This is a genomic window from Terrabacter sp. 2TAF16 (assembly GCF_052115065.1).
Taxonomy (GTDB): domain Bacteria; phylum Actinomycetota; class Actinomycetes; order Actinomycetales; family Dermatophilaceae; genus Terrabacter.
Genome location: NZ_JBFRFZ010000009.1, coordinates 1 through 113,860, shown reverse-complemented (window position 1 = coordinate 113,860; position 113,860 = coordinate 1). Strand labels below are relative to the sequence as shown.

Genomic DNA, 113,860 nt, shown 5'->3' with positions numbered 1-113,860 from the left:
ACGACGCGACGGACCGCCGGTCGGGAGCGAGACGGTCGCGGCGGCGTACCCCCGAGTGCGGTCGGGGAAGCGGACCGGCAGACGGCCACGCGACGTGCCGTGGACGACCACCCGTGCGGCCGTCAGGACCGCCGTCCCGCCCGTGCCGAGGCGGCCTCGGCGCCAGTGCAGACCACAGTCACGTGCGAAGGGTGGGAGGCGGAGCTCCGTCGTGAGCCGGCGCGGGACCTCCTGGAGGCACAGCACGTCGGGGGCGACGGCACGCACGACGCGTGCCGCTGCTGCCCGGTCGTCGAGCAGGTCGTGGACGTTGTAGCTCATGACCCGCAGCACGTGCTCCGGTCGGCCACCGGGCCGCACGGCCACGGGCTCAGCGGCCGGCCCGCGCGAGCTCGGCGGCCCCGATGAGACCGGCATCGCTGCCGAGCACGGCGCGCACGATCCGCGCCTCCGGACGGTAGCCGCGCCCCGGGAGCTGCCGGCGGAAGGCCTCACGGGCCGGGCCGATGAGCATCTCGTCGGCCGCGCTCACGCCACCGCCGATGACGAAGAGGCCGGGGTCGAAGGCCGAGGCGAGGTTGGCCAGCCCGATACCGAGCCACTCGCCGATGTCGGCGAGCAGCTCGCGCGCGGTCGGGTCGCCCTCCCGGGCGGCCTCGGTGATGAAGGGACCGGTCAGCGCGTTGGCGTCGCCGCCGAGACGGGCCAGCAGGTCGGCGACGACGGGAGACCCGGCCTCGATCATGGCGCGGGCCTCGCGCACGAGCGCGTTGCCGCTGGCGTACTGCTCCCAGCAGCCACGGTTGCCGCACTCGCAGCGCGCGCCGCCCGGCATGATCTGCATGTGGCCGAACTCGCCGGCGATGCCGTGCCGTCCGCGCTGGACGTTGCCGTCGATGATGAGGGCGCCGCCGATGCCCGTGCCGAGCGTGATGACGACGACGTGCGACTCTCCCCGGGCGGCACCGAAGGTCGCCTCGGCCCAGGCCGCGGCATTGGCGTCGTTGTCGACGGTGATCGGCAGGGCGATGCGCTGCGACAGCGCGTCACGCAGCGGCTCGTTCCGCCAGGACAGGTGCGGCGCGAAGACGACGGTCGCGCGGTCCTCGGCGACGAAGCCCGCGGCGCCGATGCCGACGGCCACGACGTCGTCGGCGTCGACGTGGCCGAGCAGCTCCTCGACCGACTCGACGATGGTGTTCTCGACGATGGCCGGGGATGTCGAGCGGTGGGGGGTGTCACGACGGGTGCGATGGGTGATGACGCCCGACTCGTCGACGACACCACCCGCGACCTTCGTGCCGCCGATGTCGATGCCGATCGCGAGACGCCTGCTCATGCGCTGCCTCCGGGGCCGTTCTCGTCGGCGTCGATGTCGTCGGCGTCGGCGCTGGGGTGGGCGTCGTCGCGGTCCGTGTCACTGTCGGGCGCAGGCTCGGCGCGCCGCTCCCGCTGCGCCGTCGCGAGGTCGCGCAGGGCCGTGGCCGCGAAGCCGACGAAGTCGGCGACCTTCTCGATGGTGTCGGGGTCGACCTGCTGGACGAAGGCGATGAGCTGGCAGACGGGACACACGCGGCACGCCGCGGGCGTCGTGCCCCCGCACGTGCACTCCCCCGGCGACCCGTCGGGTCGACGCGCTGCGTCCGGGCCCGCGGAGTCACCCGCCGGCGAGGTCGGGCCTGCGGCGTGGTCGTGGCCGTGCGCTGCGCCGCCCGCACGCTCACCCCTGGAGTCACCGGACGGCATACGCGAGCTTCCCGACCACGTCCGGCGGGAGAGCAGGTCGACGAGCAGCGCAGCCTCTGCCGCGACGCTGCCGGGAGGCGCGTCGTCGGGGCGCGTCGACCCGTCGGCGTCGAGCCGGTGGGGCTGGTCGGGGGCGGCGGGTGCCGCGTCGGGACCGTCGTTCGGTGTCACGGTCGGTCAGGCCTCGACGCGCTTCTTCAGCTCCTTGAGCGCGGTGTCGACGATGACCTTCTCCGCCTTGCGCTTGAGCAGCCCGATCATGGGGATCTTGACGTCGACGGAGAGGCGGTAGGTGACCTTCGTGCCGTCGCCGTCACCGGCGAGGGTGTAGGAGCCGTTCATCGCCTTGAGCACCTGCGCGGAGACGAGGGACCACGAGACGACGCCCGTGCCGTCCTCGACGACGTCCCACTCGTAGTCCAGGACGTAGGTGTCCTTGATGGCGCCGGCGTCGAGGGTGAACTGAACCTGGTCGGCCCAGCCGTCACCCTCCTCGGCGAGCACGGTGACGTCCTTCACCTCGCCCGCCCACTCGGGGTAGGCCTCGAAGTCCGCGATGACGTCGAGCACCTCGCCGGGCGGGGCGTCGATGACGATGGAGGACTCGGTGCGATCGGCCATGCGCCGAAGGCTATCGCGTCGTCAGCGGGCCGACCGCGGTTGTCCCCGCCGGTGTCATCCCGCGTCGGCCGCGTGCCAAGATGGGGACGACGGCAGCCCTGCGCCGCGGGGCGGCGCGCCCGACCGCCGAGCCCGCCCTGTGATGATGCTGACGTGGTCTGCGCGGTTACCGATCGGTAAGGTGCAGCACAGTTCCCCGGCCCCGCCATCAGGAGTGACAGTGAAGGACAACGTCGTCGCACCACTCGCCCCCGTCACGACGGAGGGAAGCCTCGCCGACCTCCCCGTGCGCAACGCCGCGGAGAACGCGAGCGAGACCGCGTTCTCCCGCAAGACGCCCTCCGGGGGCTGGACGCACGTGACGTGGGCCCAGTTCGCCGACGACGTCGCCGCCGTCGCCAAGGGCCTCATCGCCGAGGGGCTCCAGCCCGGCGACCGGGTCGCCCTCATGTCGCGCACGCGCTACGAGTGGACCCTCGTCGACTTCGCCGCGTGGAGTGCGGGCGCCGTGGTCGTGCCGATCTACGAGACCTCCTCGGCCGAGCAGGTCCAGTGGATCCTCTCGGACTCCGTCGCCCAGGTCGTCGTCGTCGAGACCGACGCACACCGCTCGCTCGTCGAGCAGGTCCGGGGTGACCTGCCGTCGCTCCGCGACGTCGTCACCATGGACACCGGTGGTCTCGACGCCCTGCGCGAGAAGGGCCGCGAGGTCTCAGACGCCGATCTGGCAGCGCGCCGGGCCGGACTCGACCGACGGGCGGTCGCGACGATCATCTACACCTCGGGCACGACGGGCCGACCCAAGGGCTGCGAGCTGACCCACGGCAACTTCCTCGACCTCGCCGAGAACGCCATCGAGAAGCTCGGCCAGGTCGTCCTCACCGAGAACGCCTCGACCCTGCTCTTCCTGCCCCTCGCGCACGTCTTCGCCCGCTTCATCGAGGTGCTCTGCGTCGAGGGTCGCGCCCGGATGGGCCACTCCGCCGACATCAAGACGCTCCTCGACGACTTCGCCGGCTTCCAGCCGACCTTCGTGCTCGCCGTCCCCCGTGTCTTCGAGAAGATCTTCAACTCGGCCGAGGCCAAGGCGTCCTCCGAGGGCAAGGGCAAGATCTTCCTGCGCGCGGCCACCGTCGCGATCGCCTACAGCGAGGCCCTCGACGCCGGCCGACCCGGCCTCGGGCTGCGGATCCAGCACGCGGTCTTCGACCGTCTCGTCTACGGCAAGCTGCGCGCAGCCATGGGCGGGCACGTGCGCTACGCCGTCTCCGGCGGGGCGCCCCTCGGCACGCGCCTCGGCCACTTCTACCGGGGCATCGGGGTCGTCATCCTCGAGGGCTACGGCCTCACCGAGACGACCGCGCCCGTCGCGGTCAACACGCCGGACAAGATCAAGATCGGCACCGTCGGACCGCCGTTGCCGGGCACGGGCATCCGGATCGCCGAGGACGGCGAGATCCTGCTCAAGGGTGTCGGCGTCTTCAACGCGTACCACGACAACCCGACCGCGACGGCCGACGCCATCGCCGACGGGTGGTTCCACACCGGCGACATCGGCGAGATGGACGAGGACGGCTACCTGCGGATCACCGGCCGCAAGAAGGAGATCCTCGTGACGGCGGGTGGCAAGAACGTCGCCCCGGCCGTGCTCGAGGACCGCCTCCGCGCGCACCCCCTCGTCTCGCAGTGCATCGTCGTCGGCGACCAGAAGCCCTTCGTCGCCGTCCTCGTGACGCTCGACGAGGAGATGTGGCCGCTCTGGGCCAAGACGCACGGCATCGACGGAGTGTCACTCGACCAGGCCCGCACCGACCCGAAGGTCCTCGAGGCGCTGCAGGAGGCCGTCGACCGGGCCAACGAGGCGGTCTCCAAGGCCGAGTCGATCCGCAAGTTCGCGGTGCTGCCCGGCGACTTCACCGAGGCCAACGGCTACCTGACGCCGTCGCTCAAGCTCAAGCGCAACGTCGTCATGAAGGACTACGCCGACGAGGTCGAGAAGCTCTACGCCTGAGGGCTCAGCGGAGCAGGTCGCGGATGCGCGCCTGCCAGTCCGTGACGAGGGCTGCCCGGGTCGTTCCGGTCGTGCTGCGCAGTGCGGCGTCGACGGCTGCCTCGCGGTCGTCGAGCCGGGAGGTCGGGACGTCGAGTCCGCCGGCCGCGGCCCGGTAGAGACGGACGACGGCCTGGGTGCCGTGTGCGTCGGCGAGGGTCCGCAGGGCCAGCAGCGAGAGGCCGTATGCCGCCGCGAGCGCGTGGGTGCCCGGGTCGAAGTCCGCGTCGGCCGGCAGTGCCTGCGGCAGGCCGGACGCTCGCACACGTTCGAGCGCCGGAGCGACGATCGTCGCCTCCGGCAGGTCGATCGGCTCATAGGCGACGAGCTCGGCGAAGCCCTCGGACAGCCAGACGGGTACGGCCCGTGTCGTCGAGGCCCGCACGGTGACATGGGTCAGCTCGTGCGTCATGACGACGTCGCGACCGTCGGGACGCAGTGAGGCCCACGCTCCCGGGACGAGCACGATGCGGTCTGCACCGGCTCTCTCCCCCGGCGTCAGCGGACCGTCCGTGGCCGCGGCGACGCCGTCGAGGTCGCCGGCCGTGCGTCCGAGCAACCGGGCGGCGTCGACGTCGGTGGCCGGGGCGATCCAGACCGCGGGGCGCACCTCTCCCCACACGCTCGCGACCCGCGAGGCTGCCGTGCGCGCCCGACGGACGACCTCCTCGATCCGGTCGTCGTCGCCGACGCCCAGCACCAGCGCGGTGTGCGACCTCCGGACGACGAGGCCCGCGAGATCCCAGGGCTGCGGGCGCCCGGAGGGAGCCGACGCCGTGATGACCAGGCCTGCGGGCCGACTGGGGTCAGCCTTGAAGGTGAGGTCGAGGTCGAAGGACCGCGGACGAGCATCGAAGCCCCGAAGCCGGTAGGTGAGGCTCGCCCTGACGTCCCACTCGACCGTGGTCCCCCGGGCGGCCGGAACCGGCGCGGTGGTCTCGCGGACGCCGACGAGCCGGAGGCTCTCCACCGCCATGCGCGTCATGCGGTCGAGGACGGCGGCCTGTGTCGGGCGCAGCGCCGCGGATGACGCCCCCTGCAAGGGTGCGAGCCACCCGCTCTCGTCAGACCGCTCCGCAGCGGCGAAGCGGGCGCGCAGCAGCTCCGTCACCGCACGCTGACGGGCCGACGCCCACATCTCCGGAGTGACCTCGACGTCTGCGGGCACCCCGCCGCTGGGCGAGGTCGCGCCCGGTGCTGCCGTCGCCGGGGGTCCCGAGTGCGGACCGGCCGTCGTGCACGACGTCAGGGTCAGGACCAGCAGCGCGGCCAACGCCGCCGAGGCGGCCTCCCGCGCAGGTCCACGACGACGGGTGCCCGACACCGCGACATCGTGTCATGCGGACCTGTTGCGGTGGCCCGTCCCGTGGCCCGTGGGGTCAGATGGCGTGGCGCGCTCGGTGGTGCGTCACGACCTCGGCGGGCTCGAGGTCGGCGCGAGCCGTGTTGGCCGTGGACACGGAGACGAGCCCTGCCGCGACGAAGGCAGACACGGCCCGTCGCTCCGCGCGGTCGAGGGGTGCGGTCATGACCCCGTCGACCTCCCGGCGGTCGTCGACCGGCCGCGGGCGGCCGGGTCGCGTGTCGGCGCCGGGTGCGGTGGCGCCCGGACGCAGCGGGATCGCCGCCAGCGCGGTCACCATGCAGTCTGCGCAGTGGACGTCCCGCACCGGGCAGGTCTCGCAGTCGACGAGCATCATCGTGGTCCAACCCCTTCGTCTCTCGTTGCGATCTGTCGTGAAAGACGCTAGGTGGCCCCACTGACACTGCCCCGGGACACTCGGTCGTCGACTCGCCCCCCGGCCTCCTCCGGGGGACGGCGGACCGGCGTCGAGCCGCACGGGAGGGCAACGCACCGGGGGCCCATGATCCGCGGACGGCGTCCGGCCCCCCTTGTGCCAGAAGGGCTTGCGACCGACGCGCCTCCGAGGCATTGTCGGCGCCCCGGCATACCGTCGAGGTCATGCAGGCGATCCAGGCGACGTTCGACGACCTCGGCACCCCCCTTGCCGGCGTCACGTTCGTCGTCGTCGACCTCGAGACCACGGGTGGCTCACCCGCCCAGTGCGGCATCACCGAGATCGGCGCCGTCAAGGTGCGCGGCGGCGAGGTGCTCGGCGAGTTCCAGACCCTCGTCAACCCGGCCGAGCCCATCCCGGCGTTCATCTCCGTCCTCACGGGCATCACCGACTCCATGGTCCGCGACGCGCCGCGCATCGAGAGCGCCCTGCCCGCCTTCCTCGAGTTCGCCGCCGGCAGCGTCCTCGTCGCCCACAACGCCGGGTTCGACATCGGGTTCCTCAAGGCCGCTGCCGCCCGGGTCGGCGCGCCGTGGCCCGGCTTCCCGGTCCTCGACACGCTCCAGCTGGCCCGGCAGCTCGTCGTGCGCGACGAGTCGCCCAACCACCGGCTCTCGTCGCTCGCCCAGGTCTTCGGCTCCACGACGGCACCCGACCACCGGGCCCTGCACGACGCCCGCGCCACGGTGGACGTCCTCCACGGACTCATCGAACGTGTCGGCAACCTCGGCGTGCAGACGCTCGAGGAGCTGTCGAGCTACAGCTCTCGGGTCACCCCGTCGCAGCGACGCAAGCGCTTCCTCGCCGATCCCCTGCCCAGCGCCCCCGGCGTCTACCTCTTCAAGGACGGCAGCGACCGCGTCCTCTACGTCGGCACGAGCCGCGACATCCGCACCCGGGTGCGCACCTACTTCACGGCCTCGGAGCAACGCAGCCGGATGGCCGAGATGGTGCGCCTCGCCCACGTCGTCCACCCCGTGGTCTGCCAGACCTCGCTCGAGGCCCAGGTGCGCGAGCTGCGGCTCATCGACGAGCACAAGCCGCGGTTCAACCGCCGGTCCAAGGACGGCCGCAAGGTCATCTGGGTCAAGCTCACCCAGGAGCGCTTTCCTCGCCTGTCGATCGTCAAGCAGGTCCGCGACGACGACGCCCACTACATCGGGCCGTTCCGGTCCCGGGCCACGGCCCAGGCGGCCATCGACGCCGTCCACGAGGTCGTCCCCCTGCGTCAGTGCACCGGCCGGCTCACCGGCCGAGGCACCGCCTGTGCCCTCGCCGACATGGGCCGGTGCGGCGCCCCGTGCACCGGCGCGCAGTCCGAGGGTGACTACGCCGTCGTCGTCGCCGAGTGCCGCGCCATCTTCACCGGCAACGCCCGGCCCAGCGCCGAGCTGCTCCGGGTCCGCCTCGAGGAGCTGGCCTCGCAGGAGCGGTTCGAGGATGCGGCGCGGGTGCGCGACCGCTTCCTCCAGCTCGTCCGCGGAGCCGCTCGCGCCCAGCGGCTGGCCCCGCTGGTCCGCTCTCCCGAGATCATCGCCGCGCGCCGCAGCGACGTCGGTGGGTGGGAGCTCGTCTCCGTCCGCCACGGGCGCCTCGCCGGCGTCGTGGTGAGCCCGCGGGGCGCCGACCCGATGCCCTACGTCCAGTCGATGCAGGCCACGGCCGAGGTCGTGCCCGCACCGACGCCCGACCGTCCGTCCGCGCTCACCGAGGAGACGGAGATCCTGCTCCGGTGGCTCGAGGCGCCGGGCGTGCGCATCGTCGAGCTCGAGGGGACCTGGACGTGCCCCGTCGGCGGTGCCGGTTCGGTGCGCAGCGAGCTCGAGCCCGCCGTCGCATCGGCGCACGAGGTCGTCGGGTTCGACCACGACGTGCCCGGACCGCGTGCCGGCTCCCCGCACGGCGACCGGCCCGGCCGCGCCGGTCGCCCGGGCCGAGGCGGCGGCCTGCGTCGCGCGGGGTAGGCCCGGCTAGGGTGGTCCCGTGATCACCGCCATCGTCATGATCAGCTGCGAGGTCGACCGCATCCCGGAGGTGGCCGAGGCCATCGCCGACATCCCGGCCGTGTCCGAGGTCTACTCGGTGACGGGCGACGCCGACCTCATCGCCATGGTGCGGGTCAAGGCGCACGAGGAGTTCGCGGACGTCATCGCCGACCGGCTCAACAAGGTGCAGGGCATCGTCGGAACGTCGACGCACATCGCCTTCCGCACCTACTCGTCGCACGACCTCGAGGCCGCCTTCAGCCTCGGGCTCGAGGGCGAGTAGCAGGTCGACACAGACCCTCGGCTCGTCGCAGATCCCGGCCGAGCCGACCGAGTGGACGCCTGAGCGAGCCGCCCGCCTGACCGTCCGACCGGCTCAGCGTCGGGTCGCGGCCACCCAGCGTTCGACGAGGCCGGTCGCGGCTCCGCTGTCGATGGCCTGCGCCGCGAGGTCCATCCCGGCACGCACGTCACGGTCGAAGTCGCCCTCCGACGCCCCCGTGTCCGGACGCGTCAGCGCGAGCGCGATCCCGGCGTTGAGGAGCACGGCGTCCCGGACGGCTCCCGTCGCGCCGGCGAACACGTCATGGACCACGCCGGCGTTGTGCGCCGCGTCGCCGCCGCGCAGCTCCTCGATCGGGTGCAGCTCGACGCCGAGGCGGGTGGGGTCGAGCGAGCGTTCGGTGACGGACCCCTCGCGGACCCACCACACGTGCGTCGTCGTCGAGACCGTGACCTCGTCGAGACCGTCGTCGCCGCGGAACACCGCGGCGTCCTTGCCACGGTGCGCGAAGACGCCGGCCAGCAACGGGGCCATGCGGGCGTCCGCGCAGCCCACGGCGGCATACGTCGGCTGTGCCGGGTTGGTCAGTGGACCGAGGAAGTTGAACGCCGTCCCGATGCCGAGGTCGCGGCGCGGCACCGCCGTGTGACGGAACGAGGGGTGGAAGGTCTGTGCGAAGCAGAAGGTGATGCCGGCCTCCGACGCCACCTCGACGACACGCTCGGGAGGCAGGGACAGGTCGACACCGAGGGCCTCGAGCACGTCCGCCGAGCCGGACGACGACGAGGCGGCCCGGTTGCCGTGCTTGACGAGACGCACGCCGGCAGCCGCGGCCACCATCGCGGACATCGTCGAGATGTTGACCGTGTGGGCCCGGTCGCCACCGGTGCCGACGATGTCGAGGCTCGGCCCCGGCACCTTGATCCGCCGCGCGTGGGCGAGCATCTGCTCGGCCAGGCCCCGCATCTCCTCGATGCTCTCGCCCTTGGCGCGCAGGCCGATGAGGAAGCCCGCGACCTGAGAGGGCGTGGCCTCCCCGCTCATGATCTGCCCCATGGCCCACTCGGCCGTCGGCCGGTCGAGGTCACGACCGGCGATGAGGTCGGTCAGCAGTGCAGGCCAGGTCGTCGCGTCGGGCGCCATGCGTCAGGCCGTGGGCACGCCCGAACGCGCGAGCGTGGCGATGGCCGACGTCAGCGCGATCGGGTCGAGCGGGTGCGGGACGGCAAGGTCGGCCTGGGACCAGGCGGCGAGCCAGCTGTCCTGCGGACGGCCCGTGAGCACGACGATCGGGGGGCAGTCGAAGATCTCGTTCTTGAGCTGCTTGGCCAGGCCCAGGCCGCCGACCTTGGCGGCCTCGCCGTCGAGGACGAGGATGTCGAAGCGCTCGGACTCGACCGAGCTGATCACGGCGTCGGCCGTCGCGCACTCGTGCCAGCGGACCACCTCGACGTCCCTGGCGGGGCGACGGCCGACCGCCGCGCGCACCGCGTCACGGGTCGTGATGTCGTCGCTGTAGAGCAGGACGCTGACCCGCGCCACCGGCCGCTGCGCGCCGGTCGTCGGCGCGATGTCGGTGGACGTGCCCTGCGCTGCGCTGTCGTTCGAGGCGGTCATGCGACCGATGCTACCGGGCGGGTCGCGACCGACCGCACCGACCTCCCCACCCGCAAGACGACGCCTCAGACCGACGTGGGAGGGTGGTCCCGGACGGCCCACGACCCGGCTGTTCAGGGTTCATGTCGGAATGGTCACGAATCCTCTACACCCGCGCGAGAAAGGGCCCCGAAGCGGGGGGTCCCTCGCACAGCCGGACAGGAATGTGGGAATAATGTCCAACGTGGCGACAGCATCGGCAGTTCCTTCAAGCGCAGTAGCGAATCCGGCCCATCACGGGCCGGCGACCCGCCCCAACATGGTTGCCGTCGGCACCATCGTGTGGCTCTCCAGCGAACTCATGTTCTTCGCGGGTCTCTTCGCGGTCTACTTCCAGCTCAGGTCGGTCCGCGGTGACCTCTGGGCGGTGCAGACCGAGAAGCTCAACCTGCCCTTCGCGAGCGTCAACTGCCTCGTGCTCGTCATCTCGTCCGTGTGGTGCCAGCTCGGCGTCTGGAAGGCCGAGCGCGGCCAGAAGGCCCGCACCGGCAAGCTCCTCGACATCAAGGGCTGGGGCATGCGCGAGTGGTACGTCCTGACGTACCTCTTCGGCGCTTTCTTCATCGCCGGCCAGGTCATGGAGTACTCCGAGCTCGTCCACGAGAACGTCACGCTGAGCTCCGACGCCTACGGCTCGGTCTTCTACATGGCGACCGGCTTCCACGGTCTGCACGTGACCGGCGGACTCATCGCCTTCCTGCTCATCATCGCCCGCACCTTCACGACGCGGCGCTACACGCACGCCAATGCCACGGGCGCCGTCGTGACCTCGTACTACTGGCACTTCGTCGACGTCGTGTGGATCGCGCTCTTCGCGACCATCTACATCCTGCGCTGACCCCGGCATGATCGCGCAGCTGCACCCGACCCCCACCTCCATGGACGACAGGAACCCACAGTGAACGCCTTGGCCGCCCGACGCCGACACCCCGCCGCGATCGCGGTGCTGCTGCTGCTCGGCCTCCTCGTGACCGGCGGCGCCTACTCCTTCCTGGCCCCCAAGGACGCCAACGCGTCGGCTCCCACGGCGGCCGCCGACGACGTCGCCCACGGCAAGGACCTCTTCATCGCCAACTGCGCCACCTGCCACGGCGTCGGTGCCCAGGGCACGAAGTCCGGCCCGTCGCTCGTCGGCGTGGGCGCCGCCTCGGTCGACTTCCAGGTCGGCACCGGACGTATGCCGCTCGCCGGCCCGAACGTCCAGGCGCCCCAGAACAAGGTGAAGTTCGACGACGCCCAGATCTCCGCCCTCGCGGCCTACGTCGCCTCGCTCGGCCCCGGCCCGGCGATCCCGGAGGAGAAGTACACGACGGTCATCGAGCCCGGCACGCCGGAGAACAACAAGGCCATCGCCGAAGGTGGCCAGATCTTCCGCGTCAACTGCGCGATGTGCCACAACTTCGCCGGTGCGGGCGGCGCCCTGACCCGCGGCAAGTACGCCCCGGCGCTCGAGGGCACCACACCGAAGCACATCTACGAGGCAATGGTGACCGGGCCGCAGTCGATGCCGGTCTTCAACGACATGAACCTCACGCCCGAGGCGAAGCAGAAGGTCATCTCCTACCTCAAGGCGCAGGAGAACGAGACGAACGTCGGCGGCCTCACGCTGGGCAACCTCGGCCCGGTGTCCGAGGGGCTCTTCGCGTGGGTGTTCGCGCTCGGCATCCTCATCGGCTGCGCCGTCTGGCTCGGCAAGAAGGCAGCATGAGCCCGCGCTGCATCGCCTCGATCACGAACGACGACAGGACCACGACCCGATGAACGAGAACGACACCACGGACCACGGGACCAGCACGTCCCTCGTCCCGGCGTCCGACGCCGGAACCGAGCGACTCCCGGCGTCGCTGATCAGAGGGGTGGACCAGTTCGAGAACCCCGGTCTGCCGGCACACGTGCACCGCGCCGCCGACGACGACCCCGCGGCGGCCAAGCGCGCCGAGCGCCAGGTCGCGACGATGTTCGGTCTGTCGATGCTCGCCACGCTCGTCTTCCTGGTCAGCTACTTCGCCATCCCCGACGAGGCGACCTTCTTCTTCCCCGGTATCGGCATCGCCAAGACCCAGAACGTCGTGCTCGGCCTGTCGCTCGGCTTCGCCATCTTCCTCATCGGCATCGGCGCGGTGCACTGGGCCAAGACGCTGATGTCCGACGAGGAGATCGTCGAGGAGCGCCACGAGCAGGCCTCGACGACCGAGCAGCGCGCCAAGGCCGTCGCCGTCGTCAACGAGGGCGTCGCGTCGACGCAGCTCAACCGCCGTCCGCTCCTGAAGTACTCCCTCGGTGGGGCGCTCGGCCTCTTCGCCCTCCCCCTCGGCCTGCAGGTCGCCGGCTCGCTCGGCCCGACCAACGTCGAGGAGCTCAAGCACACCATCTGGGACCCGAAGGACAACGGCGGCAAGCCGATCCGGCTCATGCGCGACCCGGAGATGACGCCGATCCGCTTCGACGAGGTCACGTCCGGCTCGGTCTTCCACGTGATGCCCGAGACGCTCCAGAAGTACATCGACGAGGGCAAGCACGTCCTCGAGGCCAAGGCCAAGGCGGCGGTCATCCTGATTCGCCTCGACCCCGATCTGATCAAGGTGCAGAAGGCCAAGGACTGGGGCGTCGACGGCGTCGTCGCCTACTCCAAGATCTGCACCCACGTGGGCTGCGCGGTCGGCCTGTACGAGCAGCAGACGCACCACCTGCTCTGCCCGTGCCACCAGTCGACCTTCGACCTCACCGAGGACTGCGCCGTCATCTTCGGCCCGGCCAAGCGGCCTCTGCCGCAACTCAAGATCACCGTCGACGACGCGGGCTACCTCGTCGCCCCCGCAGGCTTTGCAGAGCCCGTGGGACCGAGCTTCTGGGAGCGTGCGCGATGAGCACCATCAACGAGACTCGTCCCGCGGACGCACTCCGCGCCGGCGACCGCCAGGCCGACGAGCGCGCGTCCGCCACCAAGCCGCTCGGCGGCATCGCCGGCTGGATGGACGACCGCCTCGGCGGTGCGAAGGGTGTCTCCTTCCTCGCCAAGAAGGTCTTCCCCGACCACTGGTCGTTCATGCTCGGCGAGATCGCGATGTACTCGATGATCGTCTGCCTGCTGACCGGTGCGTTCCTCACCTTCTGGTTCGTGCCCAGCGCCAGCCAGGTCGTCTACGACGGCTCCTACGTCCCGCTGCAGGGCGTGACGATGTCGGACGCCTACCGTTCGACGCTCGGGATCTCCTTCGACATCCGCGGCGGTCTGCTCATCCGTCAGATCCACCACTGGGCCGCCCTGATCTTCGTCGTGTCGGTCTTCGTCCACATGGCGCGCGTCTTCTTCACCGGCGCCTTCCGCAAGCCGCGTGAGATCAACTGGGTCTTCGGCACCATCCTGTCGCTGCTCGCGTGCATCGAGGGCTTCGCGGGCTACTCGCTCCCCGACGACCTGCTCTCGGGCACCGGCATCCGCGCCATGAACGGCTTCATCCAGTCGGCGCCGGTCATCGGCTCCTACCTGTCGTACTTCATCTTCGGCGGCGCGTTCCCCGGAGAGGCGATCATCCCGCGCCTCTACTCGGCGCACGTGCTGCTCATCCCGGCCATCCTCGTGGGCCTCTTCACGGCGCACATCCTGCTCGTCTTCCTGCACAAGCACACGCAGTTCCCCGGACCGGGCCGCACCAACAAGAACGTCGTCGGCTACCCGCTCCTGCCGGTGTACATCGCCAAGGCCGGTGGCTTCTTCTTCATCGTCTTCGGCGTCATCGCCCTCATCTCGGCGGTCGTGACGATCAACCCGATCTGGGCCTACGGTCCGTACGACCCCTCCCCCATCACCGCGGGCTCCCAGCCCGACTGGTACATGGGCTTCGCCGACGGTGCGCTGCGACTGCTGCCCGGCTTCCTCGAGTTCGAGACGTTCGGCTTCACGTGGAGCATGAACATCTTCCCGGGCTCGCTCATCCTGCTGCCGCTCATGTGGACGATCATCGGCGTCTACCCCTTCGTCGAGTCGTGGGTGACCGGTGACAAGCGCGAGCACCACCTGCTCGACCGCCCGCGCAACGCGCCGACGCGCACCGCCATCGGCATCGCCGGCATCTCGATGTACGTCGTGCTCTTCCTCGCTGCCGGCAACGACCTCATGGCGATCAAGCTGCACCTGTCGATCAACGACATCACGCAGACGCTGCGCGTGCTCTTCTTCGTCGCGCCGCCGGTCGCCTTCTGGATCACCAAGCGCATCTGCCTCAGCCTGCAGCGCGCCGACCGCCAGAAGGTCCTCCACGGTCGTGAGACGGGCACCATCTGGCGGCACGCCGACGGTCGCTTCGAGGAGATCCACGCTCCGCTCACCCCCGACGAGCGCTGGGCCCTGGTCCAGCACGAGTCCCACGAGCCGCTCGAGCTCACAGCGGGCAAGGACGCCAACGGAGTCGACAGCCCCATCGCCGGCAAGGAGCGCCTCCGGGCGAAGTTCTCGAACTTCTACTTCCGCGACCGGGTCGCCCCGGCCACCCCGTCCGAGCTCGAGGCGGCCCACCACGAGCACGAGGACCACGCGGCCGCGCCCGAGGGCGGGCACGAGGCCATCGAGCCCGCAGGGGCCGGCCAGGAGCGCGAGACGATCAAGGCCGACAAGCAGCACGGCTGACGCCTGGTCGCCTCCGGCGTCACCGACACGAGAGGGACCTCCCGGTGCGGGAGGTCCCTCTCGGCGTCCGGCGCCGCACCGTGACCCGAGATGTCGGTTATGAGAACTTTCTGAGATGTCGTCGAGAGCATCTGGGCACGGCCGTACCCCCGTCCCCCGACGACAGGCAGGTTCCATGCTCGACACGATCTTCGGCCTCCCCGTCCATCCCCTCATCGTCCACGCGACGACCGTCGTCGTTCCGGCCGCCGCCGTCACGGTGCTGCTCTCCGCCGTGTGGCCGCGCTTCCGTCGGTGGGCCGCCTGGATGCCGCTCGCGCTGTCCGTCCTCGCGGTGGTGCTCACTCCCCTGTCGACCGAGTCGGGTGAGTCCCTCGAACGACACGTGGAGCACAGCGACCTCATCGAGACACACTCACAGCTCGCCGAGGGTTTGCTTCCCTGGGTCATCGGACTCGGCGCCGCGGCGGTCCTGCTCTTCGTCGTGGCCCGCGGGGAGCGTCGGGCCGTGCCCACCGTCGCGCTGAGCGCCTCGGCCGCCGACCCGACCGACGAGACGCCCGCCCGCACCTCGCTCGTGCCGCGCTGGCTCCTCGTCGCCGGCGCGGTCGTCGGCCTCGTGGCGGCCCTCGGGACGACAGTGCAGGTCGTGCGCATCGGCCACAGCGGCGCGCAGGCCGCCTGGTCCGACTCCGTGTCCCAGACCCCGCCGCCGGCCAGCGGCGACGACGGCAACTGAGGACGCGGCCGTGGTCCGCGCAGCAGCGGGCCACGGCCACCCCTCGGGGCCGTTCGGCCCCGCGTGACAGACTCGGCCCATGCACCTGTCCGAGGCCGAGTTCGAGGAGGCGGTCGGGGACGCCCTCGACTCGATCCCCGAGGAGCTCGCCCGCGCGATGGACAACGTCGTCGTCCTCGTCGAGCAGGAGCCCCCGCCCGATGATCCCGACCTGCTCGGCGTCTACGACGGGACCCCGCTGACCGAGCGGGACGGCTGGTGGGACGCTGGCTCTCTCCCTGACCGCATCACGATCTTCCAGGGCCCCCTGGAGCGGATGTGCGACACCGCGGCCACGCTGCGCGAGGAGATCGCCATCACCGTCGTGCACGAGGTGGCCCACCACTTCGGCATCGACGACGACCATCTCCACGAGCTGGGCTGGGGCTGAGCTCCCGCACCGGGCCACGTGACGGGGGCCACCGTCGGGCCCCCGTCGGGCCATAGCGCGGCCACGGCGCGGCCACCTGCGGCGTGGCCGTGGGCGCGCGACGTCTCGCACGCGGGACAGTTTGTCCGGTCCACCCCGAGCGCCCCTTGTCGTCGCAGCCTGCCGGGGATACCGTCGAGGAACCGTTCAACCGATCGGATGGAGGTGCGTCAGATGTTCTCTCCCACACGATCGCACTGCGAGCCGCTCGGACCGTGAAGGTCAGGGTCGGATCGAAGGGGAAGGCCACGGCCTTCCCCTTCGCGCTGTCCGGACCCGGGGGCCCCGTCGGCAGGGTCGGGCGATGACGTCCTCACCGCAGCACGTCGTACGGCCGGCGTGGGGGCTCTCGTGGGCCCGACGAGCTCCGGCCGACCACGTCGCAGGGCCCCGGTCGACGACCGGGGCCCTGCGACGTCAGGCTCGAGATCAGATGGAGTACTCGCCCGAGAAGGACTCGAAGACCCACAGGCACACGGCGACGACCGCGAAGACGGCGCCGATGATGAAGAGCCACCAGCCGATCGCGAGGCCGGCGAACATGATGGCGCCGGAGCCGGCGAGCCACAGCGGCGTCCAGGAGCTCGCGACGAAGTAGCCGTAGTTGCCCTCGGCGTCCTCGATCTCACCGGCGGCATTGTCCTCGGGGCGCAGCGGCAGCTTCTTGCCGGTCATCCAGAGGTAGAAGCCGGTGAGCGCGAACAGCAGTGCGGTGAGGATCAGCGCCGTGACGCCGATCGGCTCCTCCCACTTGGACCAGAAGCCGTACATGAGCACGACGGGGACGAAGAAGACGAACAGGTAGAGGAAGAGCTTGGTCTCGACGCGCATCGGGATCAGTCCTCACGCTTCTGGGTGCTGGCGGTGGCCTTCTCGGATCCGGCCACGTCGGCCGGGCCCATGACCTGGACGAGGGTGCCCTGGTCGGCGACAGGCGCGACACCCGTTGCGGACTCGGGGTGGTGCAGGTCGAACGCCGGTCGCTCGGACCGGATGCGAGGCAGCGACGTGAAGTTGTGGCGGGGCGGCGGGCACGAGGTGGCCCACTCGAGCGACGCGCCGTAGCCCCACGGGTCATCGGACTCGACGAGCGGCGCCGTGCGCCACGTCTTCCAGACGTTGTAGACGAACGGGATCATCGAGGCACCGAGCAGGAACGCGCCCAAGCTCGAGACGATGTTCGCGAGCTGGAAGCCCTCTTCCGGCAGGTAGTCGGCGTAGCGACGGGCCATGCCCTCGACACCGAGCCAGTGCTGGATGAGGAACGTCATGTGGAAGCCGATGAAGAGCATCCAGAAGTGGATCTTGCCGAGCGTCTCGTCGAGCATCCGACCGGTGAGCTTGGGCCACCAGAAGTAGTAGCCGGCGAACATCGCGAACACCACCGTGCCGAAGACGGTGTAGTGGAAGTGCGCGACGACGAAGTAGCTGTCGGACAGGTGGAAGTCGAGCGCCGGGCTGGACAGGATGATGCCGGTCAGACCGCCGAAGAGGAACGTGACGAGGAAGCCCATCGCCCACAGCATCGGCGTGGCCATGACGACCTTGCCTCCCCACATGGTGCCGATCCAGTTGAAGAACTTCACGCCGGTCGGCACGGCGATGAGCATCGTCATGACCGCGAAGAACGGGAGGAGCACCTGTCCGGTGACGTACATGTGGTGCGCCCAGACGCTCGCCGACAGGGCCGCGATGGCGATCGTGGCGAAGACGAGGGTCTTGTAGCCGAAGATCGGCTTGCGCGAGAAGACCGGCAGGACCTCGCTGATGATGCCGAAGAACGGCAGCGCGATGATGTAGACCTCTGGGTGCCCGAAGAACCAGAACAGGTGCTGCCAGAGCATGGCCCCACCGTTCTCGGCGTCGAAGATGTGCATCCCGAAGCGCCGGTCACCGCCGAGGGCGAAGAGGGCAGCCGCGAGAATCGGGAACACGAGGATCGCGAGCAGCGAGGTGATGAGCACGGTCCACGTGAAGATCGGCATCCGGAACATCGTCATGCCGGGCGCGCGGAGACAGATGATCGTCGTGATGAAGTTGACGGCACCGAGGATCGTGCCGAAACCTGCGAGCGCGAGACCGAAGACCCACAGGTCACCGCCGACGCCGGGCGAGTAGCTGACGTCGGACAGCGGCGCGTAGGCGAACCAGCCGAACGCGGCAGCACCCTGGGGCGTCAGGAAGCCGATGGACGCGATGAGGCCACCGAAGAGGTAGAGCCAGTACGCGAACATGTTGAGGCGCGGGAACGCGACGTCGGGCGCACCGATCTGCAGCGGCATGACGGCGTTGGCGAAGCCGGCGAAGAGCGGCGTGGCGAAGAGCAGCAGCATGATCGTGCCGTGCATCGTGAAGAGCTGGTTGTACTGCTCGGGGTTGTCCACGATCTGGAGGCCGGGGGCCATGAGCTCGGCGCGGATGAGCAGCGCCATGAGGCCGCCGAGCAGGAAGAAGATGAACGACGTGATGAAGTAGAGGTTGCCGATGACCTTGTGGTCGGTCGTCGTCACCCACTTGACGAAGGTCTGGCCCTTGGCCATGCGCGGGCGGGCCGCGGTCGTCATGCTCGGGGCCTGCGCCTCACGGTTGTACGTTGCGGAGGTCATCAGTTGCTCCCAGTGCGAGCCGGTGCGGGGATCTTGTCGATGTCGGCCTGGACCATCTTCTCGCGGCTCACGTCGACGGGGATGAGGCCCTCCTGGCCGATGGCCTTGAGGTGGGCCATCTCCTGGTCGTACTCGGCCTGCGGGACGACCTTGACCATGAAGAGCATCTGCGAGTGGTAGGCGCCGCAGAGCTCGGCGCACTTGCCCTGGAACGTGCCGACCTGCGTGGGTGTCAGCTGGAACTTGTTCGTCTTGCCCGGGAGCATGTCCATCTTCATCATGAACGCCGGCACCCAGAAGCTGTGGATGACGTCGCGGGCGTTGAGGACGAACTCGACGCGCTTGTTGACCGGCAGGTAGAGCACGGGCATCTGCGCGCGCTTGCCCTCGGTGCCGTCGAGCTCGGTGTGGACTCCCGTCTCGTGGACGTTCGAGTCGACGTAGTTGAAGTCCCAGCTCCACTGCTTCGCAACGACGCTGACCGTCAGGTCCTTCTTCGTGCTCGTGTCGACGAGCCTGGCCTCGTCACGCGCGGTGTAGTAGAAGAAGACGGCCACCATGAAGACGGGGATGACCGTGTAGAGCATCTCCATCGGCACGTTGTAGCGCAGCTGGACGGGAAGCGTCTCGTCGCCCTTGCGCTTGCGGAAGCGGATGGCGGCGTAGAGCATCAGGCCCCACGTGAGGGCCCCCACCAGGAGGACGGCGATCCAGCTGCCGATCCACAGGTCGGTGACCCGCTGACCGCTGTCGGAGACCACCGGGGGCAGGTATCCGTTGGACACCTTTCCCTGGCAACCGCTGAGGGCCAGTGCGGCGAGGCCGGCGATCCCGGCGAGGCGCAGCCCGGTGCGTCGCCGCCCGGTCTCCCCCACCACCCTCGTCACCACCGGCGTTGCCGCTGGGGTGTCTTCGTGCTCAGGCACCAGGTGCACCTTTCGTTCCGTACGTGGGCGCGCAGGGCGCGCGTCGAACGTGTTCACGTCAAACCGTCTGGGCACCAAGGCCCACGGCGCAACCCTACCGTCCCTCTTGTCACGCTGTCCGCAGGGGGCGGCTAACGTTGCGGAGTGGTCAGTCACGATCCGGGCACGAACGTTGGACCTCGTCCGTCCGCCCCTTCCGGAGGCTCCCAGCGGGTGTCCGGCGGGCTCCCGGACGACCATCAGCACGACCGCGAGCCGGCACCGGTGCCGACGCCCGGGCCGACCCGGTCACCGGGCGTGCGGCGGCTGCTCGACGCCTCGTCCGGCCCGCTCCACCCCGTCGCACGCGACACCCTGCAGGCCGCGGTCGAGGTCGGCTGGGCCGACCCGGCCCGGCTGCACGCCGAGGGGCGCCGGGCCCGGGCCCTGCTCGACCGCTCCCGCGAGATCGTCGCCGCCGGTCTGGGGGTGCGACCCACCGAGGTGAGCTTCCTGCCCAGCGGGCCGACCGCGCTGGCCCGGGCCGTCGACGGGGTGGCGTATGCCGCCCGCCGGCGTGGGGCGCGCACCGTGGCCTCCGCGGTGGAGCACTCCGCCGTCCTCGTCCCCGGACGGGCCCGAGCGGCCGCGGCCGACGACGCGTCCCTGTTCGCGGAGGTCGCCGTCGACCCCCTGGGGCGGCTCGACCTCGACGCGTGGCGGAGCGCCCTCGCGGTCCCCGGCACCGTCGTGGCGGCGTTGCAGAGCGCCAACGGCGAGGTGGGCACACGCCAGCCTCTCGGGGCGGCCCGTGATGCCGCCGCGGCCCATCGCACACCCCTCGTCGTCGACGCCACGGCGTCCCTCGGACGCGACGACGTGCCTGCGGACTGGGACGTCCTCGTCGGTGACGCACGGTCGTGGGGCGGACCACCGCTCGGTGTGCTCGTCGTCCGCGAGGGCGTGCGCTGGCACTGGTCCGAGGCCCGCGCCGACGTCGAGCACAGCCGTGCGGACGTCACGCCGTGGGTGCCGCTGGCCCTCGCCGCGGCCGAGGCGTGGCAGCAGACGACGGCCACTCGTGCCGCGGACACGCAGGTGACGCGCGCGCTCGTCGACGACATCCGGCGCGCCGCCTCCGTGGTGCCCGACACCGAGGTCGTCGGCGATCCGGAAGACCGGCTCCCCCACGTCGTCACCTTCTCCAGCCTCTACGTCGACGGGGAGGCCGTCGTCGGCGCCTTCGACGCTGCCGGCTTCGCGGTGGCGAGCGGGTCGGCCTGCACGTCGAGCACGCTGGAGCCGAGCCACGTGCTCGCGGCGATGGGGGTCCTGACCCACGGCAACGTGCGCGTCACCCTGCCCCTGCCCGCGGTCTCCCCGTCTCTCGCCGACGACGTCAGCGTCTTCACGGCCGCCCTCGCCCCGACCGTCCGCGCCGTGCGCGACCAGCTCGGGGTCGGTGACCTGTGACCGACGACCCGTCCGTCGTCGACGCGCGCGGCGAACGCTGCCCCCTGCCCGTCATCCGCCTCGCCCGCCTCGTCCGCGACCGGCCGGACCTCGCGACCGTCACGGTCCTGGCGACCGACCCGGCCGCCGCCCACGACGTCCCGGCCTGGTGCCGGATGCGGGGCCACCGCTTCGTCGAGGCGCGTGCGGAGGGCGACCACACGGCATACCTCGTCGAGGTGGTCAGGCCCAGCGGGCCGGGAGCGGCGCGTTGAGCACGGTCGGCAGGATCGCGAGGTACTCGTCGCGCGGGACCTCGCGCACGCCGAGCGTGGCCAGGTGCGGCGTCTGCCACTGGACGTCGACGAGGCGGCGGGGGTCCCCGTCGGCGATGAGCAGGTCGCGCAGACCGACGAGGGCGACCTTCGAGGCGTCACGCTCGTGGTGGAACATCGACTCGCCCGCGAACAGGCCGCCGATGGCGACGCCGTAGAGGCCGCCGACGAGCTCGCCGTCCTGCCACGTCTCGACCGAGTGGGCCCACCCGGCGTCGTGGAGCTCGACGTAGGCGTCGACGATCTCGGGGGTGATCCAGCGACCGTCCCGGTCCGGCGCCGCGCAGGCCTCGACGACCGCGCGGAAGTCGGAGTCGACGCGCACCTCGAACCGGGCCACGGCCTTGCGCAGCGACCGGCTGACGCGCAGCTCGCGCGGCCGCAGGATGCCGCGGGGGTCCGGTGACCACCACCCGATCGGCTCGGCGCCGTGGTCGCCGATCCCCATGGGGAACACACCGACGGAGTAGGCCTCGAAGAGGGTCGCGACGTCGAGGTCGGCGCCGATGCCGATGAGGTCCTCGCCCGGGGGGACGCGGTCGAGCGCGAAGTCCCAGGGGGTGGACGGCGGCGGCGTGGGCACTGACGGGCTCCGGCTCTCGTGGGGGTGGGCTGCTCAGCGGCTCGCGATGACCGTCAGCGCCGGGCCGGCGGCGGCGTCATGGCCGTGGACAGGTGATGTGGGGCCCGATCTCGTCGGCGGACTCGGCACCGTAGGCCTCGGCGAGCCGCTCGAGGAAGCGCTCCTTGCCCAGGGCGTACTCCTGGGTGCCGACCGTCTCGATGACGTAGGTGGCGAGCATCGAGCCGAGCTCGGCGCAGCGCCGGACCGGCAGACCGGCCGCGAGACCGGTGAGGTAGCCGGCCCGGAAGGCGTCGCCGACGCCGGTCGGGTCGGCCTTGCGCACCTCGCGGGCGATCCCCACCTCGACGGGCTCCTCGCCGCGCACGCGGACGGTGACGCCGTCCTTGCCGCGGGTCTTGACCTGCACCCGGACGCGGTCGGCGAGCTCGTCCTCGCTCCAGCCGGTCTTCTGGCAGGCGAGGTGGCTCTCGTACTCGTTGGTGAAGAGGTACTCGGCCCCGTCGATGAGGCGTGCGATGGTCGGCCCGTCGCAGAACGCGAGCTGCTGCGAGGGGTCGGCCGCGAACGGGATGCCGCGCGAGCGGCACTCGTCCGAATGGCGCAGCATCGCCTCCGGGTCGTTGGCGCCCACGACGACGAGGTCGAGGCCGCCGACCCGCTGGGCGACCGGCGCGAGCTCGATGTCGCGCGCCTCGGTCATGGCCCCCGCGTAGAACGTCGCGATCTGGGCCATGTCGCGGTCGGTCGTGCAGATGAAGCGCGCCGTGTGCTGGGACTCGGAGTAGTGCACCGCGCCGCAGTCGACGCCGTGGCGCTCGAGCCAGCTGCGGTAGTCGGTGAAGTCCTCGCCGACCGCGCCGACGAGCAGCGGACGCTGACCGAGGTTGGCCATGCCGAACGCGATGTTCGCGGCGACCCCGCCCCGGCGGACCTGCAGGTCCGAGGTGAGGAACGACAGGGAGATCTTGTCGAGCTGCTCGACGACGAGCGAGTCGGCGAAGAGTCCGTCGAAGGTCATGAGGTGGTCGGTGGCGATGGAACCGGTGATGGCGATCTGCACAGCACGAACCTACCCGGGATCGCTGCCCCACCGACGCCGGCCCGACGCCGGCCCGACGCCGGCCCGACGCCGGCCCGACGCCGCCCCGATGACGGCCCGATGACGGCGAAGGGCCCGACCGTGACGGTCGGGCCCTTCGGACGTGCGGTGCGGCGTGCGCCGTGGCGCGGGCGGCTCAGCTGAAGGAGTCGCCGCAGGCGCAGCTGCTGCCCGCGTTGGGGTTGTCGATGGTGAAGCCCTGCTTCTCGATGGTGTCGGCGAAGTCGATCGTGGCGCCCTCGAGGTAGGGGGAGCTCATGCGGTCGACGACGACCTCGACACCGTCGAAGTCGCGGACGAGGTCACCGTCGAGGCTGCGCTCGTCGAAGTAGAGCTGGTAGATCAGGCCCGAGCATCCGCCGGGCTGGACACCGACGCGCAGGCGGAGGTCGTCACGACCCTCCTGCTCGAGCAGGCTCTTGACCTTCGTGGCCGCGACGTCCGTCAGGACGACACCGTGGGCGGGAGCCTCGGTCTGAACCTCGGCGGGAGATGCGTTCGTCTCGACACTCATGTGTTGGTCCTTCACGTCGTGGAGCATGGGTCGGAAGAGAGAACCCATGCCGCGCCGGATGTGTTCCCGACGTCTCCAAGGATACGTCGCCCCCCACCCGAATCGTGCATCCTCCCCCCGTCCGGCGGCTCAGGATGTGGACGGCGACCAGGTGCGCGCGACGCGTGCCGTGCGGTCGGCCAGGCGCGCGGCGGGCTCGGCGAGGGCGGCGGCGACCTGGTCGGGACGCTCCGCCACGGCATACACCCCGGAGAGGCCGGCCGTCATGGCCTCCCGCCGGCCGACGAGCGACTGACCGGGGACGGCGATGACCGGCACACCGACGCGCGCGGCCGCCTCGGCGACGCCGACGACGACCTTCCCGCGCAGCGACTGCCAGTCGAAGCTGCCCTCGCCCGTGACGACGAGGTCGGCGGAGGCCACGAGGTCGGGGAACCCGACGGCGTCGAGCACCGCCTCGACCCCGGACACGCGGCGCGCACCGAGCAGGTGCAGGGCGTAGCCGAGCCCACCTGCTGCTCCGGCTCCGGGTTCGCGCTCCGGCTTGAGGAGGGTGCCGGTCAGCAGGTCCTTGGCCGGCGGCCGAACCCGGGCCACGACACTCGCGAAGTGGCCCAGCGCGTTCTCCAGCCGCTGGGCGTCCTCCTCGGACGCGCCCTTCTGGGGGCCGAAGACCGCGCTCGCCCCCTTGAGGCCGAGCAGCGGCGAGTCGACGTCGCTGGCGATGACGAGGTCGACGCCCCGCAGCCGGTCGCGCGCGGCGTCCAGGCCGGCGACGTCGTCGGGCGTCGCGGCGGCGAGCGCCAGCCCGCCGTGCCCGAGGCGGGTGGCGGGCCCGACCCCGAGGGCGCCGAGCAGGCCGGCCCCCGCGTCGTTGGTGCCCGACCCGCCGAGCCCGATGACGATGCGCCGGGCGCCGGCGTCGAGGGCTGCGAGCACGAGCGTGCCGACCCCCGAGGTCGACGTCACCGTGGGGTCGCGTTCGTCCGGGGCGAGCAGGTGCAGACCGGCCGCCTGCGCCGACTCCACGTATGCCGTCCGGCCGCCCGCGCCCGTCGTCAGCAGGATGGTGCCGGGCACCTCACGGCCGAGCGGGTCGGTGGTCACGACGGCGTGGACCTCGCCCGTGAGCGTCTCGGCGAGGACGTCGACGAAGCCGGGTCCGCCGTCGGAGAGCGGCACGAGCGTGACACGGTCGCCCGGCGCCGTCCGCCCCCAGCCCTCGGCCATCGCGGCCGCGGCCTGGGACGCGGTGAGCGTGCCGGTGTAGCAGTCGGGAGCGAAGATGACGTGCACGTCGGGCATCCTCCCATCCGGCTGCCTCGCGCCGCGTCCCACTGCCGTTCGAGGTGATCGCGGCACGACCGTGGGCGGCGCGATCACCTCGAGCAGCAGTGGATGTCGGCGCGAGGGGCGGTAGTCAGCGGTGGGGCAGGAAGAGGCCGGCGTCGCCGAACTCGTGCCAGGCATAGCGGTGCGCCACCGCCTCGTCGTACGCCTGCTGGGCCAGGTCGGCCCCCGCGACCGACTCGACGAGGAGCAGGTGCGAGGCGTCCGGGTTGTGCCAGCCGGTGACGAGCCCGTCGACGACGCGGGCCGGACGGTCCGGCGAGATGACGACCTCGGTCCAGCCCGCCGCCGCGCGCACCCGGCCGTCCGGACCGGTCGCCGACTCGATGGCCCGCGTCGCCGTCGTGCCGACGGCGACGACCCGGCGCCCGCGGTCGCGCACGAGGTTGACGAGGGCTGCCGTCTCCCCCGACACGGCGAACCGTTCGGGCTGCGGCGCCTCACCGGCCTCCTGTGACGACAGGCCGGTGTGCAGCGTCACGGGAGCGACGACGACGCCCGACGACACGAGCCCGGTCACGAGGTCGGCGGTGAACGGTCTGGCGGCGCTCGCCATCTCGGCGCTGCCCGGCAGCCGGGCGAAGACCGTCTGGTAGTCCTCGAGCGGGAACCTCGAACGGAGATGGCCGTAGGCGATGGGCCGGCCGTGCGTCGCGAGGTGCTCCGCGAGGGTGCAGTCGTCGAGCTGCGTCGCCCGCCACAGCCGGTTGCCGTGTCCCGTCGGGGACGAGTCGGGCCTCGGGTAGGGCGCCTCGAGGCGCAGCCGGGGGCCGCCCGCCGCGAGGTCGACGACGTCGCCCTCGAGCGCGTCGAGCACCGGGCGCCGCGCGTCGGGGGCGGTGCGCAGCTCCACGACCCAGGTGCAGTCGTCGAGCTCGGAGGCCACGTGGACGACGACGGCGCCGCGTCCGGCCACCCGACCGTCGATCTCGCCCGCCACGGTCGCCGAGTTGTTGACGAGGAGCAGGTCGCCGGGCGACAGGTGGTCGCCGATGGCGGCGAACGTCGTGTGCTCGACGCGCACGGTTCCCGAGGAGGGCTCCGAGGCGACGAGCAGGCGGACGCCGTCCCGGTCGAGGCCTCTCCTCTCGGGCGGAGCGTCGGCCGTGAGGTCGTCGGTGGCGCGGAAGACGGTGTGCGGGACGTGCGCGAGGGCCGCGGTCACGAGGCCACCCCCGACGTCGCCGCGAGCAGCTCGGCAGCCCGGTACCGACCGCTGGCGGGTCGCGACGCGAGCAGCGCCATGATCCCGGGCACGGCGACCTCCTCCGGCAGCGGCCGGTCGCCGATGTCCTCCCCCGGGAACGCCGCCTGGTGCATCGCGGTACGCATGTCGCCGGGGTCGAGGGCGTATGCGCGGATCGAGGGCACCTCCGCCCCGAGGGTCAGCGTCAGGTGGTCGAGCGCGGCCTTGCTGGCGCCGTAGGCGCCCCACGTCTCGTAGTGCTCGACGCCGGCGTCGGACGAGACCGCGAGGACCGTCCCTCCGGTGGCCTCGAGCGACGGCAGCAGCGAGCAGGTCAGGGCGTGCGCCGCGACGACGTTGACGGCGAGCACGGCCGCGAGGTCGTCCGTCGTCAGGTCGCGCAGCGGACGCAGCGGGAGCGGACCGAGGGTGCTCGCGTTGTGGACGAGCAGGTCGAGGCCGTCCGGACCGGCCGGCCCGGTGACGACGTGGGCGACGTCGTCGCGGTGGACGGCGTCGCTGACGTCGCCGGCGAGGCCGACGACGTCGTGACCGTGGCCGCCCAGGGCGGAGACGGTCTCGGCGAGACGGTCGGCGTCGCGGGCGGTGACGACGAGGTCCCAGCCCCGGACGGCGAGGGCCTCGGCCAAGGCCCGGCCGAGGCCTTGGGTGGCACCGGTGACGAGTGCGGTGGGCATCATGACTCCAAAGGTGGTCGTGGGTCGATGGCCACAGCCTCAGACATCAAGTTCACTTGAGGTCAAGTGCCCGGGCGCTGGGAGCGCTCGGGGCGGCATACGATCTGCACATGACGACCGACACGGCATCGGCCCCGGCTCCCGCTCCGCTCCCCCTCCTCGTGCTCGGGCAGGGCACCGACCTGCACACCGAGCGCGGCGTCGAGTGCCCGGGCGACCTTCCGACGGCGTCCGACCCCGACCTCGTCGAGCGGGCGCGCGCGGCCAAGACCGCTCTCGGGGACCGCGTCTTCGTCCTCGGGCACCACTACCAGCGCGACGAGGTCATCGAGTTCGCCGACGTCACCGGTGACTCGTTCAAGCTCGCCCGCGACGCCGCCGCCCGGCCCGACGCGCCCTACATCGTCTTCTGCGGCGTGCACTTCATGGCCGAGTCCGCCGACATCCTCACGAGCGACGAGCAGACCGTGATCCTGCCCGACCTCGCCGCCGGCTGCTCGATGGCCGACATGGCCGCGATCGCCCAGGTCGAGGACTGCTGGGAGCAGCTGACCGCGGCCGGCGTCGCCGAGCAGACGATCCCGGTCACCTACATGAACTCCGCCGCCGCGATCAAGGCCTTCACCGGGCGCCACGGCGGCACGATCTGCACGAGCTCCAACGCCCGCACCGCCCTCGACTGGGCCTTCGAGCAGGTCGGTGGCGTCGGGCTGGACGGGACCGGCACCGGCAAGGTGCTCTTCCTGCCCGACCAGCACCTCGGCCGCAACACGGCCGTGCGCGAGCTCGGCCTGTCGCTCGACGACTGCGTCGTCTGGGACCCGCACCGCCCGAACGGCGGCCTGACCCGGGAGCAGCTCGAGAACGCCCGGATGATCCTCTGGCGTGGGCACTGCTCCGTGCACGGCCGTTTCTCCGTCGACGCCGTCGAGGCCGCCCGCCGCGAGATCCCCGGCGTCAAGGTCATCGTCCACCCCGAGTGCCAGTACGAGGTCGTCGAGCGGGCCGACGAGGTCGGCTCGACGGAGAAGATCATCCAGACGATCGCCGCCGCCCCGGCCGGCACGTCGTGGGTCGTCGGCACCGAGCTCAACCTCGTGCGCCGCCTCGCCCAGCAGTTCCCCGAACAGCGGATCGCCTTCCTGGAGAAGAACGTCTGCTACTGCTCGACGATGAACCGCATCGACCTCCCGCACCTCGTGTGGGCGCTCGAGTCCCTCGTCGAGGGCCGGGTCGTCAACCCGATCCGCGTCGACCCGACCGTGGCCGCCGAGGCGCGAGCCGCGCTCGACCGGATGCTCGCCCTGCCCGGCACCACCCACAAGGACTGACGCCCGGTGGCGGCCACCGCAGGCGACCTCCACCGGGTCGCCGTCGTGTCCGACGTGCACGGGAACGTCACGGCGTACGAAGCCGTGCTCGCAGACATCGCGCACCGCGGTATCGAGCACGTCGTCAACCTCGGCGACCTCATCGGCAAGGGACCGCGGGGGTCGGAGTGCATCCGGATGACGCGGGAGCGCGCCATCCCGACTGTCCGGGGCAACTGGGACACCTTCATCGCGCGCGACACCGTGCAGCCGTGGGAGCACGGCCAGTGGGTGCGCGACACGCTGTCAGAGGACGAGCGGCATTGGCTCGCAACGCTGCCCAACGTCCACGAGATCGTGCTGAGCGGCCAGCCGATCCGCTTCTTCCACGCCTCGCCGGTGAGCGAGTTCCACCGCGTCTTCGCCCCGACGACCGAGGAGGAGCACCGGGCCTTCGTCGCGCAGACCGCGTTCACGGGCGACGGGCCGGTGCCGACCATCGTCGGCTACGGCGACATCCACGGCGCCTACCTCGCCGTCGACCACGGCATCACCGTCTTCAACGCCGGGTCGGTCGGCAACGCCCTCGACGGTCCCGGCGCCCCCTACGTCGTCCTCGAGGGCACGCTGCCCCGCGGGGACCTCGACGAGCCCGCGGGCCACGTCGGCATCACCTTCGTCCGGGTGCCCTACGACGTCGAGGCCGAGGTCGCGGTGGCCGAGGAGCTCGGGATGCCCGGCGCGGACGCGTACGCCCTCGAGCTGCGCGAGCAGCTCTACCGCGGCTCGGCGGTCTCTGCCACCTGAGCCGCCGGCCGGGCCTGGCCCGCCGTTCCGCTGTTCCGCTGTTCCCCTGTGGATGGTCCTGCCGATGGCGTATGCCGTCCGCCTCAGCGGGTGGACCGCAGCGCTCCCAGCCGGGCGAGGAAGACCGCCTCGGCCACGCAGACCTTCTCGAACTCGCCGAGGTGCAGCGACTCGTTCGCGCCGTGGGCGCGCGTGTCGGGGTCCTCGACGCCCGTGACGATGATCGACGCGTCGGGGAAGCGGGCCGAGAAGTCGGAGATGAACGGGATCGAGCCACCGACCCCCATGTCGACGGGCTCGGTGCCCCAGGCGTCGGCGAACGACGCACGCGCCTCGTCGTAGACGGGTCCGTTCGCGTCGGCGGCGAAGCCCGAGCCGTGCTCCTCGAGCTCGACCGTGAGCCTGGCCCCCCAGGGAGCGTTGGCCTCGAGGTGCTCACGCACGCGGTCAAAGGCCACGAGGGGGTCCTGGGTCGGGGCCAGGCGAACGGAGATCTTGGCAGCGGCCTTCGCGGACAGGGTGTTCGACGCCTTGTCGATGGACGTCGCGTCGATACCGATCGTCGTGATCGAGGGCTTGTTCCAGAGCCGGCTGAGGATCGAGCCAGACCCGATGAGCGACACGTCGTCGAGCAGGCCCGACTCCGCGCGGAAGCGCTGCTCGTCGTAGTCGATGTCGGCGGCCTCGCCCGCGTCGAGACCGGCCACGGCCACGTTGCCGTCGGCATCGTGGAGCGAGGCGAGGAGGCGCACGAGGGCGGTGGTGGCGTCGGGTGCCGCGCCGCCGAACATGCCCGAGTGCACGGAGTGGTCGAGCGTCTGGACGCGGACGACGACGCGGATGCCCCCGCGCAGGGTCGTGGTCAGGGCGGGCGTGCCGATGTCCCAGTTGCCGGAGTCGGCGATGACGATGGCGTCGGCGGCGAGGCGGTCGCCGTGCTTCTCGAGGATCGTGCCGAGCGACGGCGAGCCGGACTCCTCCTCCCCCTCGACGAAGACCGTGACGCCGACCGGCAGGTTGCCGGCGTGCGCGCGCAGTGCCGCGACGTGGGCCATGACTCCGGCCTTGTCGTCGGCCGCACCACGGCCGTAGAGGCGCCCGTCGCGCTCCACGGGCTCGAAGGGCGAGCTGTCCCAGTCGGCGTCGTCACCGGGGGGCTGCACGTCGTGGTGCGCGTAGAGCGTCACCGTCGGGGCGCCTGCGGGACCGTCGAGGTGCCCGATGACCGCCGGGCGGCCGCCCTCGACGACGACCTCGACGTCGAGGCCCTCGCGGCGGAGCAGCTCGGCGACTGCCTCGGCGCTCCGGGCCACCTGGCTCTGGTCGAAGGACGAGGCCGAGACGCTCGGGATGCGCACGAGCTCCTCGAGGTCGGCCCGCACCTGCGGCATGAGCTCGGCCACGCGGTCGCGGATCAGCTGGATCTGGTCGGGGGTGAGGGCGTCGTCAGTCACCTGCCCGACCCTACCGAGGCCGGCGCGGGGCCAACGAGGGAGCCGACGTACCGCTTCGTCGTCGCGACGGAACGCCTGCTGCGGGTGCAGCCGCGGGGGGCTGTCGTCCCTGATGGGTAGGTTCGACCGGATGGGAGACAACACGTTCGTCGCCGGGCAGCAGCCCTGGCTCGAGCGCCTGGGCAACCTGCGCAACGTCGTGCGCCAGGAGATGGTCACCCGGCAGCTCGCGGAGCACCTGCCTCGCGGACCCCTGCGCGTCCTCGACGTCGGCGCCGGCCAGGGGACGCAGGCACTGCGCCTGGCCCGACTCGGTCACTCGGTGACGGCCGCCGAGCCGGACGGACGGATGCGTGCCGCCTTCGAGCAGGCTGCCGCCGGGCTCACCCCGGAGCAGCGGGAGCGCGTCACGCTCGTGGCCACCGACCTCGCCGGGCTCGCGAGCGTGACGCGGCCGACGGCCTACGACGTCGTCATGTGCCATGGCGTGCTGATGTACCTCCCCGAGAGCCGCGCCGCGGTCGCCGGCCTGGCCCGCCGGGTCGCCCCGGGCGGCATCGTGTCGATCGCGGCTCGCAACGGCGACGCCATGGCCTGGCGCCCGGCCGGCCGGCATGACTGGTCCGCTGCCCTGGCGGTGCTCGACGAGACGCGCCGCGCAGCCGAGCAGGGCCGGGATGCCCGCTACCGCAACGAGATCGGCGTCGACGCGCGCGCAGACACGCTCGCCTCGTTGACGGTCGACTGCGAGGCCGCGGGCCTCGAGCTCGTCGCGTGGTACGGCATCCGCATCGCGAGCGACGACGTCGGGGTGGACGAGCCGGCACCCGCTGGCGACGAGCTGGCGATGCTGCTCGACGTCGAGGAGCGGCTCGGCTCGACCGATCCCTACCGCGCCCTCGGCACCCTCGTGCACGTCATCGCCCGCCGCACGGCCTGACTCCGCCCGTCGACGCCCGTGGCGACGGGCTCCGGGGCTGACGTCCGGACCCGGGCGTGCTTGGCTCGGACCATGGACGCCGTCGACCGGGTGCAGCAGGCCTTCGCCGCCGTGCCCCGGGCCGGCTTCCTCCCCCGCGGCGCCCGGTCCCGCGCGGGTCACGACGGCCCCATCCTCATCGGGCACGGGCAGACGAACTCGCAGCCGCGGACGGTCGCCGACATGTTGCGCCTCCTCGACGTGCAGCCCGGACAGCGCGTCCTCGACGTCGGCTCGGGCTCCGGATGGACGACCGCCCTGCTCGCCCACCTCACCGGACCCACCGGCGAGGTCGTCGGCGTCGAGCTCGAGCCCGCCCTCGCGCGATGGGGTGCCGCGAACCTCGCCGCCAGCCGGATGCCGTGGGCCGAGATCCACGAGGCCGCCGCGGGGGTGCTCGGCGCCCCGGACCGGGGGCCCTGGGACCGCATCCTCGTGTCCGCCGAGGCGCAGACCCTGCCCCAGCCACTCGTCGACCAGCTCGGCGACCCGGGGCGGCTCGTCCTCCCCGTCGCCGGCTCGATGACGCTCGTCGTGCGCGACCACGGCACGCTCGTGACGAGCCGGCACGGGCACTACCGCTTCGTCCCGCTCCGCACGACCCCCGGGGCCTGACCGCGAGGGGTCGTATGCCGGGTGGCCGCGGGCGCGATGCGGGCCCAGGACGCCCTTCGGCTTAGAGTGTCCCCGTGTTCGGACGCAAGAAGACCCTCAACGAAGACCTCGCACCCACGGCCTCGACGGACGCGTCGGCACGCGCCGGGGCGAAGAACCGGCCCACGCCGAAGCGGCGCGAGCAGGAGGCCCTCAACAAGCGTCCCCTCATCGTCACCGACCGCAAGGCCGCGACGAAGCAGGACAAGACGGCCCGCCGCGAGGCGATGGCCAAGCAGCGCGCCGGCATGATGACGGGTGACGAGAAGTACCTCCCGGCCCGCGACAAGGGCCCCCGTCGCCGGTTCATCCGCGACACCGTCGACGCCCGCTGGAACATCGGCGAGTTCATGCTGCCGATCATGCTGATCGTGCTGCTGCTCAGCTTCGTCCGGACGAACTGGGCCCTGCTGCTCGTCTTCGTCCTCGTCTACGGCCTCATCCTCGTGGCCATCGGCGACGCCCTCCTCATGTGGCGCCGCACGCGCCGCAAGATGGACGACAAGTTCGGCGGCGCCGAGAAGGGTGACGCGTGGTACGCCATCATGCGCGCCTTCCAGATGCGCCGCACGCGCATGCCGAAGCCGCAGGTCGCCCGCGGCGAGCACCCCGCCTGACCCGCCCTCGCCGGGTCGGACGGGGTGCGGCCGACCGCCGCCGTCAGCCCTGCAGGTCGGCGAACGCCAGCGGCGCCCGCGTCACGGCATACGTCGCGAAGTAGAGCTTGTCGACGGAGCCGTCGGCGGCACGCACGACCTCGAGCACCTCGCCGCGCTCCCGGCCCGCCACGGCGCGGAAGCGGTCGGTGCCCTCGGCGGCATACCGCGTCTCCGACAGCGGCTCGTCGTCGGCGAGCCTGGACCACAGCTCGCCGCCGCGCACGAAGAACGTGATCGGCGACCCCTCCGACCACCAGAGGCCGAGGAGCTCGGTCAGGGCGGGCTGAGCCGTCTCGGGCACCCACGCCGCGGTCAGAGCCGGTTCGGCGTCGACGACGGCCTCGACGAGGTCGGTGGCAAGCCCGAGGGTCAGGGCGCCGGAGGTGGCATTGGCGAAGACGATCGCGCCGACTCCGTCCTTGCGCCGGACCCGCAGGCCGGTGAGGAAGCCCGGCATCGCGCCGCCGTGGCCGACATAGACCCGGTCGCCGCGGCGGCCCATCCCGAAGCCGAGGCCGTAGGCACCGCTCCAGCCGTCGACGTCGGTCATGATGATCGGCCGGCACATCTCCTCGACGGTCTCGGGTCGCACGACCCGGTCGTCGGGGTTCGCGACGTAGGCGGCGTAGCGCGCCATGTCGGCGACGGTCGACCACAGGCCACCCAGCGGTGCCGTCGCGTTGAGCGTGAAGAGCGGCTCCTCGCTCGCCGTGCCGGCGTACGGGTCGACCTGGTAGCCGATTGCCCGGTCGTCGGCCGGCGTCAGGCCGGTGCGGTCCATCCCGAGCGGCTCGAGCACCCGCTCGCGGACGACATGCTCCCAGCCCCGGCCCGTGACGCGCTCGACGACCTGGCCGAGGAGGCCGTAGGCGAGGTTGGAGTAGTGGAAGGCGTGGTGGGCGGGGAGCACCTGCTCCGCCTCCTCGAGGCCGGCGAGGAACTCGTCTCGCTCGGGGGCCACGAGGCTCTCCCAGATGTTGCCGACCGGCTCACGCTGCAGCCCGGAGGCGTGGGCGAGCATCTGCCGCAGCGGGACCCGCGCGTGCTTCGTGCCCGGCACGTACGTCTCGAGCGCGTCGTCGAGGGACAGCAGGCCCTCGTCGCGCAGCGACATGACGGTCAGGGCCGTGAACGTCTTCGTGACCGAGCCGATCATGAACTGCGTGTCGTCGGTGGCGGGCGCGGGCTGCGACCCGAGCCGGGCCGACCCCACGTGCGCCGACCAGACGAGCGCGCCCTCGCGCACGACGCCGACGCTGACGCCGGGAGAGCGCCAGGTGCGCTGGGCCGTGACGACCCGGGCGAGCAGGTCGCGCTCGAGCCCCGCCGACAGCGCCGTCTCCGACGGGCTGCCGGCCCCGTGCGGCGCGCTCACTCCGCGGCCCGCAGGCTCATCGGGCCGTAGACGACGGTGTCGTTCTCGCGCAGGGTGACCGCCTCGACCCCAGCGTCGAGCAGCTCGCGCCACGACTCCCCCAGGTAGCTCTCGGCGTCGCTCTGGGTCGGGAATCCCGAGGTCGTCACGCCCTCACCCTCCACCGGGTTGCCGTGCGCGTCGAGGAACAGCCAGGACCAGTCAGCACTCATGCGGACACCCTAGTTGGCACGCCGTTTGACGGGCGCAGGCCCCGCGTGCGACGGTTCGCCTAACCGAAGGACGATGGGGCAAGCCGGTGTGACTCCGGCGCTGACCCGCAACCGTGATGCCACCTCCCGCTGCCGCGCGGCCCGGGGTGACCAGCCGGAAAACCCGCGTCCCACCGGCTCCTTTGTCAGTCTGTCGTGGAATGCGGACCGGAGTCACCCCGCCGGGCCGGCCGCAGCCAGCAGACCCGACATGGTGTCCCACCGCGAGGAGGAAACCGTGTCCCCTGTCCGTCGTGCCCCGCTCCGAGTCGTGCTCGCCGCGCTCGTCGCCGCCTGCCTCTCGGCCCTCACCATCGCGCCGGCCCACGCCGCCGCGTACCGCTACTGGGGCTTCTACCAGCTCTCCGACGGCGCCTGGACCTTCGCGCAGAAGGGCCCGGACCAGACGACCCCCAAGGACGGCAGCGTCGACGGCTGGCGTTTCGCGGTCGCCGACGAGGCCTCGACGCGCTATCCGCGCGCCGTCCTCACGTTCGAGCAGGTCTGTGGCACCACTGCGGCCGTGTCGGGCAAGAAGCGCGTCGGTCTCGTCGTCGACTTCGGCCGCCCGGCCGATGCCGCCGACGGCGCCACGCCGCCCGAGCCGAAGGCCCTGTGCGCGGTCGTCGCCACGGACGCGACGAGCGCTGCTGTGCTCGCCGTCGCCGGTGACGTGCGCACCGAGAAGGGCCTCGTCTGCGGCGTCGACGGCTACCCGACGAGCGACTGCGGCGGTGCCGTCAAGGAGGTCACCCCCGAGGCCAAGGCCGCCGACCAGCCGGTGACCATCGCCGCTCCGGCGGCCACGCCGTCCGTGTCGGCCTCGACCCCGGCCGCCTCGGGCACCGACGTCGCCGCGGCGCCGACGTCCGGTACGTCGGGCGGGACCGTTGCGGCCTACGTCATCGCGGGCCTCGTCCTGCTCGCGCTCATCGGCTACCTGCTCATGCGCTCGCGGTCGCGCGCTCGCCAGGACGGCTGAGGAGCCACGACGAGCGTGGCGCGACTCCAGCGCAGGGCCCGGCTCCAGCACCCCGCAGCCTGGTGGCTGTGGGGGCTGGGCCTGGCCACCGCTGCGTCGCGCACGACCAACCCGGTGCTCCTGCTGCTCGTCATCGGGGTCTGCGTCCTCGTCGTCGACGAGCGCCATGACCCTGCCACGGTCAACCCGCTGCCCGCCTTCCTCGCCATCGGTGCCGTCATCGTCGCGTTCCGCATCGTCATGACGGCCCTGCTGGGCAACGGCATCGTCGGTGAGACCGTCGTCATGACCCTGCCGAGCGTGCCGCTGCCGGACTGGGCGGCGGGCGTACGCATCGGCGGGACGGTGACGCTCGAGTCCCTGCTGTATGCCGCCTACGACGCTCTGCGCCTCGCCGCGGTCCTCGCGTGCCTCGGTGCCGCCAACGCGCTGGCGAGCCCGCGCCGACTGCTGAGATACCTGCCCGCCACCCTCTACGACGTCGGCACCGCCGTCGTCGTGGGGCTGACGTTCGCGCCGCAGCTGCTGACCGACGCCCGCGAGGTGCGCGCAGCGCGCACGCTGCGCGGTCGTGACGGCCGCGGCCTGCGCGAGATGGCCCGGCTCACCGTGCCCGTGCTCGAGACCGCGTTCGAGCGGTCGCTCGGGCTGGCGGCGTCGATGGAGTCCCGTGGCTACGGCCGCGCCGTCCGCTCCACGACGACGAGCCGTCGGGCCGCGACGGGGCTCGCCCTCGCCGGCCTCGTCGGGGTCCTCGCCGGTCTCTACGGCCTGCTCGACTCCTCGGCCGGCGGGGTGCTCGGGCTGCCGGTCCTCGTGCTCGGCGCGCTCCTCGCCGGCTCGAGCCTGCTCGTCGGTGCGTCGCGCGACCCCCGGTCGGGCCACCGCCGCGACCGCTGGACGTGGACCGAGACCGTGACGGTCGTCGCGGGCGCCGTGCCCGCCGCGGTCCTCGTCGTCGGCTCGCTGCAGGGCTGGGAGGGCATCGTGCCGAGCCAGCAGGCCGTGCTGCCCGCCGTGCCCCTCGTCGCCGTCCTCGCGCTGCTCGTGGCCGCCCTTCCCGCCTGGCTGTCGCCCCGTCCCCGGGAGGTCGCACCGTGATCACCTTCGAGCACGTGTCGGTGCAGTATGCCGACGCCCCCGCTCCCAGCCTCCACGACGTCACGCTCGGGATCCCCGAGGGCGAGCTCGTCCTCGTCGTCGGCCCCACGGGAAGCGGCAAGTCCACGCTGCTGCGCACCATCAACGGGCTGGTCCCGCACTTCAGCGGCGGCACGCTCACCGGACGCGTCACCGTCGACGGGCTCGACACGGCCGAGCACCGTCCTCGTGACCTCGCGACGGTGGTCGGCCTCGTCGAGCAAAACCCGTCCTCGACCTTCGTCACCGACGTCGTCGAGGACGAGGTCGCCTACGGCATGGAGACGATGGGGCTGGACTCGACGACGATCCGCCGCCGCGTCGAGGAGACCCTCGACCTCTTCGGGCTGACGCCGCTGCGCGCCCGGGCGTTGCGCACCCTCTCGGGTGGTCAGCAGCAGCGGGTCGCGATCGCCGCGCTCTTCGCCGCCGGCCCTCGAGTCCTCGTGCTCGACGAGCCGACGTCGGCCCTGGATCCGGTTGCGGCAGAGGAGGTCCTGGCCTCGCTCCATCGCATCGTGCACGACCTCGGGGTCACCGTCGTGCTGGCCGAGCACCGGCTCGAACGCGTCGTGCACCATGCCGACCGCGTCGTCCTCGTCGACGAAGGACACGTGTCCGAGCTGCTCGACCCCGCCGAGGCGATGCTCCGCTCCCAGATCTACCCGCCCGTCGTCGGTCTCTCCCGCCTCGTCGGGTGGTCGCCGACGCCGCTGTCCATCCGCGACGCGCGCCGCAAGGCGGCCGCCCTGCGCGAAGCCCTCGGCACGAGCACACCGCGCCCCGTGGCAGACCTCAGGGTGATCGGGCCCGCCGACGCGGTCACCGTCGACGGCCTTCGCGTCTCGCGCGGCGGCCGGGTCGTCCTCGACGGTGTCGACCTCGCCGTGGCGCGTGGCTCGGTGACGACCCTCATGGGCCGCAACGGCGCGGGCAAGTCGACGCTCCTCGGAGCCATCGCGGCCCAGCACCGGCTGGCCGGGGGGACGGTGCGCGTCGGGGCCGGAGGCGTCGACCCGCGCGCGAGGTCCGCCCGCGAGCGGGTGCGGACCGTGGGGCTCGTGCCGCAGCAGCCCGAGCTGCTCCTCTATGCCGACACCGTGGCGGCCGAGTGCACCGCGGCCGACGAGGACTTCGGCGCCGCCCCGGGCACGGCCCGCGGGCTGCTCGACCGCATCTCCGGGGGCATCGACCCCACGGTCCACCCGCGCGACCTCTCCGAGGGACAGCGGCTCGAGCTCGCGCTGGCCGTCATCCTCTCGGGGTCGCCCGAGGTGCTCCTGCTCGACGAGCCGACGCGCGGTCTCGACTACGGCGCGAAGAAGCGTCTCGGCGAGATGCTCACCGGACTGGCGGCCCAGGGCACGACCGTCCTGCTCGCCACCCACGACGTCGAGCTCGCGGCCGAGGTCGCCGACCGTGTCGTCATCCTCGCCGACGGGGAGGTCGTCACCGACGGCCCGGCACGCGAGGTCCTCGCGTCCTCGCCGGCCTTCGCCCCGCAGGTGACGAAGGTGCTCCTCCCCCAGACCTGGCTCACCGTGGCCGAGGTCGCGGGCGCCCTCGCGAGGATCGCATGACCGGGCGCCGGGTCATCCCGCTGCGCTGGCCGGCGGTCGTGGCCGTCGCGGTGGTCGGCGTCGTCGGGCTGGTGGCGTTCACCTGGCCCTTCTTCGTCACCGGGGACTTCGCGCGCGACCACGGCAACGACGCGCCCTGGCTCTTCGCCGTCCTCCTCGGGCTGCTCGCGGTCGTCTGCCTCGCGGAGGTCACGGCCGGACGCCTCGACGCCAAGACGATTGCCGTCCTCGGGGTGGCGGCAGCGGCCGGCGGTGGGCTGCGCCTGCTCAGCGCCGGCACCGCCGGGCTCGAGCCGATGTTCTTCATCGTCATCGTGGCCGGGCGTGTGCTCGGGCCCGGCGTCGGCTTCGTCTCCGGCTCCCTCGCCGTCACCACAGGGGCGCTGCTCACGGGTGGCGTCGGCCCGTGGCTCCCCTTCCAGATGATCTGCGCCGGGGGCATCGGGCTCGGTGCCGGTCTGCTGCCGGCCCGCGCGGGAGGACGCGCCGAGCGGTGGGTGCTCGCGGCATACGCCCTCGTGACGGGACTCGCCTTCGGGCTCTTCATGAACCTCTGGTTCTGGCCCTTCCTCGGGACCAACGCGCCCAGCGGGATGGGCTTCGTCCCCGGAGCACCGCTCTCGGAGAACCTCGCCCACTACGGCCTCTTCTACCTCGCGACGTCCCTCGCGTGGGACCTGCCGCGGGGGGTGCTCAACGCGGTCCTCGTCCTGCTGGCCGGTCCGGCGCTGCTCCGCGTCTTCCGCCGCGGAGCCCGACGGGCGGCCTTCGGGGTGCCGGTCGTCTTCGAGCCGACACGGGCGTCGGGCGCCGACTCGCCGCTGCAGGGCGCCGGCGGCGCCCGGTGAGCCGCGCGCACGGAGCCCGCACGACGACCCTCGTCACGGGGCCGGTGCGCAGCGGCAAGAGCCGGCACGCCGAGGACCTCGTCGCGGACCACGACGACGTCACGTATGTCGCGACCGGTCGTCGGGCCGATGCGTCCGACCCCGAGTGGAGCCGGCGCGTGGAGGACCACCGGACGCGCCGTCCCGCGACGTGGCGGACCGTTGAGACGACGGACGTGGTCAGGGTGTTCGACGCTGCCACGGGCCCGGTCCTCGTCGACTGCCTCGGCACGTGGCTCACGGCCCTCGTCGATGCCGCGGGCTGGGACGACCTCGCTGCTGCGGCCGACGCCGTGCGTCGCGAGGGCGACCGGCTCGTCGAGTCACTCTGCACCGCAACGGTGCCCGTCGTCATCGTGACGAACGAGGTCGGCTGGTCCCTCGTGGCGACCACGGCCTCGGGGCGCCTCTTCCAGGACGAGCTGGGCCGCCTCAACGCCCTCGTCGCGGCGGTGGCGGCGCGCGTTCATCTCGTCGTCGCCGGACGCGTCGTCGACCTCAGCGACGCCCCCGTCGTGCCCAGCAAGCCCCGCCCGAGGACGCTCGATGCGTGACGCCTGGCGTCTCGCGTTCGGCACCTTCACCGCGCTCCGCGTCGGCCCTCCGGAGCACGTCACCGACGTCGTGCTCGGCCGCGCCATGCTGCTCGCGCCCCTGACGACGGCGCCCGCTCTCCTCGCCTGGGCCGCCCTGGGCACGGTGTCGACGACGGGCTGGGCTCCCGCCCGCGTCGTGGCCGTGCTGGCCCTCGTCGTCACGGCGCTGCTGTCGCGGGCGCTGCACCTCGACGGGCTCGCGGACCTCGCCGACGGGCTCACCTCCGGGCACGACCCTGCGCGGTCGCTCGAGGTCATGCGACGCGGCGACACCGGTCCGGCCGGTGCTGCGGCGGTCGTCCTGGCCGTCCTGCTCGACGCCGCCTGCCTCACGACCCTCCTCGGCGGTGCCCTCGGCACGGCGATGGCCGTCGTGGCCCTCGTGGCGAGCCGCATCGCGTGCGCGGTGTGCACGCGGGACGGCATACCTCCGGCCCGTGCCGACGGGCTCGGTCAGGGCGTCGCCGGCACCGTGTCCCGGGCGCACCTGCTGGGCCTCGTCGCCGCGGTCGCCCTGCTGGCCGGCCTCGCGGTCGCGGGCCTGTCGGCCGTGCTCGGCGACACGTCGTGGGCCGGGGGCGTCGGTGCGGTCGCTGTCGTTCTCGTCTCGGTGGCCGGGTCCGTCGTGACGCGGCGGCACGCGGTCCGGCGCCTGGGCGGGGTCACCGGAGACGTCATCGGCGCCGCGATCGAGGTCGCCCTGGCCGCCGGTCTCGTCACGGCCGCTCTGGTCGTCACCGCCCTCCCCCACCCCTGACCGTCGAAAGGCCAGACTTCGCGGGTACGACCCCGTCGAGGGGCCACTCTTCGCGAGTGCGTACCCGTCGAAAGGCCAGACGTCGCGTCCGCGAACGTCTCGAAAGGCGCGGCGGGCCAGCGACATCCGCCACTCGACGACCGAGGACCGAGGACCCGCAGACTTTGGCCTCTCGACGGTTGACGAGGGCCGGTCGGTCAGCGGCGGAGACGTGCTGCGACGGGTCCTGGCAGCCGGCTGCGCCAGTCGGTCTTGGGCGACTCGCGCCGCACCTCTGCGATGCGCTCGCGACGGGCGCGTTCGACCGCCGGGGACTCGAGCGCGGGCCACGGCTCGGACCTCTGGGTCGCCCGGGCCAGCACGAGGTCGGCCAGCTCCGGGTTCAGCGCCAGCAGCGGGCCGTGCAGACGAGTGCCGAGGATCGACCCGGCGAGGACACCCTCGGTCGTGCCACCGACGGCGTCCTCGGTGCGGTTGCCCGACCCGGCCTCGAGCGTGAAGAGGGCGCGCGCGCCGTCCTCGCGGACCGTGCGCAGGTCGTTGGCCTCCCAGCCGATGAGGGCGGGCAGGTCGAGAGAGGCATCCGGTCGGGTCACGACGGTGCCGGTGATCTCGGGAGCCGAGTGGATGCTGACCGGCGCGAGACCAAGGCCCTGGTGCCGCGCACCGGCCGGGTCGACCCACGAGCGAGCGATCGCGTCGAGACCGGCGTCGACGGCGAGCAGCACCGCGCCGTCCGAGACCCGTGCCGCCAGGTCGGTCGAGGTGAGCGCCTCGACGAGCGCCGCCACGCCGCCACGTCCGGTGCCGCCGACGAGGTAGACGTCGGCGTCGACGAAGGAGTCGGCCCGGTCGACGGTGACGGTCTCGACCGACAGGTCACGGGCGGCCCCGCGGCGCACGAGCGCGCTCGCGTTGGCCTCGTCGGCCGCGGCGACCGTGGCGAGCGGGAAGAGCGTGGCCACGGTGAGTGCCCTGCTCAATGGGTGCCTCCTCGGAACTGCTTGGAGATGCGTCGGAAGGCCGGGTAGTTGCAGGCCACCATCACCTCGCCCGGTGCGTGCGCGCGAACGGCCGACTCGATGTCGGGGGCCTCGACGACGTCGGCGCCGGCCGCGTCGAGGATCGCCACCGCGTCCGCCGTGCGCCCGCCCGTGACGGCGACGCGCTCGCCGGCGAGGCGCTGGAACGGCGCCTCCCACATCGTGGCGGTGTCCTTGGGTCCGAACGGGTCGACGGCCACGACGAGCGGCCGGTCGGTCGAGACGGCGACGTCGATCGCCTCGGCCCACCCGGCGGGGTTCTTGAGCATGAGCAGGCGCGCGGCGTGGTCGCCGAGGCGGTAGGGCGCGTAGCGGCCGTCGACGTCGGCGACGGCGCTGACCCGCTCGGCGGCCTCGGCCACGTCGACGCCGAGGGCGTCGGCGGCCGCGAGGGCGAAGGCGCCACCCACCGGGCCGGTGCGGCCGGGCACCGTGACCTCGATCCGGGTGCGCTCCCCCGCGTGCTCGACGGCCCAGCCGTCGCCGTCGGGCACGACCTTCCAGTCGGGCTCGGGCCGCGAACGCCGGCAGCCGGGGCAGCTCCACGAGTCGTCGGTGAAGTCCTGGACCGAGCCGCAGGCCGGGCAGATGAGGGCGTCACCGCGCCAGTAGAGACCGCCGCTGACGCCGATGCGGTGCGGCGCGGTCTCGAAGGCCCAGCTGACGAGCGGGTCGTCGACGTTGACGATGGCGACGCAGTCGTCGGGCAAGGCGGCGGCGGTGCGGCGCCAGTGCTCGAGCGTGCTCCTGAGCGAGACGCCGCGGGTGTACTCGCGCGAGCTGTTGAGCACGACGACCGCCTTGGGCCGGGTGCCGCGTGCGACGGGCTCGAGGTAGACCTCGTCGACCTCGAGGGCTGCGAGCCCGGACGTGCGGTCGGCCGAGAGGGCGGTGACGATGCCATCGGTCATGTTGGCGCCGGTCGTGTTGCTCACGACCGCGCCGCCGGGCGTGATCGCCGCAGCGACGAGGGCCGTCACGGTGCTCTTGCCGTTCGTCCCGGTGACGAGGACGCTGCGCCGGTCACCGGCCACGGCGCGGAGCACCTGCGGGTCGACGCGGAGGGCGAGGCGGCCACCGATCATGGAGCCGGAGCCCTTGCCGAGGGCCTGCGAGAGCCGTCCCGCCGACCGTCCCGTGGCCAGCGCCAGGCGGGCGCGGAGCGGATCGCGTGCGTCAGACAAAAGCGGTTACCCTTCTCGACATCGTGGGTCGCGCCGCTCGGCAGCGAGGGGCGACCGCTCGGTGACATGCCAGATCGACAAGCCAGATCGTAGCCGCAGCACCGGTTCTCCCGGTCCGCGGGTGGACGAGGAGGAGACCGCGTGCGAGCCACCGATGTCGGGATCGAGATCGGGACGGGGCACTCGGGTCCACTCAACGCGATCACCGACGTCGAGGGCGTCCGGGTCGGCTACAGCACGATCGTCCACGGTGAGGGCGAGATGACGGTCGGGCAGGGCCCGGTGCGCACCGGCGTCACCGTCGTGCTCCCCCACGGCGGCCGCGCCTCCACCGAGCCGGTCTTCGCCGGCTACCACCGGCTCAACGGGTTCGGCGAGCTGACCGGCCTCGAGTGGCTGCACGAGTCGGGCATGCTCTCGAGCCCCATCGCCCTGACCAACACCGACAGCGTCGGGGTCGTGCGCGACTCCCTCATCGCCCGCGAGACCCGCGTGCCCGGGCGGATGCCGATCATGCTGCCGGTCGTCGGCGAGACGTGGGACGGCATCCTCAACGACATCAGCGGACAGCACGTCACCCGCGAGCACGTCCATGCCGCCTTCGACGACGCGCGAACGGGCGTCATCGCGGAGGGCAACGTCGGCGGTGGCACGGGCACGCAGTGCTACGGCTTCAAGGGCGGCACCGGCACGGCCTCGCGGGTCGTCGACCTCGGCGACCGCCACTTCACGGTCGGCGTCCTCGTCCAGGCCAACCACGGCGATCGCAAGCACTTCGAGGTCAACGGCGTGCCGATCGGGCACGTGCTGACGAAGAAGGTCGTGCCCTTCCCGCGCATGTCCGAGATCACCCGGGTGCCGCCGCCGGGCACCGGGTCGGTGCTCGCCGTCGTCGCGACGGACGCGCCCCTGCTCCCCCACCAGCTCAATCGGCTCGCCCAGCGAGCCGGGCTCGGCATCGCGAAGTTCGGCGCCCGCGGTGACAACTACTCCGGCGACCTCATGATCGCCTTCTCGACGGCCGCGCACGGGATGCCCGACCAGGGCCCCGGCGCCCGCACCGAGATCGGCATGCAGGTCGAGATGCTCGCCCTCGAGTACTTCGACGCGATGTTCGGAGCCGTCATCGAGGCCACGGCCGAGGCCATCCTCAACGCGATGCTCCAGGCCGAGACGATGGAGGGCCGCGACGGACTGACGATCCACGCCCTCGACGGCGAACGACTGGCGAGCATCCTCGACCGCCACGGCAGGCGCCGCTTCTCGCTGCGCGAGTAGCGACTGACCAGCCCCGCTCACGACGTGTGCCGGGTGGCGCACTGACCGCGCCACCCGGCATACGTCGTCGGTGAAGGGGACTCAGCCCTCGCGGACCTGCACCTGGACGAACGGCGGCTTGACCACGGTGGCCTCGAGGGCACGGCCGCGCACGTCGATCGACACCGTCTCACCGTCGGCGATCTCGGGGTTCAGCAGCGCGAGCGCGATGCCCTGCTTGAGCGTGGGCGAGAAGGTGCCGGAGGTGACCTCGCCGGCTGCCGCGCCGTTCCACGAGACGGTGCAGTGCGCCCGCGGGATGCCGCGGCCGGTCACGAGCAGGCCCCGCATGAGGCGCGTCGGGTTGGCCCGCTCGGCCTCGAGGGCCTGCTTTCCCCAGAAGGTGTCCTTCTTCCAACCCACGGCCCAGCCGGCGCGAGCCTGGACGGGTGAGATCTGCAGCGACAGGTCCTGTCCGTGCAGCGGGTAGCCCATCTCGGTTCGGAGCGTGTCGCGCGCACCGAGGCCGCACGGCTTGCCGTCGAACGGCTCGAGCGCCGCCACGAGGGCGTCCCAGAGCGCCGGGGCGTCGTCCCAGCGCGGGACGAGCTCGTAGCCGCGCTCCCCGGTGTAGCCGGTACGACAGACGATGACGGGCCGGCCCTGCCAGTCCGCCTCGACGAAGGACATGTAGTCGTGGCCGGTCGGCAGCCCCAGGGACTCGAGCACCTCGTCGCTCTTCGTGCCCTGGACGGCGATGACGCCGTAGTCGCGGTGCAGGTTCGTGACGGTGATGCCCTCCGGCGCGGCGGCCTGCAGGCGGCGCACGACCTCGGCGGTGTTGGCCGCGTTGGGGATGAGGAAGACGTCGTCGTCGGACTTGAGGTAGACGATGAGGTCGTCGACGACGCCGCCCGCGTCGTCGCAGCACAGGGTGTACTGCGCCGAGCCCGGCTGGATGCGGCGCACGTCGTTGGTCAGGCACGCGTTGACGAAGTCGGCCGCGCCGGGACCCGTCACCGAGGCCTTGCCGAGGTGGCTCACGTCGAACACGCCGACGCGCTCGCGCACCGCGGTGTGCTCGGCGACGACGCCGCCGCCGGGGTACTCGATCGGCATGTCCCAGCCACCGAAGTCGGCCATCTTCGCGCCGAGGGCGACGTGGCGGTCGTGCAGGGGTGAGGTCAGCGGGGAGGTCGTCCCCGACGTCGCTGTCGTCATGGGCGCCAACCTACCGCCCGGCGGGTGTGCCGCCTCCGCTCGTTATCATCGAACGCCGCCACCCGCGGCGGTGTCGTGAGGCCGACCGGCGCACGAAACCGTGCACCACCGACGCACCACCGACGCACCCCTCATGACGTGCTCTGACCGTGCGCCCGTCAGCACCTCGACAAAGGAGTCCTTCGTGGCCAACCTGACCATCTCGAACCGCTCGGCCGCCGACACGGCCGGCGACGCGCTCGTCGTCGCGCTCGTCCCCGGTGACGGCGGTGCCGCTCTGGCGCCCGGCCACGGACTTCCCCGCAAGACCGTCGCCCACCTCAAGTCCGTCGTCACCGACCTCGAGCTCGCCGGCAAGGTCGGCGAGGTCACGACCCTCGCGGCCGTGCCGGAGGTCGCCGCCACGCTCGTCGTGCTCGCCGGTGTCGGCGAGCTGTCCGGCGACGCGTCCGCCCTCGAGGACGTCCGCCAGGGCTTCGGTGGCGCGATCCGCAGCCTGAGCCGCAAGAAGAAGGTCGCGGTCGTCGTGCCCGGCACGTCCGTCGAGATCGTCTCCGCCGTCGCCGAGGGCGTGGCCCTCGGGGCGTATGCCGTGTCCAAGGCGGGGACGCGCAGCACCGATGCCGTCGACGCGGTCGCCCTCGTCGGCCCGGCCGACGCCGCCTCGCGTCGCGCGGTCAAGCGCGCTGCCGCGCTCGGCGAGGCCGTCGCCTACACGCGCGACCTCGTCAACCTCCCGCCGAACCTGCTCTACCCGGAGACCTTCGTCGACTCGCTCGCCGACCGCGTCAAGGGCACCAAGGTCAAGCTCAAGTCCTACGACATGAAGGCGCTCCGGGCCGGCGGTTTCGGGGGCACCGTGGGCGTCGGCCAGGGCTCGGCCAACGAGCCGCGGATCGCCGTCCTCAGCTACACCCCGACGCGTCCCAAGGCGTCCATCGCCTTCGTCGGCAAGGGCATCACCTTCGACTCGGGCGGCCTCTGCATCAAGCCGGCCAACGGGATGCTGACGATGAAGTGCGACATGGCGGGAGCGGCCGCCGTCGCCGGTGCCGTCCTCGCCATCGCCGAGCTCGGTCTCCCGATCGCCGTCACCGGCTACCTCGGCCTGGCCGAGAACATGCCGAGCTCCACGGCCCAGCGGCCGAGCGACGTCGTGACGATGCGTGGCGGGACGACCGTCGAGGTGCTCAACACCGACGCCGAGGGCCGCATGGTCCTCGGTGACTGCATCGCCCTGGCCTCGGAGACCAAGCCCGACGCCATCGTCGACATCGCGACCCTCACCGGTGCGCAGGTCGTCGCGCTCGCCAACACGGCCGCCGTCATGGGCAACGACGACGACTTCCGCACCCGGGTCCTCGACGCTGCGTCGACGGTCGGCGAGGCCATGTGGCCGATGCCGCTGCCGACCGAGCTGCGTCCGGGCCTCGACTCGATCAACGCCGATCTCGCGCACAAGGGCGGCGCCGAGGGTGGCATGCTGACCGCCGGCCTCTTCCTCGGCGAGTTCGTCGGCGAGGGCATCCCGTGGAGCCACCTCGACATCGCCGGACCGGCCTACAACGACAAGGCACCGACGGGCTACTGGCCCAAGGGCGGCACCGGCTTCGGGGTGCGCACCCTCGTGGGGCTCGCCGAGTCCTACGTCTGACGCCGACGTGCGAGAGGCCCCGTTCCGTGACGGAACGGGGCCTCTCGGCGTGTGCGGCTGGGGTCAGCCGCCGGACTTGCGACGGAACATCTGCTGGGCCTTGGCGGGGCCGTGTGCACCGTGCACCTTGGTGCGGTCGTGGTCGTCGGAGACGTCCTTGCCACCGTGGGCGTGCTTCTTGTCGAGGGCCGCACGGAACTTGGCCTTCATCTCCTCGCTGGGACCGCTGGATTCGCCATCCTGCTTCGACATTCGAGAACCTCCTGTGTGCTGTGGCGCCGAATCCGGCACGGACTGAACGCTTTTCACCCTGTCAGCGAACCGGGACCCGGTCCACCCCTTTTGCCCGGCAACCGACCACGAGGTCGTATGCCGTGTCGCCGGGTCAGGCGTCACCCTGACGTCGGCGCTTGCTCCACTCGCGCATCCGGTTGGGATAGCCCGTCTTGTTGACGTCGTAGACCGGGACGCCGAGCTTCTGGCTGATCTCGAAGCCGTCCTTGGGCGAGGGCACGGCGCGACGCGTCCACTCCCCGTCCCACGCGATGAGCACGATGGTCGTGGGGCTGACGCTCGTGGCGGGCTCGACGTAGGCCTCGACACCGAGCCGGGACTCGACGAACGCGCGCAGGTGCTGGTCGACCGCCTTCCGGTCGATCTCCATCTGCGGCCCGTCGGACCGGCCGGGGAAGGGATTGCCCTTGCGGCTGCCGCGTCGTGAGAACCAGCCCATGGCGGCACTGTACGGGGTCGACCCGTGCTCACCACCACAGCGCGCCGGGAGGCGTGACCTGCCTGTGACGTCTCATCCGATCAATGACAAGATGCTCTTGCACGCCCACCCGTACGCCCACCCACGCGTACGCCAGAACGTCCGCGGACTCCTGCTGCACGACGGCGGGAGCAGGCGATTCACCCGAAGGAGCACATGCACATGCCGGCTGGTGCCGCAGGCGACTACGACGTCGTCATTCTCGGTGGAGGGTCCGGCGGCTACGCCTGTGCCCTGCGGTCGGCAGAGCTGGGGCTCTCCGTGGCACTCGTGGAGAAGGGGCGTCTGGGCGGCACGTGCCTGCACCAGGGCTGCATCCCGACCAAGGCGCTGCTCCACGCCGCCGAGGTTGCCGACGTCGCCCGCGAGGGTGCGAGCTTCGGGGTGAAGACGACCTTCGAGTCCGTCGACATGTCGGGCGTCAACGCCTACAAGGACGGCGTCATCAGCCGCCTCTACAAGGGACTCCAGGGTCTCGTGAAGGCCGCGAAGATCGACTACGTCGAGGGGTCGGGCGTCCTCGACGGGCCCCACACCGTCGTCGTCGGCGACCGCCGCATCACCGGTCGCAACGTCGTGCTCGCCACCGGCAGCTATGCGAAGTCGCTCCCGGGGCTCGAGATCGGCGGCCGCATCATGACGAGCGAGCAGGCCCTCGCCATCGACCACGTGCCGGCCCGGGTCGTGGTGCTTGGTGGCGGTGTCATCGGCGTCGAGTTCGCCTCCGTCTTCAAGAGCTTCGGCTCCGAGGTGACGATCGTCGAGGCGCTCCCGCGTCTCGTCGCGGCCGAGGACGAAGCCATCAGCAAGCAGCTCGAACGCTCCTTCCGCAAGCGCAAGATCGCCTTCAAGACCGGTGTGCGCTTCGCCGGCGCGACCCAGCAGGGCGACGTGGTCACGGTGTCGCTCGAGTCGGGCGAGACCATCGAGGCCGACCTGCTCCTCGTCGCGGTCGGGCGCGGCCCGGTCACCGAGGGCCTGGGCTACGAAGACGCCGGCGTCACCGTCGACCGCGGCTTCGTGCCCACCGACGAGCGGCTGCGCACCAGCGCCGCGGGCGTCTACGCCGTCGGTGACATCGTGCCCGGCCTCCAGCTCGCGCACCGCGGCTTCGCCCAGGGCATCTTCGTCGCCGAGGAGATCGCAGGCCTCGCTCCCGCTGCCATCGACGAGATGGGCATCCCCCGCGTCACGTACTGCGACCCCGAGATCGCGAGCGTCGGACTCACCGAGGTCCAGGCCCGCGAGAAGCACGGTGACGTCGCGACGTACGAGTACAACCTCGGCGGCAACGGCAAGTCCCAGATCCTCGGCACCCAGGGCTTCGTCAAGCTCGTGCGGCAGGTCGACGGACCCGTCGTCGGCGTCCACATGATCGGCGCCCGGATGGGCGAGCAGATCGGCGAGGCACAGCTCATCGTCAACTGGGAGGCGCACCCGGAGGACGTCGCCGGTCTCATCCACGCGCACCCCACACAGAACGAGGCGCTCGGCGAGGCACACTTGGCCTTGGCGGGTAAGCCCCTGCACGCACACGCTTGAGCCAGAAACTGGGAAGAGGAGAAAACACGTCATGTCAGAACGCGTGACCATGCCGGCCCTGGGTGAGTCAGTCACCGAGGGGACCGTCACCCGCTGGCTGAAGAACGTCGGTGACCGCGTCGAGGTCGACGAGCCGCTGCTCGAGGTCTCGACCGACAAGGTCGACACCGAGATCCCCTCCCCTGTGGCGGGCACCCTCCAGGAGATCCTCGCCCAGGAGGACGACACCGTCCCCGTCGGCGCCGATCTCGCCGTCATCGGCGACGGCGAGGCTCCCGCGTCCGGTGGCGACGCCCCGGCCGCGGAGCAGGCCCCCGAGCCCGAGCAGGCCGCCCCGGCACCCGAGGCCCCGAGCACCGAGCAGGAGCCGCAGGCCGCGACCAGCGAGCCCGAGGCCGAGCAGGCCGAGGCGCCCCAGGCTGCTGCGTCGTCGTCCGGTGGTGGCGACGGCCAGACCGTGACCATGCCGGCGCTCGGCGAGTCCGTGACCGAGGGCACCGTCACCCGCTGGCTCAAGTCCGAGGGCGACGAGGTCGCCGTCGACGAGCCGCTCCTCGAGGTCTCGACCGACAAGGTCGACACCGAGATCCCGTCGCCGGTCGCCGGCACCCTGACCAAGATCCTCGTCCAGGAGGACGACACCGTGCCGGTGGGTGCCGACCTCGCCGTCATCGGCGGTGGCGCGGCCGCCGCGGCCGCCGACCCCGCCAAGGCACCCGAGCCCGAGCCCGCGAAGGCACCGGAGCCGGAGCCCGAGCCGGAGAAGGCACCGGAACCCGCCGCCGAGGCACCGAAGGCTCCGGCCCAGGAGCAGCCGGAGGAGGCGACGCAGGAGGCTGCCGGCAAGCCGGCCGACGCCGAGCGCGCCCCCGCCCAGCAGTCCCCCGAGGCCGCCGCACCGACGGCATCGGCTGCGACTCCGTCGCGCGACGACGCCGCCGCCTACGTCACGCCGCTCGTGCGCAAGCTCGCGAACCAGCACGGTGTCGACCTCGGGTCGATCACCGGCACGGGCGTCGGCGGTCGCATCCGCAAGCAGGACGTGCTCGACGCCGCCGAGGCCGCGAAGGCCCCGGCTCCCGCCCCGGCAGCCCCGGCTGCCGCGCCCGCCGCCCCCGCGGCATCCGCTCCGTCGGGTGCCTCGTCCGCTGCGGCGGCGGTCTCGCCGAAGCGCGGCACGCGGGAGAAGATGACGCGCCTGCGCAAGGTCATCGCGACCCGCATGGTCGAGTCGCTCCAGGTCTCGGCCCAGCTGACGACCGTCGTCGAGGTCGACCTCACGAAGGTGGCCCGCCTGCGCGCCAAGGTCAAGAGCGACTTCGAGGCACGGGAGGGCACGAAGCTCAGCTTCCTGCCGTTCCTCGCCCTCGCCGCCACCGAGGCGCTCAAGGCGCACCCGATGGTCAACGCGAGCATCGACGGCGACGAGGTCGTCTACCACGGCAGCGAGAACCTCTCGATCGCCGTCGACACCGAGAAGGGCCTCATCGTCCCGGTCGTCAAGAACGCCGGTGACCTCAACATCGCCGGCCTCGCCCGGGCGATCGCCGACGTCGCTGCGCGCACGCGCAGCAACAAGATCACGCCCGACGACCTGGCCGGTGGCACCTTCACCATCACCAACACCGGCAGCCGCGGCGCGCTCTTCGACACGCCGATCATCAACCAGCCGCAGGTCGCCATCCTCGGCACCGGCGCGATCGTCAAGCGGCCCGTCGTCGTCACCGACGCCGACGGCGGCGAGACCATCGCGATCCGCTCGATGATGTACCTCGCGCTGTCCTACGACCACCGCATCGTCGACGGGGCCGACGCCGCTCGGTTCCTCGGCACGATGAAGGCCAGGCTCGAAGAGGGCCAGTTCGAGGCCTGAGGTCGCCTGCATGAGGAGCACCCCATGACGAAGCGCGTCGCCGTCACCGGCTCGTCCGGCCTGATCGGCGGCGCGCTTCGTCGTGCGCTCGCCGAACGCGGCGACGAGGTCGTGCGCCTCGTGCGCCACACTACCTCCGCCCCGGACGAGGTCCAGTGGGACCCCAGCCGTGGCCGTATCGACGAGCGGGCGCTCGACGGGGTCGACGCGGTCGTCAACCTCGCCGGCGTCGGCATCGGCGACCGACGGTGGAACCCCGAGCACAAGCGCGAGGTCGAGCGCTCGCGCACGGACGCGACGGGTACGGTGGCCCAGGCCCTGGTCGCCCACCGCGACCGCACCGGCGAGGCCATCCGTCTCGTCAACGCGTCGGCCGTCGGCTACTACGGTGACCGGGGCGAGGAGCACCTGCCCGAGACGAGCGAGCCGGGACAGGACTTCCTCTCCGGCGTCGTCGTGCGGTGGGAGAGCGCAGCGCAGCCGGCTGTCGACGCGGGTCTCCCCGTCGCCTTCGTCCGCACCGGGCTCGTCATGGCTCCGGAGGGCGGCGCTTTCGAGCAGGTCGTCCGGCTCGGACGTCTCGGCCTCGGCGGCCCGATGGGATCAGGGCGCGAATGGTGGCCGTGGATCACCCTCGTCGACGAGGTCCGCGCGATCCTGCACCTCGTCGACCATCCCGAGCTCGCCGGCCCGTTCAACCTCGTCGCGCCCGGGGTCGCCCGACAGGGTGAGATCGCGTCGGCCATCGGTTCGGCGCTGTCACGCCCGGCCTTCGTCCCCGCACCCCGCTTCGCCCTGCGCGCCGTCATCGGCGAGTTCGCCGACTACGTCGTCGCGAGCCAGCGGGTCGAGCCCGAGGCCCTGCTCGCCTCCGGCTTCACCTTCGAGCACCCCGACCTCGGCGGGGCCGTCAGGTGGCTGGTGAAGCGCTGATCGCGCTGATCCGCCACCCCTCGGACCCGCGCACGAGCCGGAAGTCGAGCTGACGGCCGGCGTCCGCCGGTCTCACGAGCCGTGCACCACCCCCGCTGACGACGACGTATGCCGTCCAGTCGACCCGGGCGCGCACGACCGCCTCCGTGGGTGACCCCGTCACGAAGGCCGCTTCGGCGACCTCGAGCCGCAGCCCCTCCCAGCGCGCCCGGGCGTCGACGAGCCCCGAGACCAGGGCCCGGTCGCTCGACAGGCTCGGTGAGCCGGGCGCGTGGACGCGGGCCAGTGCCGTCGCGTCCCGCCCGACGAGGGCGGCCGACCGCCGGTCGCTCAGGGCCTGCATCACGTCCTCCGGCCGCGCCGAGGGGCTCGTGGCGTCCCGCAGCACCCGGTCCGCCGCGCTGTCGCCCGGAGCCTGCGATGCCGTCGGAACCGCCGGTGTCGTCGGCGTCAACGAGGTCGACGCGGTCGACGAGGTCGACGAGGTCGACGAGGTCGACGAGGTCGAGGCTGGCGTCGGCGACGCGGGATCCCGGGCCGCCCACGCCCACCCCGCGGCGGCCACCAGCGGCACCGCGACGAGCGCCGCCGTGACGGCCCGGCGAGGCCACCTGCGGAAGTCCTGCTCTGCGGGTGCCGGCTCGCGCCCGGCCTCGGCCCGGAGCCGGTGGGTCAGTGCCGAGGCCTGGTCGGCCCCGACGACGACCTCGACGGGCTCGGCCGGGACGGCGTCGTAGACGAGGCCGGCCAGCTCGGCCGCACGCGGACGTCGGGTCGGGTCGGGGTCGATGGCCGCCGCGACGACGGCGGCGAGCTCGGGACCGACGTGGCTGACGATGATCTCCTCGTCGAGCCGCACCATCGTGTCCGGCGCTCCGTTGCCGGTGAGGCAGAACCACGCGACGGCGCCGAGGGCGTACACGTCGGAGGACTCGTCCGGCGCCGCGCCGAGGAGCACCTCGGGAGCGATGTATCCGGTCGTGCCGTGCACGGCGCCGGGCTCGCGCCCGGGCACGCGCACGGCGCCGAGGTCGAGCAGGACGGGGCGTCCGTCGGAGGTCAGGGTGACGTTGGACGGGGAGATGTCGGCGTGCACCCCGCCCGCCGCGTGGAGGTGGGCGACGGCCTCGCAGACCGGAGTCAGGACGGTGACGACCTCGCCCGCGCGCAGGTGTCCGCGACTGCGCACCATCGCGGACAGCGTTGCCCCGGTGACGAGGTCGAAGACGAGGGCCTCGCGACCGTCGGCGAGCGGCACGACCGACCGGAGCGGCACGAGGTGGTCGTGCTGCACGGCCAGCAGCACCTGCTGCTCGGCGAGTGACTGCTGCCGGTCGAGCTCGTCGCGGACGAGGTGCGGCACCTTGATCGCCACCCGACGCCCCGTCGCGTCGACCCCCGACCACACGACCGCCGAACCGCCCGTCCCGATGACGGCGTCGACACGGTGCCCCGGCACGTGGGGACGCTCCGGCGGCTGCTCCGGTCGCTTCTCTCGCTCGTGCTCGGTCACCCGACCATGCAAGCAGCGCCGCGCCGGGCCGCGGGCGCGTCGTCCACAGCGTTCCGACGAGGACCGCACCCGACGACGGACCGGGTCACCCGGCATCCACCCGCGGTCGGTGTCGGGCCCGCCCTCAGGGGGTCTGGCCGGGCGTCACGACGTCGACGACCCTGCGGTCCCGGGCGCTGGTCCGTGCGGCGTCGACGACGGCGAGGACGTGCACGGCATCGCGCGGGTCGACCGGCATCGTCGCCTGCGGGTCCGACGAGACGAGCGCGGCTGCGACGGCCCGGTAGAAGTTCGCCTGGTCGGCGTCGGTCACGACGGGTCCCCGCTCGCGCTCGTCACCGCGCACGATCCAGCCGATGGCGTCCCCGTCGTTCTCGAACTCGGTGAACGCGCTGACGTCGTCGACCTGGCGGCCGATGACGAAGGAGCCCGCCGAGCCGTTGACGCGGGCGCGAGGGCCGGGAGCCCCGTTGACCGAGCTCGACATGACGTGGCTGACGACCCCCGATGTGTGCCGGCACGCGAGGAAGGTGTCGTCGTCGGCGACCGTCGTGCGGGAGTCGACCTCGGCATAGACCGACTCGACCTCACCGTGCAGGAGCACCGCCTGGTCGACGAGGTGGGTCTGCAGGTCGAGGAGCAGACCGCCGCCCTCCGCGGCGGTGACCTGCTCGCGCCACCTCTGCTTGGGCACGGGACGCCAACGGTCCCAACGGTATTCAGCCCTCCAGATGTCACCGACGAGATCGTCGTCGCGCACGATGCGCAGCGCGGCCAGCTCGGGGTCGAAGCGCCGGTTGTTGAAGACCGTGAGGGGCACGCCGTGGTGGGCGGCGAGGTCGACGACGTCGAGGGCACGGCTCGCGTCCACGGCGAGCGGCTTGTCGACGACGAGCGGGATGCCCGCCTCGATGACGCGCTCGGCCTGCTCGGCGTGCACGCCGCTCGGTGACGCGAGGACGACGAGGTCGAGGCCGTCGATCCCGAGGAGCGTCTCGAGGTCGGGGACGACCTCGGCGCCCGGGAGGTCGGCCCGCACCTCGTCGGCACGGGTCGCGTTCGACGTCGAGACGGCTGCCACCGTGAGCCCCGCGCGCCCGATGAGCGGTGCGTGGATGCCCCGGCCGGCCGAGCCGTAGCCGACGAGTCCGACACGCAGCGGGGTGGGCGGGGACGGCTCGGTGGCAGGCATTCCGGCATCGTATGCCGCCCGGCGTAGGGTGGCCGCATGCGCTTCGTCCACCTCGGTCTCGACCCCGACTTCGTCGACTACGAGCAGGCGTGGCAGGTCCAGCGCGACACCCACGCGAAGGTCGTCGCGGGCGAGGAGCCCGACACCGTCTACCTTCTCGAGCACCGCGTCGTCTACACCGCGGGCAAGCGCACCGAGCCGCAGGAGCGCCCCAACGACGGCACGCCCGTCATCGACGTCGACCGCGGCGGCAAGATCACCTGGCACGGTCCGGGCCAGATCACCGGCTACCCGATCGTCCGGCTCCCCGCGCCCATCGACGTCGTCGGCTACGTCCGGCACATCGAGGAGATGATGATCCGCGTCTGCGCCGACTTCGGCGTCGAGGCCGGTCGCGTCGAGGGCGAGAGCGGCACGTGGATCGCCGCCGACGACCGCGGCCCGCGCCGCAAGATCGGTGCCATCGGCATCCGGGTCAGCCGCCAGGTCGCCATGCACGGCTTCGCCCTCAACTGCAACCCCGACCTGTCGTGGGGCGAGGTCATCATCCCGTGCGGCATCGTCGGTGCCGGGGTCACGTCCCTGTCGTTCGAGCTCGGGCGCGACGTGCCGGTCACCGAGGTGCTCCCCAACGTCGAGAAGCACCTCGCCGACATCCTCCCGGCTCTCCGGCCGAACCGCCGCGCGCTCGCCTGACCCGTCCGGGCCGAACCGGCCCGTCCCGGCGTCTCCCGGCCCGGCCCGAGACCGTATGCCGTGTCGTGCCCGGCGGGTCCGCGCGCGGTCCGTCGGGCCCACCCCTAGGGTGTCGACCACCAACCGGTCGAACCAGGGGGATCGATGGACGTCGCCGTCCGCACCGTCAACCTACGCAAGACGTACCTGAGCCGAGGGTCGAGACGCGTCGCCGTCACCGGCTTGTCGATGGCCGTGCCCCTCGGGGGCGTTCACGGCTTCCTGGGGCCGAACGGCTCCGGCAAGACGACGACGATCCGGATGCTGCTCGGCCTCGTGCGCGCCGACTCCGGCACCGCCGAGGTCTTCGGCGAGGCGGTGCCCAAGCGGCTGCCGCACGTCGTCGACCGGGTCGGGGCGATCGTCGAGTCACCGAAGTTCTTCCCGGCGTTCACCGCCCGCCAGAACCTCACCCTGCTCGCGAGCGCGATCGGCAGCCCACGCCACCGCGTCGACGAGGTCCTCGAGGCGACGCACCTCGGCGACCGCGGTCGCGACCGGTACTCCGGCTTCTCGCTCGGCATGAAGCAGCGCCTCGCCATCGCGGCGACGCTGCTCAAGGACCCCGACCTGCTCATCTTCGACGAGCCCACCAACGGACTCGACCCCGCCGGGATCCGCGAGGTGCGCGACACGATGCGGACGCTCGGCGAACAGGGCAAGACGGTGCTCGTCAGCTCGCACATCCTCGCCGAGGTCGAGCAGGTCGCCGACACGGTCTCGATCATCGGGCACGGGTCGCTGCTCGCCGAGGGGCGCGTCAGCGACATCCTCGGCGGCGCGGGCGCCGGCACCGCGCAGGTGCGGGTCGGAGTCGCCTCCCCGGACCGAGCCGCCGAGGTGCTGACCGCCGACGGCTTCACCCTGACCCGCGACGACGCCTACCTCGTCGTCGGGACCGACGACCCGTCTGCCGTCACCCGGTCGCTCGCCGGGCACGGCCTCTACGTCGCCGAGCTCGTGCCGGTGCGCCCGGACCTCGAGTCCGCCTTCCTCGCCCTCACCGCCGACGAGGGCCTCGGCACCGACGCCGACCGGGCTGCGGGCGGACGACGGAGCGGTGGTGCTGCATGAGCAGCACGCTCGTCTCCCCCGACTCCCGCCCCCGCGCCGACCGGCGGCCGAAGGGCACGTCGTTCGCCGGACTCGTCGGCGTCGAGCTGCGCCGTCTGTGGTGGCGCCGCCTGACCAAGGTGGTCGTGGCCGCCGTCGTCGTCTTCATCGGCGCGACGGTCTACAACGCCTACAACGAGAGCTCGCCCGAGCGCATCGCCCAGCAGCTCGACAGCTACCGGATCATGCAGCAGGAGGCACCGCGCATGGTCGAGGAGTGCCACAAGCAGGAGGCCATCGAGCGCGACCGCAGCGGTGACCCGACGCTCGACTTCGGATGCGACCAGCAGGGCCAGGCCCCGACGCTCGAGCAGATGGGCCTCGCGCTCCCCCTGGCCGACACGATCACGGAGGGCATCGCCAAGACCATCGCCCTGCTGCTCGCCTTCGTGGCACTGCTCCTCGGAGCGAGCTTCGTCGGGGCCGAGTTCTCCACCGGCTCGATGGGCCTGTGGCTCACCTTCCAGCCCCGCCGACTGCGCGTCGCCGCCAGCAAGCTCACGGCGGCAGCTGCCGGCGGCGTCGCCATCGCCGTCCTGGGCCTGGTCCTGGCCAACCTCGGTGCCCGCATGGTCGCCGTCGTCAACCGACCCGGATCGGACCTCAAGCTGCCTCCAGCGCCGGCCCTCGAGGAGCCACTCGCGGTGCTCGGCCTGCGCATCGTCGCGCTGGCACTGGGCGCCGGAGTCGTCGGGGCGGCGCTCGGGCTGCTCCTGCGGCACACGGCCGCGATCATCGGGGCCGTGCTCGGCTTCGCCGTGGTCGTCGAGGGCATCGTCATGCAGGCGTTCCTGCAGGGTCGGCTCCAGCCGTGGTCGGTCCTGAAGAACATCGAGGCGTTCATCGACCGGGGCACCACGTACCTCGCGGAGTCCTGCGGGCCCTCGTCGTGCGACTACACCGAGCGGACCCTCAGCTACACGCACGGCTGGGTCTTCCTGCTCGTCGTCGCCCTTGCGGTCGTGCTCGCGGGGGTCGCCGCCTTCCGGCGCCGCGACGTCACCTGACGCACGGGCGCGCCTGCCCCCGGACCCGGCCACCCGGCATACGCCCTCGTCGAGGGTGGTCCGGGACGGTCCGTGGGAAGGCGTAACCTGTGCGGAGCAGCAAATCCCGACCAAGGAGCCCGTGTGTCTGTCGTTCCCGACGGCCGTCGTCTGCTGCGCGTCGAGGCGCGCAACGCCGAGACCCCCATCGAGCGCAAGCCGTCCTGGATCAGGACCACCGCGAAGATGGGGCCCGAGTACACCGCTCTGCACTCGATGGTGAAGTCCGAGGGCCTGCACACGGTGTGCCAGGAAGCCGCCTGTCCCAACATCTTCGAGTGCTGGGAGGACAAGGAGGCCACCTTCCTCATCGGAGGTGACGTCTGCACCCGGCGCTGCGACTTCTGCGACATCGCGACGGGTCGCCCGACCACCCTCGACCTCGACGAGCCGCGACGCGTGGCCGAGTCGGTCGCTCAGATGGGCCTGCGCTACTCGACGGTGACCGGTGTCGCCCGCGACGACCAGCCCGACGGCGCCGCTGGCCTCTACGCCGAGACGATCCGCCAGATCCACCTGCTCAACCCCAACACCGGCGTCGAGATCCTCCCGCCCGACTTCGGCGCCAAGCCCGAGCTCGTCGGTCAGGTCTTCGACGCCCGGCCCGAGGTCTTCGCGCACAACCTCGAGACGGTGCCGCGCATCTTCAGGCGGATCCGTCCCGCCTTCACCTACGAGAAGTCGCTGGGCGTCCTGAGCATGGCGCGTGAGGCCGAGCTCGTCACGAAGAGCAACCTCATCCTCGGCATGGGCGAGACCGACACCGAGATCGAGGAGGCCATCCGCGACCTGCACGACGCCGGCTGCGACATCCTCACGATCACGCAGTACCTCCGGCCCTCGAAGCTGCACCACCCGATCGACCGGTGGGTCAAGCCCGAGGAGTTCGTCCACTGGTCAGAGGTCGCCGAGGAGATGGGCTTCAAGGGCGTCATGGCGGGTCCGCTCGTGCGTTCGTCGTACCGCGCCGGGCGTCYCTGGGCCACCGCGATGCGCAAGTGGGGACGCGAGATCCCCGCTCACCTGTCGCACCTGGCCGAGGCCGCCGGCTCCCCCGCCCGCCAGGAGGCGGCGTCGTTGGTGGCCCGCGCCCAGAGCGCCGTATCCTGAGCACCATGGCACGCAACAAGGACGGCGACGCGAGCAGCGCGCCCCAGGAGAAGAAGCAGGGACGACTGTCCCAGATCCGTGACGTCTACCGGGTCTCCAAGCAGGCTGACCCGCTCATCGGCTGGTTCATGCTGCTGTCGTTCCTCGTCGTCTTCGGGGTGCTGCTCGTCATCGGCTTCCTCGTCAAGCTGCCGTGGATCTTCGGCATCTTCGGGGTGCTCTTCGGCGTCCTCGCCGCGACGATCATCATGAGCCGCCGGGCCGAGCGGGCCGCCTACAGCCAGATCGAGGGCCAGGCCGGTGCCGCCGGCGCGGCGCTCACCTCGATCCGTCGCGGTTGGTACACCGACCGTGAGCCCGTCGCCGCCGACGTGGCGCGTCCCGGCGACATCAACTCCGCCGCCATGGTCTACCGCGCGCTGGGCCGCCCCGGCGTCGTCCTCGTCGGCGAGGGCCCCACGAGCCGCGTCCAGAAGCTGCTCGCCACCGAGAAGAAGCGTGTCGAGCGGGTCGCCCCCGGTGTCCCCGTCACGACGATGCGCGTCGGCTCGGGCGAGAACGAGGTCCCGCTGCCCAAGCTCGCGAGCAAGGTCCAGCGCCTCAAGCCGCAGATCACCAAGGACGAGATGGCGCTCGTCAACAAGCGCCTCAAGGCCCTCGGTGGCCTGCGCGCTCCGCTCCCGCCCGGGCCGGTTCCTGGGGAACCGGCCCTTCCGCATACTCCGTCGTCTCGGGGCGCGTCCTCGCGTCAGCGGGTTCGGACGATGACGGTGTTGGGCACCTTGTCGTGCAGTCCCCGGCCGTCGCGGTCCCAGACCACGGCGGGCAGGAAGAGGCACAGCAGGACGGTGCGGGCGATCGCCTGGAGCGGCAGGACGCGGTCGCCGACCAGCGAGCGCACCTGCAGGCCCATGATCCGGTGACCGATCGTGAAGCCCACTGTGCCGACGAGCACGAGGTGCACGACGCCGAACACGGCGAGCACGACGAAACCCTGGGCCCCGGACGCCGGCGGCTGCGAGAACGGCAGCGGCACGCCGAAGAGGCCCCGGGCGATCAACGAGGCGATGGTCCAGTCGACGAGCACGCCCGCGAACCGGATGCCGAAGCCGGCCACCGAGCCGGGTCCACTCGGCGGCAGGCCGAGGTCGCGACCTCGGTACTGCCCCTCGGCGTTCGTACGCGCCCGCGGGCCCTCGAGCCACGAGCCGAAATCCTTGCGGTCCACCACGGGTCCAGCGTAACGAGACACGGCTCGGGCTCTTTGCCCGGGCCTGTCCATCCGTAACACCCGTGAAACATGAGGGTCATTGCCGAGAAATCGGCAGTCGATAGTGTCGACACCGACAGCACGAGGCCGTCCCTCGATCCCTGCCGCTCCGCGGAGCCCAGGACCGGGCGACGACCTCGCCCCACATCAGGAGGTTGGATGTTCAGCTCAGCTGACGAGGTCCTCACGTTCATCAAGGACGAGGACGTCAAGTTCGTCGACATTCGGTTCTGCGATCTGCCCGGTGTCATGCAGCACTTCAACGTGCCGGCTGAGTCGGTCGACGAGGACTTCTTCACCGTTGGTCAGATGTTCGACGGGTCCTCGATCCGCGGCTTCCAGGCGATCCACGAGTCCGACATGAAGCTCGTGCCCGACCCCGCCACGGCCTTCATCGACCCGTACCGCGCCGAGAAGACGCTGGTCATGAACTTCTCGATCCTCGACCCCTTCACGGACGAGCGCTACAGCCGCGACCCGCGCAACATCGCGAGCAAGGCCGAGGAGTACCTCAAGTCCACCGGCATCGCCGACACCGCCTACTTCGGTGCCGAGGCCGAGTTCTACATCTTCGACGACGTCCGCTTCGAGACCAAGCAGAACGCGTCGTACTACTACCTCGACTCCATCGAGGCCGCGTGGAACACCGGTCGTGTCGAGGAGGGCGGCAACAAGGGCTACAAGACCCGCTACAAGGGTGGCTACTTCCCCGTCTCCCCCGTCGACCACTTCGCCGACTTCCGTGACAAGATCTGCCTCGACCTCAAGGAGGTCGGTCTCAACGTCGAGCGCAGCCACCACGAGGTCGGCACCGCGGGCCAGATGGAGATCAACTACCGCTTCAACACGCTGCTCCACTCCGGCGACGACCTCATGAAGTTCAAGTACGTCGTCAAGAACTCCGCGTGGAAGCAGGGCCACACCGCGACCTTCATGCCGAAGCCGCTCTTCGGTGACAACGGCTCTGGCATGCACACGCACCAGTCGCTCTGGAAGGACGGCGAGCCCCTCTTCTACGACGAGCGTGGCTACGGCGGTCTGTCCGACCTCGCGCGCTGGTACATCGGCGGCCTGCTCAAGCACGCCCCGTCGCTGCTCGCCTTCACGAACCCGACGGTGAACTCGTACCACCGCCTGGTCCCCGGCTACGAGGCCCCGGTCAACCTCGTCTACTCCGCCCGCAACCGCTCGGCCTGCGTCCGCATCCCGATCACGGGGACGTCGCCGAAGGCCAAGCGCATCGAGTTCCGCGTTCCCGACCCGTCGGCGAACCCGTACCTCTGCTTCGCCGCCCAGCTCATGGCCGGCCTCGACGGCATCAAGAACCGCATCGAGCCGCCGGAGCCGGTCGACAAGGACCTCTACGAGCTGCCGCCCGAGGAGCACGCCGCGATCCAGCAGGTGCCCGGCTCGCTCCCCGAGGTGCTCGACGCGCTCGAGGCCGACCACGAGTACCTCCTCGAGGGCGACGTGTTCACGCAGGACCTCATCGAGGCCTGGGTCGAGTACAAGCGCAAGAACGAGGTGGACCCGATCCGCTTCCGTCCGCACCCGCACGAGTTCGAGATGTACTTCGACATCTGAGTGACCTCACACGCCCGGCGTGTGTGGAGAGGCCTTCGTGGTGCCCGACGTGGCTCTCGCGGAGGCCTCTCCGCATGTCGTGGGACGCGCCTCCGATCCCGCCACGTGCCCCGAGACCTCCGGTGGTGGTGGCCGACTCGAAGCTCATCACGGCTCATCACGGCTCATCAGGGCGCCCACGCCCAGCAAGCCCATAGGATCGCGCTTGAACGTGCTGATGCGACAGCACAGGCTGGGCTCACGTCCCCTACGACTGCTTCGGCGGGGCCAGCCCAGCCGCACCTGCATCGAGAGGACGCCATGGTCGGGGGCTTCGGCAGGACAACGGTGCCTCGCCCCCTCCCCCGCCCGTCGATTCCAGCAAGGCAGCTCGTCTCGGCGATGTGGGTACTGGTCTCTCTTGTCACCATCTCGCTCTCCGTCGTTCGCTTCCGCGCCGTGGACCTCACCGTCGTCGGGACGGATCTGGGCTACTTTCTTGACGCGGCACGGGACGCCGTGTCTGGGGGCAGCGTCTACGAGGGCCCCTTCTACGTCTACTCGCCTCTCGTCGCGTGGTTCCTCCGCCCTCTCGCATGGTCTCCGGACGCCTTCGCCTGGTGGACTGTCCTGGGCATCGTCGCCTGTCTCGTCGCCGTGGCAGCGACCGTCTGGGCGCTGGCTCCGACGTTGTCGTCGTGGGAGCGTCCGCTGGTGGCGCTGGTCGGCGTCCTGACTGCCCTCGGGGACTCAGGCCTCGGGGTCGAGCTCGCTCTCGGCCAGACGGACACGATTGTCCTCGCCGTGACGGCTGTCGCATTGCTCCTCTACCGACGCGGACGACCGGGACTGTCCGGAGCCGTGTTGGCGCTGGCGGCGCTCGTCAAGACCTGGCCCGTGGTCTTCGTGATGTGGCTCCTGCGTGCCGGCGCCAGAGGCCGAGCCAGATCGCTGCTTGGCTACCTCGGGCTGCTCACCGGTTGTGCCCTGCTGGTGGCGCTCGTCACCGGCCCCGGTGAGGTCGTGCGGTGGATCGAGCGCACCCACGCCATGAGCGACCAGAAGTTCATCGTCTGGTCCGCGTGGGGCGTGGGGACTGAACTGTTCACCGACCGGGGCAACTTCATCCCGATCGTCGTGTCGACCGACCTCGCGCGAGCGACCGACGTCGCGCTCGCCGCGCTCGTGATTGCTGCCCTCGTCCTCGTCCTCCGCAGACCTGCTGAGTCCGCGCTCTCCCTCTGGCACATCGTGATGGGTGCGGTGCTCCTGCTCCCGGTTTCGCACGACCAGTACCGCGTTCTCTTCCTGCCGTTGATCTGGGTGTGGTTCGCGTCCGCCTTGCGGACCAGGGGAGACGTTCCAGCAGTCGCAGCGTTCTTCGTGATGATGCTGCGCTGGGCGATGCCGTGGCTGCTCGCCCCGCTCGGTGTCGACGACCGTTGGAAGTTCCTCGCGATCATGCTGACCGACATCACCGCTCTGTGCGTATCGGTCGTGGTCGCAGCCTGGTTCATGCATCGCGGCGGTCCTGCTGCGCAGGTGGCACCCGCGACGAGACACGCGAAGAACGAACGTCCGGCCGCCTGACGGCGAGGGCGACGTCTACACGCAGGACCTCTTCGAGGCCTGGGTCGAGCACAAGCGCAAGAACGAGGTGGACCGGTCCGCTTCCGTCCGCACCCGCACGAGCTCGAGATGTACGTCGACATCTGAGCCGTCCCGGCAGCACCCGCCGATCGCCCTGTGGGAGAGGCACTCTCGGAACGCGGGTCCCTACGGGGACCCGAGTTTCCCGTGCTCAGGTCGCCCACATCACCGGCGGTCGATGCTCCCCGGCTCGTGACCCAGGGCGCACAGGGACAGCAGGGTGACGTCGAGGTCGCCCAGCCGGGCCAGGACGGCGTGCAGCCGGGAATGGTCGAGGACAGGACCGCAGAGGGTCGTCGTCCCGTCGTCGTGACAGGTGATCGCCAGGCCGCCGAGCCACCCCGACCAGTGGCCGTCGAGGTGCCCCTCGACCCGGATCTCGTAGACGACGGTCCGGTCGGTCACGACGACAGACCCGTGGCCGCGACGGACGGACGTCCGCCCCGTCGGGTGGTGGGGGCGGGCGCCGTGCGGCGGATGACCCACTCGGCCACGGCGAGGTTGATGACCCACCCGGCGGCCTTGGCGAGGTCGCCCTTCGCCCCACCGGTGCCGAACAGGGCGCCGCCGATGCCCTCGGTGAACATCTGCGTCCCGGCGGCGAGCGCGATGGCGTACGCGCGGATCATCCAGGCTCGGTGATGCGGCACGTCGCCGCGGCGGATGGCCGTGATCCCGAGGACCAGGCACGCGACCATGGCCGACCCGAAGGCCAGCCTGAGGACGTACAGCAGGTCGCCCGTGCCCGGCTTCGCGGCATACAGCAGGGTCATCCACAACGCCGACCCGGCAACGAGCACGCCCACGCCGGTGACGACGCGACCGGCGCGGCGGTGCCAGGCGGGGTGCCGGCGCCGGAGGCCGGGCACGAGCTGGAGGGCCCCGACGACGGCGTAGACGGCGGCCCCCACGACGTGGAGGACGAGCGGGGCCGGCGCGTCGGCGAAGCGGCGGTCCGCCGGGACGACCTGGGCGACGCCCCCGAGCTGGGCCAGCCGCAGGGCGCCGGCCGCGAGCGGGACGGCCGACAGGGCGATCATCGCCACCGGACCGCCCCAGCCGGCGGACCTCGCCCGCCGGCCGGGCCGGCGCCGGGCGATCCGGCGCCGGCCCACCACGTCGTCGGTCATCGGACGGCGCTGGCAACGGCGGGCACGGCTGCGTCGGACGAGCTCGCGTCGGCAGACGTGGTGGCGGTGGATGTCTGGGTCGCGTTGCGCCACAGGGAGACTCCGAGGCCGATGAGGGCGACCCCGGTCGGGACGGCCATCGGCCGCTCGAACGAGTGGGGCAGGACGGACAGCAGCACGGTGGCGCCGCAGCCGACGGCGAGCAGGGCGGCCGCCCAGCGAGCCAGGACCCGTGCCCGGAACAGGGCGACGCCGAGGGTGACCCCTCCGCCGACGTACGCGACGGCCGAGACGAGGAACACGCCCTGCATGAGCCCGATGTCGCCGACGGGGTGCCCTCCGCTCGCGGCGACGAGCACATCGTCGACGTAGCGGGGCGCCGTGTCCGCCAGGGTCGGCAGGACGTATGCCGCCACGAACGCGACGCTGCCCATGACGAGGAAACCGACCGCTGAGAGGACCCAGCCGACGAGGCCGAGCCAGCCCGTCTGCCGCACCTGGCGCAGGTACATCCCGGTGACGCCGCCGAGCGCGAGGGCGCTGAGGACCACCTTCACGGTGTTGCGCAGGACCCACTCGGTGCTCCCGACGGAGGACACGTCCATGGCTGGGTGGTTGACCTGGACCCCGATGAAGAGGAGTCCGGCGACCGCGGCGGCACCGCCGGCGGCACGGGTGAGGCTGGTGGTCGTGATGGTCATGTCGGGCTCCCGGTGACTGGGGCCGGACGGCGTGTCCGGCGATGTCCACGACGCTAGGGACGCCGAGGGTGAGCCCACATCACCTGATCGGGTGACCGAGGTGGTGACCTAGAGCAGGCCGGACGCGTGCGCCCGGGAGACCGCCGCTCGGCGCGTGGAGACGTCGAGCTTGGTGAAGATGTGCTTGGTGTGCGTGCGCAGCGTGTTGACCGAGACGAACAGTCGCGCCGCGATCTCGGGGCCGCTGAGATCGGTGGCGAGCAGGCGCAGCACCTCGAGCTCGCGGCTGCTGAGCCCCGACTGGAGGCCCGGATGGAGGCCCGGTCGGAGGCCCGAGTCCGGCTCCGCGGGAGCATCCGTGTCACTGTCGGCCGCCGACGCGGCCAGGTGGACCAGGTCGAGCAGCGCCGGCGACGCATCGACCCCAGCAGCCCGGGTGGACCGGAGCAGCTCCTGCAGCGCCGGGCCTTCGTCGAGGAAGAGCCGGACGTAGCCGGCAGGGACACCACGACTCACGGCGCGGTCGAGGTCCGCCACGGCGCGGTCGAGGTCACCGGACACGTGGTGGGCGAGCGCACGGACGAGCAGCGCCTCGACGACCGTGCCGTCGCGTCGTGCCAGCTCGCCCGCGGCGAGCACGCGCGTCGCCACATCGACAGCACTCCCGCCCGCACCCCGCCTCGGGTCGGGTTCGCCGGCCGAGCCCGAGCTCGGCTGGGCGGCGCGGGTCTGCGCAACGAGCAGTCGGGCGAGCGTGAGCTGGTCGAACTCCGCGAGGTAGGAGGGCTCGTCCATGCAGGTGACGCCGCAGGCACGGACCCAGCTCTCGGCCTCCGGCAGTCGGCCCTGGGCGACCCGGAGCCGCGCGATCTCGGCGGCGATGGGACGCACGTCGGGGAAGAAGCCGGCCACGTAGAGCGGCTCGGCCTGCTGCAGCATCGCCACCGCGCCGTCGAGGTCCCCGCGCGCCCGGAGCAGACCGGCCATCGTCGTGAACCACCGGTGCCGGTTCTCGGGCAGGGATGCCCTCTCGCCGAGGTCACGCGCGACCTCGAGGTGGTGCTGTGCCGCGTCGAGCTCACCGTGCTCGCGAAGCACCTCGGCCAGGCCGACGTGCACGTCACCCACCGTCGCCGGCAGCCGACCGAGGTGTCGCGCCGCGGTCTCGAGCGCGTCCTCGTAGAGCCGACGCGCCTCGTCAGGACGACCTCTCGCCACCCACATGGCGCCGAGCACGACGACGGCGCCGAGCTCGTCGGCCAGCGCTCCAGCCGCAGCGAGGCTGCGCCGCGCCTCGCTGAAGGTGTCGACGGCGGTGACGAGGTCGCCGGCCGCCCACGCCGCAAGGCCGAGGAAGCCGAAGGCTCCGGCTCGGGCGAGGTGGTCGCGATCGCCCGACAGCTCGAGAGCCCGCCGCGCGTGCGCGACCGTGCCCGCGACGTCGCCGCGGGCCTGGGCGACCGAGGCCCGGTAGATCTCGATCGTCGCCGGTACGCTCCTGCGCTCCTCGTCGCGGGCCCGCTCGGCCTCGGCGAGGGCTGAGGCCGGGATCGGTTCCCGCCCGTGGCCACCGGTCTGGTCGGCTTGGCCGGCCTCGGCAGCATCGAGCCAGGCCTCGACGCCGTCGAGGTCACCGACGGACAGCCGCGACCACGCCCGTGCGGTCGCGAGCAGGGGTCGACGACCGACGACGTCGTCGGGCAGCGCCGTGAGCCACTGCAGCAGGGTCCGGTCCTGGCGGCGCCGGCGCAGCTCCGGCAGTGCCAGCTCCAGCAGCTCCGCGGCCTGCTCGGCGTCGCCGCCTGCGATCGCGTGCCGGATGGCGTCGGCCACGAGCCCCTGGCCGGCGTACCACGTACTGGCCGTCCGGTGCTGCCCTGCGGTCTCGCCGGGTCGCTCGGTGGCGAGACCCGCGCGCAGGGAGTCGGCGAACAGGTGGTGGTAGCGGTACCACTGCCGGTGGTCGTCGAGCGGCACGACGAAGACGTTGCCGCGTTCGAGCAGCTCGAGCGAACGCTGGCCGTCCTCACGCCCGGTCAGCGCATCGCATAACGGCGCGGTGAGGGCGTCGAGCACCGCCGTGTCGAGCAGGAAGGAGCGCAAGTCGTCGGGCAGCCCGGCCAGCACCTCCTCGACGAGGTAGTCGAGGACCAGCCGGTGGCTGCCGCTGAAGGCGTCGACGAAGGCGTCCATGTCCTCGGGGTCGGTGCGTCCCCGGGCCGAGAGGGCCGCGAGCTGCAGGCCGGCCGCCCATCCCTCGGTCCGCGCCTCGAGCCGGGTGACGTGCCGTCGCTGGAGGTCGAGCCCCATGACGTCATGGAAGAAGTCCCGCGCCTCCTCGGGCGTGAAGCGGAGGTCAGCAGCACGCAGCTCGAGGACCTCGCCGCGGGCGCGCAGCCGCGACAGCCGCAGTGGAGGGTCGGCGCGCGTGGTGATGGCCAGGGTGGCCCGGTGCGGCAGCCGGTCGACGAGCGACGTCACCAGAGCGTGCACGTCCGGGTCGGTGATGACGTGGTAGTCGTCGAGCACGATCACGGTCCGGGCGGTGTCGGAGAGGGCGGCGACGATCTCGATCAGCGGCTCGTCGTCCGTCCCGACATGGCCCGGATCCTCCGGCGCCGACGGTGTGGAGGTCACGTCGCCGGACGACGCGGCAGCGAGAGCCGCGCCGAGGTGGGCCAGGAACCGGAACGGGTCGTCGTCGCCGCCGTCGAGGGAGAGCCAGGCGACCCTCCCGGCGAAGCCACCCCCAGACCCGTCCGGACCATCGGCGTCCTGCTGGGCGAGCCACTGGGCCATGAGGGTGGTCTTGCCGAATCCGGCTGGGGCACATACGAGCACGAGCCTGGGGAGTGATGCCCCGGGCAGGTCGAGCCGGTCGGTCAGACGTCGGCGCGGAACGAGGGGCCGACGGGCCCTCGGGACGTGCAGCTTCGTGCCCAGCACCGGCATGTCACCACCCTAGGCGCGCGGGCCGGGCGACACGGAGCCCGCGCCGGGCGTACGCGTCGCGGTCAGACCCTGGACAGGGTGTCGTCTCGGGTGGGCCTCACGGGTACGACCCAGTACATGACCGACGACTCTCCCGACCTCGAGCGCTTCGTCCGCGCCCAGGATGCGGGCGGCACCTACGCCAGCGCCCTGACCGAGCTGCGGGCCGGCACCAAACGCGGTCACTGGATGTGGTTCGTCCTTCCCCAGGTCAGCGGGCTCGGCAGGAGCGAGACCGCCCGGACGTATGCCGTGTCGGGTCTTCGCGAGGCGCGCGCCTACCTGCGCCACCCGATCCTCGGACCTCGGCTGCGCGAGTGCGCGGACGCGCTCGATGCCCTCGACACCGACGACCCCGTGCGCGTGCTGGGTCCTGTCGACGCGACGAAGCTGCGCTCGTCGATGACTCTTTTCGAGCTGGCGGCCCGCGATCCGGAGGACGCCGCGCCCTTCGCTCGCGTGCTCGATCACTTCTTCGAAGGCCGCCGCGACGAGGCGACGACGGGGATCCTCGGCTCGTGAACGACGACGTCGAGGCCCGCGTCGCCACGCACGAGACCGGCCCTGAGCCGGCACCCGGGGCCAGCGGGCGCGCACCGGCCACCGAGCCCGACCCGCGGCGCTGGAAGGCCCTGTGGGTGTGCCTCGTGGCCGGCTTCATGACCCTCCTCGACGTCAGCATCGTCAACGTCGCCCTCCCCTCGATCCAGTCCGGGGTGCACGCCACGCCCAGCGACCTGCAGTGGGTCGTCTCGGGCTACGCCCTCGCGTTCGGCCTGACGCTCGTCCCCGCAGGACGCCTCGGTGACGTCCTCGGCCGGCGCACCGTGTTCGTCGTCGGCGTCGTCCTCTTCGGGCTCGCGAGCCTCGCCTGCGGGATCGCCCCGAACAGCACCCTGCTCATCGTCTTCAGGCTGGTCCAGGGTGCGGCCGGCGGCATCCTCAACCCGCAGGTCTCGGGCCTGATCCAGCAGCTGTTCCGTGGCGACGAGCGTGGCCGCGCCTTCGGCCTGCTCGGCGCGACCATCGGCATCTCGACGGCCGTGGGTCCCGTCGTCGGCGGGGTCATCCTCGACGGTCTGGGCGAGCAGAGCGGCTGGCGGTGGATCTTCTTCGTCAACCTGCCGATCGCCGTGGCAGCGGTGCTGCTCGCCATGCGCTGGCTGCCCGATCCCCCGCCTCGCGACCCCCAGCGGCATGTCGACGCCGACCCGCTCGGCATCGTGCTGCTCGGCGCCGGCGTGCTCGGCGTCCTGCTGCCCGTCGTCGAGACGGGGCGTGGCGGCGCGGGCGTCCCGTGGTGGGTGGCCCTCGTCGGCGCGGCCCTCCTCGTCGCCTTCCTCTGGTGGGAGCGCACGTACACCCGGCGCGGCCGGAGCCCTCTCGTCGACCTGGCCCTCTTCCACGTGCCTGGCTACGCCTCTGGTGCAGCGGTCGGCAGCATCTACTTCGGTGGCTTCACCGGCATCTTCTTCGTGCTGACGATCTTCTTCCAGCAGCAGCTGGGCTACTCTCCCCTGCTCGCGGGGCTGGCCGTCACCCCCTTCGCCGCCGGGTCGGCCGTGACCTCCGCGATCGGCGGGCGCCTCGTCAGCCGATTCGGGCGCTCGCTCGTGACCGGTGGGCTCACCGTGGTGCTCGTGGGTCTCGTCGCGGTGGACGTCGTCACCAGTGCAGTCCACGACACCTCGCTCGGCTGGTGGCTCGCCGGCCCCCTGCTCGTCGCGGGCCTCGGCAGCGGTCTGGTCATCTCCCCCAACATCACGCTCACGGTCGCCCGGGTCCCGGTCGATCGAGCCGGCACCGCAGGAGGGCTCCTCCAGACCGGGCAGCGCATCGGCACCGCAGCCGGGATCGCCCTCGTCGGGGCCGTCTTCTACGCGGACGCCGGCGCCGGCGGCGCGCTCGACGCGTCGACCGCACTCCGCGTCGCTGCCGCTCTCGTCGCAGTCGCGCTGCTCGCCAGCGCCCTCGACCTGCGTGGGCGCCGGCGACGCGCACGCACGGAGACCCACCCCGGACGATAGGACCCGCCCTCGGACTCCGGCCCCGTCCGACCCGCCCGGGCGACCTCGACCGGCGACCTCAGCCGGCGACCTCAGCCGGCGCTTTACATCGCCAGACGGACGTACGTCTCGTGATCGACACGGCGTGTTGCGTCAGCGACTATTCGCGTTGACTCGGTAGTAATCGGACAAATGGGTTAAATTGTCACACCCGCGTTCGCAGGTTCCCTGACGGCCTCTCTCCACGCGCACGGGATCACAACCCAACACCCCTCGCGCCCTGCCACCCTGCCTCGGCCCGGGTGGATCCCACCGATCCCCGTCTCGGAGACCCACCATGAAACACCCCGTCCTTCCTCGACGCCTGCGGGCGCTCGGTCTGCTCGTGGCAGCCGTCGCGTCGCTCGCCATCGTGTCCACCGTGGCCCCGTTGGCCACGGCCGGCGGCGGCGCCGTCGCGGTGCCCCCGACCCCGGCCGGCCTCCCGGTCGCGATCGAGGGCCTGTCGCCCTACGTCCCCCCGACCGGCTGCGACCTGCGCACCCGGACCGGCTCCGCGAAGCTCGCCAAGCTGATCCAGGTGACCTACGGCAACACGTACGGCCTCTCGCGCACCTGCACGTCGGCGACGACGCCCTCCTCGGAACACTTCGACGGACGCGCCATCGACACCTTCTTCAACGTGCGCAACGCCACCGAGCGCGCCGAGGCCAGTGCCGTGCTGACGTGGCTGCTCGCCTACGACAAGGCCGGCAACCGCTACGCCAACGCGCGACGCCTCGGCGTCATGTACATCATCTGGAACGACAAGATGTGGAGCTCCTACCGCCCGGCGGAGGGATGGCGCCCGTACAGCACCTGCGCCGACACGCCCTCCTCGGCGTACGACACCGCTTGTCACCGCAACCACATCCACCTCAGCCTCTCGTGGGAGGGCGCGAACGGTCGAACCTCCTTCTGGACCAAGACGGTCGCCCCGGTCGACTGGGGCCCCTGCCGCCCTGCCGACCTCAACTGGTCCGAGGGTCAGGCAGCCCCCAACCCGAAGCGCTGCACCAGCTACCCCGTCGTCAAGGCTCCGGCCGGAGCGAGCACCCTGCTCAAACAGCTCGTCCCGCGCTCGGGCATGGTCCTGCGTCCCGGCATGTCGGGACCTGCCGTGACCACGCTGCAGAATGCCATCGGAGTGTCACCGGCGACCGGGACCTTCGCCTCCGTGACGACGAGTCGCCTCAAGACGTGGCAGACCACGCACGGACTCGGGGCCACGGGCATCGCCTACCCGTCGACGTGGCGGGCACTGCTCGCCGCCAACGGCATGCGCTGACGCGATGGCCCGCGTTTTGCGGGCAGCTCGCCGGACCTGCTCCGGTGCTGACGTCCTCTCGCGTCGCTCAGGCGGCGCGGGAGGACGTCGTCGCGTAGGCGGAGTCGACGGCCGAGCGGACCCGGCTGTGGGGCCACGTCGCGGCGATGAGGGCGACGAGGGCCAGACACACGCCGGCACAGATGGTGACGGCGAGGTAGGCGCTCGAGTGCTGTCCGACCCAGCCGGCCGCGAGGTAGGACAGGCCCGCGGCCGCGATCGAGACCGACCCGGCCAGGCTGAAGATGCGACCCCGCAGGGCCGGCTCGGTCACGAGGGCGAACGTCGCCTGCAGGGGCACCATGAAGGCCTGCATCATCCCGGACACGAAGAACAGGGCCGCGACGAGCCAGATCGGTGGCTCGACGGCGATCAGCAGGAGCGGGATCGGCATGGCCAGGGCCAGCGGCACGATGGAACGGTTCTGCTGGTGCACGTCGCGCCGCCCGATGAGGACGATGCCGACGACGGCCCCCACGATCGGGGAGGCCATGAGGACACCGCCCCAACCGTTCTGGCCGGCGATCGGCAGGGCCAGTGCCTCGGGCGCGACGATACCGAGGCAGGCGACGGCGCTCAGCGTCACGAGTCGTGCGAGGACCGGGTGCCTGGCCAGGTCGCCCGCGGCGGTCGTCAGGTCGCGCGTGAAGCCACGCAGACCACGGCCCCGCTCGCCCGACACGGGCCGCAGCTCGACGACGAAGAGGGTCACGAGTGCCGCGGCGACGAACGTCAGCAGGTCGAAGAGCAGCCCCGTCTGGGGACCGACGAGCACGATGAGGCCGCCGCCGAGGGCCAGTCCGATCGCCTGGTTGAACTGCTCGGACATCGCCCCCAGTCCCACGGCCCGCGCGTAGAGATGCCGGTCCTCGAAGAGGTCGGTCACGAGCACCATGTAGGAGGCGGTCGACGCCCCGCCGACGAGCTCGAGCCCGAAGAGCACGAGGAACATGAGCCAGTAGTTCGCCCCCTGAAGGACGAGCCACATGAGACCCAGCACGCACGCGGCCCGCAGCAGGTGCGACCAGATGAGGACCCACTTGTAGGGGAACCGGTCGACGACCGGTCCGATGAGGCTGCGCCCGAAGAAGGTGGGCACGAGGCTGACCGCGAGCGTCGTGGCGGTCGCGAGCGGCGACTTGGTGCGCTCGTAGACGACGGCAGCGATCGTGACGCGCGCGATGTAGTCGCCCCACATCGACAGGGCGTTGGCCAGGAACACCGGCAGGTACCGCGGAACGCGGAGGACGGCGGCGTACGTCGGCGCGCTCTCGCCCTGCCCCTGGCTCGGATTCACGTGACGACGCTACCCCGAGGTGGGGTGTCGTAAAAGTTGAAATCAGTGGCGTGCCTGGAGCGTCGCGCGACCCGGCGCCACAGCTCGGCGAGCGCCGCTCCCTCGCCCGCTGACCGACCCATGATCCGGCCGATCCCGTCGAGGTCACGCAAGTCCGACGGGACGCTGTCGATGGGTCTCCCCCGCCACAGGACGCCCGCGTTGCGCATCAGTGCTCCGAGACGCCAGGCCTCGCGCAGCGCCTTGACGTCGTCGGTCGCGACGAACCCCTCGGACTCGAGCGCCGCCAGCCCCGCCATGGTGCCGGTGACCCGCAGCCCCGGGTGCGCGTGGGCGTGCTCGAGCTGGTGCAGCTGGACGACCCACTCGACGTCGGTGATGCCACCACGGCCCAGCTTGATGTGGGTGCGCGGGTCGGCCCCGCGCGGCAGGCGTTCGCTCTCGACCCTCGCCTTGAGGGTCCGGATGTCACGCACCTGGCTGTCGCTGATGCCGCCCTCCGGCCAGCGCAGCGGGTCGATGAGCTCGAGGAAGGCGTCGGCGAGGGACGACGGGCCGGCGATCGGGGTGGCCCGCAGCAGCGCCTGGAACTCCCACGTGAGCGCCCAGCGCTCGTAGTAGGTGCGGAACGAGTCGACGCTGCGCACGAGCGGTCCGCCCTTGCCCTCGGGGCGCAGGTCGGCGTCGAGCCCGAGCCCCGGGTCGGGACCCGAGCCGGAGAGGAGCTTGCGCAGCTCCTGCACGACCATCGTCGCGCGAGCCTGGGCGTCCTTCTCCGACGACCCGGGGTGCGGCTGGTGCACGAACATGACGTCGGCGTCGCTGGCGTAGCCGAGCTCCCGCCCGCCGAGGCTGCCCATCGCCACGACGAGGATGTCGCCGCCGACGGGCTCACCCTCGCGCCGCTCGACCTCACGGATGGACGCCTCGAGGGCGACCTGGATCGTCGAACCGGTGAGGTCGGTCAGGGCCACCCCGACGCCGGGAAGGTCGATGACGCCGACGAGGTCACCCATGACGATGCGGAGCAGCTCGTGGCGGCGGATGGCGCGCACCGCGCCCACCGCGTCGGCGGCCGAGTCGCGCCGTCCGGCCGCGGACTGCATCGTCGCCGTGATCGCCTCACGCGTGCGCGGCGTCAGGCCGTTGTCGTCCCCGAGGATCGAGACGCTCTCGGGCGAGCGCACGAGCAGGTCCGCGGCATACCGGCTGCGCGCCAGGCAGTGCGCGAGGCGGTCGGCGGCGCGGCCCTCGTCACGGAGCATCTTGAGGTACCAGTGCGTCGAGCCGAGCTCGTCGGAGACCCGGCGGAAGGACAGCAGCCCGGCGTCGGGGTCGGCCTCGTCGGCGAACCAGCCGAGCATGACCGGGAGCAGCGTGCGCTGGATCGCCGCGCGACGGCTGACGCCCGTCGTCAGCGCCTCGATGTGGCGCAGGGCGCCTGCCGGGTCGCGGAAGCCGAGGGCGAGGAGGCGCTGGCGGGCCGCCTCGGGGCTCAGACGTGCCTCGGTCGGGCTCAGCTTCGCGGCGGCTGCGAGCAGCGGCCGGTAGAAGAGTCGTTCGTGGAGCCGGCGCACCTCGCGGGCCGAGGCCTGACGGTCGGCCACGACCGCCCGCTCCGGGTGCGTCCGGTGTCCCATGGCACGACCCAGCCGGCGCAGGTCGGCCTCGGTCACCGGCATGAGGTGCGTGCGCCGGAGGCGGTGGAGCTGGATGCGGTGCTCGAGGCAGCGCAGGTGGCGGTAGGCGCGGTCGAGGATCGCGGCGTCGTCGCGGCCGACGTAGCCTCCGCGGGCCAGCGCCGCCAGCGCCTCGAGGGTCGTCGCGGACCGCAGGCTCGGGTCGGTGCGGCCGTGCACGAGCTGGAGCAGCTGGACGCTGAACTCGACGTCGCGCAGACCCCCCGGCCCGAGCTTGAGCTGGCGCGCCGCCTCGTTGGCGGGCACGTGCTGCTCGACCCGGCGGCGCATCGCCTGGACGTCCTCGACGAACTTGTCCCGCCCGGCCGCCTCCCACACCATCGGTGAGATCTCCGCCTTGTAGCGCAGCCCGATCTCCTTGTCCCCCGCCGAGACCCAGGCCTTGAGCAGCGCCTGGAACTCCCACGTCTTGGCCCAGCGCTCGTAGTACGCCTTGTGGCTGCTGATGCTCCGCACGAGCGGCCCCTGCTTGCCCTCGGGGCGCAGTGCGGCGTCGACGGGCCACAGGCTGCCCTCGGGCGTGGGGGTCGAGCACGCGCGCATGACGGCCGTCGCGAGCGCCGTGCCGACTCGCAGCGCGAGGTCCTCGTCGGCGCCCTCGGCCGGCTCGGCGACGAAGATGACGTCGACGTCGCTGACGTAGTTGAGCTCACCACCGCCCGTCTTGCCCATCCCGATGACGGCGAGACGGCATACCTCGTGGCCCGCGCCGTACTCCTCCCGTGCGATGACGAGGGCGGCCTCGAGGGCCGCCTCGGCCAGCTCGGCGAGGGCCTCGCCGACGGCGGGCATCTCGGCGAGCGGGTCTGAGGCCGTGACGTCGAGGGCGGCGATCCGCAACAGCCCCCGGCGGTACGCGATGCGCAGGGCGTCGAGCGGCGTGAGCTCCCCCCGCTCGTCGGTCACCGCGCGCACGAGGTCGCTGCGCACCTGCTCACCCGGGCGTCGCTCGGCACGCGCGGCGTCGACCCAGTGCTCGGGGTGCCGGACCAGCTCGTCGACGAGGGCCGTCGAGGCACCGAGCACCCCGAGGACACGCTCGCGCCCGACGCCCGGGGCCGCGAGCTCGGCCGCGAAAGCGGAGATGCCCCAGTCGGGCGGGTCCCCGAGACGGGCGAGGGACTCCGCGACCCGCACCAGCCCGAGCAGGCACTGGTCGGGGTCCGCGGTGTCACCCATGACGGCGGCCAGGGGGTCGAGCTGGCCGTCCTCGACAGCCGCGCGGATCGGCAGCAGCGCGCGGTCGTCGATGAGCCCGACCGCGCGGTCGGGGTCGGCGAACCCGAGCCGGGCGAGGGCCCCCTCGGTCGTGCTGGTGCGTGATGACATCGGTGTCGAATCGCTCGGTGGTCGTCGGTCCCAGGAGAGACGGGTCCGGTCAGAGCCGCGGCAGGTAGCGGTCGAGCTCGAAGCGGCTGACCTCGTGACGGTAGTCGAGCCACTCCTGGCGCTTGTTGCGCAGGAAGAAGTCGAAGACGTGCTCGCCGAGGACGTCGGCGACGAGCTCGCTCTCCTCCATGACCTCGAGCGCCCGACCGAGCGAGGACGGCAACGGCTTGATGCCCATGGCCCGGCGCTCGGAATCGGTGAGGCTCCAGACGTCGTCCTCGGTCTCGGGCGGAAGCTCGTAGCCCTCCTCGATGCCCTTGAGGCCGGCGCCGAGCAGGACGGCGAAGGCGAGGTAGGGGTTGCAGGCCGCGTCGAGCGAGCGGACCTCGACGCGCGTCGACTGTCCCTTGTTCGGCTTGTGCATCGGCACGCGGACGAGCGCCGAGCGGTTGTTGTGACCCCACGTGAGGTGGGCCGGGGCTTCTCCCCCGCCCCAGAGACGCTTGTACGAGTTGACCCACTGGTTCGTCACGGCGGCGATCTCGGCGCCGTGGCGCAGCAGGCCCGCGATGAACTGCCGACCCACCTTGCTCAGCTGGTAGGGCGCGCCGGCCTCGAAGAAGGCGTTGGAGTCGCCCTCGAAGAGCGAGAGGTGCGTGTGCATCCCGGACCCGGGGTGCTCGGAGAACGGCTTGGGCATGAAGGTCGCGTAGATCCCCTGCGTCAGGGCGACCTCCTTGACGACCGTCCGGAAGGTCTGGATGTTGTCGGCCGTGCTGAGCGCGTCGGCATAGCGAAGATCGATCTCGTTCTGGCCGGGCGCCCCCTCGTGGTGGCTGAACTCGACCGAGATACCCATGTTCTCGAGCATCGTGATGGCGGCGCGACGGAAGTCGTGGCCGGTGCCGTGCGGCACGTGGTCGAAGTAGCCGGCGTCGTCGACGGGGACGGGTCGACCGTCGGGACCACGTCCCTGCTCGAGGAGGAAGAACTCGATCTCGGGGTGGGTGTAGAAGGTGAAACCGAGGTCTGCGGCCTTGCCGAGGGCCCGCTGGAGCACGTGCCGCGGGTCGGCGAAGCTCGGTGTGCCGTCAGGCAGCTGGAGGTCGCAGAACATGCGTGCCGTGCCGGGCGGGTCACCGCGCCAGGGCAGGATCTGGAACGTCGACGGGTCGGGCTTGGCCAGCATGTCGGCCTCGTAGACGCGAGCGAATCCCTCGATCGCCGAACCGTCGAAGCCGATGCCCTCGGCGAAAGCCCCCTCGAGCTCGGCCGGCGCGACCGCAACCGACTTCAGGGTTCCGAGGACGTCCGTGAACCACAGACGGACGAACCGGATGTCTCGCTCTTCGATCGTGCGCAGCACGAACTCTTCCTGACGGTTCATGTGTCGATCCTGCCGCATGGCTGTTTCACGGATGTTGCGAGACACGATCTTTGGGACGAGAGCCCTGTCGTATGCCGCCGGGCGGGCACGCGAAGGGCCCCCGGGACGCGTCCCGGGGGCCCTTCGGACTCATGACCTCGCGGTCACCGGAGGAGTCACTTGAACTTGACCATGACCTGGAGCTCGTTGCCGCCGTCACGCGTCTTCGTCACGGTCATCGTCGTGCCCGAGCCGGCCACCTTGGTGGACGCCCACGGGTTGGCCGAGGACCAGTAGCGGTTGACGTCCGAGTCGTCGAACGTCGGGATCGCCGGCGACGACGGGACCGTGGTCGGGACGCCGTTGCGGTGGAGGGTCACCGCGTCGGTGGCCTCCTGACCGAAGGTGGCGTCGAACGGCTGGCGACGGTTGCCCATCATCGTCTTGGTGCCGTCGGCGTTGTTGAGCATGACCGGCGCCGGACGGGCATCGACCGGGAGCACCTCGCCGGCACCCGGGTGAGCCGACGTGTTGTTGTCGGTGTACTCACCGTTGGCGAACCAGACGAGCATGCCGTTCTGGTAGGGGAAACGCTCCACCCAGTCGGGCTTCGTGTTGCCCCAGCCGAAGTTGTACGGGCCGGTCTTCAGCGTCGCGTCGTAACCGCTGTAGGTGCGGTTCTCGGCGAAGTAGAAGTCCTGGACCTGCCTGGAGGTGGTGCCGTCCATGATCGAGAAGCCCTTGGCGACCCACGAGCCGGCCCCGGCCTCGACGTCGTCGACCGGGCCCGTGACCCCGTCGGTGGTGACGGCGATGTCGTCGACGAAGGCCTCGCTCGACACGCCACCATCGGTGGCGACGCGGAAGCGGAACTGGATGCTCTGACCCTTGTAGGCCGACAGGTCCCACGTCTTCTGGGCCCACGCGAACTTGCCGTTGACGGGCGCGCCTGCGTCCTTCCACGTCGCGCCGTTGTCGGTCGACACCTCGCCGTAGAGGTAGTCGTAGTCCTTCTCGAGGTTGCCCTGGACCCAGGCGCTGAGGGACGCCGAGGTCTTGGCACCCGTCAGGTCGACCGTGCGGGTCAGCGTCGTGTTGAGGTTGTCACCGAAGCCGCTCCACCACTCGGCCTTGCCGGAGTGGGGTGTGTTGCGGTCGGCCTTGACGGTGCGCTCGGGCAGCGGCACGACGAGGGCCTGGGCAGAGCCGGTCTTCGTGGCCAGGTCGGCCTGGCTCAGCTTGACCGAGGTGTTCTCACCGAACGGGACGGTCTTGTGGTCGAGCCAGCCGAGCTGCAGCTTCTCCCACGGGCCCATGTAGCCGGGCGTCGTGCCGATCGAGTCGGTGCCGTGGTTGAGCCACGAGCCGCCACTCATCAGGGTCCAGAAGGCGGTGCCGTTGTCGCCGCCCGCGGTGTCGTAGAGGTCGGGCAGGCCGAGGTCGTGGCCGAACTCGTGCGAGAAGACGCCGAGACCGCCGTTCTCGGGCTCGGTCGTGTAGTCGCCGATCCACATGCCCGAGTTGCCCAGCTGGACGCCGCCGAGCTTGTTGTTCTCAGGACCCGTCTTGCCGGCGTTCGTCGAGTACGCGTACCAGCGGTGCGACCAGATGGCGTCCTCACCCTGTGCGCCGCCACCGGCCTCCTCGCCCTCACCCGCGTGAATGGCCTGGAAGTGGTCGATGTAGCCGTCGGGCTCGTTGAAGTTGCCGTCGCCGTCGTAGTCGTAGCGGTCGACCTTGTCGAACTGCGCGAGGTAGGCCTTGATGTCGGCGTCCGACTTGCCCTGGGCCTTCTGGTCGTCGTACCAGGCGGTGGCCGTGTCGCCGATGAAAGGCCAGTAGACCTGCGAGTCGGAGAACTTGTTCGAACCGTAGCGCGACTCGTTGTAGGGGACCTTGACCCAGTCGGACACGTCGCCCTTGGCGAGGAAGCGGCCGTTGGACTGCTTGAGGTAGAAGTCGCGGAACGACTCGCCGTCGCCGAACATCATCTGCTGGTAGTGCTCGCGGTTGAAGTCGGAGAGCCAGTAGGTCGAGTTGTCGTCGGTCTTGTTGCCGTCCCAGTTGCGGTCGGGCTGCGCGATCTGGTTGTGCAGGGGGCCGGCGGTGCCGCCGGTCGAGGGATGCACCTTGTCGCCGAACTCGACGAGGATCGTGAAGATGTCCTCTTCGCGGTTCACCGGGTAGTTGACGTACTTGGACTTGCCCGCCTTGCCGTTCTTGGCCGTGGTCTTGACCTCGATGACACGGTTGCCGTTGATGGTCTTGGTCGTCGCCTCGCCCTTGAGCAGCTTGGTGACGGCAGCCTTGGTCTCCGCGGCCTGAGCCTCGGCAAGGGGGTTCGGCAGGTTGTCGGGGCGAGAGGCCTGGGCCGCAGCGGGGTCACCGCTCGCCGGGGCCTTGGCAACCGGGGTTGCCTGAGCCTGCATCGGGGCGGTGAGGCCGGTGACGACGAGCGCCCCCACGGCCAATCCCGAGACAGCACTCCAGTGGCGCTTGTTCACGATCTGTCCTCCTGGTCACGAGGCGCCGCATATCGGGCGCCTCGCGTATAAGAACACAGAAAACAGACAATCTGGCGCTCAGTGCCAGCGGAATCGAAAAAACTTGTGCTGCAAAGCAGTTCGTCGCAAAGAACGTAAAATCTTCGTAAAGAGACGGGCGTCCACCCTTCCCAGACCACCCCGGTATCGGATAGAGAAGCCCATCTGTCACAGAGGTATCCGTGAAACCGGCCACCGGCCACCGGGGCGATGCCTCGAGGCGCCGATATGCTCCGGCCATGAGCACTGACGCCCCCGAGGAGCAGAGTCCCTACGGTTCCGGGAGCCGTGCCCAGGATTCTTCCGCGGCCGCGAGCGCCGCTCCGTCCCCACGGAAGGTGCGCATCCCCCACCTGCACGCCCTCAAGGCGGAGGGACGCCGCTGGGCCATGCTCACGGCATACGACATGTATGCCGCCCAGATCTTCGACGAGGCCGGGATCCCCGTGCTGCTCGTCGGCGACTCGGCGGGCAACAACGTCTACGGCTACGAGACGACCGTGCCCGTGACGCTCGACGAGATGATCCCGCTCGTCCGCGCCGTGTCGACGGCCGCCCGCCGGGCGCTCGTCGTCGCCGACCTGCCGTTCGGCTCCTACGGCGGGTCGGTCGAGCAGGGCTTCGCGAGTGCCGTGCGGCTCATGAAGGAAGGGCTCGCCCACGCCGTCAAGCTCGAGGGCGGCACGGCCATGGTCCCGCTCGTCAAGACCCTCACCGACGCCGGCATCCCCGTCATGGCGCACGTCGGCTTCACGCCGCAGAGCGAGCACCAGCTCGGCGGCTACCGCGTGCAGGGTCGCGGCGACGCCGCCGACGCCCTCGTCGACGAGGCGCGAGCCCTGCAGGACGCCGGCGCCTTCGCCGTCGTCCTCGAGATGGTCCCGGCGCCCGTCGCGGAGCGGGTCACCGAGGTCCTGAGCATCCCGACCATCGGCATCGGCGCCGGCAGCGGCACCGACGCCCAGGTGCTCGTGTGGAGCGACTTCGCGGGCCTGCGCAGTGGCAAGGCCCCGCGCTTCGTCAAGAAGTACGCCGACCTGCGCGGCACGCTGCTCGACGCCGCTCGGGCGTATGCCGCCGACGTCGAGTCGGGTGCCTTCCCCGACGCCGAGCACTCCTTCGAGTCCTGAGACGCCGCCGCCCGACCGGTCGGACCGGTCGGGCGGGGTACTGGCTGTGGGTTGAGAGAGGTCAGGCGTCGCTGTCGCCGGCCGCGGACGAGCCGCCGCGCTGGTTCCAGTCGCGGTCCTCGGAGTCCCACTGCTCGGTCTTCTTGTGGGCGGTGTCGAGGGCCGCCTGGGCCTCCGCCTCGGTGGCGTACGGGCCGAGGACCTGCTCACCCCGGCTGCGGTTCTCGTCGGTCTCGACCCGACCCGTGTCGACGTTGTACCAGAAGCTCACGTGCGCACTCCTTCTCTCTTCGGACTCTTCCGACTTGTCATCCGGCTCGAGCGGGTCCGCCTCGTGAACGCCCCTCGTGGACGGCACCCGCTGACGACCTAGACTCCACCGTATGCCGTTGCTCCAGCCGCGGGTGTCAGCACACCGCCTCAGTCCGCGACGACCGGTGCCCGCCTCGATCGAGCGGCCGCACTACGTCGACGTGCCCAACCCGCGCGAGGACGGCGACCTGCGCATCAAGGACGCCGAGACCGTGGAGAAGATGCGCATCGCGTCGCGGATCGCGGCCACGGCCATGGTCGAGGCCTCGAAGGCCATCGCTCCCGGTGTCACGACCGACGAGCTCGACGCGGTCGCCCACGAGTACATGCTCGACCACGGCGCCTACCCCTCGCCCCTCGGCTACAAGGGCTTCCCGAAGTCCGTGTGCACGAGCGTCAACGAGGTCATCTGCCACGGCATCCCCGACGCGCGGCCGCTCGAGGACGGCGACATCGTCAACATCGACGTCACGGCCTACATCCACGGCGTCCACGGCGACACCGACGCGACCTACCTCGTCGGCGACGTCGACGAGGAGTCCCGCCTGCTCGTCGAACGCACGCACGAGGCGATGATGCGCGGCATCCGAGCCGCCCGCCCGGGCCGCGAGATCAACGTCATCGGCCGCGTCATCGAGAGCTACGCGAAGCGGTTCGGCTACGGCGTCGTGCGCGACTTCACCGGACACGGCATCGGGCTCGAGTTCCACTCCGGCCTCATCGTGCCGCACTACGACGCCGCTCCTCACTACGAGACCGTCATCGAGCCCGGCATGACCTTCACCATCGAGCCGATGCTCAACCTCGGGACCCCCGAGTGGGACATGTGGGACGACCGGTGGACCGTCGTCACCCGTGACCGCAGGCGCTCGGCCCAGTTCGAGCACACGATCCTCATCACCGACGACGGCCACGAGATCCTCACCCTCCCCGAGGGCGACGCCCCCTGAGCGGGGCCGGCCACCCACGTCGTCCACTTCACCGCAGCGGCACCGCATCACCCCGCACCACCAGCTGACACCCCACGACCACGTCCTCGACAAGGAAGTACGGACCATGGCCAAGCACGGCAAGCCCCTCGGCATCGACATCGGCGGCAGCGGCATCAAGGGCGCCCCCGTCGACCTGAAGGCCGGCGATCTGGCCGGGAAGCGGTTGAAGATCCTGACGCCCAAGCCGGCCACCCCCGACGCCGTGGCCGAGGTCGTCGACCAGATCGTCGACCACTTCGCCGACGTGACGGGCGACTCCCCCATCGGCGTGACCGTTCCGGCGGTCGTCATCCGCGGCACCGTGCTCTCGGCGGCCAACATCGACCCGTCGTGGATCAACACCGACGCCGAAGCCCTCATCAAGGAGCACACGGGTCGCGCCGTCACCGTCCTCAACGACGCCGACGCCGCCGGTCTCGCCGAGATGTACTACGGCGCCGCCAAGGGCGTGCGGGGCCTCGTCATCCTCACGACCCTCGGCACCGGCATCGGCACCGCGCTGATCCACGACGGGCGGCTCGTGCCGAACTCCGAGCTGGGCCACCTCGAGATCGACGGCTACGACGCCGAGGACCGGGCCGCGTCATCCGTCAAGGACGCCGAGGTCCTGTCGTGGGAGGAGTACTCCGAACGTCTCCAGACCTACTACGACACCATCGAGAAGCTCTTCTCCCCCGACCTCATCATCGTCGGTGGCGGCATCTCCAAGGACAGCGACGACTTCCTGCCCAAGCTCAAGCTTCGCTGCCCGATCGTCCCGGCCCAGCTGCGCAACCAGGCCGGCATCATCGGCGCCGCGCACCTCGCCACCGACCTCGCCTGAACACCGGTCCGAGCGCACCCGTCTGAGCAGCGGAAGGGGCTGCCGGGCGACCGCCGGGCAGCCCCTTCAGCTGTCCCGCGTCAGCGTCGGGTCCGCCACACGAGCCGGTGCACCCCGAGGTGCCGCGGCAGCGTGCGCAGACCGGGGATCCAGGGGATGCAGATGAAGCCGATGCTCAGCAGGATCATGAGGGACCAGACGGCGATGTCGGCGTTCTCCGACGTCGAGAACGGCGGTACCTGGTACCACAGCGAGTACAGCCAGAGCCACGGCTGACCCGGGTAGTTGCCGGTCTCGTTCATGATCCCCCACTGGTCGCCCCCGAGGTTCTGGGCGCGGGCCGCGTCCTCGAGGTGCGTCCCGTCGGCGAGCAGCAGCAGCGCCCGCGTGCTGTCGACACCGAAGAAGGTCGTGCGCGAGGTCAGCAGACCCTCGAGCGCGCCGCCGTCGGCCAGTTGCAGCTCGGCTGCCGCGATGATCGGGACCGGTCCGTAGTCACCGCTCGCGACCTTGGCCGGGTCCCCGTCCGGCGCGGCCGCCAGGGCGTCGGCGTAGGCCGCGGACCACGCCTGCTGCCGGTCGGCTGACGCCGCGTCCCAGGCGTGGACCGCAGCGACGACGGCCGGGTCCGACGTGAGGCTGCGGACGGGGTCGAGCACGAGGTCCTTCGCGGAGTCGACGGGGACGGTGACCCCGGGCAGCGTCTGGAGGTTGACCGGGCCGAGGCTCTGCCCCTCGCCAGCGGTGTTGTAGGGCGCGCCGTAGCCGGCGCTGGTCGTCGTACCGGCGAGCTCTCCCGTAGCGGTGGCGACGACGTCCGCCGGCGCTTGACGCGCCCACTGCTGCAAGGAGATCGCGGGCTCGTCGGGAGACGAGAAGACGAGGGCGGCGACGACGGACAGCACCGAGACCACACCGAGCGCGATGACGAACTCCTTGACGAGGTCGTAGCGGCGCGTCGGGAAGGCGTGCGAGTCAGGGGTGGGTCCCCAGCCACCCGTCCCCCGCTTCATGACTTCACCCCGCTGCGCGTGGCGAGGGTCGCAGGGCTCTCGGTCGGCGCCGCGCCCGCCGCAGCGGCAGCACCGGGCGGCGCCGGCTCCGTTGCACCGATCGGAGGGGCGACGCCGCGTCGGCGCACGAGGACGATGTGCACGACGACGATCGCCCCGACGACGAGCGGGAGCAGCGAGACGTGCCACAGCATCATCTGGCCGAGGTCCATGACGTTGAACCAGGCCCCGATGCCCGCGGCGTTGAGCCCGTCCTTGGCCTGGGTCGAGATCCACTGTGCGTCGAAGTTCGTCTGGATGAGGTAGCCGGTGAAGGCCGTCCCCAGCGACCCGAAGAAGGCGAGCGCGCCTGTCGCCCAGGTCAGTCCGCGGTTGCCGCGCCACGACGCCATGAAGAACTTGCCCCACAGGTGGATGACCATGGTGGCGAAGAAGAGCTCGACGCTCCAGAGGTGCACGGAGTTGACGAAGTGTCCGAGCGTGCTGACGTGCCACCAGGCCACCCCGCCGAGGGACAGGACCAGGCCCGACACGATGATGACGACGAGGCTGGCGAGGCAGGCGACGCCGAAGACGTAGATCCACGAGGCGACGTAGACGGGCTGCCGGTCGGGCAGCCACTGCCCGCGAGGCACGAGGCCCTCGACCCAACGGGTGAGGGCGGCCGTCCAGGTGTCGTGGGCGTGGCGCGACTGCGGCTCGGTCGGTTCCGACCGCAGGGACGTCGAGGGCCCGCTCACTGGTCCTCGTCCTCACGGGGAGCAGGGAAGGGCAGCAGGAGGGCGAGCACGAAGACCACGACCATGAGCAGGATGACCAGGAGGTTGGCGACCGTGATCGTCAGCCATCCCCACTGGACGACAGGACCTGCAGGAACCGGCTGTGACGCGGCGAGGAACTGGGTGATCATCTCTGGCCTCCGGGGAGTGCGAAGCTGTGAGTCCTCCTGCCCGGCGCAGATCTACTACACAACGTAAGAGTAGATCTGCGCGGCCGGCACCGGCGCCCGAATGTGATCTTCGGCGCCCACGGGCCTACGAACGCCGCAGTGCCGAGAGCAGCTCGGGCGCCCGCTGCTCGTAGAGCCGAGCGCCGACGCCGACCCCGACGATCCCGACGACGATGCCGAGCAGTACCCCGACGACGCCCGCCCCCCAGCCGGCGGCGACGGAACCCTGCCAGGCCCCCCAGGCGAGCAGGATCGTCGGCGAGGCGAGCAGCAGCGTGCCGAGACTCGCCATCGACTGCGCGGCGATGGTGATCCCGGCAGCCCCCGGCGGCGCGTTGAAGGGGCTCTCGCCCGACTCCGCCACGGGGTAGGGCAGCACGACGCTCATGACGCTCGACACGGCATACCCCGCTCCGAGCAGCGACACGGAGAGTCCGAGTGCAGCCGGGAGCAGGTCCCAGCGGTCGGCGAACGCGACCCCGACGACCACGTAGACGGGGACGAGGACGGCGGCGAGGAGGAGGTCAGGCAGGAGCCGCCCGCGACGGTCGTCCCGCCCGGACGTGCCGGACACCACGTGCAGCCACAGGGCGTCGGACTCGTAGGCGACAGCGTTGTGCTCGCTCCAACCGAGGAGGAACGCGACGAGGGGGCCCATGAGCAGCGGAGTCCACGCCACGTCGCCCGTGACGAACGGGATGAGCAGCGCGAGCGGCACGACGGGGGTCATGGCCATGCTGATCTGGTAGCGGGGGTCACGGCGCCAGTAGGTCAGGACGCGCGCCGCGACGGCGCCGAGCGGCGTACCGGGCAGCCGAGCCAGCAGGCCGAGGTCGTCTCCGGACGAGGTGCCCGAGTCGGAGCGCGAGACCGCGCGCGGGTTGTCGACCTCGTCACGCAGCACCCGGGACCAGAGCAGGAAGACGACGACGAGTAGTCCCGCGGCCAGGGCCAGGCGCACCAGCCCGGTGCCGAGGTCGCCCGCCGCCACGTCACCCGGGGCGGCCCAGGCCCAGCCGAGAGGCGACCAGCCGACGACGGCGGCGGCTGTCGTGGCGACGTCGCGCAGGCTCGCTCCGAGGTTGGCCACGACGGAGATCGCCGGACCGATGACGACGAGCAGGAGCAGGCCGAGGACCGCGATGACGTCACGACCGCGACGGCTCGAGATCGCCTGGGTCATCACCGCGGACACCCAGCGGCTCGTCGTGATCGCCGTCAGCAGACCGATCGCCGTCGCGACGACGGCCACGAGCGTCGAGGCGAGCGTGTGGGACCAGGCGACGACCACCCCGACCGACAGCACCATCGACGCGATCGCCGGCAGCCCGACGAGTGCGGCGGCCACGAGGCCGATCGTCAGGTCGCGGTGTGGGACGGCGAAGGTGGCGAAGCGACCCGGGTCGAGGGTCGGGTCGGAGCCGAAGGAGAAGAGCGGCACGACGGTCCAGAGCACGATGCCGGCGGCGCCGGCGAGCGGGATGACGACGCGCGCCGCGTCGAGGGACCCGCGGAAGGAGGCGAGGATGACGGCGAGCCCGGCCACGAGGACGGCGAAGTAGACGATGCCGACGACGGCGCCGATCGCCTGGGCACGGCTGCGCCGGAAGATGTTGCGCAGCAGGGTGAGCTTCAGTCGGACGAGGTGCGCAACCACGAGAGCCCCACCACCTCGGTGGACCCGCCGACGAGGTCGACGAACCGCTCCTCCAGCGACCGGTCGCCCCGGACGTCGTCGAGCTCCCCCGCGGCGAGGACGAGCCCGTCGGAGATGACGGCGACGTGAGTGCAGATGCGTTCGACGAGGTCCATGACGTGGCTCGAGAGGACGACGGTGCCGCCGGACTCGACGAAGCCCGAGAGGATGCGGCGGATCGTCGCGGCCGAGATCGGGTCCACCGCCTCGAACGGCTCGTCGAGCACGAGGACGCGGGGACCGTGGACGAGCGCCGAGGCGAGCGTGACCTTCTTCGTCATGCCCGCCGAGTAGTCGACGACGAGCTTGCCCTGCGCCTCGGTGAGGCCGAGCGCGGCGACGAGCTCTGCAGCCCGCTCGGACGCGAGCTCGCGCGGCATCCCACGGAGCAGGCCGGCATACGTGATCAGCTGGAGCCCGGTCAGCCGGTCGAAGACCTTGAGCCCGTCCGGGAGCACGCCGATCAGCCGCTTGGTGGCGACGGGGTCGGCCCAGACGTCGCGACCCAGGACGAACGCCTGTCCGGCGTCGGGGCGCAGCAGTCCCGTCACCATCGACAGCGTCGTCGTCTTGCCGGCGCCGTTGGGACCGACAAGGCCGAAGAACGAGCCTCGCGGCACGTCGAGGTCGATCCCCTTGACCGCGATGAGGTCGCCGAATCGCTTGCCCAGCCCCCTCAACGCGATCGCCGGACCCTCAGTCGGATCGCCTTGTGGTGCAGGCAGATCGGTCACGTCGCTCATGTCACTCCCCCTCCCCCGAGATCGAGCGTCAGAAGATCGCCGACTCGGCGTCGCGCAGCGGGGTGTAGGTGAGGCCGTCGACACCGGAGAACTGCTCGATGTGGCCGGAGTACATCCGGTGCCCGACGTCGCTGAGCAGCGCGTCGTGGATGGGGATGAAGACCTTCGGGGCGATGCGCCCGACGAAGGCGATCGAGTCCCGGCTCGCGGCCCACGGCGCGCTGAGCGGGTGGGCGAGGACGTCGACCGGGCCGGGCTCGCCGTCGTACGCGTCGCCCGGGTGGAAGAGGGAGGGCTCGCCGTCGGCCCGCAGGACGACACCGACGTTGGGGATGCGCGGCATCGCCGCGTGGTTGAAGGCGTGCAGCTCGCCGACCGGGGTGACCGTGACGTCGCCGACGGCGAAGTCCTCGCCCTGCCGGGACGGCACCGCCGGCAGGCCCTCGTCGCGCAGCTTCTCGGCCGTCAGGGGGTCGGTGTGCACCGTCGCCCCGGGATTGGCGCGGATCAGGGCGCTGACCCGCTCCGGGTCGAAGTGGTCGGCGTGGTTGTGGGTCACGAGGACCGCGTCGAGGCCGGTCAGGTCCTCGAAACCCGTCGAGAAGCTGCCCGGGTCGATGAGGATGCGGCGGTCGGCGGCCTCGACGAGGAGGCAGGCATGTCCGAGGTGAGTCACGCGCATGCCACCACCTAATCACGGTCCTGCTCGACCCCACCGCCGTACGCGCCCCCGCCCGCCCCGGAACGCTGCTCCCGCCAGGCGCACGTCTGCGCGGGAACGGCCGCCACGCGAGGACTCAGGCGTCGATGCTCGACATGTCGCCGTAGCGGGCACCCTGCACCGCGGCCCTCGGCACGGCTGCGTCGATCGCGGCCAGGTCCTCGGCGGTCAGCTGCACGGATGCGGCCCCGACGTTCTCCTCGAGGTAGCGCACCCGCTTCGTGCCGGGGATCGGCGCGACGTCGTCACCCTGGGCGAGGACCCAGGCGAGGGCGAGCTGTCCGGCGGTCGCTCCCTTGGACTCCGCGATCTCGCGCACCCGCGCGACGAGGGCCAGGTTCGACTCGAGGGCTTCGCCCTGGAAGCGCGGGAAGTAGGCGGTGCGGCGGGAGTCGCCGGCCTCGAGGTCGTTGGGTGAGGTGATGGCCCCGGTGAGGATGCCGCGTCCGAGGGGAGAGTAGGGCACGAGCCCGATGCCGAGCTCGCGCAGCGTCGGGAGGATCTCGTCCTCGACGTCGCGGGTGAAGAGCGAGTACTCGGTCTGGAGCGCGGTGATCGGGTGGACGGCGTGGGCACGCCGGATGGTCGAGGGCGAGGCCTCCGAGAGACCGAGGTGGCCGACCTTGCCGGCCTCGACGAGCTCGGCCATGGCGCCGACGGTCTCCTCGATCGGCACGTTCGGGTCGACGCGGTGCTGGTAGTAGAGGTCGATGTGGTCGACGCCGAGCCGCTGGAGGGAGGCGTCGGCCGCGCGGCGGACGTAGTCCGGTCGGCCGTTGATGCCGAGCCGGGTGCCGTCCTCGGCTCGCTCGTTGCCGAACTTCGTGGCGAGGACGACGCCTTCGCGGCGACCGTCGAGGGCCCGACCGACGAGCTTCTTGTTGGTGAACGGCCCGTACATGTCGGCCGTGTCGAGGAAGGTGACGCCGAGGTCGAGGGCGCGGTGGATCGTGGCGACGGCGGCGGCCTCGTCACCGGTGCCGTAGAACTCGGACATCCCCATGCAGCCGAGACCGACGGTCGAGACGGTCAGTGGCAACGCTGTGCCGAGGGTGCGCGTGCCGAGCGGTGCTCGGTCTCCTGCAGGGGTGGTGGTCTCGGGGTTCTGGGTCATGCGATCGAGTGAAACGCTTCGAGCGCGCTCGAAGTCAAGCGGTCGACCGCGCCGTCGCTGCCCGTGCGGGCAGTCTCAGGTCTCGGCGCGCTCGAGCGCCGACTGGTAGATCCCGATCTTGTTGTCGATGGCTCCCAGGTGCTCGGTGACCTCGGCGAGCTGCGCCAGCACCCGTGCCCGGTGGTTCTGGAGCAGCGCGAGTCGCTCGGTCTCGTTGCCGTCTCCCGAACGGCACAGGGCGGCATACGCCTTGACCTCGCGGATCGGCATCCCCGTGGCGCGCAGGCGCGTCAGCATCCGGACCCACGTGAGGTCGCTCTCGGTGTAGACGCGATGGCCTGAGCTCGTACGGCCGACGCCGCGCAGCATCAGCCCGTCGCGCTCGTAGTAGCGCAGCGTGTGCGTGGTCAGTCCGGTGCGCTCGGAGGCCTCGGCGATGGTCAGGCCCTGGGGCAGTGCGATGACGGTCACCGGACCATGCTGGCGCTTCGAGCGCACTCGAAGTCAAGCAGGCGGACGACTGTCGTGCTCCCGTCCACCCGACACGGGCCGGCACACGGCGACGCGGAGCAGACGTTGGCGACGACGGCCGACGCCGCGCGTCGGAGCGAGGCGTCGCTCCTGGGCTCCGGGCCACGTCCAGCACTCCCAGCCGGGGGCGGGGTGCGGGGCGCACCCGTCGTGGCTCACGTGGACCCCCTCGTGGTGCGGTGCGCGGCTGAGGGACGTGGCGGTATGCGTGCAGCATCCGCCCGGGTCACGGCGCGATCGGGCGGGACGACGATCTCGGATGCGACGGGTGCCGGCACGGGTCGCTCCTCTCTTCCTCGGCAGGCGACCGAACGGGGCTGGTCCGCCGGCTCCCACTCCGGCGCCGCGGAACGACCGCGCGGGACGCGCACCTCGTGGCCGCGTGCTGTGGGAACGACGTGACACGCCCGGGGGTTACGCGTCGGTAGCCGGACGACGTCAGCGATCTGGCTGCCTGTGACGTCGGAGTCGGGACCACAGCCCTGCTGTGGGTGGTGGCGGCCGCAGCGATCCGGTGTCACCCGGGACGACCGCCGCCTCGCGCGCGGACTCGAGCTCGGCGACGGCCCGCTGCGAGTCGCTGATGAGCGAGCCGTAGACGGGCCACTGCTCGGGGTCCTCGAGGGGCGTCGTGCGCACCTGCTCGCTCAGGGAGGCGAGGACCTCGCGAGCCCGGGCCGTGCCCTCGTCGAACCGCCGGGTCGCGTCGTCGTCGTGTCGGCCCAGCTGTGACACCGCCTGTGCCATCCCGTCGAGTGCGTCGGCGTACTCCGCGAGGAACCTGGCCGAGGGCGCGGGCCGTCGGCGGCGCTCGGCAGCAGCATCGACGAGGGTGCGGCCGATGCCCGTGACCTGCCAGACGGTCCGTCGAAGCGTGGTGACGGTGCGCTCGTAGCCGTCCCAGTCGACGTCTGCGGGACGGATGTTGTCACGCAGGTTGAAGCGCATGCTCTCGCGACCGGTGCGGATGTCGTCGACGATGTACGGCGCCTTGTCGCCGATCTCGCCTCCACGGCGGTACCACCGACGCGCCGACTGGACGTCCCAGTCGCCGCGGAGCCCGGAGGCCATCTCCTCGAGGAGCTCACGCACCTGGCGCGCCAGCGCCGACACCCGCTGACGCGGCTTGGTCAGGTGCAGCGGTGCCAGCACGATGGCGTTGGTCGCCACCCCGATGATGCCGCCGGCCACCGTCTCGACGATCGTCAGGTACGTGAAGTGCTCGTCGGTGCCACCGGCGGTGATGAGCGACAGGAGCACCATGGCCGGCACCTGGATGCCGTGCTCCCCCAGACGCGACCACCGCCCGATGACGAGCGCGACGAGGATGACCCCGAACATGGTCCACCACGTGACCCCGAAGACCGTGGCGACGACCCACGCGACACTGAGGCCCAGCACGACGGCGGCGATGCGCTGGGCGCTGGCCGAGAGGGAACGCACCATCGTGCGGTCGACGACGAGGAGGGCGGCCATCGGCGCGTAGAACGGGACCGGGCTGTCGAGCACCCGCACCGCGAACTGCCACGCGAGCACGGTCGCGATCGCCGCCTTGACGAGGAGCAGCAGGGCGTCGCGCTCCGGCCCGGGCTGGTGCAGCGCCCGACGCAGGGCCCGAAGCCGCTGGTGGGCGTCGTCCTGCCACTGGCTCATGTGCGGACACCCGCAGTCGCATCCGGACGCCCGGCCACGACCGGTCCCCGCTCCCCCGCCCGCGGCATCCAGGCGGACACGCTCACGAGGACCTGCGCTCCGACGCCTCTTCGACGGCACGCTTGTCGATGTCGTCCATGGCGCGGGTGTCCCGCGGCTCAGCGAACGGCTCGAGGTCCTCCGGGACACCCTCGGCGATCGCACGGCTCCGGTCGAGCTCGGCGTTGACCTCGGCGCCGAGCAGGATCGCGATGTTCGTCAGCCACAGCCAGACGAGGAAGATGACGACACCAGCCAGAGACCCGTAGGTCTTGTTGTACGACGAGAACAGTGCGACGTAGACGGCAAAGAGTCCCGAGACGACGAGCCAGATCAGCACGGCGATGACGCCTCCGGGGCTGACCCACTTGACGCCTCCCTGCTTCGCGTTGGGACTGGCCCAGAAGAGCACGGCGAAGAGCAACGACACGAGGACCAGCAGCACGGGCCACTTGAGCACCCCCCACACGAGGAGGGCCGTGTCACCTGCCCCGATGAGGTTGCCGACCTGCTCGGCCACCGGCCCGCTGACGACGACGATCACCGCGCTGGCGACCATGACGACGACGGCGAACAAGGTCACCCCGACGCGGATGGGCACCGTCTTCCAGATCGGGCGACCCTCCGGGATGTCGTAGATGACGTTGGACGCCCGCATGAACGCCGAGACGTAGCCCGAGGCCGACCAGAGCGCCACGAGCAGTCCGAGGACCGCCCCGAAGCCGGCGCTCGTCCGGTTCGCCTGTGCCTGGACGATGAGCGTGCGCACGAAGTCCGCGCTCGACCCGGGCGCGATCGCCTGGACCTGGAGGACGACCTGCGCGGTGGCGTCGCGGCCCATCAGTCCGAGCGCGGCGACGAGCACGGCGAGAGCCGGGGCGATCGAGAGAAGGCCGTAGTAGGTCAACGAGGCGGCGAGGTCGGTGAGGTTGTCCCGCTTGAACTCGACCCGGGCCCTCTTGAGGGCCGCGACGAGCGAGGACCGGGGCAGGTCGGACGGACTCTCGGGATTGTCGGGGGTGTCGGAGGTGTCGGAGGTGTCGGGGGTGTCAGGAGTTTCGGGGGTGTCGGGGGTGTCGGACCGTGCGTGGCCACGGCTGCTGCGTGAGGGGTCGCTTGCTGGTGCCATTCCCTGCCCGTACCCAGTGGGTGCGACGGCCGCACGGGACGGGCCCGGTCCCGTGTCGTCGTCGGGCAATGGCAGCATGGGGCGCTGCTGTGGGTACGAAGCCCTACGCGTCGCCCGAGAGGGCAGGTGCTCGCCTTCGCACGGCGGGCACGACCGACCGCAGTCGGCACGAGCCGACACGAACCGGAGGGAGAGGCCGCGCATGGTGGACGTATCGCCTGACCTCATCGCCGGGCGCTACCGGCTCATGAACCGGATCGGCTCCGGCGGTATGGGTCACGTGTGGCTGGCCTGGGACGAGCGACTGAGCCGCGCCGTGGCCGTCAAGCAGCTGCACTCCCCCGTCGGCCTCGACGAGGCCGACGCTCGCGTCGCCCACGCACGCGCCATGCGGGAGGCCCGCAACACGGCCCGACTGCACCACCCCAACGCGGTGCCCGTCTTCGACGTCGTCGACCACGACGGCCAGCCGTGCCTCGTCATGCAGTACCTCCCGTCACGGAGCCTGCACGCCGTGCTGGCCGAGCGCGGCCCCCTCCCGGTGCGCGAGGTCGCCCAGCTCGGCGCCGAGCTGGGCTCGGCCCTCGCCGCCGCGCACCGCGCCGACATCGTGCACCGCGACGTCAAGCCCGGCAACGTGCTCGTCGCCGAGGACGGCACGGCCCGCATCACCGACTTCGGGATCTCGCACGCCGTCGGCGACGTGTCCCTCACCTCGACCGGCATGGTGACCGGCACCCCGGCCTACCTCGCCCCGGAGGTCGCGCGCGGGGCGCCGTCGAGCCCGGCCTCGGACGTCTTCTCCCTCGGCGCGACCCTCTATGCCGCCGTCGAGGGCTCGCCGCCGTTCGGCACCGGAAACAACCCGATGGCGCTGCTGCACCGTGTGGCCTCCGGCTCGATCACCCCGCCCGGTGACGGTCCGCTCGCCCCTGTCCTGCTCGCGATGCTCGCCGCGTCTCCCGACGACCGTCCCTCGATGCAGGACGTCTCGGCCGACCTCGCCGAGGTCGCCGCCGGACGTCCGCCCCGGGGCCCCGTGGCCCCTCCCGGTGCCGGGACCGACCTCCGGCCCGACCGTACGCGGGTTCTTCCCGTGGGCGGGACGGCGCGGACCGCGGGAGCAGCGACCGCGGGCGCAGCGGCCGCGGGAGCAGCGGCCGCGGGCGGCGCAGCGTCGCTCGCCGGCGACAACCTGGGCGGCGACACCTCGGACACGAGCCGACTGCCAGCGGCGGGGGCGTCCGGCGCCACCGACGCGCCGGCGCGAGTCATGGCGACTCCACCCTCCGACGCGACGCGGCTCGAGACCGGCGGTGACGAGGGTGGCGTGGGTGGCGCTGACGTGGACCGGGACGGCGAGGCCCCGGGCCGCCGCCGCTCCGCCGTGCTCCTCGTCGTGGCCCTCCTCGTGCTCGCGGGCGCCGGCCTGGCCATCTGGGGCCTGCAGCGCGACACCACCGACCCCGGCGGCCAGGCTGCGCCGCCGGTCGCGTCGAGCAGCCCGAGGACGCCCAGCGTGACGCGACCGCCGACGTCGCCGAGGACATCGCGGGCCGAGTCGCCCTCGCCCTCGACGACCGCTCCGACCAGCACGCGCCCGGCGACCCCGTCGAACACGCCGTCCACGGCTCCTTCGCCGGCTCCGTCCACGACGGTGTCGGGGCGCCCGACGGATGCCGAGCTCGCGCGCGCCGTGCGGGACTACTACGCGCTGCTCCCCGGCAACACGGACGCGGGGTGGGCGCGCCTGACCGACCGCTACCGGTCCACGACGTCCGGCAGCCGCGCGACCTACGAGCGCTTCTGGGGCTCCGTCTCCTCCGTCGACGTCCGCCAGGCAACCGGGTCGGCACCGCGGTCGGTCGTGGCGACCTTGCGCTACGCCTTCGACGACGGGCGTCGGTTCGAGGAGCGGACGGCATACTCCCTCGTCGACGACGGCGGCATCCTCAAGATCGACCGCTCGTCGGTGCTGAGCAGCCGCCAGCTCTGACGGCAACGGCTCGGCGACGTGCGCCGAGGTGTGCCGAGCCCCGCCGACCGCGTTCGGGTGGCCGTGCCTCAGATCTGGGGCGGGGCGCCGCGGACGGCGGGGTGCTCGGGGTGTGGTTCGACGGTAACGGGGGATCCCGTCAGGGGCAACGCCACATGACCAGTGAACGCGCGGAGTGCCCTGCTCGGTTCCGCGCCGCGCCGACCGGTGCGACCACGCTCGTCGTGCACACCTGCGCGAGACGCTCGAGCATCGCTGCCCGCTCGCTGCCGGTCATCACGGTCGCGAACGTCTCGTCGTCGGCCGCAGTCACTGCACTCATCGTGGTTCTCCCTGGTCGCGGCACCCGGCTCTACCCTGTGGCCGGTCTCCAGGAGTAGGTGTACCAGCCGCAAAGGGCGGATACGTCCCTATTGCCCGAGTTTCTGCAAGAAAGTCCAAAGAAACGTGCAAGGGATCGTCAGCCGACGGCCGCGGCCAGAAGGGCGCGCGGCCGTCGGTGGGCCGTCGACCGACCGCTGGTCGACGGCCGGCACCGGAGCTACATGCGCTCCGCGCCGTCCCGGATCGCCTCGCGGATGCGGGTGTAGGTGCCGCACCGACAGACGTTGCGGATGCCGTCGAGGTCGTCGTCGGTGATGGCGCGGCCCTCGGCCCTCACCCTGCGCACGAGCGCCACCGCCGCCATGATCTGGCCGGGCTGGCAGTAGCCGCACTGGGCGACGTCCCGTTGCAGCCACGCCTCCTGCATGGGATGCAGGTCGGCGCCCACCGTGTCGGGCAGGCCCTCGATCGTCGTGATCTCGTCGTCGGGGCCGACGTCCTTGACCTGCACCGAGCAGGGGTTGAAGGCCTTGCCGTTGAGGTGCGAGGTGCAGGCCTTGCAGACGTTGATGCCGCACCCGTACTTGGGCCCGGTGATGCCGAGGACGTCGCGCAGGACCCAGAGGAGCCGCACGTCGTCGGCCACGTCGACGGTGACGGACTCGCCGTTCACCCGGAAGGTGTGCTGTGCCATGGGGTGCTCCTCAGTAGGTGTGGGCGAGGCCGTCGGTGGGCGACGGCGGCACCGGGGGGACGAAGGTCTTCGGGGTGAACGACACGGTCCCGTGGTTGACCGGGAACCGGGTCGGGACGGTGCCGGTGGCGCGGGCGTAGGCACACGCCGTGGCGGCGACGGAGGCGGCGACGCCGGCCTCACCCGCGCCGCCGGGGAGCTCGGCGTCCGAGGGCATGACGATGCACTCGAAGGTCGGGGGCACGTTCCACTGGCGCGTGTAGAAGTAGTTGTCCCAGCTCGCCTCGAGGAAGTGACCGTCCTGCAGGTGGTTGCTGCTCGTCAGGGCGAGCGCGATGCCGTCGGAGACGCCGCCCATCATCTGCGCCTCGAGTCCGCGCGGGTTGACGACGAGCCCGGCGTCGATGGCGATGACGGCCTTGGTGACGCGGGGACCGGTCACGGCGTCTCGGACCTGCCGGTTCACGGTCTCGGGGCGGCAGTCGATCTCGACGAGGACCGCCGTCGCGCCCTTGTACTCCGAGTGGATCGCGATCCCCTGGGCGGTGCCGGACGGCATCGACCGTCCCCACTGCCCGACCTCGGCGACCTTGCGCAGGCAGGCCTTGACGCGCTCGTTGCGCAGGAACGCCAGACGGAAGGCGAGCGGGTCCTTGCGCAGCTTCTTGGCGAGCTGGTCGATGAACAGCTCGTTGGCGCAGGCGACGTCGGGCGAGTAGATGTTGCGCATGCTGCCGGTGTTGAAGCCCATGTCGACCTCGCCCAGCAGCTGGGTCACGACCCCGAAGTCGTAGGGCAGCTCCTGGGTCAGCGTGAAGATCGACTCGGCCAGACCGAGGTTGCCCAGGCCGGCGGGGAGCTCTGACGCCATCGCGGTCAGCCGCTCGCCCAGGCCGTGCGAGAAGTCGGTCTTGATGCTCGTGTGCCGCTGCTCAAAGGTGAGCACCTCCCCCGCGAGCAGCGTGGCGCGGATCCGTGACGTCGCCATCGGGTGCGTGCGCCCCTGACGGGGCTCGTCGGCGCGGTGCCACATGAGCTTGACGGGCTTGCCCATGGCCCGGGAGATCTTCGCGGCCTCGATCGCCGCGTCACCGAAGAGCTTGTGCCCGAAGGACCCTCCGCCGGTCACGACGTTGACGGCGACGCGGGCGATCGGCAGGCCGAGGGCCTTGGCGATGTTGCGCTGGGCGACGATGGGAGCCTTGAGGCCGGCCCAGACCGTGGCGCGGTCGTCGCGGACGTCGGCGATGGCGCAGTTGGGCTCGAGGGCGGCGCTGCTGCGGAACATGAACTCGAAGCGCAGGTCGACGGTCTGCGCCAGCAGCGGCACCTTGGGCACGGTCATGGGCAGCTCTGCGGCCTTGAGCCGGCGCAGCACCGAGTCGTCCGACTCGCCCTCGACCGGGCCGCCGTCCCACGTGACCCGGAGGGCGCGGACGGCGTCGATGCACTGGCCGAACGTCTCGGCCCGCACGGCGACACCCGTGTCGACGACGACGACGTCGGTGACGCCGGGCAGGGCCCGGACGGCCGCGAGATTGTCGACGCTGCGCGGCGATCCGTTGAGCGTGGGCGGGCGGCACACCATCGTCGGCAGGGCGTCAGGCACGTCGAGGTCCATGGTGAAGCGTTTGCGCCCCGTCACGGCATCGAGCGCGTCGACCCGGCTGCGGGGAGTGCCGATGACGTCGAACGAGCTCGTCGCCGCGAGCTCGACGTCCACGGCCGTCGTCGTCGAGCTCGCGGCGGAGGCCGACAGCTCGGCGTACGTTCGCGTGCTGCCGTCCGGAGCGGTGACGACCCCGCCCTTGGCGACGAGCGAGGCCACGGTGGCGCCGAGCGCGGTCGCCGCGGCCTCCAGGAGAGCCCCACGGGCCACCGCGGCGGCCACCCGGATCGGGGTGAACATCGACTGCATCGTGTTGGACCCGCCGGTGAGCTGGTTGAAGACGAGCTCGGGGCGCGCGGGGGCCAGCGTCACGCGTACGTCCTCGACGCGCATCGAGAGCTCGTCGGCGATGATCATGGCCGCGGCCGTCGTGATGCCCTGCCCGACCTCCATCCGCGGGATCGCGAAGTGGGCGTGGCCGTGGTCGTCGACGGTGATGGTGATCAGCTGCGACGTCGGGAGCGCCGAGTGGGTCTGGAGGTCGCCGAGGTCGTAGAGCTCGGGCACCTGCGGCGCACTGGGGACCGCGGCCGAGGCAGGAGCGGCGCCGCCGACCTCCGCCGCGACGGTGAGCGTGGCCCCGGCGACGACGAAGCCGATGAAGCGCCTTCGGCTGACGCCGTCGGGTGGTGAGCCATGGGCTCGGACGGAGCACTGGGCGTGCGGGTGGCCGGGCGTCGTCGTCATCGACTGGGGTCCCTTCTCGGAACGTGCACGTGCGACCGGGGTGCCGTGGGGTGGGGGCGGGTCGCACGTGGTGGTGCCTCCGTGGTTCGCCGCAACAGGCGGATCCGGATTGTCCTGCCCAACGAGCCGACGTGGCGCGATGTCACGGGCGCCGCGAGATGGCACCCCTACAGTGCGTTCCGTGCCCAGTCAGGTCGATCCGACGCCCCGATCGACTACCGGGCGCGCCACCGACGTCGTCGACGTCTTCGTCTACGTCGTCGTGCTCAACCTCTTCATCGAGTACGTCCCAGCGGTCATCAGCGAGACCTTCACGCTGTCGCTGCTCACGGCGGTCCTGCTCACGGGAGTCCTCGAGGTCGTCGTCGCGGTGAAGAAGCGGGCGAAGGGCCGGTTCGCCGCCGCGCGCAGCGCCGTGGGCAAGGTCGGCGCCGGGCTGCTCCTGTGGGGCGTCCTCGTCGGCAGCACGTTCGTCGTGCTCAAGACCATCGATCTCGTCTTCGGCGACAGCGTCAGCCTCGGCGGGTTCGTGTCGGTGACGCTGCTCATCCTCACGCTCCTGCTGAGCCGGCTCGTCGTGCGCCGGCTGCTCGCCCCTCCGTCACGGGTTCCGGCGCCTGCGGGCTGAGTCCCTCGACGTGGGCCCGCGAGGCTGCGACAGTGGGCTCATGTCACTCGAGACGTGGTGGTCCGCCGTGCGACCCGAGACCCGGGACTGGATCGTCGCCCACAACGGCGAACCGCTCCCGCTCGAGGTGGTCGAGGACATCACGCGAGTCAGCGGTCCCGTCGACCCCGACGCCTGGTGGGTCGCCGGCCGTGGGCCTGACGGGCTGGAGCTCTCGGACGCCGCCGTCGACTGGGTCGAGACCGTGGCCAACGGAGAGGCTCCCCCCGAGCCCTAGCCGACGCCGGCGAGCCACTCGCCGACGAGGCGCGAGATCCCGCGGTTGCCCCTCAGCGCGGCAGGCGCGAGGTCCCGAGGTCGATGACGTCGCTCGCCACGTCGTCGAGGTCGCGACCGGTCGCCTCGGCGTGCCTGCACAGCAGCGCGTGGGCCTCGTCGGCGGTCAGGCCGCGGTGCACCACCACGAGGTCGACGGCCACTGCGAGGTCGATGCCGTCGGACGGACCCGACCGCCCTGAGGTCGCCGAGGACCGGTCCAGGGTCCGGCCGACGCCCCGGCCCATGGCGCCCTCTGACCGGCCGCGCGGGGCTCCGGGCGCTGACGACGTGCTCACCCCGCACCCATACCCGGCGGGTGCCCGGTCCTCTCACCGCGGCCGCCAGCCGGCTCGGACCCGACCTGACCGTGTGGCGTCAGGCCCGAGCTGGCCGCTCGCGACGGAAGGTGGCTGGCGTCGTGAGACGTGCCGAGCACGTGCGATCAGTGACGAAGGGCCGCAGCTCGACCTCGGCGCCCTCCTCGCCGACGGCGGTCATGGTGCCGCGGATCAGCCCCCGGTGGATGGCGCACACGACCTCCGGGTGGGCCCGCGCCATCGAGAGGAAGGGACAGTCGTTGAGGGTGAGCTCGACGGTATGGCCACCCTCGGAGGTGGCCAGCTCGGGCCGGTAGCCCCACTCGTCGAGCAGGTCGACGGCCATGCCGACCTTGCCGAGCCAGCCACCCGGGGTCGAGGCCGGCGGCGGCGCGGGCTCCTCGCGCCGTCCCCGCACCCAGCGCTCTCCGGCGCCCTCGGGGTCGCCGGGCGAGCCGTCCGCCGCGTCGGACCAGGCGCTCGTCAGCAGCTCGGTGAAGGCATGCAGGGCCTCCTGGCTCGCAAGGCCCGGCCGCGCGCTGCGGGCATCGACGTAGATCTTGCGGGGCCGACCCACGGCGCCGCGCCGGTGCACGGTCGCGACCAGCCCGGCGGCGACGAGCCGCTCGAGGTGGAAGCGGGCGGTGGTGACGTGGAGGCCGAGGGCGGCACCGACCTCGGAGGCGCTGAGCCCGCCTCCTTCGCGGCCGGGCGTCCCGACGGACGCGTCGCGGGCCCCGACCGGGTCGCCGGCGTCCGCGAGCAGGTCGAGGACGGCCCGACGCATGGGCGATGTCTGGACGTCGCTGCGGATGGCACCTGGCACGCCGATCCTCCTTTTCGTTGATTTAGAGGATAGGCCAGAGCCTGCCTCAACGAGAAGCGGGCTCGAGAACGCCGGTGGTCCGATAGCCGTTTGCCGCGCCGGAACCTGCTGGGAGCAGTAGCGTTGCGCTCAGTTCGGGGACACCGGGGTCGTGCCACGGCGGTCGTCGAACGCGCGCAGCCGCTCGCTTCGATGCACCCCCCATCGTCGATTTGGAGGACTCATGCCTCTCCTGCCCCATCACGGTGCCCGACCGGGGTGGCACCCGTGAGCGCGGCCTTCCGCAGCACCGACACGGCCCGGGGTGGGGTCGACGGCCCGGCATCGGCCGCGCTGCTCCGCGCCGGTCGGTTTTTCACGCGCTGGGAGGAGTCCGACGACGGGCGTGCCGTCTTCCGCGAGGGCGGGCGAGCGGGCGACGTCTTCTACCGCGACCGGTGGAGCCACGACAAGGTCGTCCGCTCGACCCACGGGGTCAACTGCACCGGCTCCTGCTCGTGGAAGGTCTACGTCAAGGACGGGATCATCACGTGGGAGACGCAGCAGACCGACTACCCGTCCGTCGGCCCCGACCGACCGGAGTACGAGCCCCGTGGCTGCCCGCGCGGCGCGGCCTTCTCCTGGTACACCTACTCCCCCACGCGCGTCCGCTACCCCTACGTGCGCGGCGTCCTCCTCGAGATGTACCGCGAGGCCAAGGCCCGCCTCGGCGACCCGGTGGCCGCCTGGCACGAGATCACGACCGATCCCGACAAGCGTCGCCGCTACCAGAGCGCCCGCGGCAAGGGCGGCCTCGTGCGCGCGTCGTGGGGCGAGGCCGTCGAGATCGCGGCCGCCGCGCACGTCCACACGATCAAGGAGTACGGCCCCGACCGCGTCGCGGGCTTCTCGCCGATCCCCGCGATGTCGATGGTGTCGCACTGCGTCGGCACCCGCTTCATCCAGCTCATCGGCGGCGTCATGACGAGCTTCTACGACTGGTACGCCGACCTGCCCGTCGCCAGCCCGCAGGTCTTCGGCGACCAGACCGACGTGCCGGAGTCGGGCGACTGGTGGGACGCGACCTACCTCATGATGTGGGGCTCCAACGTCCCTGTGACCCGCACGCCCGACGCGCACTGGATGGCCGAGGTCCGCTACCGCGGCACGAAGATCGTCACGGTCAGCCCCGACTACGCCGACAACACGAAGTTCGCCGACGAGTGGATGCCGGCCCAGGCCGGCACCGATGCGGCGCTCGCGATGGCCATGGGCCACGTGCTCCTCAAGGAGTTCTTCGTCGACCGTGAGGTGCCCTTCTTCACCGACTACGTGCGCACCTACAGCGACCTCCCCTTCCTCATCCGTCTGGAGGCACCCGAGGAGCCGTATGCCGCCGCGTCGGGTGAGGGGGCCGGCGCCCCCTTCGTGCCCGGCAAGTTCCTCACCGCGTCCGACCTCTCGGCTGATGGCGCCGCCGTTCCCGACGAAGATGCCTGGAAGACGGTGCTGCTCGACGAGGTGACCGGACAGCCGGTCGTGCCGAACGGCTCGATGGGCTTCCGCTACGCGGACTCCGGCAAGGGCCGATGGAACCTCGACCTCGACGGCGTGGCCCCCGCGCTGACGATGACGGGCGGCGCCGCCGAGGCCGTCGAGGTGCTGCTCCCGGCGTTCGTCGAGCCCGACGGGACCGGCTCGGTGCTGCGTCGAGGAGTCCCCGCCCGGCGCGTCGGCGGCCACCTCGTGACGACCGTCTACGACCTCATGCTCGCGCAGTACGGCGTCGAGCGAGAAGGACTGCCGGGCAGCTGGCCCAGGGGTTACGACGACGTCACCGCGCCCTACACGCCAGCCTGGCAGGCGGAGATCACCGGCGTGCCCGCAGAGCAGTGCATCCGCGTCGCTCGCGAGTTCGCCACGAACTCCGAGCAGTCGCAAGGGCGCTCGATGATCATCATGGGCGCGGGCATCTGCCAGTGGTTCCACGGTGACGCGACCTATCGGGCCATCCTCTCGCTGCTGATCCTCACCGGCTGCATGGGCCGGAACGGCGGCGGCTGGGCGCACTACGTCGGCCAGGAGAAGTGCCGACCGATCACCGGCTGGATCTCCCTCGCCAACGCCCTCGACTGGGGCCGGCCGCCGCGCACCATGACGGGCACGTCGTACTGGTACATGCACACCGACCAGTGGCGCAACGACGGCTACTCCGCGGACTCGCTCAACTCACCTCTGGCCAGAGGGCATCTGGCCGGCAAGCACACGGCCGACACCATCGCGCAGTCCGCCCGGATGGGGTGGATGCCGTTCTACCCGCAGTTCGGCACGAACCCGCTCCAGGTGGCGGAGGACGCCCAGGCCGCCGTCGACGCAGGCACCGCCGCCAGCCCGGCGGCCTACGTCGCCGGCGCCCTGCACGACGGCACGCTGACCTCGGCGATCGAGGACGTCGACGCTCCGGAGAACTGGCCGCGCACCCTCGTGCTGTGGCGAAGCAACCTCATGGGGTCCTCGGCCAAGGGCAACGAGTACTTCCTGCGCAACCTGCTCGGCACGCACCACAACGTCCTCGGCAGCGAGAACCCTTTGGCACCAAGGCCGTCCGAGGTGAAATGGCATGAGAAGGCGCCGGAGGGCAAGCTCGACCTGCTGCTCTCGGCAGACTTCCGCATGACGTCGACGACGCTGCTCTCCGACATCGTCCTGCCCGCAGCGACGTGGTACGAGAAGCACGACCTCAGCTCGACCGACATGCACCCCTTCGTACACGCCTTCACGCCCGCCATCGACCCACCGTGGGAGGCCAAGAGCGACTTCGAGCTCTTCCACCTCCTCGCCGAGAAGCTCTCGGACCTCGCGCGCACCCATCTCGGAGTCCGCAGGGACCTCGTCAGCGTGCCGCTCATGCACGACACACCCGGCGAGACGGCCCAACCCGGTGGGCGCGCGGTCGACTGGCGGGCCACGGGGCACCCTGGCGTGCCGGGCAGGACGATGCCGGTCTTCCAGCTCGTCGAGCGCGACTACACCGCGATCAGCGAGAAGCTCGCCACCGTGGGCCCGCTCGCCGACAGCCTCGGCTTCACGGTCAAGAACGTCACCTACCGGGTCGAGGAGGAGGTGGCCCGCCTCGCCGCCAAGAACGGCGTCATGCTCGGGGGCGCCGGTGACGGCCGTCCGGCGATCGACACCGACGCGAAGCTGGCCGAGGCGATCCTCACCTTCTCCGGCACGACGAACGGTCACCTCGCGGTGCAGGGCTTCCGCACCCTCGAGGAGCGGGTCGGCAAGAAGCTCGTCGACCTCGCCGAGGGCTCGGAGGAGAAGCACGTCACCTTCGCCGACACGCAGAGTGCACCGGTGGCCGTCATCACCTCGCCCGAGTGGTCGGGCTCCGAGACCGGCGGAAGGCGCTACGCGCCCTTCACCGTCAACATCGAGCGCCTCAAGCCCTTCCACACCCTCACCGGTCGGATGCACTTCTACCTCGACCACGACTGGATGCAGGACCTCGGCGAGGCGCTGCCCATCTACCGGCCACCCCTCGACATGCACCGCCTCTTCGGCGAGCCGAAGCTCGGGCCCGACGGGTCGAAGCAGGTCACCGTCCGCTACCTGACGCCCCACTCCAAGTGGTCGATCCACTCGGAGTACCAGGACAACCTGCTCATGCTCTCGCTCTCACGCGGCGGCCCGACGGTGTGGATGAGTCCGCAGGACGCCGGCTCCATCGACGTCGCCGACAACGACTGGGTCGAGTGCCTCAACACCAACGGCGTGCTCGTCGGCCGGGCGATCGTCAGCCCCCGCATGCCGGAGGGCGTCGTCTACGTCCACCACGCGCAGGAGCGCACGATCGACGTGCCGAAGTCGGAGGCGACCGGTCGCCGCGGCGGCATCCACAACTCGGTGACGCGGCTGCTCGTGAAGCCGACCCACCTCATCGGCGGCTACGCCCAGCTGTCTTACACGTTCAACTACCTCGGACCGACGGGCAACCAGCGCGACATGGTCTCGACGGTGCGCAAGCGCTCGCAGGAGGTGACGTACTGATGCGTGTCATGGCCCAGATGGGCATGGTGATGAACCTCGACAAGTGCATCGGGTGCCACACGTGCTCGGTCACGTGCAAGCAGGCGTGGACCAACCGCGCCGGCACCGAGTACGTCTGGTTCAACAACGTGGAGACCCGCCCGGGACAGGGGTATCCGCGCCGCTACGAGGACCAGGAGACGTGGAAGGGCGGCTGGACGCTCACCCACCGCGGCAGTCTCAAGCTCAAGGCGGGTGGCCGGGTGCAGAAGCTCCTGGGCATCTTCGCGAGCCCCGTGCAGCCCAAGCTCGCCGACTACTACGAGCCCTGGACCTATGACTACCAGACCCTCATCGAGGCACCGCTCGGTGACGACTTCCCGGTCGCCCGGCCGAAGTCGCTCATCACCGGCGAGAACACGAAGATCACGTGGTCGGCCAACTGGGACGACAACCTCGGCGGCGCGAGCGAGATGGGACACCTCGACCCCATCGTCGCGAAGCTCAACGCGTCGGTGCGGCGCGAGTCGGAGGAGAAGGTCCGCTTCGAGCTCGAGAAGACCTTCATGTTCTACCTGCCGCGCATCTGCGAGCACTGCCTCAACCCGTCGTGCATGGCCTCGTGCCCGTCGGGCGCGATCTACAAGCGCGAGGAGGACGGCATCGTCCTCGTCGACCAGGACCGGTGCCGCGGGTGGCGGCAGTGCATCACGGGATGCCCGTACAAGAAGATCTACTTCAACCACAAGAGCGGCAAGGCCGAGAAGTGCACCTTCTGCTACCCCCGCGTCGAGGTGGGGCTGCCGACGGTCTGCTCCGAGACGTGTGTCGGGCGGCTGCGCTACCTCGGCCTCTTCCTCTACGACGCCGACCGCGTCACGGCCGCGGCAGCGACCCCCGACGAGGGCGACCTCTACGAGGCGCAGCTCGACCTCCTGCTCGACCCGAGCGACCCCGAGGTCGTCGCCGCTGCCCGGCGTGACGGCATACCGGACGACTGGATGGACGCGGCGCGGCGTTCGCCCGTCTACGCGCTCGCCAAGACCTACCGGGTGGCCCTGCCGCTGCACCCGGAGTACCGCACGATGCCGATGGTCTGGTACGTCCCGCCGCTGTCGCCGATCGTCGACGTCCTATCGTCGCAGGGTCACGACGCCGAGGACCGGACCGTGCTCTTCGGCGCGATCGAGGCGCTGCGCATCCCCGTCGACTACCTCGCCGAGCTCTTCACGGCCGGCCGCACCGACATCGTCACCGGCGTGCTCCAGAAGCTCGCCGCGATGCGCGCCTACATGCGCGACGTGTCGCTGGGCCGCGACGGCGACCCCGCGATCCCCGCGGCGGTCGGCATGAGCGAGGAGTCGCTCTACGAGATGTACCGCCTCATGGCGATCGCGAAGTACGCCGACCGCTACGTCATCCCCACGGCGCACGTCGAGCGGGCCCACGAGCTCGAGGAGATCGGTTGCTCGCTCGACTTCGACGAGGGGCCGGGCATGTACGAGTCAGGTCCGTTCGGCGAGGCGAGCGGACGTCCGGCGCCGGTGGCCGTCGAGACGTTCAACGCACTCAAGCAGCGGCAGACCTCCGACACGGCGATGGCGACGACCGAGTCCGGCTCCCTGACCGGACGGGTCAACCTGCTCAACTGGGACGGCAACGGCGCTCCCCCGGGCCTCTTCCCGGGCCGCTCGGACGGGGACGCGCCGTGATCGGCCTGCGCGGGCGGGCGGCACCACGGGACGAACGCGTCGTGCACCTCGTCGCCGGACGCTGCCTCGACTACCCGACGGCCGAGCTCGTCGCCGGGCTTCCCTCGATGCGCGATGCCCTTGCGGAGCAGGGCGACTCGGCCGCCGCCACAGCGCTGGCGAGCGTCGTCACGCACCTCGACGGAGCCGCCCTGGACGATCTCCAGCGTGCCTACGTCGACACCTTCGACCTCAGCCGCAAGCACGCGCTCTACCTGTCCTACTGGACCGACGGCGACACGCGCCGGCGGGGCGAGGTGCTCGGACGGTTCAAGACGGCATACCGCAGCAGTGGCGCTGTCGTCGACACGCACGGAGAGCTGCCCGACTACCTCCCGATGGTGCTCGAGTTCGCCGCACGCGTCGACCCGGAGGCCGGCGTCGCGCTGCTCCAGGAGTACCGCGCGAGCCTCGAGCTGCTGCGGATCGCCTTGCAGGAGAAGAAGAGCGCGTATGCCGCCGCCGTCGTCGCCGTGTGCGCGACCCTTCCCGGGGAGTCCCCGCCCGACCGCGCCGCGGTCATGGAGATGGTCGGGCTGAGCGGACCGCACCCGACGGAGACGGTCGGGCTCGAGCCCTACGACCCGAGGCTGCTTCCGCTGCAAGCGGCCCCGTCCGGGGCACCGAGGGGTGGAGGGTCGTGAGCACGTTCCTCTGGGGCATCCTCCCCTACCTCTGCATCGCGAGCCTCGTCGGTGGCACGGTCTGGCGCTACCGCTACGACAAGTTCGGCTGGACGACCCGGTCGTCACAGCTCTACGAGTCGCGCCTGCTGCGCATCGGGTCGCCGCTCTTCCACTTCGGCATCCTGCTCGTCTTCGTCGGCCACGTCGGCGGACTCGTCATCCCCGAGTCGTGGACCGAGGCCGTCGGCGTCAGCGAGGGGCTCTACCACCTCAACGCCCTGCTCTTCGGCGGTCTGGCGGGGGTCTGCACGCTGGCCGGCATCCTCATCCTCGTCTACCGGCGCCGCACGACCGGACCGGTCTTCATGGCGACGACGAAGAACGACAAGCTGATGTACGTCCTGCTCGTCGGCGCCATCGTCCTCGGCCTCTGGACGACGCTCGTCAGCGTCGGGGCGGGCAGCGAGGCACACAACTACCGCGAGACCGTCTCGCCGTGGTTCCGGTCGGTGCTGCTGCTGAGCCCGGACGTGACGGCGATGGCGGCGGCCCCGGTGCAGTTCCACGTCCACGCGATCGTCGGGATGCTGCTCTTCGCGCTGTGGCCCTTCACGCGGCTCGTCCACGCCTTCACGGCCCCGCTGCACTACCTCTTCCGGCCCTACATCGTCTACCGGTCGCGCGACGGCCGGACCTCCGGCAACCGCTCCAGCCGGCCCGGCTGGAGCGGCGTCGGCACCTCCGACCGCGACCGCAGACACTGACCCGACCGACCCTGCCTCGAGGAGACCCATGAGCACCAGCGCACCGACCGCGTCCACGCCGTCCCCGCCGCAGGTCGGCCTGAGCGGCCAGGGCCGGAACCTCGCCCTCGCGACCTTTGCCTTCGCGGTGACCTTCTGGGCGTGGAACCTCATCGGGCCGCTCGGGGTGAGGTACACCGAGCAGATGCACCTGAGCAGCAGCCAGAAGGCGCTGCTCGTCGCGACACCGGTGCTCGTCGGCTCGCTCGGGCGCATCCCGGTGGGCGCGCTCACCGACCGCTACGGCGGTCGCGTCATGTTCCCGGTGCTGACCCTGCTCACCGTGCCCTTCGTGCTCCTCGTCGCCCTGGCCGGCAACCTCGGGTCGTTCCCGCTGATGCTCCTCTTCGGCTTCTTCCTCGGCATCGGGGGCACGACCTTCGCGGTCGGCGTGCCCTTCGTCAACGCGTGGTACCAGGCGGATCGGCGCGGGTTCGCAACCGGCGTCTTCGGCGCCGGGATGGGCGGGACGGCGCTCTCATCGGCCCTGACGCCGCGGATGGTGACGTGGTTCGGCTACACGCTGACGCACGTCATCATCGCCGTCCTGCTCGTCGCGACCGCCGCGCTCTGCTGGTCCGCCATGCGCAACTCACCGGCCTGGACGCCGAACACCGACCCCGTCGTCCCCAAGCTGGCGGCTGCGATCAGGCTGCCGGTGACGTGGCAGATGTCGTTCCTCTACGCCGTGGCGTTCGGCGGCTTCGTCGCCTTCTCGACCTACCTGCCGACCTTCCTCAAGGACGTCTACGCCTTCGACCTCACGGCAGCGGGTACGCGCACGGCCGGCTTCGCCGTCGCGGCGGTCGTCGCGCGACCCATCGGCGGGGTGCTGTCGGACCGCATCGGGCCGCGCGCGGTCCTCGCCATCTCGCTCTCCGGCACGACCGTTCTCGCGGTCGTCCTGGCGTTCCGGCCGCCCCTCGAGGTGGCGGCGGGCCTGTCGTTCGTCGCGATGGCCTTCTTCCTCGGCCTGGGCACCGGCGGCGTCTTCGCCTGGGTCGCGCGCCTCGCACCGCCGGAGCGGGTGGGCAGCGTGACCGGCCTCGTCGGCGCCGCCGGCGGCCTCGGCGGCTACTTCCCGCCCCTCGTCCTCGGGGCGACCTACGACAAGGTCTTCCCGCAGTACGGCTTCGGGCTCGCCCTGCTCGCACTCGTCGCCGCCTGCGCGCTCGTCTTCTCGCAGGTCGGGATCCGCTCGTCGGGCGACCGTCGGCGAACGGCCTGACGGCAGGCACGGCCTCTCGGGGACGCCGGAGACGCCGGCGGGCTCACCGGGCACCCGGGGCGCTCGACCCGGGGTGCCCGGCACCCGGCACACGCCAGCCGGGGGGTCAGCCGTGGGCGTGACCCAGCGCCGGCTCGCTGATCGACGGACGTCCCGTCCCGAGGTGCCCCGCGAAGCCTCGCAGGAAGGTGCCCACCTCGGCGACGACGGTGAGGTCGTACCACCCGCCGTTGGTCGACGTGTCGACGACGACGGGTCGCCGGCCGACCGTGGTGCGGGCGCCGTACGCGTCCTCGATCGTGACGGGGACGCCGCGCGGTGCCTCGACGGTGACCGAGAGCCGCTGCGTGCGCCCCACCCGGGTCACCTCGACGCGGATGCGGTCGGTCCTCGTGTCACCCGCGAAGCGCCGGAAGAAGCCGTTCGGCCCGTGCAGGTGGATGTCGTAGTCGCCGCTGACGGGCCACGTCGCCCGCAGCTCGTCGCCGGCACCCACCGTGTAGCTGTGCGGTGGCCCGGCCGGCTCGACGAGCCGTGCCTGGAGGTGCGTGCCGCGGCGCCCGCGGTTGTCGAGGTCGACGGTGACGGCCCCGCGGGTCTGCTGCTCGCGGACGACGAGGTCGTAAGGGGTCGGGCGCGACGGGCGCGTCCCCGGCTCCTGCGACGGCATCTTCCCCTCCGCGGGCGGCGTGGGCCGGTACGACGGGTGTCGTTGGTCGTCGAACGGCTTCCAGCTCGTCGTGCTCGGCAGTGCGGGCACCTTCTCCACGGTCTTCGAGAAGTCGAAAGACGAGGTGAGGTCGCCGGCGACCGACCGTCGCCACGGCGTGATGTTGGGCTCCTTGACCCCGAAGCGTGTCTCCATGAGCCGGATGACCGACGTGTGGTCGAACGTCTCCGAGGAGACCCAGCCACCCGTGCTCCACGGCGACACGACGAACATCGGCACGCGTGGACCCATGCCGTAGGCGCCGGGGCCGTGCTCGTTGGCGTAGAACTCGTCGGCCGTCGACACCGTCGAGGCGCCAGGGATGACAGGCGAGTTCGCGTGCGGGGGCACGAGGTGGTCGAAGAAGCCGTCGTTCTCGTCGTAGGTGATGAGCAGGACGGTCCTGGCCCACACCTCGGGGTTCGAGGTCAGGGTGTCGAGGACCTTGGAGATGTACCAGGCGCCGTAGTTCGTCGGCCAGTTCGAGTGCTCGCTGAACGCCTCGGGAGCCGCGATCCAGCTGACCGACGGAAGGGTACCCGCCTCGACGTCCCGGCGCAGGGGCTCGAAGTAGTCCTGCCCGTCGCGCGCCCTCGTGCCGCGACGGGCCTTCTCGTAGAACGGGTCTCCCGGTCCGGCGTTGCGGTAGCGGTTGAAGTAGAGCAGCGAGTTGTCACCGTAGTTGCCGATGTAGGGGTCCGACGTCCAGCCCCAGGAGCCGGCGGCGTCGAGCCCGGTGCCCTCGTCCTGGTAGACCTTCCACGACACGCCTGCCTGCTCGAGCCGCTCGGGGTAGGTGCGCCAGTCGTAGCCGAGCTCGTCGTTGTAGAGCACGGGGCCACCACCCTTGCCGTCGTTGCCCGTCCACCCGGACCACAGGTAGTAGCGGTTCGGGTCGGTGTTGCCGATGAACGAGCAGTAGTAGGCGTCGCACACGGTGAAGGCGTCGGCCAGCGCGTAGTGGAAGGCCGCGTCCTGGCGCTCGAGGTAGGCCATCGTCGTCGTGCCCTTGGCCGGAACCCAGCCGTCGTAGTGCCCTCGGTTGACGGCGGCCTGCCCGTCGGTCCAGCTGTGCGGCAGACCCTCGAGGAAGGCGGCGCCGAGGTCGTCGACGCTCGGGTGGAAGGGCAGGACGTCGCGGGTGCCGTCGGACTGGTGCCACACGTCCTTGCCGCTCTGGAGCCGGACCGGGTGCGGGTCACCGAAGCCGCGGACACCGCGGAGGCTGCCGAGGTAGTGCTCGAAGGAACGGTTCTCCTGCATGAGCACGACGATGTGCTCGACGTCCTTGAGGGACCCGGTGGCCCGGTTGGCCGGAATGGCGGCAGCGCGGGCGATGCTCTCGTCGAGCATCGTCGCGGCGGCGGCGCCACCGGCGATCTTGAGGAAGCGGCGACGGTCGAGGTCGACCATGAGAACTCCTGGTGGTGTGGGGATTCGGGCAGGGTGAGCGATGGCGTATGCCGGGTGGCTCAGCGCGGCGCGTACGCCTTGGGCAGGCGCATGCCGCGGTCGGCCATGATCGTGCGGACGCGGTTCGGGTAGTCGGTGATGACGCCGTCGACGCCGAGGTCCATGAGGGCGCTGATCGTGGCCGGGTCGTCACAGGTCCAAGGGATGACCTTGAGCCCCCGGGCGTGGGCGGCGTCGACCATGGCCCGGTCGGGGTAGAAGCGGAAGCCGGGGTCGGCGACCGTGCCGTTCTGCGGGAAGCCGTAGTTCGGCGAGAGAGCCGTGAGCCCGGGCACCGCCGCCGCGGCGGTCGCGACGAAGTCACCAGCGAAGTCGTCGGCGTCGACACCGCCGAGCCACGGTGACGCGCCGGGCTTGCCGAGCTGGAGGAAGTCGTGGTTCGTGAGGGCGACGAGCGGCCAGGTCGGCGCGAGCCGGTGCATGACGTTGAGGGCGCCCCAGTCGAAGGACTGGATCGTCACCTGGTCCTCGATGCCCGAGGCATGGATCTCCTCGTAGACGCGGCGCACGAAGAGCTCTCGCGGCGCGGTCTGCTCGGGCGCGCCGGCTTCGACCTTCGTCTCGATGTTGAGGGTCACCTGCTTGGCGCGGTAGGACTTCACGAGGTTCAGCACGTCCCCCAGCTCGACCATCCGGAAGCCGGGCACCCGCTCCTGCTCAGGGAATCCGGGCAGCTGCTGATAGCCGCAGTCCATCGTCCGGATCTGGGCGAGGGTCAGGTCCTTGATGTACTTGCCGACGTACGGGTACATCGGGTCACCGGCCGTGACCGGGGCCGTGTCGCGACACTTCTGGGCGCTGACCTGACGGTCGTGGTTGACGACGACCTTCTCGTCCTTGGTGACCTGCGTGTCGAGCTCGAGCGTCGTCACGCCGAGGCGCATCGCCTTGGCGAAGCCCTCGAGGGACTCCTCGGTCGTCATGCCGATCCCCCCGCGGTGCGCCTGCAGGTCGAAGTGGGTCTGCTGCGGCAGGACGGTGTGGGAGCCTGCGACGGCAACCGTGGTGGCGGCGGCGCTCGGGCCGAGGGTCAGTGCTGCCAGGGGGCCGGCCAGGGCCAGGCTGACCAGGAGACGGCGTACGTGCATCGGAGATCCTTCGCTCGGGGCTGGGCTGGCCCCTCGACGCTAGGGACCTCCCGCAGGGCTGTGGTGCCCTCGACGTGGCGCTTCCGTGAACCCTGGCCGAACACCGACGAAGCGGACGAAGCGGACGCCCAGCACACGTCCGCCGGAACCGGCACCCGCCCGCCTTCAGCCCGCGCCACAAGGACCTGCTCGCCGTCACCCCGGACGGCTCCTCCCCGGCAGCCCGTCACCGGGCTCGAGCGTCAGTCCTGCTTCATCGCGGACGCGTCGACGCAGAGGACCCCCCGGTTGCCGTCCTGGTCGGCGACCACGGTGAGCGCGGGTGCATCGCTGTCGTCGACGACGGTCCCGCCCGCGGCGAGGACGGCGGCGATCCGTTGCGCGGCCGCCTCGGGCGCGACGTAGACCTCGACGTGGAACCGCTGACCCGTGGTCTGCTGCTCGTCAGAGTCCCCGAACCACAGGTTGGGCACGCGCCTCGTGGCGTCCCGGATCTCGTCACTGGGCGTCCCGCGCCCCTGGGACTCGGCGCTCCCCGTCAGGAGGGCGGCCCAGACCGGGGCGATGGTCGACGAGCGTGCGGTGTCGAGGCCGAGCTCGATGTCGCTGACCGACGCCGGGTCGGCCCGGACCCCGTGGTCGGCGGCGATCTCGGTGATCCGTCGCGCGAGGTCGACGTCCTGCTGGGTCACCCATTCGACGACGTGCTCGTTGCCTTCGTCGTCGCGGTAGATGGCGTCGTCGCTGACCAGCTTGAGGTCGACCCACTCCGTGCCGATCGACACGTGCGGGTGGTGGTGGAGTGCGTCACCCGCCTCGCCCACGGCGGCGGCGAACCGGACGCCGGCGCCGAACCCGTCGACCATGTATCGGGCGTGCAGTCCCTGGGCCAGCTTGCGCCAGTCGGTCAGGTCGGCCTCGGCGATCTGGGCGCTCCTCAGCATGTCCATAGACGGGGACCATAGCTGCGATCACCACGGTTGACCCCTCGGAGACATCGGTCCGTTTCCGTCGTCGTCGCAACCGTTCGCGGGCGGGTCCCGTCGATACCGGACGCCGCCACCGTCTGTGAGCGGTGGCTGACTCCGAGCCGTGGGGCTCAGGGCACCGGGAAGTCGCTCGGGGCACCTTCGCCGGTCGCCCCGTCGACGTGCTCACGGGGCAGGTCGGCGTGTCCGGTGTGGCGGGCGTACTCCTCGATCATGTCGGCCAGCAACCGGCGCAGGCTCATCCCGTCGTGGGTCGTCTGGTCCAGGCCGCCGCGCGACAACGCCTCCGTCAGCGACGCCCGGGAGCGGTGCACGGCCTCGGCCCAGAGCGCACGCAGGGCGTCAGGGGTGTCGTCGGCCGCCGTGGCCCAGGCCCAGTCGTCCCAGTCCCTCTCGAGGTCCAGCGCGTCGAAGGGCGACATGAACGCACGGCCGGCGAGCCGGTGCTGGAAGTAGAGCTCCTCGACCCAGGCCAGGTGTTTGAGCAGGCCGCCCAGCGTCACCGAGGACGCACCGAGCCGAAGACTCATCCCAGCGGCGGCGACGTCCGCGCACTTCCACGCGAAGGTCAACCGGTTGCGTTCCAGGGTGATCACGGCGGTGTCGACCTCGTCGCCCCGCATGAAGCGCTCGATGTCCCACACTGGTGGCTGGCCGGGCGTGAAGCCGAAGGTGCTCGTCATATGTCCACACTAGAAACGCATCCGGACGAGAGACGTCCGCAAACCCGGTCGACCGCGAAATGGTCGACATCCCGGCGAGGCCGGGACGGCATACGTCGTGCCGAGCGCTCGGTGACCGCCTCCGGGCGGCAGGAGCGCTCAACCGTCCCGGGTCAGCTCGAACAGCTCGCACGACGTGTTCATGTAGCGGGTGGTCGCGCCCAGGTGGCGCATGCCGATGCGCCGGCAGACGGCTTGCGAGGCGTGGTTGTCGGGATGGGTCACGGCGATGATCCGGCTCTGGCCGCGCGCGAACGCGTCGACGGATGCTGCGCGCGCAGCCTCGGTCGCGTATCCGTGGCCCCACCTGTCCGGATGCAGGTGCCAGCCGATCTCGACGTCCGCGGGGTCTGATGGATCTTCCCCTGCTGACAGTGGAATGGGTTTGAGCAGAAGGTTTCCCAGCCGTGCGCCGGCCTGGTCGGTGATGACCCAGATGCCGTGGACGGGGTGCTCGCTGATGGCGCGTCGGCGTTCGATCGAGGCGAGCGCCTGGCTACGGGAGGTCATGGTCGTGGGGTCAGCCCCCAGGTAGCGCACGACCTCCCAACGGCCCTCGAGGTCGAGGAGGAAGTCGGCGTCGCCGGCTTCCCATGGTCTGAGAACCAGTCGCGCCGAGGTGATGGTCCGCATGGGCGAAACCTAGCGAACGACCCGAGTCGGTCGCGGGGGTGCTAGGTGTACTGACCGGGCACGTTGGTTGAGGGAATGCGACTCATCGCTCTGAGCTGCTGACGTGGGAGGGCCTCCCGCGGTGGAGTGGAACYGCTCAAGGTTCACTTCGCCAAACAGGAGGCCCTCGTGTCCCACGCTAACGCTGCCCTCACCCCACGCGCCCGGCTCCGGGTGGCCCAGCTCGTCGTCGACCAGCACGTGCCGATCGCGGAGGTTGCGGCCCGGTTCCAGTGCTCGTGGC

The 113,860-nt window shown here is 71.6% G+C and carries 104 protein-coding genes, 2 pseudogenes and 1 riboswitch (1 of these 107 cut by a window edge); of the genes and pseudogenes, 49 read left to right on the top strand and 57 right to left on the bottom strand.

All coding sequences use genetic code 11. From position 1 onward, the window contains the following. The 4 genes in view from AB4Z14_RS15230 to AB4Z14_RS15215 are tightly spaced (at most 6 nt apart) and all read right to left on the bottom strand, a layout consistent with a single transcriptional unit that may run on beyond the window. Positions 1–366, bottom strand: partial view of an endonuclease/exonuclease/phosphatase family protein gene (locus tag AB4Z14_RS15230; RefSeq protein ID WP_442275920.1) — the 5' portion only. The gene continues 363 nt to the left of window position 1, outside the view; the window shows 366 of its 729 coding nt (coding positions 1–366); it begins with the start codon at positions 364–366; its stop codon lies off the left edge, out of view. A gap of 4 nt (positions 367–370) precedes the next feature. Then, positions 371–1,339 (bottom strand): ROK family glucokinase, encoded by a 969-nt coding sequence (locus AB4Z14_RS15225; RefSeq protein WP_442275919.1) that lies wholly within the window; start codon positions 1,337–1,339, stop codon positions 371–373. Continuing rightward, positions 1,336–1,917: a hypothetical protein gene (locus AB4Z14_RS15220; RefSeq protein ID WP_442275918.1), complete on the bottom strand. Its 582-nt coding sequence runs from the start codon at positions 1,915–1,917 to the stop codon at positions 1,336–1,338. The genes AB4Z14_RS15225 and AB4Z14_RS15220 overlap by 4 nt, the downstream gene beginning before the upstream one ends. Positions 1,918–1,923: 6 nt before the next feature. Then, a complete protein-coding gene (locus AB4Z14_RS15215) occupies positions 1,924–2,367 on the bottom strand; it encodes an SRPBCC family protein (RefSeq protein ID WP_056781101.1) in 444 nt (147 codons plus the stop codon). A gap of 220 nt (positions 2,368–2,587) precedes the next feature. Between AB4Z14_RS15215 and AB4Z14_RS15210 the strand changes: the two genes are divergently transcribed. Further along, positions 2,588–4,378, top strand: coding sequence for an AMP-dependent synthetase/ligase (locus tag AB4Z14_RS15210; RefSeq protein ID WP_442275917.1), 1,791 nt, complete (start codon positions 2,588–2,590; stop codon positions 4,376–4,378). 4 nt (positions 4,379–4,382) lie between these two features. Here the strand turns inward: AB4Z14_RS15210 and AB4Z14_RS15205 are convergent, their stop codons facing one another. Together AB4Z14_RS15205 and AB4Z14_RS15200 are read right to left on the bottom strand one after the other, a co-directional pair. Further along, positions 4,383–5,741, bottom strand: coding sequence for a hypothetical protein (locus tag AB4Z14_RS15205; RefSeq protein ID WP_442275916.1), 1,359 nt, complete (start codon positions 5,739–5,741; stop codon positions 4,383–4,385). Positions 5,742–5,796: 55 nt separating this feature from the next. Then, a complete protein-coding gene (locus AB4Z14_RS15200; protein WP_442275915.1) occupies positions 5,797–6,117 on the bottom strand; it encodes a hypothetical protein in 321 nt (106 codons plus the stop codon). A gap of 263 nt (positions 6,118–6,380) precedes the next feature. Between AB4Z14_RS15200 and AB4Z14_RS15195 the strand changes: the two genes are divergently transcribed. Both AB4Z14_RS15195 and AB4Z14_RS15190 read left to right on the top strand, forming a co-directional pair. After that, on the top strand, positions 6,381–8,180 hold the full coding sequence (locus tag AB4Z14_RS15195; RefSeq protein WP_442275914.1) for a DEDD exonuclease domain-containing protein: 1,800 nt from the start codon (positions 6,381–6,383) through the stop codon (positions 8,178–8,180). 19 nt (positions 8,181–8,199) lie between these two features. After that, on the top strand, positions 8,200–8,484 hold the full coding sequence (locus AB4Z14_RS15190) for an Lrp/AsnC family transcriptional regulator (protein ID WP_020145466.1): 285 nt from the start codon (positions 8,200–8,202) through the stop codon (positions 8,482–8,484). A 93-nt stretch (positions 8,485–8,577) separates the two neighbouring features. Here AB4Z14_RS15190 and trpD read toward each other — a convergent pair whose 3' ends face one another. Beyond that, the gene (gene trpD / locus AB4Z14_RS15185; RefSeq protein WP_442275913.1) at positions 8,578–9,627 is read right to left on the bottom strand and encodes an anthranilate phosphoribosyltransferase; all 1,050 of its coding nucleotides are present in this window, start codon (positions 9,625–9,627) and stop codon (positions 8,578–8,580) included. Positions 9,628–9,630: 3 nt separating this feature from the next. Continuing rightward, positions 9,631–10,101, bottom strand: a complete 471-nt coding sequence (locus tag AB4Z14_RS15180) for a response regulator transcription factor (RefSeq protein WP_442275912.1) — start codon at positions 10,099–10,101, stop codon at positions 9,631–9,633. Between the two features lie 214 nt (positions 10,102–10,315). On the opposite strand from AB4Z14_RS15180, the gene ctaE reads away from it, so the two are divergent. The 6 genes from ctaE to AB4Z14_RS15150 all read left to right on the top strand — a co-directional run bounded on the left by ctaE (position 10,316) and on the right by AB4Z14_RS15150 (position 15,936). Then, the gene (gene ctaE / locus AB4Z14_RS15175) at positions 10,316–10,978 is read left to right on the top strand and encodes an aa3-type cytochrome oxidase subunit III (protein ID WP_081633962.1); all 663 of its coding nucleotides are present in this window, start codon (positions 10,316–10,318) and stop codon (positions 10,976–10,978) included. Between the two features lie 60 nt (positions 10,979–11,038). Next, positions 11,039–11,848, top strand: coding sequence for a cytochrome bc1 complex diheme cytochrome c subunit (gene qcrC / locus AB4Z14_RS15170; RefSeq protein ID WP_442275911.1), 810 nt, complete (start codon positions 11,039–11,041; stop codon positions 11,846–11,848). Between the two features lie 49 nt (positions 11,849–11,897). Then, positions 11,898–13,007, top strand: coding sequence for a cytochrome bc1 complex Rieske iron-sulfur subunit (qcrA, locus tag AB4Z14_RS15165; protein WP_056781123.1), 1,110 nt, complete (start codon positions 11,898–11,900; stop codon positions 13,005–13,007). After that, positions 13,004–14,767, top strand: coding sequence for a cytochrome bc1 complex cytochrome b subunit (gene qcrB, locus AB4Z14_RS15160; RefSeq protein ID WP_442275910.1), 1,764 nt, complete (start codon positions 13,004–13,006; stop codon positions 14,765–14,767). Before qcrA ends, qcrB begins: the two co-directional genes overlap by 4 nt. Before the next feature lie 175 nt (positions 14,768–14,942). Further along, a complete protein-coding gene (locus AB4Z14_RS15155) occupies positions 14,943–15,506 on the top strand; it encodes a DUF2231 domain-containing protein (protein ID WP_442275909.1) in 564 nt (187 codons plus the stop codon). Positions 15,507–15,585: 79 nt separating this feature from the next. Further along, a complete protein-coding gene (locus AB4Z14_RS15150) occupies positions 15,586–15,936 on the top strand; it encodes a metallopeptidase family protein (RefSeq protein WP_442275908.1) in 351 nt (116 codons plus the stop codon). A gap of 468 nt (positions 15,937–16,404) precedes the next feature. Here AB4Z14_RS15150 and AB4Z14_RS15145 read toward each other — a convergent pair whose 3' ends face one another. The 3 genes from AB4Z14_RS15145 to ctaC are packed head-to-tail and all read right to left on the bottom strand — an operon-like array spanning position 16,405 to position 19,516. Then, positions 16,405–16,806: a cytochrome c oxidase subunit 4 gene (locus AB4Z14_RS15145; RefSeq protein ID WP_056781137.1), complete on the bottom strand. Its 402-nt coding sequence runs from the start codon at positions 16,804–16,806 to the stop codon at positions 16,405–16,407. Between the two features lie 5 nt (positions 16,807–16,811). Further along, complete coding sequence (gene ctaD / locus AB4Z14_RS15140; RefSeq protein ID WP_442275999.1) at positions 16,812–18,539, bottom strand: aa3-type cytochrome oxidase subunit I; 1,728 nt, start codon at positions 18,537–18,539, stop codon at positions 16,812–16,814. A 41-nt stretch (positions 18,540–18,580) separates the two neighbouring features. Further along, on the bottom strand, positions 18,581–19,516 hold the full coding sequence (gene ctaC, locus AB4Z14_RS15135; RefSeq protein ID WP_442275907.1) for an aa3-type cytochrome oxidase subunit II: 936 nt from the start codon (positions 19,514–19,516) through the stop codon (positions 18,581–18,583). 204 nt (positions 19,517–19,720) lie between these two features. Between ctaC and AB4Z14_RS15130 the strand changes: the two genes are divergently transcribed. After that, positions 19,721–20,959, top strand: a complete 1,239-nt coding sequence (locus AB4Z14_RS15130) for a cysteine desulfurase family protein (RefSeq protein ID WP_442275906.1) — start codon at positions 19,721–19,723, stop codon at positions 20,957–20,959. Further along, positions 20,956–21,213 (top strand): sulfurtransferase TusA family protein, encoded by a 258-nt coding sequence (locus AB4Z14_RS15125; protein ID WP_056781144.1) that lies wholly within the window; start codon positions 20,956–20,958, stop codon positions 21,211–21,213. The genes AB4Z14_RS15130 and AB4Z14_RS15125 overlap by 4 nt, the downstream gene beginning before the upstream one ends. Here the strand turns inward: AB4Z14_RS15125 and aat are convergent. The 6 genes from aat to AB4Z14_RS15095 all read right to left on the bottom strand — a co-directional run bounded on the left by aat (position 21,182) and on the right by AB4Z14_RS15095 (position 26,709). Further along, positions 21,182–21,856: a leucyl/phenylalanyl-tRNA--protein transferase gene (gene aat, locus AB4Z14_RS15120; protein WP_442275905.1), complete on the bottom strand. Its 675-nt coding sequence runs from the start codon at positions 21,854–21,856 to the stop codon at positions 21,182–21,184. The two genes, AB4Z14_RS15125 and aat, sit on opposite strands and share 32 nt — an antisense overlap. Positions 21,857–21,932: 76 nt before the next feature. Further along, positions 21,933–22,919 carry a carbohydrate kinase family protein gene (locus AB4Z14_RS15115; protein WP_442275904.1) on the bottom strand — a complete coding sequence of 329 codons (987 nt, stop codon included), beginning with the start codon at positions 22,917–22,919 and terminating at the stop codon, positions 21,933–21,935. 175 nt (positions 22,920–23,094) lie between these two features. Continuing rightward, entirely contained in the window at positions 23,095–23,472 is a 378-nt protein-coding gene (gene erpA, locus AB4Z14_RS15110; RefSeq protein WP_020145450.1) for an iron-sulfur cluster insertion protein ErpA, read from the bottom strand. Positions 23,473–23,601: 129 nt separating this feature from the next. After that, entirely contained in the window at positions 23,602–24,768 is a 1,167-nt protein-coding gene (locus AB4Z14_RS15105) for a glycerate kinase family protein (RefSeq protein ID WP_442275998.1), read from the bottom strand. A gap of 124 nt (positions 24,769–24,892) precedes the next feature. After that, entirely contained in the window at positions 24,893–25,987 is a 1,095-nt protein-coding gene (locus AB4Z14_RS15100; protein WP_442275903.1) for an S-adenosylmethionine:tRNA ribosyltransferase-isomerase, read from the bottom strand. Beyond that, on the bottom strand, positions 25,984–26,709 hold the full coding sequence (locus tag AB4Z14_RS15095; RefSeq protein ID WP_442275902.1) for an SDR family NAD(P)-dependent oxidoreductase: 726 nt from the start codon (positions 26,707–26,709) through the stop codon (positions 25,984–25,986). The genes AB4Z14_RS15100 and AB4Z14_RS15095 overlap by 4 nt, the downstream gene beginning before the upstream one ends. A 107-nt stretch (positions 26,710–26,816) precedes the next feature. Between AB4Z14_RS15095 and nadA the strand changes: the two genes are divergently transcribed. Together nadA and AB4Z14_RS15085 are read left to right on the top strand one after the other, a co-directional pair. After that, positions 26,817–28,037 (top strand): quinolinate synthase NadA, encoded by a 1,221-nt coding sequence (nadA, locus tag AB4Z14_RS15090; RefSeq protein WP_442275901.1) that lies wholly within the window; start codon positions 26,817–26,819, stop codon positions 28,035–28,037. A 6-nt stretch (positions 28,038–28,043) separates the two neighbouring features. After that, positions 28,044–28,823 (top strand): metallophosphoesterase family protein, encoded by a 780-nt coding sequence (locus AB4Z14_RS15085; RefSeq protein WP_442275900.1) that lies wholly within the window; start codon positions 28,044–28,046, stop codon positions 28,821–28,823. A gap of 83 nt (positions 28,824–28,906) precedes the next feature. Here the strand turns inward: AB4Z14_RS15085 and AB4Z14_RS15080 are convergent, their stop codons facing one another. Then, the gene (locus tag AB4Z14_RS15080; RefSeq protein WP_442275899.1) at positions 28,907–30,277 is read right to left on the bottom strand and encodes a dipeptidase; all 1,371 of its coding nucleotides are present in this window, start codon (positions 30,275–30,277) and stop codon (positions 28,907–28,909) included. Positions 30,278–30,407: 130 nt separating this feature from the next. Here AB4Z14_RS15080 and AB4Z14_RS15075 point away from each other — a divergent pair, with 130 nt between their 5' ends. The 3 genes from AB4Z14_RS15075 to AB4Z14_RS15065 all read left to right on the top strand — a co-directional run bounded on the left by AB4Z14_RS15075 (position 30,408) and on the right by AB4Z14_RS15065 (position 32,527). Continuing rightward, on the top strand, positions 30,408–31,217 hold the full coding sequence (locus AB4Z14_RS15075; RefSeq protein WP_442275898.1) for a class I SAM-dependent methyltransferase: 810 nt from the start codon (positions 30,408–30,410) through the stop codon (positions 31,215–31,217). A gap of 72 nt (positions 31,218–31,289) precedes the next feature. After that, complete coding sequence (locus AB4Z14_RS15070; protein WP_442275897.1) at positions 31,290–31,871, top strand: protein-L-isoaspartate O-methyltransferase family protein; 582 nt, start codon at positions 31,290–31,292, stop codon at positions 31,869–31,871. A gap of 74 nt (positions 31,872–31,945) precedes the next feature. Next, positions 31,946–32,527, top strand: a complete 582-nt coding sequence (locus AB4Z14_RS15065) for a DUF3043 domain-containing protein (protein ID WP_056781169.1) — start codon at positions 31,946–31,948, stop codon at positions 32,525–32,527. Positions 32,528–32,570: 43 nt separating this feature from the next. Here AB4Z14_RS15065 and AB4Z14_RS15060 read toward each other — a convergent pair whose 3' ends face one another. Together AB4Z14_RS15060 and AB4Z14_RS15055 are read right to left on the bottom strand one after the other, a co-directional pair. Then, positions 32,571–33,944 carry a serine hydrolase domain-containing protein gene (locus AB4Z14_RS15060; RefSeq protein ID WP_442275896.1) on the bottom strand — a complete coding sequence of 458 codons (1,374 nt, stop codon included), beginning with the start codon at positions 33,942–33,944 and terminating at the stop codon, positions 32,571–32,573. Further along, a complete protein-coding gene (locus tag AB4Z14_RS15055; protein WP_056781174.1) occupies positions 33,941–34,156 on the bottom strand; it encodes a hypothetical protein in 216 nt (71 codons plus the stop codon). The genes AB4Z14_RS15060 and AB4Z14_RS15055 overlap by 4 nt, the downstream gene beginning before the upstream one ends. Positions 34,157–34,209: 53 nt before the next feature. Then, positions 34,210–34,323, top strand: a riboswitch (cobalamin riboswitch). A 110-nt stretch (positions 34,324–34,433) separates the two neighbouring features. On the opposite strand from AB4Z14_RS15055, the gene AB4Z14_RS15050 reads away from it, so the two are divergent. From AB4Z14_RS15050 to AB4Z14_RS15025, 6 genes are read left to right on the top strand one after another with little or no spacing between them, the layout of a single operon-like run. Further along, positions 34,434–35,177 carry an SCO2322 family protein gene (locus AB4Z14_RS15050; protein ID WP_442275895.1) on the top strand — a complete coding sequence of 248 codons (744 nt, stop codon included), beginning with the start codon at positions 34,434–34,436 and terminating at the stop codon, positions 35,175–35,177. Positions 35,178–35,192: 15 nt separating this feature from the next. After that, on the top strand, positions 35,193–36,278 hold the full coding sequence (locus AB4Z14_RS15045; protein ID WP_442275894.1) for an energy-coupling factor transporter transmembrane component T: 1,086 nt from the start codon (positions 35,193–35,195) through the stop codon (positions 36,276–36,278). Then, positions 36,275–37,897, top strand: a complete 1,623-nt coding sequence (locus AB4Z14_RS15040; protein WP_442275893.1) for an ABC transporter ATP-binding protein — start codon at positions 36,275–36,277, stop codon at positions 37,895–37,897. Before AB4Z14_RS15045 ends, AB4Z14_RS15040 begins: the two co-directional genes overlap by 4 nt. Next, positions 37,894–38,745 carry an ECF transporter S component gene (locus AB4Z14_RS15035; protein WP_442275892.1) on the top strand — a complete coding sequence of 284 codons (852 nt, stop codon included), beginning with the start codon at positions 37,894–37,896 and terminating at the stop codon, positions 38,743–38,745. Before AB4Z14_RS15040 ends, AB4Z14_RS15035 begins: the two co-directional genes overlap by 4 nt. Next, positions 38,742–39,338 carry a bifunctional adenosylcobinamide kinase/adenosylcobinamide-phosphate guanylyltransferase gene (locus AB4Z14_RS15030; protein ID WP_442275891.1) on the top strand — a complete coding sequence of 199 codons (597 nt, stop codon included), beginning with the start codon at positions 38,742–38,744 and terminating at the stop codon, positions 39,336–39,338. Before AB4Z14_RS15035 ends, AB4Z14_RS15030 begins: the two co-directional genes overlap by 4 nt. After that, on the top strand, positions 39,331–40,137 hold the full coding sequence (locus tag AB4Z14_RS15025) for an adenosylcobinamide-GDP ribazoletransferase (protein WP_442275890.1): 807 nt from the start codon (positions 39,331–39,333) through the stop codon (positions 40,135–40,137). The genes AB4Z14_RS15030 and AB4Z14_RS15025 overlap by 8 nt, the downstream gene beginning before the upstream one ends. 197 nt (positions 40,138–40,334) lie before the next feature. Here AB4Z14_RS15025 and AB4Z14_RS15020 read toward each other — a convergent pair whose 3' ends face one another. Both AB4Z14_RS15020 and AB4Z14_RS15015 read right to left on the bottom strand, forming a co-directional pair. Then, positions 40,335–41,120, bottom strand: coding sequence for a hypothetical protein (locus AB4Z14_RS15020; RefSeq protein ID WP_442275889.1), 786 nt, complete (start codon positions 41,118–41,120; stop codon positions 40,335–40,337). Next, positions 41,117–42,364 (bottom strand): hypothetical protein, encoded by a 1,248-nt coding sequence (locus AB4Z14_RS15015; RefSeq protein ID WP_442275888.1) that lies wholly within the window; start codon positions 42,362–42,364, stop codon positions 41,117–41,119. Before AB4Z14_RS15015 ends, AB4Z14_RS15020 begins: the two co-directional genes overlap by 4 nt. A gap of 141 nt (positions 42,365–42,505) precedes the next feature. Between AB4Z14_RS15015 and AB4Z14_RS15010 the strand changes: the two genes are divergently transcribed. Further along, entirely contained in the window at positions 42,506–43,642 is a 1,137-nt protein-coding gene (locus tag AB4Z14_RS15010; protein WP_442275887.1) for a DmpA family aminopeptidase, read from the top strand. Between the two features lie 81 nt (positions 43,643–43,723). On the opposite strand, the gene gcvT is transcribed toward AB4Z14_RS15010, so the two are convergent. Beyond that, positions 43,724–44,842 carry a glycine cleavage system aminomethyltransferase GcvT gene (gcvT, locus tag AB4Z14_RS15005; protein ID WP_442275886.1) on the bottom strand — a complete coding sequence of 373 codons (1,119 nt, stop codon included), beginning with the start codon at positions 44,840–44,842 and terminating at the stop codon, positions 43,724–43,726. 184 nt (positions 44,843–45,026) lie between these two features. Here gcvT and AB4Z14_RS15000 point away from each other — a divergent pair, with 184 nt between their 5' ends. Then, positions 45,027–46,496, top strand: a complete 1,470-nt coding sequence (locus AB4Z14_RS15000) for a leucyl aminopeptidase (RefSeq protein ID WP_442275885.1) — start codon at positions 45,027–45,029, stop codon at positions 46,494–46,496. 63 nt (positions 46,497–46,559) lie between these two features. Here the strand turns inward: AB4Z14_RS15000 and AB4Z14_RS14995 are convergent, their stop codons facing one another. After that, positions 46,560–46,748 carry a DUF5302 domain-containing protein gene (locus tag AB4Z14_RS14995; RefSeq protein WP_020145427.1) on the bottom strand — a complete coding sequence of 63 codons (189 nt, stop codon included), beginning with the start codon at positions 46,746–46,748 and terminating at the stop codon, positions 46,560–46,562. A 133-nt stretch (positions 46,749–46,881) separates the two neighbouring features. Beyond that, a complete protein-coding gene (locus tag AB4Z14_RS14990; RefSeq protein ID WP_442275884.1) occupies positions 46,882–47,229 on the bottom strand; it encodes a hypothetical protein in 348 nt (115 codons plus the stop codon). 201 nt (positions 47,230–47,430) lie between these two features. On the opposite strand from AB4Z14_RS14990, the gene lpdA reads away from it, so the two are divergent. Genes lpdA through AB4Z14_RS14975 form a run of 3 tightly spaced genes read left to right on the top strand, consistent with a single transcriptional unit; the run spans position 47,431 to position 51,616 of the window. Beyond that, positions 47,431–48,810, top strand: a complete 1,380-nt coding sequence (gene lpdA / locus AB4Z14_RS14985) for a dihydrolipoyl dehydrogenase (protein WP_442275883.1) — start codon at positions 47,431–47,433, stop codon at positions 48,808–48,810. Between the two features lie 31 nt (positions 48,811–48,841). Continuing rightward, a complete protein-coding gene (gene sucB, locus AB4Z14_RS14980; protein ID WP_442275882.1) occupies positions 48,842–50,683 on the top strand; it encodes a 2-oxoglutarate dehydrogenase, E2 component, dihydrolipoamide succinyltransferase in 1,842 nt (613 codons plus the stop codon). Between the two features lie 24 nt (positions 50,684–50,707). Continuing rightward, positions 50,708–51,616: a TIGR01777 family oxidoreductase gene (locus AB4Z14_RS14975; RefSeq protein WP_442275881.1), complete on the top strand. Its 909-nt coding sequence runs from the start codon at positions 50,708–50,710 to the stop codon at positions 51,614–51,616. Here AB4Z14_RS14975 and AB4Z14_RS14970 read toward each other — a convergent pair. Next, a complete protein-coding gene (locus tag AB4Z14_RS14970; RefSeq protein ID WP_442275880.1) occupies positions 51,594–53,129 on the bottom strand; it encodes a protein kinase domain-containing protein in 1,536 nt (511 codons plus the stop codon). The genes AB4Z14_RS14975 and AB4Z14_RS14970 overlap by 23 nt on opposite strands. 124 nt (positions 53,130–53,253) lie before the next feature. Then, positions 53,254–54,321 carry a Gfo/Idh/MocA family protein gene (locus tag AB4Z14_RS14965; protein WP_442275879.1) on the bottom strand — a complete coding sequence of 356 codons (1,068 nt, stop codon included), beginning with the start codon at positions 54,319–54,321 and terminating at the stop codon, positions 53,254–53,256. 36 nt (positions 54,322–54,357) lie between these two features. Between AB4Z14_RS14965 and lipB the strand changes: the two genes are divergently transcribed. From lipB to AB4Z14_RS14940, 5 genes and pseudogenes are all read left to right on the top strand, one after another. Continuing rightward, a complete protein-coding gene (lipB, locus tag AB4Z14_RS14960; RefSeq protein WP_442275878.1) occupies positions 54,358–55,017 on the top strand; it encodes a lipoyl(octanoyl) transferase LipB in 660 nt (219 codons plus the stop codon). A gap of 144 nt (positions 55,018–55,161) precedes the next feature. Further along, positions 55,162–56,130, top strand: a complete 969-nt coding sequence (locus tag AB4Z14_RS14955) for an ABC transporter ATP-binding protein (RefSeq protein ID WP_442275877.1) — start codon at positions 55,162–55,164, stop codon at positions 56,128–56,130. Then, positions 56,127–57,176: an ABC transporter permease subunit gene (locus AB4Z14_RS14950; RefSeq protein ID WP_442275876.1), complete on the top strand. Its 1,050-nt coding sequence runs from the start codon at positions 56,127–56,129 to the stop codon at positions 57,174–57,176. The genes AB4Z14_RS14955 and AB4Z14_RS14950 overlap by 4 nt, the downstream gene beginning before the upstream one ends. Before the next feature lie 123 nt (positions 57,177–57,299). Beyond that, positions 57,300–58,325, top strand: coding sequence for a lipoyl synthase (gene lipA / locus AB4Z14_RS14945; protein ID WP_442275875.1), 1,026 nt, complete (start codon positions 57,300–57,302; stop codon positions 58,323–58,325). Between the two features lie 5 nt (positions 58,326–58,330). Beyond that, positions 58,331–59,017: pseudogene (locus AB4Z14_RS14940) on the top strand (DUF4191 domain-containing protein); the annotation flags it as partial. Between the two features lie 56 nt (positions 59,018–59,073). On the opposite strand, the gene AB4Z14_RS14935 reads toward AB4Z14_RS14940, so the two are convergent. Continuing rightward, on the bottom strand, positions 59,074–59,556 hold the full coding sequence (locus tag AB4Z14_RS14935; protein ID WP_442275874.1) for an RDD family protein: 483 nt from the start codon (positions 59,554–59,556) through the stop codon (positions 59,074–59,076). Between the two features lie 198 nt (positions 59,557–59,754). On the opposite strand from AB4Z14_RS14935, the gene glnA (AB4Z14_RS14930) reads away from it, so the two are divergent. Beyond that, complete coding sequence (gene glnA / locus AB4Z14_RS14930) at positions 59,755–61,179, top strand: type I glutamate--ammonia ligase (protein ID WP_442275873.1); 1,425 nt, start codon at positions 59,755–59,757, stop codon at positions 61,177–61,179. Positions 61,180–61,284: 105 nt separating this feature from the next. Next, positions 61,285–62,748 carry a glycosyltransferase family 87 protein gene (locus AB4Z14_RS14925; RefSeq protein ID WP_442275872.1) on the top strand — a complete coding sequence of 488 codons (1,464 nt, stop codon included), beginning with the start codon at positions 61,285–61,287 and terminating at the stop codon, positions 62,746–62,748. A gap of 225 nt (positions 62,749–62,973) precedes the next feature. Here the strand turns inward: AB4Z14_RS14925 and AB4Z14_RS14920 are convergent, their stop codons facing one another. From AB4Z14_RS14920 to AB4Z14_RS14905, 4 genes are all read right to left on the bottom strand, one after another. Beyond that, on the bottom strand, positions 62,974–63,213 hold the full coding sequence (locus AB4Z14_RS14920; protein WP_442275871.1) for a hypothetical protein: 240 nt from the start codon (positions 63,211–63,213) through the stop codon (positions 62,974–62,976). Further along, positions 63,210–63,938, bottom strand: a complete 729-nt coding sequence (locus AB4Z14_RS14915; protein ID WP_442275870.1) for a DUF2306 domain-containing protein — start codon at positions 63,936–63,938, stop codon at positions 63,210–63,212. Before AB4Z14_RS14915 ends, AB4Z14_RS14920 begins: the two co-directional genes overlap by 4 nt. Further along, the gene (locus AB4Z14_RS14910) at positions 63,935–64,639 is read right to left on the bottom strand and encodes a hypothetical protein (protein WP_442275869.1); all 705 of its coding nucleotides are present in this window, start codon (positions 64,637–64,639) and stop codon (positions 63,935–63,937) included. Before AB4Z14_RS14910 ends, AB4Z14_RS14915 begins: the two co-directional genes overlap by 4 nt. A 108-nt stretch (positions 64,640–64,747) precedes the next feature. Continuing rightward, on the bottom strand, positions 64,748–67,591 hold the full coding sequence (locus AB4Z14_RS14905; RefSeq protein WP_442275868.1) for a LuxR C-terminal-related transcriptional regulator: 2,844 nt from the start codon (positions 67,589–67,591) through the stop codon (positions 64,748–64,750). A 117-nt stretch (positions 67,592–67,708) separates the two neighbouring features. Between AB4Z14_RS14905 and AB4Z14_RS14900 the strand changes: the two genes are divergently transcribed. The 3 genes from AB4Z14_RS14900 to AB4Z14_RS14890 all read left to right on the top strand — a co-directional run bounded on the left by AB4Z14_RS14900 (position 67,709) and on the right by AB4Z14_RS14890 (position 70,963). Next, the gene (locus tag AB4Z14_RS14900; RefSeq protein ID WP_442275867.1) at positions 67,709–68,152 is read left to right on the top strand and encodes a DUF1810 domain-containing protein; all 444 of its coding nucleotides are present in this window, start codon (positions 67,709–67,711) and stop codon (positions 68,150–68,152) included. Next, entirely contained in the window at positions 68,149–69,657 is a 1,509-nt protein-coding gene (locus tag AB4Z14_RS14895) for an MFS transporter (RefSeq protein WP_442275866.1), read from the top strand. The genes AB4Z14_RS14900 and AB4Z14_RS14895 overlap by 4 nt, the downstream gene beginning before the upstream one ends. Before the next feature lie 316 nt (positions 69,658–69,973). Continuing rightward, positions 69,974–70,963, top strand: coding sequence for a peptidoglycan-binding domain-containing protein (locus AB4Z14_RS14890; protein WP_442275865.1), 990 nt, complete (start codon positions 69,974–69,976; stop codon positions 70,961–70,963). A 67-nt stretch (positions 70,964–71,030) separates the two neighbouring features. Here AB4Z14_RS14890 and AB4Z14_RS14885 read toward each other — a convergent pair whose 3' ends face one another. From AB4Z14_RS14885 to AB4Z14_RS14870, 4 genes are all read right to left on the bottom strand, one after another. Then, on the bottom strand, positions 71,031–72,299 hold the full coding sequence (locus AB4Z14_RS14885) for an MFS transporter (RefSeq protein ID WP_442275864.1): 1,269 nt from the start codon (positions 72,297–72,299) through the stop codon (positions 71,031–71,033). After that, positions 72,296–75,328 (bottom strand): bifunctional [glutamine synthetase] adenylyltransferase/[glutamine synthetase]-adenylyl-L-tyrosine phosphorylase, encoded by a 3,033-nt coding sequence (locus AB4Z14_RS14880; RefSeq protein ID WP_442275863.1) that lies wholly within the window; start codon positions 75,326–75,328, stop codon positions 72,296–72,298. Before AB4Z14_RS14880 ends, AB4Z14_RS14885 begins: the two co-directional genes overlap by 4 nt. Positions 75,329–75,377: 49 nt before the next feature. Continuing rightward, positions 75,378–76,715: a type I glutamate--ammonia ligase gene (glnA, locus tag AB4Z14_RS14875; protein WP_056758289.1), complete on the bottom strand. Its 1,338-nt coding sequence runs from the start codon at positions 76,713–76,715 to the stop codon at positions 75,378–75,380. Between the two features lie 155 nt (positions 76,716–76,870). Continuing rightward, positions 76,871–79,198, bottom strand: coding sequence for an immune inhibitor A domain-containing protein (locus AB4Z14_RS14870; protein WP_442275862.1), 2,328 nt, complete (start codon positions 79,196–79,198; stop codon positions 76,871–76,873). A gap of 278 nt (positions 79,199–79,476) precedes the next feature. Here AB4Z14_RS14870 and panB point away from each other — a divergent pair, with 278 nt between their 5' ends. Next, positions 79,477–80,367, top strand: coding sequence for a 3-methyl-2-oxobutanoate hydroxymethyltransferase (gene panB, locus AB4Z14_RS14865; protein WP_442275861.1), 891 nt, complete (start codon positions 79,477–79,479; stop codon positions 80,365–80,367). A gap of 61 nt (positions 80,368–80,428) precedes the next feature. Here panB and AB4Z14_RS14860 read toward each other — a convergent pair whose 3' ends face one another. Beyond that, the gene (locus AB4Z14_RS14860; protein ID WP_056773001.1) at positions 80,429–80,638 is read right to left on the bottom strand and encodes a hypothetical protein; all 210 of its coding nucleotides are present in this window, start codon (positions 80,636–80,638) and stop codon (positions 80,429–80,431) included. A 112-nt stretch (positions 80,639–80,750) separates the two neighbouring features. On the opposite strand from AB4Z14_RS14860, the gene map reads away from it, so the two are divergent. Continuing rightward, positions 80,751–81,629 (top strand): type I methionyl aminopeptidase, encoded by an 879-nt coding sequence (gene map, locus AB4Z14_RS14855; protein WP_442275860.1) that lies wholly within the window; start codon positions 80,751–80,753, stop codon positions 81,627–81,629. 106 nt (positions 81,630–81,735) lie between these two features. Then, positions 81,736–82,494: a polyphosphate--glucose phosphotransferase gene (gene ppgK, locus AB4Z14_RS14850; protein WP_442275859.1), complete on the top strand. Its 759-nt coding sequence runs from the start codon at positions 81,736–81,738 to the stop codon at positions 82,492–82,494. 80 nt (positions 82,495–82,574) lie between these two features. On the opposite strand, the gene AB4Z14_RS14845 is transcribed toward ppgK, so the two are convergent. The 10 genes from AB4Z14_RS14845 to AB4Z14_RS14800 all read right to left on the bottom strand — a co-directional run bounded on the left by AB4Z14_RS14845 (position 82,575) and on the right by AB4Z14_RS14800 (position 92,082). Beyond that, entirely contained in the window at positions 82,575–83,507 is a 933-nt protein-coding gene (locus AB4Z14_RS14845) for a hypothetical protein (protein ID WP_442275858.1), read from the bottom strand. Then, positions 83,504–84,247 carry a cytochrome b N-terminal domain-containing protein gene (locus AB4Z14_RS14840; RefSeq protein ID WP_442275857.1) on the bottom strand — a complete coding sequence of 248 codons (744 nt, stop codon included), beginning with the start codon at positions 84,245–84,247 and terminating at the stop codon, positions 83,504–83,506. Before AB4Z14_RS14840 ends, AB4Z14_RS14845 begins: the two co-directional genes overlap by 4 nt. After that, positions 84,244–84,417: a hypothetical protein gene (locus AB4Z14_RS14835; RefSeq protein WP_156415467.1), complete on the bottom strand. Its 174-nt coding sequence runs from the start codon at positions 84,415–84,417 to the stop codon at positions 84,244–84,246. Before AB4Z14_RS14835 ends, AB4Z14_RS14840 begins: the two co-directional genes overlap by 4 nt. A gap of 124 nt (positions 84,418–84,541) precedes the next feature. After that, positions 84,542–86,113: a hypothetical protein gene (locus AB4Z14_RS14830; RefSeq protein WP_442275856.1), complete on the bottom strand. Its 1,572-nt coding sequence runs from the start codon at positions 86,111–86,113 to the stop codon at positions 84,542–84,544. Further along, positions 86,089–86,895 (bottom strand): ABC transporter ATP-binding protein, encoded by an 807-nt coding sequence (locus AB4Z14_RS14825; RefSeq protein ID WP_442275855.1) that lies wholly within the window; start codon positions 86,893–86,895, stop codon positions 86,089–86,091. Before AB4Z14_RS14825 ends, AB4Z14_RS14830 begins: the two co-directional genes overlap by 25 nt. Positions 86,896–86,923: 28 nt before the next feature. Next, positions 86,924–87,577 carry an MBL fold metallo-hydrolase gene (locus tag AB4Z14_RS14820; RefSeq protein ID WP_056772985.1) on the bottom strand — a complete coding sequence of 218 codons (654 nt, stop codon included), beginning with the start codon at positions 87,575–87,577 and terminating at the stop codon, positions 86,924–86,926. A 115-nt stretch (positions 87,578–87,692) separates the two neighbouring features. After that, entirely contained in the window at positions 87,693–88,730 is a 1,038-nt protein-coding gene (locus AB4Z14_RS14815; RefSeq protein WP_442275854.1) for an aldo/keto reductase, read from the bottom strand. A gap of 75 nt (positions 88,731–88,805) precedes the next feature. Further along, the gene (locus AB4Z14_RS14810) at positions 88,806–89,201 is read right to left on the bottom strand and encodes a MerR family transcriptional regulator (RefSeq protein ID WP_442275853.1); all 396 of its coding nucleotides are present in this window, start codon (positions 89,199–89,201) and stop codon (positions 88,806–88,808) included. A 498-nt stretch (positions 89,202–89,699) separates the two neighbouring features. Next, the gene (locus tag AB4Z14_RS14805; protein WP_442275852.1) at positions 89,700–90,914 is read right to left on the bottom strand and encodes an FUSC family protein; all 1,215 of its coding nucleotides are present in this window, start codon (positions 90,912–90,914) and stop codon (positions 89,700–89,702) included. A gap of 82 nt (positions 90,915–90,996) precedes the next feature. Next, positions 90,997–92,082, bottom strand: coding sequence for a YhjD/YihY/BrkB family envelope integrity protein (locus AB4Z14_RS14800; protein ID WP_442275851.1), 1,086 nt, complete (start codon positions 92,080–92,082; stop codon positions 90,997–90,999). A gap of 202 nt (positions 92,083–92,284) precedes the next feature. On the opposite strand from AB4Z14_RS14800, the gene AB4Z14_RS14795 reads away from it, so the two are divergent. After that, a complete protein-coding gene (locus AB4Z14_RS14795; protein WP_442275850.1) occupies positions 92,285–94,078 on the top strand; it encodes a protein kinase domain-containing protein in 1,794 nt (597 codons plus the stop codon). Positions 94,079–94,217: 139 nt separating this feature from the next. On the opposite strand, the gene AB4Z14_RS14790 is transcribed toward AB4Z14_RS14795, so the two are convergent. From AB4Z14_RS14790 to AB4Z14_RS14780, 3 genes are all read right to left on the bottom strand, one after another. Next, positions 94,218–94,391 carry a hypothetical protein gene (locus AB4Z14_RS14790; RefSeq protein ID WP_442275849.1) on the bottom strand — a complete coding sequence of 58 codons (174 nt, stop codon included), beginning with the start codon at positions 94,389–94,391 and terminating at the stop codon, positions 94,218–94,220. A gap of 228 nt (positions 94,392–94,619) precedes the next feature. Beyond that, positions 94,620–95,096 carry a (2Fe-2S)-binding protein gene (locus AB4Z14_RS14785; protein ID WP_442275848.1) on the bottom strand — a complete coding sequence of 159 codons (477 nt, stop codon included), beginning with the start codon at positions 95,094–95,096 and terminating at the stop codon, positions 94,620–94,622. Positions 95,097–95,106: 10 nt separating this feature from the next. Then, complete coding sequence (locus AB4Z14_RS14780) at positions 95,107–97,452, bottom strand: molybdopterin cofactor-binding domain-containing protein (RefSeq protein ID WP_442275847.1); 2,346 nt, start codon at positions 97,450–97,452, stop codon at positions 95,107–95,109. A gap of 181 nt (positions 97,453–97,633) precedes the next feature. Between AB4Z14_RS14780 and AB4Z14_RS14775 the strand changes: the two genes are divergently transcribed. Further along, positions 97,634–98,080 carry a hypothetical protein gene (locus AB4Z14_RS14775; RefSeq protein ID WP_442275846.1) on the top strand — a complete coding sequence of 149 codons (447 nt, stop codon included), beginning with the start codon at positions 97,634–97,636 and terminating at the stop codon, positions 98,078–98,080. Positions 98,081–98,120: 40 nt separating this feature from the next. Continuing rightward, positions 98,121–98,357, top strand: coding sequence for a hypothetical protein (locus tag AB4Z14_RS14770; RefSeq protein ID WP_442275845.1), 237 nt, complete (start codon positions 98,121–98,123; stop codon positions 98,355–98,357). A 52-nt stretch (positions 98,358–98,409) separates the two neighbouring features. On the opposite strand, the gene AB4Z14_RS14765 is transcribed toward AB4Z14_RS14770, so the two are convergent. After that, positions 98,410–98,694 carry an ANTAR domain-containing protein gene (locus tag AB4Z14_RS14765; RefSeq protein WP_442275844.1) on the bottom strand — a complete coding sequence of 95 codons (285 nt, stop codon included), beginning with the start codon at positions 98,692–98,694 and terminating at the stop codon, positions 98,410–98,412. A 79-nt stretch (positions 98,695–98,773) separates the two neighbouring features. Continuing rightward, a complete protein-coding gene (locus tag AB4Z14_RS14760; protein WP_442275843.1) occupies positions 98,774–99,541 on the bottom strand; it encodes a helix-turn-helix transcriptional regulator in 768 nt (255 codons plus the stop codon). A 258-nt stretch (positions 99,542–99,799) separates the two neighbouring features. Between AB4Z14_RS14760 and AB4Z14_RS14755 the strand changes: the two genes are divergently transcribed. The 5 genes from AB4Z14_RS14755 to AB4Z14_RS14735 are packed head-to-tail and all read left to right on the top strand — an operon-like array spanning position 99,800 to position 107,963. Next, positions 99,800–103,576 carry a nitrate reductase subunit alpha gene (locus AB4Z14_RS14755; RefSeq protein WP_442275842.1) on the top strand — a complete coding sequence of 1,259 codons (3,777 nt, stop codon included), beginning with the start codon at positions 99,800–99,802 and terminating at the stop codon, positions 103,574–103,576. Next, entirely contained in the window at positions 103,576–105,267 is a 1,692-nt protein-coding gene (narH, locus tag AB4Z14_RS14750) for a nitrate reductase subunit beta (protein WP_056772953.1), read from the top strand. The genes AB4Z14_RS14755 and narH overlap by 1 nt, the downstream gene beginning before the upstream one ends. Further along, a complete protein-coding gene (gene narJ / locus AB4Z14_RS14745; RefSeq protein ID WP_442275841.1) occupies positions 105,264–105,950 on the top strand; it encodes a nitrate reductase molybdenum cofactor assembly chaperone in 687 nt (228 codons plus the stop codon). Before narH ends, narJ begins: the two co-directional genes overlap by 4 nt. Then, positions 105,947–106,696 (top strand): respiratory nitrate reductase subunit gamma, encoded by a 750-nt coding sequence (narI, locus tag AB4Z14_RS14740; RefSeq protein WP_442275840.1) that lies wholly within the window; start codon positions 105,947–105,949, stop codon positions 106,694–106,696. The genes narJ and narI overlap by 4 nt, the downstream gene beginning before the upstream one ends. A 28-nt stretch (positions 106,697–106,724) precedes the next feature. Beyond that, on the top strand, positions 106,725–107,963 hold the full coding sequence (locus AB4Z14_RS14735) for an MFS transporter (RefSeq protein ID WP_442275839.1): 1,239 nt from the start codon (positions 106,725–106,727) through the stop codon (positions 107,961–107,963). 106 nt (positions 107,964–108,069) lie between these two features. Here AB4Z14_RS14735 and AB4Z14_RS14730 read toward each other — a convergent pair whose 3' ends face one another. The 5 genes from AB4Z14_RS14730 to AB4Z14_RS14710 all read right to left on the bottom strand — a co-directional run bounded on the left by AB4Z14_RS14730 (position 108,070) and on the right by AB4Z14_RS14710 (position 113,577). Continuing rightward, positions 108,070–110,085, bottom strand: a complete 2,016-nt coding sequence (locus tag AB4Z14_RS14730) for a phosphocholine-specific phospholipase C (protein ID WP_442275838.1) — start codon at positions 110,083–110,085, stop codon at positions 108,070–108,072. 59 nt (positions 110,086–110,144) lie between these two features. Further along, positions 110,145–111,233 (bottom strand): glycerophosphodiester phosphodiesterase family protein, encoded by a 1,089-nt coding sequence (locus tag AB4Z14_RS14725; protein WP_442275837.1) that lies wholly within the window; start codon positions 111,231–111,233, stop codon positions 110,145–110,147. Between the two features lie 242 nt (positions 111,234–111,475). Next, a complete protein-coding gene (locus AB4Z14_RS14720) occupies positions 111,476–112,183 on the bottom strand; it encodes a VOC family protein (RefSeq protein ID WP_442275836.1) in 708 nt (235 codons plus the stop codon). Between the two features lie 149 nt (positions 112,184–112,332). After that, a complete protein-coding gene (locus AB4Z14_RS14715) occupies positions 112,333–112,905 on the bottom strand; it encodes a mycothiol transferase (RefSeq protein ID WP_442275835.1) in 573 nt (190 codons plus the stop codon). Positions 112,906–113,043: 138 nt separating this feature from the next. Further along, complete coding sequence (locus AB4Z14_RS14710; protein WP_442275834.1) at positions 113,044–113,577, bottom strand: GNAT family N-acetyltransferase; 534 nt, start codon at positions 113,575–113,577, stop codon at positions 113,044–113,046. Between the two features lie 168 nt (positions 113,578–113,745). On the opposite strand from AB4Z14_RS14710, the pseudogene AB4Z14_RS14705 reads away from it, so the two are divergent. Then, positions 113,746–113,860, top strand: a pseudogene (locus AB4Z14_RS14705) (IS481 family transposase); the annotation flags it as partial.

Bases quoted from the DNA above. Each gene is read 5' to 3' on its own strand.
- AB4Z14_RS15225 (WP_442275919.1), bottom strand. From the start codon at position 1,339: ATGAGCAGGCGTCTCGCGATCGGCATCGACATCGGCGGCACGAAGGTC.
- AB4Z14_RS15215 (WP_056781101.1), bottom strand. From the start codon at position 2,367: ATGGCCGATCGCACCGAGTCCTCCATCGTCATCGACGCCCCGCCCGGC.
- AB4Z14_RS15200 (WP_442275915.1), bottom strand. From the start codon at position 6,117: ATGATGCTCGTCGACTGCGAGACCTGCCCGGTGCGGGACGTCCACTGC.
- AB4Z14_RS15195 (WP_442275914.1), top strand. From the start codon at position 6,381: ATGCAGGCGATCCAGGCGACGTTCGACGACCTCGGCACCCCCCTTGCC.
- trpD (WP_442275913.1), bottom strand. From the start codon at position 9,627: ATGGCGCCCGACGCGACGACCTGGCCTGCACTGCTGACCGACCTCATC.
- AB4Z14_RS15180 (WP_442275912.1), bottom strand. From the start codon at position 10,101: ATGACCGCCTCGAACGACAGCGCAGCGCAGGGCACGTCCACCGACATC.
- ctaE (WP_081633962.1), top strand. From the start codon at position 10,316: ATGTCCAACGTGGCGACAGCATCGGCAGTTCCTTCAAGCGCAGTAGCG.
- qcrA (WP_056781123.1), top strand. From the start codon at position 11,898: ATGAACGAGAACGACACCACGGACCACGGGACCAGCACGTCCCTCGTC.
- qcrB (WP_442275910.1), top strand. From the start codon at position 13,004: ATGAGCACCATCAACGAGACTCGTCCCGCGGACGCACTCCGCGCCGGC.
- AB4Z14_RS15155 (WP_442275909.1), top strand. From the start codon at position 14,943: ATGCTCGACACGATCTTCGGCCTCCCCGTCCATCCCCTCATCGTCCAC.
- AB4Z14_RS15150 (WP_442275908.1), top strand. From the start codon at position 15,586: ATGCACCTGTCCGAGGCCGAGTTCGAGGAGGCGGTCGGGGACGCCCTC.
- AB4Z14_RS15145 (WP_056781137.1), bottom strand. From the start codon at position 16,806: ATGCGCGTCGAGACCAAGCTCTTCCTCTACCTGTTCGTCTTCTTCGTC.
- ctaD (WP_442275999.1), bottom strand. From the start codon at position 18,539: ATGACGACCGCGGCCCGCCCGCGCATGGCCAAGGGCCAGACCTTCGTC.
- erpA (WP_020145450.1), bottom strand. From the start codon at position 23,472: ATGAGTGTCGAGACGAACGCATCTCCCGCCGAGGTTCAGACCGAGGCT.
- AB4Z14_RS15095 (WP_442275902.1), bottom strand. From the start codon at position 26,709: ATGATGCCCACCGCACTCGTCACCGGTGCCACCCAAGGCCTCGGCCGG.
- nadA (WP_442275901.1), top strand. From the start codon at position 26,817: ATGACGACCGACACGGCATCGGCCCCGGCTCCCGCTCCGCTCCCCCTC.
- AB4Z14_RS15075 (WP_442275898.1), top strand. From the start codon at position 30,408: ATGGGAGACAACACGTTCGTCGCCGGGCAGCAGCCCTGGCTCGAGCGC.
- AB4Z14_RS15070 (WP_442275897.1), top strand. From the start codon at position 31,290: ATGGACGCCGTCGACCGGGTGCAGCAGGCCTTCGCCGCCGTGCCCCGG.
- AB4Z14_RS15055 (WP_056781174.1), bottom strand. From the start codon at position 34,156: ATGAGTGCTGACTGGTCCTGGCTGTTCCTCGACGCGCACGGCAACCCG.
- AB4Z14_RS15035 (WP_442275892.1), top strand. From the start codon at position 37,894: ATGACCGGGCGCCGGGTCATCCCGCTGCGCTGGCCGGCGGTCGTGGCC.
- AB4Z14_RS15025 (WP_442275890.1), top strand. From the start codon at position 39,331: ATGCGTGACGCCTGGCGTCTCGCGTTCGGCACCTTCACCGCGCTCCGC.
- gcvT (WP_442275886.1), bottom strand. From the start codon at position 44,842: ATGACGACAGCGACGTCGGGGACGACCTCCCCGCTGACCTCACCCCTG.
- AB4Z14_RS14995 (WP_020145427.1), bottom strand. From the start codon at position 46,748: ATGTCGAAGCAGGATGGCGAATCCAGCGGTCCCAGCGAGGAGATGAAG.
- AB4Z14_RS14990 (WP_442275884.1), bottom strand. From the start codon at position 47,229: ATGGGCTGGTTCTCACGACGCGGCAGCCGCAAGGGCAATCCCTTCCCC.
- lpdA (WP_442275883.1), top strand. From the start codon at position 47,431: ATGCCGGCTGGTGCCGCAGGCGACTACGACGTCGTCATTCTCGGTGGA.
- sucB (WP_442275882.1), top strand. From the start codon at position 48,842: ATGTCAGAACGCGTGACCATGCCGGCCCTGGGTGAGTCAGTCACCGAG.
- AB4Z14_RS14975 (WP_442275881.1), top strand. From the start codon at position 50,708: ATGACGAAGCGCGTCGCCGTCACCGGCTCGTCCGGCCTGATCGGCGGC.
- AB4Z14_RS14965 (WP_442275879.1), bottom strand. From the start codon at position 54,321: ATGCCTGCCACCGAGCCGTCCCCGCCCACCCCGCTGCGTGTCGGACTC.
- lipB (WP_442275878.1), top strand. From the start codon at position 54,358: ATGCGCTTCGTCCACCTCGGTCTCGACCCCGACTTCGTCGACTACGAG.
- AB4Z14_RS14955 (WP_442275877.1), top strand. From the start codon at position 55,162: ATGGACGTCGCCGTCCGCACCGTCAACCTACGCAAGACGTACCTGAGC.
- AB4Z14_RS14950 (WP_442275876.1), top strand. From the start codon at position 56,127: ATGAGCAGCACGCTCGTCTCCCCCGACTCCCGCCCCCGCGCCGACCGG.
- glnA (WP_442275873.1), top strand. From the start codon at position 59,755: ATGTTCAGCTCAGCTGACGAGGTCCTCACGTTCATCAAGGACGAGGAC.
- AB4Z14_RS14915 (WP_442275870.1), bottom strand. From the start codon at position 63,938: ATGACCGACGACGTGGTGGGCCGGCGCCGGATCGCCCGGCGCCGGCCC.
- AB4Z14_RS14910 (WP_442275869.1), bottom strand. From the start codon at position 64,639: ATGACCATCACGACCACCAGCCTCACCCGTGCCGCCGGCGGTGCCGCC.
- AB4Z14_RS14905 (WP_442275868.1), bottom strand. From the start codon at position 67,591: ATGCCGGTGCTGGGCACGAAGCTGCACGTCCCGAGGGCCCGTCGGCCC.
- AB4Z14_RS14900 (WP_442275867.1), top strand. From the start codon at position 67,709: ATGACCGACGACTCTCCCGACCTCGAGCGCTTCGTCCGCGCCCAGGAT.
- AB4Z14_RS14890 (WP_442275865.1), top strand. From the start codon at position 69,974: ATGAAACACCCCGTCCTTCCTCGACGCCTGCGGGCGCTCGGTCTGCTC.
- AB4Z14_RS14880 (WP_442275863.1), bottom strand. From the start codon at position 75,328: ATGTCATCACGCACCAGCACGACCGAGGGGGCCCTCGCCCGGCTCGGG.
- glnA (WP_056758289.1), bottom strand. From the start codon at position 76,715: ATGAACCGTCAGGAAGAGTTCGTGCTGCGCACGATCGAAGAGCGAGAC.
- panB (WP_442275861.1), top strand. From the start codon at position 79,477: ATGAGCACTGACGCCCCCGAGGAGCAGAGTCCCTACGGTTCCGGGAGC.
- map (WP_442275860.1), top strand. From the start codon at position 80,751: ATGCCGTTGCTCCAGCCGCGGGTGTCAGCACACCGCCTCAGTCCGCGA.
- ppgK (WP_442275859.1), top strand. From the start codon at position 81,736: ATGGCCAAGCACGGCAAGCCCCTCGGCATCGACATCGGCGGCAGCGGC.
- AB4Z14_RS14845 (WP_442275858.1), bottom strand. From the start codon at position 83,507: ATGAAGCGGGGGACGGGTGGCTGGGGACCCACCCCTGACTCGCACGCC.
- AB4Z14_RS14835 (WP_156415467.1), bottom strand. From the start codon at position 84,417: ATGATCACCCAGTTCCTCGCCGCGTCACAGCCGGTTCCTGCAGGTCCT.
- AB4Z14_RS14825 (WP_442275855.1), bottom strand. From the start codon at position 86,895: ATGAGCGACGTGACCGATCTGCCTGCACCACAAGGCGATCCGACTGAG.
- AB4Z14_RS14820 (WP_056772985.1), bottom strand. From the start codon at position 87,577: ATGCGCGTGACTCACCTCGGACATGCCTGCCTCCTCGTCGAGGCCGCC.
- AB4Z14_RS14815 (WP_442275854.1), bottom strand. From the start codon at position 88,730: ATGACCCAGAACCCCGAGACCACCACCCCTGCAGGAGACCGAGCACCG.
- AB4Z14_RS14805 (WP_442275852.1), bottom strand. From the start codon at position 90,914: ATGAGCCAGTGGCAGGACGACGCCCACCAGCGGCTTCGGGCCCTGCGT.
- AB4Z14_RS14800 (WP_442275851.1), bottom strand. From the start codon at position 92,082: ATGGCACCAGCAAGCGACCCCTCACGCAGCAGCCGTGGCCACGCACGG.
- AB4Z14_RS14795 (WP_442275850.1), top strand. From the start codon at position 92,285: ATGGTGGACGTATCGCCTGACCTCATCGCCGGGCGCTACCGGCTCATG.
- AB4Z14_RS14785 (WP_442275848.1), bottom strand. From the start codon at position 95,096: ATGGCACAGCACACCTTCCGGGTGAACGGCGAGTCCGTCACCGTCGAC.
- AB4Z14_RS14780 (WP_442275847.1), bottom strand. From the start codon at position 97,452: ATGACGACGACGCCCGGCCACCCGCACGCCCAGTGCTCCGTCCGAGCC.
- AB4Z14_RS14770 (WP_442275845.1), top strand. From the start codon at position 98,121: ATGTCACTCGAGACGTGGTGGTCCGCCGTGCGACCCGAGACCCGGGAC.
- narH (WP_056772953.1), top strand. From the start codon at position 103,576: ATGCGTGTCATGGCCCAGATGGGCATGGTGATGAACCTCGACAAGTGC.
- AB4Z14_RS14735 (WP_442275839.1), top strand. From the start codon at position 106,725: ATGAGCACCAGCGCACCGACCGCGTCCACGCCGTCCCCGCCGCAGGTC.
- AB4Z14_RS14730 (WP_442275838.1), bottom strand. From the start codon at position 110,085: ATGGTCGACCTCGACCGTCGCCGCTTCCTCAAGATCGCCGGTGGCGCC.
- AB4Z14_RS14725 (WP_442275837.1), bottom strand. From the start codon at position 111,233: ATGCACGTACGCCGTCTCCTGGTCAGCCTGGCCCTGGCCGGCCCCCTG.
- AB4Z14_RS14720 (WP_442275836.1), bottom strand. From the start codon at position 112,183: ATGGACATGCTGAGGAGCGCCCAGATCGCCGAGGCCGACCTGACCGAC.
- AB4Z14_RS14715 (WP_442275835.1), bottom strand. From the start codon at position 112,905: ATGACGAGCACCTTCGGCTTCACGCCCGGCCAGCCACCAGTGTGGGAC.
- AB4Z14_RS14710 (WP_442275834.1), bottom strand. From the start codon at position 113,577: ATGCGGACCATCACCTCGGCGCGACTGGTTCTCAGACCATGGGAAGCC.